General features: G+C 41.2%; 107 protein-coding genes and 1 tRNA gene (1 of these 108 running past the window's edge). 50 read left to right on the forward strand and 58 right to left on the reverse strand.

Annotated elements, in window-relative coordinates:
• From PR795_RS14675 to fbaA, 8 genes are all read left to right on the forward strand, one after another.
• On the forward strand, nucleotides 1–2,461 hold a 2,461-nt coding region (locus PR795_RS14675), incomplete at its 5' end, for an Ig-like domain-containing protein (protein WP_272516921.1).
• 82 nt (nucleotides 2,462–2,543) lie between these two features.
• On the forward strand, nucleotides 2,544–3,803 hold the full coding sequence (locus PR795_RS14680) for a TolC family protein (protein WP_036967425.1): 1,260 nt from the start codon (nucleotides 2,544–2,546) through the stop codon (nucleotides 3,801–3,803).
• Nucleotides 3,804–3,806: 3 nt separating this feature from the next.
• A complete protein-coding gene (locus tag PR795_RS14685) occupies nucleotides 3,807–6,023 on the forward strand; it encodes a type I secretion system permease/ATPase (protein WP_272516922.1) in 2,217 nt (738 codons plus the stop codon).
• 1 nt (nucleotide 6,024) lies between these two features.
• On the forward strand, nucleotides 6,025–7,260 hold the full coding sequence (locus tag PR795_RS14690) for an HlyD family efflux transporter periplasmic adaptor subunit (protein ID WP_036961907.1): 1,236 nt from the start codon (nucleotides 6,025–6,027) through the stop codon (nucleotides 7,258–7,260).
• Nucleotides 7,261–7,732: 472 nt separating this feature from the next.
• Nucleotides 7,733–9,727 carry a transketolase gene (gene tkt, locus PR795_RS14695; protein WP_181480608.1) on the forward strand — a complete coding sequence of 665 codons (1,995 nt, stop codon included), beginning with the start codon at nucleotides 7,733–7,735 and terminating at the stop codon, nucleotides 9,725–9,727.
• A 319-nt stretch (nucleotides 9,728–10,046) separates the two neighbouring features.
• Nucleotides 10,047–11,066, forward strand: a complete 1,020-nt coding sequence (epd, locus tag PR795_RS14700) for an erythrose-4-phosphate dehydrogenase (RefSeq protein ID WP_006657246.1) — start codon at nucleotides 10,047–10,049, stop codon at nucleotides 11,064–11,066.
• Between the two features lie 103 nt (nucleotides 11,067–11,169).
• Nucleotides 11,170–12,333 carry a phosphoglycerate kinase gene (gene pgk, locus PR795_RS14705; RefSeq protein WP_006657247.1) on the forward strand — a complete coding sequence of 388 codons (1,164 nt, stop codon included), beginning with the start codon at nucleotides 11,170–11,172 and terminating at the stop codon, nucleotides 12,331–12,333.
• Between the two features lie 60 nt (nucleotides 12,334–12,393).
• Nucleotides 12,394–13,470, forward strand: a complete 1,077-nt coding sequence (gene fbaA, locus PR795_RS14710; protein WP_006657248.1) for a class II fructose-bisphosphate aldolase — start codon at nucleotides 12,394–12,396, stop codon at nucleotides 13,468–13,470.
• A 109-nt stretch (nucleotides 13,471–13,579) separates the two neighbouring features.
• On the opposite strand, the gene PR795_RS14715 is transcribed toward fbaA, so the two are convergent.
• On the reverse strand, nucleotides 13,580–13,831 hold the full coding sequence (locus tag PR795_RS14715) for a helix-turn-helix domain-containing protein (RefSeq protein WP_006657249.1): 252 nt from the start codon (nucleotides 13,829–13,831) through the stop codon (nucleotides 13,580–13,582).
• Between the two features lie 31 nt (nucleotides 13,832–13,862).
• The gene (locus PR795_RS14720) at nucleotides 13,863–14,525 is read right to left on the reverse strand and encodes a hypothetical protein (protein ID WP_224050834.1); all 663 of its coding nucleotides are present in this window, start codon (nucleotides 14,523–14,525) and stop codon (nucleotides 13,863–13,865) included.
• A gap of 118 nt (nucleotides 14,526–14,643) precedes the next feature.
• On the opposite strand from PR795_RS14720, the gene PR795_RS14725 reads away from it, so the two are divergent.
• On the forward strand, nucleotides 14,644–14,808 hold the full coding sequence (locus PR795_RS14725) for a hypothetical protein (RefSeq protein ID WP_272516923.1): 165 nt from the start codon (nucleotides 14,644–14,646) through the stop codon (nucleotides 14,806–14,808).
• Between the two features lie 464 nt (nucleotides 14,809–15,272).
• On the opposite strand, the gene PR795_RS14730 is transcribed toward PR795_RS14725, so the two are convergent.
• The 23 genes from PR795_RS14730 to PR795_RS14840 form a co-directional block, all read right to left on the reverse strand.
• Complete coding sequence (locus PR795_RS14730) at nucleotides 15,273–16,328, reverse strand: hypothetical protein (protein ID WP_036978002.1); 1,056 nt, start codon at nucleotides 16,326–16,328, stop codon at nucleotides 15,273–15,275.
• Between the two features lie 15 nt (nucleotides 16,329–16,343).
• Complete coding sequence (locus tag PR795_RS14735; RefSeq protein ID WP_112860815.1) at nucleotides 16,344–16,850, reverse strand: fimbrial protein; 507 nt, start codon at nucleotides 16,848–16,850, stop codon at nucleotides 16,344–16,346.
• A 10-nt stretch (nucleotides 16,851–16,860) separates the two neighbouring features.
• Nucleotides 16,861–17,397 (reverse strand): fimbrial protein, encoded by a 537-nt coding sequence (locus PR795_RS14740; protein ID WP_006657253.1) that lies wholly within the window; start codon nucleotides 17,395–17,397, stop codon nucleotides 16,861–16,863.
• The gene (locus PR795_RS14745) at nucleotides 17,390–17,755 is read right to left on the reverse strand and encodes a hypothetical protein (protein WP_036961915.1); all 366 of its coding nucleotides are present in this window, start codon (nucleotides 17,753–17,755) and stop codon (nucleotides 17,390–17,392) included. The genes PR795_RS14740 and PR795_RS14745 overlap by 8 nt, the downstream gene beginning before the upstream one ends.
• 28 nt (nucleotides 17,756–17,783) lie before the next feature.
• Nucleotides 17,784–18,512: a fimbria/pilus periplasmic chaperone gene (locus PR795_RS14750; protein WP_006662727.1), complete on the reverse strand. Its 729-nt coding sequence runs from the start codon at nucleotides 18,510–18,512 to the stop codon at nucleotides 17,784–17,786.
• A 12-nt stretch (nucleotides 18,513–18,524) separates the two neighbouring features.
• Nucleotides 18,525–21,014 (reverse strand): fimbria/pilus outer membrane usher protein, encoded by a 2,490-nt coding sequence (locus PR795_RS14755; protein WP_006662726.1) that lies wholly within the window; start codon nucleotides 21,012–21,014, stop codon nucleotides 18,525–18,527.
• A 36-nt stretch (nucleotides 21,015–21,050) separates the two neighbouring features.
• The gene (locus PR795_RS14760) at nucleotides 21,051–21,608 is read right to left on the reverse strand and encodes a fimbrial protein (RefSeq protein ID WP_006662725.1); all 558 of its coding nucleotides are present in this window, start codon (nucleotides 21,606–21,608) and stop codon (nucleotides 21,051–21,053) included.
• Between the two features lie 41 nt (nucleotides 21,609–21,649).
• The gene (locus PR795_RS14765) at nucleotides 21,650–22,201 is read right to left on the reverse strand and encodes a fimbrial protein (protein ID WP_006657258.1); all 552 of its coding nucleotides are present in this window, start codon (nucleotides 22,199–22,201) and stop codon (nucleotides 21,650–21,652) included.
• A 468-nt stretch (nucleotides 22,202–22,669) separates the two neighbouring features.
• A complete protein-coding gene (locus tag PR795_RS14770; protein WP_181480610.1) occupies nucleotides 22,670–23,152 on the reverse strand; it encodes a FidL-like protein in 483 nt (160 codons plus the stop codon).
• Complete coding sequence (locus tag PR795_RS14775; protein ID WP_006662723.1) at nucleotides 23,142–23,960, reverse strand: winged helix-turn-helix domain-containing protein; 819 nt, start codon at nucleotides 23,958–23,960, stop codon at nucleotides 23,142–23,144. The genes PR795_RS14770 and PR795_RS14775 overlap by 11 nt, the downstream gene beginning before the upstream one ends.
• Before the next feature lie 182 nt (nucleotides 23,961–24,142).
• Complete coding sequence (gene hpaC, locus PR795_RS14780; RefSeq protein ID WP_006657309.1) at nucleotides 24,143–24,661, reverse strand: 4-hydroxyphenylacetate 3-monooxygenase, reductase component; 519 nt, start codon at nucleotides 24,659–24,661, stop codon at nucleotides 24,143–24,145.
• 19 nt (nucleotides 24,662–24,680) lie between these two features.
• The gene (gene hpaB, locus PR795_RS14785; RefSeq protein WP_272516924.1) at nucleotides 24,681–26,243 is read right to left on the reverse strand and encodes a 4-hydroxyphenylacetate 3-monooxygenase, oxygenase component; all 1,563 of its coding nucleotides are present in this window, start codon (nucleotides 26,241–26,243) and stop codon (nucleotides 24,681–24,683) included.
• A 450-nt stretch (nucleotides 26,244–26,693) separates the two neighbouring features.
• The gene (gene hpaA / locus PR795_RS14790; RefSeq protein WP_006657311.1) at nucleotides 26,694–27,572 is read right to left on the reverse strand and encodes a 4-hydroxyphenylacetate catabolism regulatory protein HpaA; all 879 of its coding nucleotides are present in this window, start codon (nucleotides 27,570–27,572) and stop codon (nucleotides 26,694–26,696) included.
• Nucleotides 27,573–27,762: 190 nt separating this feature from the next.
• Complete coding sequence (hpaX, locus tag PR795_RS14795; RefSeq protein ID WP_181480612.1) at nucleotides 27,763–29,133, reverse strand: 4-hydroxyphenylacetate permease; 1,371 nt, start codon at nucleotides 29,131–29,133, stop codon at nucleotides 27,763–27,765.
• Nucleotides 29,134–29,285: 152 nt separating this feature from the next.
• Entirely contained in the window at nucleotides 29,286–30,092 is an 807-nt protein-coding gene (hpaI, locus tag PR795_RS14800) for a 4-hydroxy-2-oxoheptanedioate aldolase (protein WP_181480613.1), read from the reverse strand.
• Between the two features lie 10 nt (nucleotides 30,093–30,102).
• On the reverse strand, nucleotides 30,103–30,906 hold the full coding sequence (hpaH, locus tag PR795_RS14805) for a 2-oxo-hept-4-ene-1,7-dioate hydratase (RefSeq protein ID WP_036974875.1): 804 nt from the start codon (nucleotides 30,904–30,906) through the stop codon (nucleotides 30,103–30,105).
• A 91-nt stretch (nucleotides 30,907–30,997) separates the two neighbouring features.
• The gene (locus PR795_RS14810) at nucleotides 30,998–32,461 is read right to left on the reverse strand and encodes an NAD-dependent succinate-semialdehyde dehydrogenase (protein WP_006657315.1); all 1,464 of its coding nucleotides are present in this window, start codon (nucleotides 32,459–32,461) and stop codon (nucleotides 30,998–31,000) included.
• On the reverse strand, nucleotides 32,458–33,687 hold the full coding sequence (locus PR795_RS14815; protein WP_006662719.1) for a Bcr/CflA family multidrug efflux MFS transporter: 1,230 nt from the start codon (nucleotides 33,685–33,687) through the stop codon (nucleotides 32,458–32,460). The genes PR795_RS14810 and PR795_RS14815 overlap by 4 nt, the downstream gene beginning before the upstream one ends.
• 53 nt (nucleotides 33,688–33,740) lie before the next feature.
• Nucleotides 33,741–34,124 carry a 5-carboxymethyl-2-hydroxymuconate Delta-isomerase gene (locus PR795_RS14820; protein ID WP_006657317.1) on the reverse strand — a complete coding sequence of 128 codons (384 nt, stop codon included), beginning with the start codon at nucleotides 34,122–34,124 and terminating at the stop codon, nucleotides 33,741–33,743.
• 9 nt (nucleotides 34,125–34,133) lie between these two features.
• On the reverse strand, nucleotides 34,134–35,015 hold the full coding sequence (gene hpaD, locus PR795_RS14825) for a 3,4-dihydroxyphenylacetate 2,3-dioxygenase (protein ID WP_006662718.1): 882 nt from the start codon (nucleotides 35,013–35,015) through the stop codon (nucleotides 34,134–34,136).
• Nucleotides 35,016–35,288: 273 nt separating this feature from the next.
• Complete coding sequence (gene hpaE, locus PR795_RS14830) at nucleotides 35,289–36,755, reverse strand: 5-carboxymethyl-2-hydroxymuconate semialdehyde dehydrogenase (protein ID WP_006657319.1); 1,467 nt, start codon at nucleotides 36,753–36,755, stop codon at nucleotides 35,289–35,291.
• Entirely contained in the window at nucleotides 36,755–37,522 is a 768-nt protein-coding gene (locus PR795_RS14835) for a fumarylacetoacetate hydrolase family protein (RefSeq protein ID WP_006657320.1), read from the reverse strand. The genes hpaE and PR795_RS14835 overlap by 1 nt, the downstream gene beginning before the upstream one ends.
• A 2-nt stretch (nucleotides 37,523–37,524) precedes the next feature.
• Nucleotides 37,525–38,154, reverse strand: a complete 630-nt coding sequence (locus tag PR795_RS14840; protein ID WP_036962699.1) for a fumarylacetoacetate hydrolase family protein — start codon at nucleotides 38,152–38,154, stop codon at nucleotides 37,525–37,527.
• 431 nt (nucleotides 38,155–38,585) lie between these two features.
• Here PR795_RS14840 and hpaR point away from each other — a divergent pair, with 431 nt between their 5' ends.
• The 5 genes from hpaR to PR795_RS14865 all read left to right on the forward strand — a co-directional run bounded on the left by hpaR (nucleotide 38,586) and on the right by PR795_RS14865 (nucleotide 46,658).
• Complete coding sequence (gene hpaR, locus PR795_RS14845) at nucleotides 38,586–39,038, forward strand: homoprotocatechuate degradation operon regulator HpaR (protein WP_006657322.1); 453 nt, start codon at nucleotides 38,586–38,588, stop codon at nucleotides 39,036–39,038.
• Between the two features lie 432 nt (nucleotides 39,039–39,470).
• Complete coding sequence (locus PR795_RS14850) at nucleotides 39,471–41,144, forward strand: ShlB/FhaC/HecB family hemolysin secretion/activation protein (RefSeq protein ID WP_181480614.1); 1,674 nt, start codon at nucleotides 39,471–39,473, stop codon at nucleotides 41,142–41,144.
• Nucleotides 41,145–41,168: 24 nt separating this feature from the next.
• Complete coding sequence (locus PR795_RS14855; RefSeq protein WP_272516925.1) at nucleotides 41,169–41,906, forward strand: filamentous hemagglutinin N-terminal domain-containing protein; 738 nt, start codon at nucleotides 41,169–41,171, stop codon at nucleotides 41,904–41,906.
• A complete protein-coding gene (locus PR795_RS14860; protein ID WP_272516926.1) occupies nucleotides 41,833–46,326 on the forward strand; it encodes a DUF637 domain-containing protein in 4,494 nt (1,497 codons plus the stop codon). Before PR795_RS14855 ends, PR795_RS14860 begins: the two co-directional genes overlap by 74 nt.
• Entirely contained in the window at nucleotides 46,326–46,658 is a 333-nt protein-coding gene (locus PR795_RS14865) for a hypothetical protein (RefSeq protein ID WP_154628261.1), read from the forward strand. Before PR795_RS14860 ends, PR795_RS14865 begins: the two co-directional genes overlap by 1 nt.
• 225 nt (nucleotides 46,659–46,883) lie before the next feature.
• Here the strand turns inward: PR795_RS14865 and PR795_RS14870 are convergent, their stop codons facing one another.
• The 3 genes from PR795_RS14870 to cptA all read right to left on the reverse strand — a co-directional run bounded on the left by PR795_RS14870 (nucleotide 46,884) and on the right by cptA (nucleotide 51,774).
• Nucleotides 46,884–48,890 (reverse strand): BCCT family transporter, encoded by a 2,007-nt coding sequence (locus tag PR795_RS14870; RefSeq protein ID WP_006657323.1) that lies wholly within the window; start codon nucleotides 48,888–48,890, stop codon nucleotides 46,884–46,886.
• A gap of 526 nt (nucleotides 48,891–49,416) precedes the next feature.
• On the reverse strand, nucleotides 49,417–49,872 hold the full coding sequence (locus PR795_RS14875) for a hypothetical protein (protein ID WP_006657325.1): 456 nt from the start codon (nucleotides 49,870–49,872) through the stop codon (nucleotides 49,417–49,419).
• A gap of 192 nt (nucleotides 49,873–50,064) precedes the next feature.
• Entirely contained in the window at nucleotides 50,065–51,774 is a 1,710-nt protein-coding gene (gene cptA, locus PR795_RS14880) for a phosphoethanolamine transferase CptA (protein WP_006657326.1), read from the reverse strand.
• Nucleotides 51,775–52,111: 337 nt separating this feature from the next.
• Between cptA and PR795_RS14885 the strand changes: the two genes are divergently transcribed.
• From PR795_RS14885 to PR795_RS14910, 6 genes are all read left to right on the forward strand, one after another.
• On the forward strand, nucleotides 52,112–53,290 hold the full coding sequence (locus PR795_RS14885; protein WP_006657327.1) for an NAD-binding protein: 1,179 nt from the start codon (nucleotides 52,112–52,114) through the stop codon (nucleotides 53,288–53,290).
• 33 nt (nucleotides 53,291–53,323) lie between these two features.
• Nucleotides 53,324–53,941, forward strand: coding sequence for a cytochrome c biogenesis heme-transporting ATPase CcmA (gene ccmA / locus PR795_RS14890; RefSeq protein ID WP_006662716.1), 618 nt, complete (start codon nucleotides 53,324–53,326; stop codon nucleotides 53,939–53,941).
• A complete protein-coding gene (gene ccmB, locus PR795_RS14895; protein ID WP_006657329.1) occupies nucleotides 53,941–54,606 on the forward strand; it encodes a heme exporter protein CcmB in 666 nt (221 codons plus the stop codon). Before ccmA ends, ccmB begins: the two co-directional genes overlap by 1 nt.
• Nucleotides 54,607–54,672: 66 nt before the next feature.
• Nucleotides 54,673–55,044 (forward strand): thioredoxin family protein, encoded by a 372-nt coding sequence (locus PR795_RS14900; RefSeq protein ID WP_006662714.1) that lies wholly within the window; start codon nucleotides 54,673–54,675, stop codon nucleotides 55,042–55,044.
• Nucleotides 55,032–55,847, forward strand: a complete 816-nt coding sequence (locus tag PR795_RS14905; RefSeq protein ID WP_181480616.1) for a sulfite exporter TauE/SafE family protein — start codon at nucleotides 55,032–55,034, stop codon at nucleotides 55,845–55,847. The genes PR795_RS14900 and PR795_RS14905 overlap by 13 nt, the downstream gene beginning before the upstream one ends.
• A 256-nt stretch (nucleotides 55,848–56,103) precedes the next feature.
• On the forward strand, nucleotides 56,104–57,108 hold the full coding sequence (locus tag PR795_RS14910; RefSeq protein WP_181480617.1) for a LacI family DNA-binding transcriptional regulator: 1,005 nt from the start codon (nucleotides 56,104–56,106) through the stop codon (nucleotides 57,106–57,108).
• 55 nt (nucleotides 57,109–57,163) lie between these two features.
• Here PR795_RS14910 and PR795_RS14915 read toward each other — a convergent pair whose 3' ends face one another.
• From PR795_RS14915 to PR795_RS14930, 4 genes are all read right to left on the reverse strand, one after another.
• Nucleotides 57,164–58,135, reverse strand: a complete 972-nt coding sequence (locus PR795_RS14915; protein ID WP_006662711.1) for an ABC transporter permease — start codon at nucleotides 58,133–58,135, stop codon at nucleotides 57,164–57,166.
• 10 nt (nucleotides 58,136–58,145) lie between these two features.
• Nucleotides 58,146–59,630: a sugar ABC transporter ATP-binding protein gene (locus tag PR795_RS14920; RefSeq protein ID WP_006657334.1), complete on the reverse strand. Its 1,485-nt coding sequence runs from the start codon at nucleotides 59,628–59,630 to the stop codon at nucleotides 58,146–58,148.
• A 174-nt stretch (nucleotides 59,631–59,804) separates the two neighbouring features.
• Nucleotides 59,805–60,665, reverse strand: coding sequence for an ABC transporter substrate-binding protein (locus PR795_RS14925; protein WP_392397799.1), 861 nt, complete (start codon nucleotides 60,663–60,665; stop codon nucleotides 59,805–59,807).
• Nucleotides 60,666–60,851: 186 nt separating this feature from the next.
• On the reverse strand, nucleotides 60,852–61,925 hold the full coding sequence (locus PR795_RS14930; protein WP_006657336.1) for an erythritol/L-threitol dehydrogenase: 1,074 nt from the start codon (nucleotides 61,923–61,925) through the stop codon (nucleotides 60,852–60,854).
• 558 nt (nucleotides 61,926–62,483) lie between these two features.
• Here PR795_RS14930 and PR795_RS14935 point away from each other — a divergent pair.
• From PR795_RS14935 to PR795_RS14980, 10 genes are all read left to right on the forward strand, one after another.
• The gene (locus PR795_RS14935) at nucleotides 62,484–63,044 is read left to right on the forward strand and encodes a LemA family protein (protein WP_006657337.1); all 561 of its coding nucleotides are present in this window, start codon (nucleotides 62,484–62,486) and stop codon (nucleotides 63,042–63,044) included.
• A 15-nt stretch (nucleotides 63,045–63,059) separates the two neighbouring features.
• Nucleotides 63,060–64,103 (forward strand): hypothetical protein, encoded by a 1,044-nt coding sequence (locus PR795_RS14940; protein ID WP_181480618.1) that lies wholly within the window; start codon nucleotides 63,060–63,062, stop codon nucleotides 64,101–64,103.
• Nucleotide 64,104: 1 nt separating this feature from the next.
• Nucleotides 64,105–64,653: a LemA family protein gene (locus tag PR795_RS14945; RefSeq protein WP_006662707.1), complete on the forward strand. Its 549-nt coding sequence runs from the start codon at nucleotides 64,105–64,107 to the stop codon at nucleotides 64,651–64,653.
• On the forward strand, nucleotides 64,650–65,042 hold the full coding sequence (locus PR795_RS14950; protein WP_006657340.1) for a hypothetical protein: 393 nt from the start codon (nucleotides 64,650–64,652) through the stop codon (nucleotides 65,040–65,042). Before PR795_RS14945 ends, PR795_RS14950 begins: the two co-directional genes overlap by 4 nt.
• Before the next feature lie 869 nt (nucleotides 65,043–65,911).
• Nucleotides 65,912–66,538, forward strand: coding sequence for a fimbrial protein (locus tag PR795_RS14955; RefSeq protein ID WP_036962688.1), 627 nt, complete (start codon nucleotides 65,912–65,914; stop codon nucleotides 66,536–66,538).
• A gap of 57 nt (nucleotides 66,539–66,595) precedes the next feature.
• Nucleotides 66,596–67,255 carry a hypothetical protein gene (locus PR795_RS14960; RefSeq protein WP_006657343.1) on the forward strand — a complete coding sequence of 220 codons (660 nt, stop codon included), beginning with the start codon at nucleotides 66,596–66,598 and terminating at the stop codon, nucleotides 67,253–67,255.
• 35 nt (nucleotides 67,256–67,290) lie between these two features.
• Nucleotides 67,291–67,944 (forward strand): DUF1120 domain-containing protein, encoded by a 654-nt coding sequence (locus tag PR795_RS14965; RefSeq protein ID WP_006657344.1) that lies wholly within the window; start codon nucleotides 67,291–67,293, stop codon nucleotides 67,942–67,944.
• 214 nt (nucleotides 67,945–68,158) lie between these two features.
• Nucleotides 68,159–70,399 (forward strand): fimbria/pilus outer membrane usher protein, encoded by a 2,241-nt coding sequence (locus PR795_RS14970; RefSeq protein WP_272516927.1) that lies wholly within the window; start codon nucleotides 68,159–68,161, stop codon nucleotides 70,397–70,399.
• A 34-nt stretch (nucleotides 70,400–70,433) separates the two neighbouring features.
• The gene (locus PR795_RS14975; RefSeq protein WP_036962681.1) at nucleotides 70,434–71,120 is read left to right on the forward strand and encodes a fimbria/pilus chaperone family protein; all 687 of its coding nucleotides are present in this window, start codon (nucleotides 70,434–70,436) and stop codon (nucleotides 71,118–71,120) included.
• A 73-nt stretch (nucleotides 71,121–71,193) separates the two neighbouring features.
• Nucleotides 71,194–71,532, forward strand: coding sequence for a helix-turn-helix domain-containing protein (locus tag PR795_RS14980; protein WP_006657347.1), 339 nt, complete (start codon nucleotides 71,194–71,196; stop codon nucleotides 71,530–71,532).
• 167 nt (nucleotides 71,533–71,699) lie between these two features.
• Here PR795_RS14980 and PR795_RS14985 read toward each other — a convergent pair whose 3' ends face one another.
• The 7 genes from PR795_RS14985 to PR795_RS15015 form a co-directional block, all read right to left on the reverse strand.
• Nucleotides 71,700–72,515, reverse strand: coding sequence for a hypothetical protein (locus PR795_RS14985; protein WP_181480620.1), 816 nt, complete (start codon nucleotides 72,513–72,515; stop codon nucleotides 71,700–71,702).
• Nucleotides 72,516–72,544: 29 nt separating this feature from the next.
• The gene (locus tag PR795_RS14990) at nucleotides 72,545–73,066 is read right to left on the reverse strand and encodes a hypothetical protein (RefSeq protein ID WP_036974855.1); all 522 of its coding nucleotides are present in this window, start codon (nucleotides 73,064–73,066) and stop codon (nucleotides 72,545–72,547) included.
• Nucleotides 73,067–73,118: 52 nt separating this feature from the next.
• A complete protein-coding gene (locus tag PR795_RS14995) occupies nucleotides 73,119–75,695 on the reverse strand; it encodes a fimbria/pilus outer membrane usher protein (protein ID WP_036962719.1) in 2,577 nt (858 codons plus the stop codon).
• A gap of 88 nt (nucleotides 75,696–75,783) precedes the next feature.
• A complete protein-coding gene (locus PR795_RS15000) occupies nucleotides 75,784–76,494 on the reverse strand; it encodes a fimbria/pilus periplasmic chaperone (RefSeq protein ID WP_036962674.1) in 711 nt (236 codons plus the stop codon).
• A gap of 59 nt (nucleotides 76,495–76,553) precedes the next feature.
• Nucleotides 76,554–77,135 (reverse strand): fimbrial protein, encoded by a 582-nt coding sequence (locus PR795_RS15005; protein WP_006662698.1) that lies wholly within the window; start codon nucleotides 77,133–77,135, stop codon nucleotides 76,554–76,556.
• Nucleotides 77,136–77,227: 92 nt separating this feature from the next.
• Nucleotides 77,228–77,527, reverse strand: a complete 300-nt coding sequence (locus PR795_RS15010; protein ID WP_006657353.1) for a helix-turn-helix domain-containing protein — start codon at nucleotides 77,525–77,527, stop codon at nucleotides 77,228–77,230.
• Nucleotides 77,528–78,048: 521 nt separating this feature from the next.
• The gene (locus tag PR795_RS15015; protein ID WP_006662697.1) at nucleotides 78,049–78,648 is read right to left on the reverse strand and encodes an FMN-dependent NADH-azoreductase; all 600 of its coding nucleotides are present in this window, start codon (nucleotides 78,646–78,648) and stop codon (nucleotides 78,049–78,051) included.
• A 103-nt stretch (nucleotides 78,649–78,751) separates the two neighbouring features.
• Between PR795_RS15015 and PR795_RS15020 the strand changes: the two genes are divergently transcribed.
• The 7 genes from PR795_RS15020 (at nucleotide 78,752) to PR795_RS15050 (ending at nucleotide 85,718) form a co-directional block, all read left to right on the forward strand.
• Nucleotides 78,752–79,663 (forward strand): LysR family transcriptional regulator, encoded by a 912-nt coding sequence (locus PR795_RS15020; protein ID WP_006662696.1) that lies wholly within the window; start codon nucleotides 78,752–78,754, stop codon nucleotides 79,661–79,663.
• A gap of 191 nt (nucleotides 79,664–79,854) precedes the next feature.
• Entirely contained in the window at nucleotides 79,855–80,547 is a 693-nt protein-coding gene (locus PR795_RS15025) for a carbohydrate-binding family 9-like protein (RefSeq protein WP_228075461.1), read from the forward strand.
• Between the two features lie 187 nt (nucleotides 80,548–80,734).
• Nucleotides 80,735–81,655, forward strand: coding sequence for an N-acetylmuramic acid 6-phosphate etherase (gene murQ / locus PR795_RS15030; RefSeq protein WP_272516928.1), 921 nt, complete (start codon nucleotides 80,735–80,737; stop codon nucleotides 81,653–81,655).
• A gap of 47 nt (nucleotides 81,656–81,702) precedes the next feature.
• Nucleotides 81,703–83,067: a PTS transporter subunit EIIC gene (locus tag PR795_RS15035; RefSeq protein ID WP_006662693.1), complete on the forward strand. Its 1,365-nt coding sequence runs from the start codon at nucleotides 81,703–81,705 to the stop codon at nucleotides 83,065–83,067.
• Nucleotides 83,068–83,082: 15 nt separating this feature from the next.
• Nucleotides 83,083–83,925, forward strand: coding sequence for a MurR/RpiR family transcriptional regulator (locus tag PR795_RS15040; protein WP_006657359.1), 843 nt, complete (start codon nucleotides 83,083–83,085; stop codon nucleotides 83,923–83,925).
• Between the two features lie 6 nt (nucleotides 83,926–83,931).
• The gene (locus PR795_RS15045) at nucleotides 83,932–84,714 is read left to right on the forward strand and encodes a sulfite exporter TauE/SafE family protein (protein WP_006657360.1); all 783 of its coding nucleotides are present in this window, start codon (nucleotides 83,932–83,934) and stop codon (nucleotides 84,712–84,714) included.
• Between the two features lie 455 nt (nucleotides 84,715–85,169).
• Nucleotides 85,170–85,718 carry a hypothetical protein gene (locus PR795_RS15050; protein WP_006662692.1) on the forward strand — a complete coding sequence of 183 codons (549 nt, stop codon included), beginning with the start codon at nucleotides 85,170–85,172 and terminating at the stop codon, nucleotides 85,716–85,718.
• A 183-nt stretch (nucleotides 85,719–85,901) separates the two neighbouring features.
• Here PR795_RS15050 and PR795_RS15055 read toward each other — a convergent pair whose 3' ends face one another.
• The 5 genes from PR795_RS15055 to mutY form a co-directional block, all read right to left on the reverse strand.
• Nucleotides 85,902–86,813, reverse strand: a complete 912-nt coding sequence (locus tag PR795_RS15055; protein WP_006657362.1) for a nucleoside hydrolase — start codon at nucleotides 86,811–86,813, stop codon at nucleotides 85,902–85,904.
• A 788-nt stretch (nucleotides 86,814–87,601) separates the two neighbouring features.
• A tRNA-Phe gene (locus PR795_RS15060) sits at nucleotides 87,602–87,677 on the reverse strand.
• A gap of 192 nt (nucleotides 87,678–87,869) precedes the next feature.
• The gene (gene mltC / locus PR795_RS15065) at nucleotides 87,870–88,943 is read right to left on the reverse strand and encodes a membrane-bound lytic murein transglycosylase MltC (RefSeq protein ID WP_006657364.1); all 1,074 of its coding nucleotides are present in this window, start codon (nucleotides 88,941–88,943) and stop codon (nucleotides 87,870–87,872) included.
• A gap of 122 nt (nucleotides 88,944–89,065) precedes the next feature.
• Nucleotides 89,066–89,335 (reverse strand): oxidative damage protection protein, encoded by a 270-nt coding sequence (locus PR795_RS15070; protein WP_006657365.1) that lies wholly within the window; start codon nucleotides 89,333–89,335, stop codon nucleotides 89,066–89,068.
• 11 nt (nucleotides 89,336–89,346) lie between these two features.
• Nucleotides 89,347–90,399 (reverse strand): A/G-specific adenine glycosylase, encoded by a 1,053-nt coding sequence (gene mutY, locus PR795_RS15075; RefSeq protein ID WP_006662649.1) that lies wholly within the window; start codon nucleotides 90,397–90,399, stop codon nucleotides 89,347–89,349.
• A 237-nt stretch (nucleotides 90,400–90,636) separates the two neighbouring features.
• On the opposite strand from mutY, the gene trmB reads away from it, so the two are divergent.
• The 5 genes from trmB (at nucleotide 90,637) to PR795_RS15100 (ending at nucleotide 94,607) form a co-directional block, all read left to right on the forward strand.
• Nucleotides 90,637–91,353 carry a tRNA (guanosine(46)-N7)-methyltransferase TrmB gene (gene trmB, locus PR795_RS15080; protein ID WP_006657367.1) on the forward strand — a complete coding sequence of 239 codons (717 nt, stop codon included), beginning with the start codon at nucleotides 90,637–90,639 and terminating at the stop codon, nucleotides 91,351–91,353.
• Between the two features lie 2 nt (nucleotides 91,354–91,355).
• Complete coding sequence (locus PR795_RS15085; RefSeq protein WP_006657368.1) at nucleotides 91,356–91,685, forward strand: YggL family protein; 330 nt, start codon at nucleotides 91,356–91,358, stop codon at nucleotides 91,683–91,685.
• Nucleotides 91,686–91,721: 36 nt separating this feature from the next.
• Entirely contained in the window at nucleotides 91,722–92,690 is a 969-nt protein-coding gene (gene glsB, locus PR795_RS15090) for a glutaminase B (RefSeq protein ID WP_006657369.1), read from the forward strand.
• A 42-nt stretch (nucleotides 92,691–92,732) separates the two neighbouring features.
• Complete coding sequence (locus PR795_RS15095; protein ID WP_181480646.1) at nucleotides 92,733–93,464, forward strand: DUF2884 domain-containing protein; 732 nt, start codon at nucleotides 92,733–92,735, stop codon at nucleotides 93,462–93,464.
• 192 nt (nucleotides 93,465–93,656) lie between these two features.
• Nucleotides 93,657–94,607 carry a siderophore ABC transporter substrate-binding protein gene (locus PR795_RS15100; RefSeq protein WP_036967183.1) on the forward strand — a complete coding sequence of 317 codons (951 nt, stop codon included), beginning with the start codon at nucleotides 93,657–93,659 and terminating at the stop codon, nucleotides 94,605–94,607.
• 85 nt (nucleotides 94,608–94,692) lie between these two features.
• On the opposite strand, the gene hemW is transcribed toward PR795_RS15100, so the two are convergent.
• The 9 genes from hemW to rsmE all read right to left on the reverse strand — a co-directional run bounded on the left by hemW (nucleotide 94,693) and on the right by rsmE (nucleotide 101,497).
• Entirely contained in the window at nucleotides 94,693–95,832 is a 1,140-nt protein-coding gene (hemW, locus tag PR795_RS15105; RefSeq protein WP_181480647.1) for a radical SAM family heme chaperone HemW, read from the reverse strand.
• Entirely contained in the window at nucleotides 95,825–96,418 is a 594-nt protein-coding gene (gene rdgB / locus PR795_RS15110; protein ID WP_006657373.1) for an RdgB/HAM1 family non-canonical purine NTP pyrophosphatase, read from the reverse strand. Before rdgB ends, hemW begins: the two co-directional genes overlap by 8 nt.
• Before the next feature lie 15 nt (nucleotides 96,419–96,433).
• Complete coding sequence (locus tag PR795_RS15115) at nucleotides 96,434–97,018, reverse strand: YggT family protein (RefSeq protein WP_006662644.1); 585 nt, start codon at nucleotides 97,016–97,018, stop codon at nucleotides 96,434–96,436.
• Nucleotides 97,019–97,040: 22 nt separating this feature from the next.
• A complete protein-coding gene (proC, locus tag PR795_RS15120; protein ID WP_181480648.1) occupies nucleotides 97,041–97,862 on the reverse strand; it encodes a pyrroline-5-carboxylate reductase in 822 nt (273 codons plus the stop codon).
• A 16-nt stretch (nucleotides 97,863–97,878) separates the two neighbouring features.
• Nucleotides 97,879–98,571 carry a YggS family pyridoxal phosphate-dependent enzyme gene (locus tag PR795_RS15125; protein ID WP_154631045.1) on the reverse strand — a complete coding sequence of 231 codons (693 nt, stop codon included), beginning with the start codon at nucleotides 98,569–98,571 and terminating at the stop codon, nucleotides 97,879–97,881.
• 128 nt (nucleotides 98,572–98,699) lie between these two features.
• The gene (ruvX, locus tag PR795_RS15130; protein ID WP_006657377.1) at nucleotides 98,700–99,119 is read right to left on the reverse strand and encodes a Holliday junction resolvase RuvX; all 420 of its coding nucleotides are present in this window, start codon (nucleotides 99,117–99,119) and stop codon (nucleotides 98,700–98,702) included.
• Nucleotides 99,119–99,682, reverse strand: a complete 564-nt coding sequence (locus PR795_RS15135; protein WP_006662641.1) for a YqgE/AlgH family protein — start codon at nucleotides 99,680–99,682, stop codon at nucleotides 99,119–99,121. The genes ruvX and PR795_RS15135 overlap by 1 nt, the downstream gene beginning before the upstream one ends.
• Before the next feature lie 126 nt (nucleotides 99,683–99,808).
• Complete coding sequence (gshB, locus tag PR795_RS15140; RefSeq protein ID WP_006657379.1) at nucleotides 99,809–100,756, reverse strand: glutathione synthase; 948 nt, start codon at nucleotides 100,754–100,756, stop codon at nucleotides 99,809–99,811.
• Between the two features lie 9 nt (nucleotides 100,757–100,765).
• On the reverse strand, nucleotides 100,766–101,497 hold the full coding sequence (gene rsmE, locus PR795_RS15145; protein ID WP_006657380.1) for a 16S rRNA (uracil(1498)-N(3))-methyltransferase: 732 nt from the start codon (nucleotides 101,495–101,497) through the stop codon (nucleotides 100,766–100,768).
• A gap of 254 nt (nucleotides 101,498–101,751) precedes the next feature.
• Between rsmE and PR795_RS15150 the strand changes: the two genes are divergently transcribed.
• Nucleotides 101,752–102,411: a prepilin peptidase gene (locus tag PR795_RS15150; protein ID WP_154601714.1), complete on the forward strand. Its 660-nt coding sequence runs from the start codon at nucleotides 101,752–101,754 to the stop codon at nucleotides 102,409–102,411.
• Here PR795_RS15150 and PR795_RS15155 read toward each other — a convergent pair.
• On the reverse strand, nucleotides 102,404–103,048 hold the full coding sequence (locus tag PR795_RS15155; RefSeq protein ID WP_181480650.1) for a DsbA family protein: 645 nt from the start codon (nucleotides 103,046–103,048) through the stop codon (nucleotides 102,404–102,406). The genes PR795_RS15150 and PR795_RS15155 overlap by 8 nt on opposite strands.
• 132 nt (nucleotides 103,049–103,180) lie before the next feature.
• Nucleotides 103,181–104,053 carry an MBL fold metallo-hydrolase gene (locus tag PR795_RS15160; protein WP_006662638.1) on the reverse strand — a complete coding sequence of 291 codons (873 nt, stop codon included), beginning with the start codon at nucleotides 104,051–104,053 and terminating at the stop codon, nucleotides 103,181–103,183.
• Between the two features lie 125 nt (nucleotides 104,054–104,178).
• Between PR795_RS15160 and PR795_RS15165 the strand changes: the two genes are divergently transcribed.
• A complete protein-coding gene (locus PR795_RS15165) occupies nucleotides 104,179–105,093 on the forward strand; it encodes a LysR family transcriptional regulator (protein WP_036962645.1) in 915 nt (304 codons plus the stop codon).
• Here PR795_RS15165 and PR795_RS15170 read toward each other — a convergent pair.
• Nucleotides 105,073–106,008, reverse strand: a complete 936-nt coding sequence (locus PR795_RS15170; RefSeq protein ID WP_036962643.1) for a LysR family transcriptional regulator — start codon at nucleotides 106,006–106,008, stop codon at nucleotides 105,073–105,075. The genes PR795_RS15165 and PR795_RS15170 overlap by 21 nt on opposite strands.
• Before the next feature lie 123 nt (nucleotides 106,009–106,131).
• Here PR795_RS15170 and lysA point away from each other — a divergent pair, with 123 nt between their 5' ends.
• On the forward strand, nucleotides 106,132–107,391 hold the full coding sequence (gene lysA / locus PR795_RS15175; protein WP_181480651.1) for a diaminopimelate decarboxylase: 1,260 nt from the start codon (nucleotides 106,132–106,134) through the stop codon (nucleotides 107,389–107,391).
• A 155-nt stretch (nucleotides 107,392–107,546) separates the two neighbouring features.
• Nucleotides 107,547–108,176, forward strand: a complete 630-nt coding sequence (locus tag PR795_RS15180) for a sel1 repeat family protein (RefSeq protein WP_036962639.1) — start codon at nucleotides 107,547–107,549, stop codon at nucleotides 108,174–108,176.
• Nucleotides 108,177–108,294: 118 nt separating this feature from the next.
• On the opposite strand, the gene fadE is transcribed toward PR795_RS15180, so the two are convergent.
• Entirely contained in the window at nucleotides 108,295–110,760 is a 2,466-nt protein-coding gene (gene fadE, locus PR795_RS15185) for an acyl-CoA dehydrogenase FadE (RefSeq protein WP_272516929.1), read from the reverse strand.
• A 338-nt stretch (nucleotides 110,761–111,098) separates the two neighbouring features.
• Between fadE and lpcA the strand changes: the two genes are divergently transcribed.
• A complete protein-coding gene (lpcA, locus tag PR795_RS15190) occupies nucleotides 111,099–111,677 on the forward strand; it encodes a D-sedoheptulose 7-phosphate isomerase (RefSeq protein WP_006662632.1) in 579 nt (192 codons plus the stop codon).
• 26 nt (nucleotides 111,678–111,703) lie between these two features.
• Nucleotides 111,704–112,471 (forward strand): class II glutamine amidotransferase, encoded by a 768-nt coding sequence (locus PR795_RS15195; RefSeq protein WP_006657390.1) that lies wholly within the window; start codon nucleotides 111,704–111,706, stop codon nucleotides 112,469–112,471.
• Here the strand turns inward: PR795_RS15195 and PR795_RS15200 are convergent.
• Entirely contained in the window at nucleotides 112,442–113,179 is a 738-nt protein-coding gene (locus PR795_RS15200; protein WP_006657391.1) for a L,D-transpeptidase family protein, read from the reverse strand. The genes PR795_RS15195 and PR795_RS15200 overlap by 30 nt on opposite strands.
• 415 nt (nucleotides 113,180–113,594) lie before the next feature.
• On the opposite strand from PR795_RS15200, the gene PR795_RS15205 reads away from it, so the two are divergent.
• On the forward strand, nucleotides 113,595–114,938 hold the full coding sequence (locus tag PR795_RS15205; RefSeq protein WP_006657392.1) for a Na(+)-translocating NADH-quinone reductase subunit A: 1,344 nt from the start codon (nucleotides 113,595–113,597) through the stop codon (nucleotides 114,936–114,938).
• Between the two features lie 4 nt (nucleotides 114,939–114,942).
• Nucleotides 114,943–115,343: the 5' portion of an NADH:ubiquinone reductase (Na(+)-transporting) subunit B gene (locus tag PR795_RS15210; protein ID WP_036962636.1), read on the forward strand. 838 nt of this gene lie beyond the right edge of the window; the window shows 401 of its 1,239 coding nt (coding positions 1–401); its start codon is at nucleotides 114,943–114,945; the stop codon falls past the right edge of the window.

Below are 115,343 nucleotides of genomic sequence, written 5' to 3' on the forward strand. Positions count from 1 at the left end.
GAAAGACAAGAACGGCAACGTGTCCAACGAAGCGACGGTGACCATCGAAATCGACGCCGCTCCGGTGGCGAATGATGACACAGCAAGAACAAATCAAGCCACTTCAGTGACTATTGACGTATTATCAAATGATACTGATTTAGATAAAGATCTTGATCCAACTACACTGACTATCGTGGACCAGCCAGCACAAGGCAAAGTAGATATCGTCGATGGTAAACTGGTGTATACACCGAATGCGGGAGCTAAAGGTACAGATACCATTACTTACCAAGTCAAAGACAAGAATGGCAACGTATCCAATGAAGCTACTGTGACCATTGCGATCAATGAGCCGCCTGTTGCAGGTGACGATTATGGTAAAACTAAGCAAGGCGTACCGACAACAATTGATGTTTTGGCTAACGATAAAGATCCTGATGGGGAATTGGATAAATCGACTCTGCATATTGAAAAGAACGGAAGCAAAGGTACTGCTACGTTCGATGTGGATGGTAAATTGATTTATACACCAAAACCAGGTGCAACAGGTCAAGATACCATTACGTATACCGTGAAAGATAAAGATGGCAGTATCTCGAATACCGCTACCATCACAATTGATATTGTGCCAACACAGACTACGCCGACAGAAGTTTATGAAAAAGGGTTAAGAACAGATGGCACGGCTGGTGATAAATCGTCTGTGACTGTAAATGGCGTTATCGAGCTATCTAACCCAACGGATAAACCAACAACACCAAGCGATATTAAGATCATCGAGCCGACAACCAAATTAACTTCTGGTGGCGAACCCATTAAATGGGAGCCTTCGGATAACGGTTTTGTGGGTAAAACGCCAGATGGGAAAGAGGTTATTTCTGTCAAAGTCACTGATACCCCAACAGCAGATGGCAACACAAAAGTTAACTATGAAGTTAACCTAAAAGGTCTTGTTGACCATCCAGAGGGCAAAGATTCTCTGAATATTGAGTTTGGTGTTAACAATGGCACAGATGAAGTGAAAACAGAAATCGTGGTGCATGATGATAAGCCAAGTGCCGCGGATGTTGAATTATCAGTAGAGCCGCCAGCAGACAATACTTTTTACGCCAACTTAATTATCTCACTAGACTTATCCAGCAGTATGGGAAGGGATGATAGCGGGATTCAAGGTGGCAATACTCATTCAGGCATGAAAACGCGATATGACGCAGCATTAGACTCAATTGAAAGTGTACTTAATAGCTATGAAGAAAGGTTAAATAGTGCTGATGCGGGAGAAGTCCGCGTGAGTATGAATGGCTTTGCGAAACAAGCGTCAGCAATTGGTGCCATTAAAGGATATCCAATGGATCAACCTTATTGGTGTTCAATCGCGGATGCGAGAAAAATTGTTGAAGGATTGCGTGGTTATCAAGAGTTACGCCCTGACCATCAAGTTATTGGGGTAGATACGAACTATGATGCTGCTTTGCAACAAATTATTAGTATTTTCCAAAAACCATCCAGCAGTGGAATGGAGCCACTGGATGCTAAGAATATTAGTGGGAAATTGGATAACACATTGTTTGTGATCACTGATGGTATTCCAAACTTTGGTAACCAAGAAGGTAGTCAAGATCCTTTGGTGGGCAATGGCATTGCACCAACATCGCCAAATGGTTTTATTCCCGGTAGCCCTAATTCTGATATTGGTGAAGATAGCTGGAAAGCCTTCTTAACTGAAAAAGGAATTCGTTCAGTTGCGATTGGTATTGGTCAGGATATGCTCAATAGCTCCAATGGTAAAACGGGCGAAGAGTTTATTAAGCCTATCGCTTTTGATGGTCAAAAAGGCAAAGATAATGATGGTAGTGATGTTATCGTCTTGAAAGATATGAGTTCGTTATCAAACATATTAGAAAAATATGTTCCTAGCGAAAATACGATTGAAAGTAGTTTCTCCAAAAATAGTCGGGATGAAAAAACCTTAAGCTTTGGTGCCGATGGCATGAAATCAATCAGCATTGAAGTGGATGGTAATACCTACAAATATGATCCAAAAACTAATTCTATTACCTCTGATGGTAAAGATAAGAGTATTTGGGCAGATTTCGGTGGCGGTGAAGTCGCCATTAAAACTGAAGCAGGCGGCTTACTCTCTATCTCGTTAGGTGAGAAAAACTTTGGTCAATTAACCTACCGTCCGGGGACAACACGTCCAATTGGAATGGAAAAAGAGACCTTCACACTGACACTAACGGATAACGATGGAACCAATGGTAAATCATCAATTTCAGTGGATATCAGTAAGTTAAAAGAATCTGGTCATACAGGTTTAAATGATGCTGATTTAACGGCACTGAAATTGTTCTCACCAGAAAGTGCAATGGAGTTATCTGGGGGGGATCATGATGTCAATGCAACATCCAGCCACTCTACTGGTTTCATGCATTCATCATTAGATGCATTACAAGAAACTCAAAACGCCATTATTTAAGACTATTTATAGAGGGTTGCTCATCAGTAGCCCTCAATATTTTACGTCGCCAACCCCTGTTTTATTACTTTGCGCCAAATTTATGAAATCTATGATTAATGGCATCTTAGCGTTAGTTTTTGTGAAGATGCTTTCTCTTTCTGCTGTGGCAGATGTAGTTGAATTAAAAAACCTATTAAAAGATTCACTCGATAGTGCCCCAGAAGTTCAAGAGGCTTATGCCAATTATCAAGCGGCGCAGAGCAACGTTAGTGCGGCGGAAGCTGGGCATTATCCTGTTGTCAGTTTAATGGGAACCCAGCCTCTTGCGCAGCAACACAAATATGAAAGTAACGCGATGGAATCGGGGTTTCACCTCGGTACCAAAGCGACCATGAATATTTATTCTTGGGGTGGGATTGAAGCGGGTGTCGACCGCGAACAGTCGAAGCAAAGTTACTACGAAAACCAATATATTCTTTCTCAAGAAGATATCAGTGTGCGCATTAGTCAGCTTTATTTACAGGTTTTGCGCCACAAAGAAACTCTTGATGTTATTGATGAAAACCTCGTTCGTCATCACCAAATTGCAAAGCAGCTGACTACCATCGTCCAACATGATTCGGGGCGAATGAGTGAGCTAACACAAGTGAAAGCGCGCACCTTAAAAGTGGAAATGAGCCGCGCCGAAACAGAAAGAAACCTGAATTTAGCCCTGAGCCAATTATCGATTTTGACTCAGCGCCAGCTCACTGTAGACCAATTTGTTGATCCCTTCAGATCGACAACGAGTGGTGTAATTTTGGCGAGATTCCAAGATGATAACTTAGAGAATAATCCAAGCTATAAAGCCCAAGTAGCGGATGCTCAAAGTCTCGATGCAGACGTTAAAGTTGCGAGTGCGATGAGAAAGCCAGCATTGAATTTAGAAGTCAGTGCCACCCCCGATAACAGTGAAGTATTTTTACGGGTCTCTTGGAATATTTTCGACCAAGCCAGCTATTACAGCCAAGCACAAAAAGAATATGCCTTATCGGCAGCGAATGAGCGTATTAAGAAGACATTCCGTGAAATTAAAGAAATGAGTCAATCTGCGGCGATCAATATGGCGCAAAGTGAAAAGCAAGGAAACATAGCAAAAGCCTATATCGCAGAACAAAAAGTGGTGATCAGTAACTATGAAAAGCAATTCACCATCAACCGCCGTACTTTAATTGATTTGCTCGATGCGTATAACGAGCTTGCAAGCATTCAAACCAGCGCCGTTATCTTACAAAACGATTTCCGTGACGCGACACTTAATTACCTCAGCGTGCAGGCGAAAATGTCTGCATGGATGAACCAAGAATTGGCTTCAAGATAAATTATGAATATTATTAATAACCTATCATTAGTCACCCAGCGTTTGGGTTATACCCTTTCACCGGAAATCTTATTAGCACAAACCAAGCGTACTGAGTCGAAGTCTTTCGATTATGCCTCGTTAGTAAATGTGTTGAATTCCCACCAATTTGATAACCAGATCATTGAAATCGATCTGCATAAGATCCCGACGATTGCGGCGCCGTTTCTGGCGCTATTGGCAAATAATGAATCAGTGGTGATCAGCAAAATTGAAGATGGGGAAAATGGGCGTCATTTCGAGATCTTAACGGAAGAAGGCTTACGTCAAACATTAAGCGTGCAAGATCTGGCAGTGAACTACAGCGGCTATAGCTGGTTTATTAAACGTAATATTCGTTCAGAAACCCGTTCGGAAATTGATAAATATGAAACCAGCAGCTTCTGGAAAGTGATTTGGCGCTATAAAAAATATTACTACCAAGTGATCATCGCATCGTTTGTCATCAACTTATTAGCCTTAATTAGTTCCCTGTATGTGATGAATGTGTATGACCGTGTGATCCCAAACCAAGCTTACGAAACCTTATGGGTACTGACCATCGGTGTTGTGCTTGCCATTGGTTTTGAATTTCTCGCCAAAATGCTGCGATCTTACTTATTAGATATCGCAGGAAAAAAAGCGGATATCGTGATCAGCGCCATGCTATTCCATCGCGTGATGGGGATCCGCCTTGATAAGCGCCCTGCGTCATCAGGATCGTATGCCAACAATTTACGTGACTTCGAATCCATTCGTGAATTCATGACCAGCGCGAGCTTATTAGCGCTCGTCGATCTGCCGTTTATTTTGCTGTTTATCGGTGTGATCAGCGTCATTGGTGGATACTTAGCGTTAGTGCCACTGACCATTATTCCGGTTGTGGTGATCGCGGGTCTTTTGATCCAAAAGCCACTAGCAAAAGGGATCAACGCCTCAATGAAAGAAACGTCTCAACGCCAAGGTTTAGCAGTTGAATCCATTGAAGGGATCGAAACCTTAAAGCTGAATAATGCCGTGAATTGGGCACAACAGCGTTGGGAAATGCTTACAGAGAAAACCGCATTTTCATCCATTGCCGTGCGTAACCTGACCAACTTTATGGTCAACTTCAGTGCGGCGATGCAGCAGCTCAATACCGTCGGTTTAGTGTGCTTGGGAACTTACCTGATCCACGCGAATGATGTGAACTCGCGTATTACGATGGGGGCATTGATCGCCAGTGTGATCTTATCCGGTCGAGCATTAGCGCCACTGGGGCAAATTGCAGGGCTGGCAACACGTTTTCAATCAGCGCGTATGGCATTAGCGGGCGTTAAAAATATCTTTAATCGCCCCGTAGAGCGCGAAGATCACAAAAAATACATTTCACCGACTTCTGTTAATGGCGCATTACGACTCACCAATGTGACTTATCAATATAATAAAGATGGGCAGCCAGCATTAAACAACATTAATTTAGAGATTAAAGCGGGCGAGAAAGTCGCGATCCTCGGTAAAATTGGTGGCGGGAAAAGTACATTACTGAAGCTATTGACTGGTCTGTATGAGCAACAGCAAGGAAATATCAGCTTAGATGACCTCGATATTCGCCAAATTGATCCGATTTTCCTCAGAAGCAAAGTTGGCATGCTGGCTCAAAAGCCGCGTTTATTCTTTGGAACCTTACGTGAAAACTTGGATTTGGCTCGCCTTGATGGCTATTCAAGCGATGACGATTTGGTGCGTGCACTTAAGCGTTTCCAGCTTGATAAAATTATTCGTCAGCATCCCGCCGGTTTAGATATGCCTTTGGGGGAGGATGGACTAGGGCTATCGGGTGGACAAAAACAGATGGTAGCACTGGCGCAGTTAACCTTACATAACCCAAATGTGGTGTTACTGGACGAGCCAACCACGGGCATTGATGTGGATACTGAGAAATTGGTTCTGGATGCACTGGAGGCGTGGACTCAGGAAAAAACGCTGATTGTCGTAACGCATAAATTACCTATTTTACGTTTAGTTGACCGAATTATCGTGATAGACGATGGCAAAATCTTAATAGATGGTCCTAAACAGAAAGTATTAAAAATGCTAGGACAGTCAGAGCAGCCAGTAGACACTGTTTCTACCGATAAACCTGCGCCACAGCAGGTACCACAAGTACGCGTTGTTTCTCAAGTTAGACATACCGTTACAAAAGAAGAAGAGGCGATTTAAAATGGATCATTATGGTAAAGCGTCTAAACAGCAGCGTACTATTTCTAACGATTTTTCTCATGACTTAGCATCCGTGATGAAAAAAGAACGTAGCAATTTACTGTTTCTGCCTATTATCTTTTTGGCGCTATTGCTGACGATTTTTATCATCTGGGCGTATAACAGTAATTTAGAAGAGATTATTCGCGGGCAGGGAACCATTATCCCCAGTAGCCGTGAGCAAGTCATTCAGAGTATCGACCCAGGTAATATCCAAGAAATGTATGTTAAAGAAGGGGATATTGTTGAAAAAGGGCAAATTTTACTGAAGTTGGATGATGCTCGTAGTCGGGCGTTATTACGTGAAAGCCAAGCTCGAGTACAAAACTTAGAGGCTATCTCAGCGCGTTTGAAAGGGGAATCTCGTAATGAAGAGCCTGATTTTTCAAAGATAGCGGATCAAGAATTAGTGGCGCGCGAACGTAATGCCTACAACGCGAAAAAGACTCAGCGCGACCAAGCGATAGCAGGTTTACGTCAAAGCAAAGGGCTATTGGATCGAGAAATCGCGATCACTAAGCCGTTGGCGAAAGAAGGATTAGTTTCCAATGTGGAGATCCTGCGAATGGAAAGACAATCTGTTGAGTTGGCAACCCAAATCAACGAACGCATGAATAACTATCTGGCGGAAGCTAATGCGGAATTAATCAAAGTCGAGTCGGAGTTGGATCAAGCGGAAGAGAGCATGAGTATGCGTGAAGATCCGGTGGCACGCTCGGAGATCCGCGCCCCCGTTCACGGCATCGTAAAAAATATTAAGATCAATACGATTGGCGGCGTGGTTAACACGGGGCAAGATATTCTTGAAATCATCCCTCTGGATGACAAACTCATGGTCGAAGCGTACATTCGCCCACAAGATGTTGCATTCTTAAGACCGGGTATGCCTGTGGTTGTTAAAGTGACTGCTTATGATTACGCTATTTATGGTGGTTTAAATGGGGTGGTGAAGTTAATCAGCCCAGACACGCTAAGTAATGATACACGTCGCAGTGAGTTAAAGCTCAATCCAGATGAGACCTTCTACCGAATTCTTGTCGAAACAGAGAGCAATTATTTGTTAGACAAAAATAACCAGAAAATGGAAATAATTCCGGGTATGGTGGCATCAGTAGATATTAAAACAGGCGAAAAAAGTGTGTTTGATTATCTTATTAAGCCAATCACGCGTATGAAACAGGCAATGACAGAACGTTAATCATCCTCTAAATGCCGTGATATAAAAATGAGGGCGCTAATGTTAGCGCCCTTGTTGTTTTGTGTGGGTTTTCCCGTCAAAAATTTGCCAAATATCACTAATATTGAGGCTAATTACTCAAGAAGCATAAATCACCTTGATCCTAAGTGGTGAACTCAGGTTTAATAAGGTCAGGCAATTGCGCAAAACGAAGAACCCAAAGGGATATTTTGCGCAATGGAAAGGATTCAGCTTGACGGTTGCGATAAAGATCCGCAGTCTGCTGTCAGATTGTTTCAAATAATTGCTGTATGGATGAAATTGCGTTAGTTTCGTAGAGTCTCATCGCCAAACTTCAAGTTGTGGGTAGGTTTAATAAGCGCTTATGCACCTGCGGCTCGAATTATTGAGGCTAACTCTATAAACCGCAATGATTCTCTATTGCGTTGTGAATATTGGTTTAAGTACGTTCTATCCTACTTGGAGTATACTAATGACGACTCGTAAAACCCTTGCTAATGCTATCCGCTTTCTGAGTATGGATGCGGTTCAAAAAGCAAAATCAGGGCACCCTGGCGCACCAATGGGCATGGCTGATATCGCTGAAGTTCTTTGGCGCAACCATATGAATCATAACCCAGCAGATCCACATTGGGCTAACCGTGACCGCTTTGTACTGTCTAACGGTCATGGCTCAATGCTGATTTATAGCTTGCTGCATCTGACTGGTTATGACTTATCTATTGATGAGTTAAAGAACTTCCGTCAATTGCATTCTAAAACCCCAGGTCACCCAGAATATGGTTATACGCCAGGTGTTGAAACTACCACGGGTCCTTTAGGTCAAGGTATTGCAAACGCTGTGGGCTTTGCAATTGCTGAACGTACTTTAGCGGCGCAATTTAACCGTCCAGGTCATGATGTCGTCGACCACCACACCTACGTGTTCATGGGTGATGGCTGTATGATGGAAGGTATTTCCCACGAAGTATGTTCATTAGCAGGTACACTGAAGTTAAATAAACTGGTCGCATTCTATGATGACAACGGCATCTCTATCGATGGTGAAGTTGAAGGCTGGTTTACTGATGATACTGCAGCGCGTTTCGAAGCATACGGCTGGCATGTTATTCGTGACATTAACGGTCACGATGCAGACCAAATCAATGCGGCAGTGAACGAAGCACACAAACAGTCAGACAAACCAACCCTGATTATGTGCAAAACCGTTATCGGTTTCGGTTCACCAAACAAAGCCGGCACTGAAGCAGTTCACGGCGCACCTTTAGGTGATGCAGAGATTGCAGCAACACGTGAAGCGCTGGGCTGGAACTACGGTCCATTCGAAATCCCAGCGGATATCTACCAAGCTTGGGATGCACGTGAAGCTGGTAAAGAAAAACAACATTCTTGGAATGAAAAATTCGCAGCATACGCGAAAGCGTATCCTGAATTAGCGAAAGAATTCGAACGCCGTATGGCGGGTGAATTACCGGCTAACTTTGATGCTGAAGCGAAAAAATTCATCGACAATCTGCAACAAAATCCAGCTAATATTGCAAGCCGTAAAGCGTCTCAAAACGCATTAGAAGCGTTTGGTAAGGTATTACCAGAATTTCTGGGCGGTTCTGCGGATTTAGCACCAAGTAACTTAACCATGTGGTCAGGTTCTAAACCACTGAACGAAGACAAAGCGGGTAACTACATCCATTACGGTGTACGTGAATTCGGTATGTCTGCGATCATGAACGGTATCGCTCTACATGGCGGTTTCGTGCCTTATGGCGCAACATTCTTAATGTTCGTTGAATATGCACGTAACGCGGTACGTATGGCAGCGTTGATGAAAATTCGTAGCATCTTCGTTTACACCCATGACTCAATCGGTCTGGGTGAAGATGGTCCAACTCACCAACCAGTAGAACAACTGGCAAGTTTACGTGTGACACCAAACATGAGCACATGGCGTCCATGTGACCAAGTTGAATCTGCGGTAGCTTGGAAATATGCGATTGAGCGTAAAGATGGTCCAAGCGCACTGATTTTCTCTCGTCAAAACTTGGAACAGCAACCTCGTACCGCTGAGCAATTAGCGAATATCGAGAAAGGGGCTTATATCCTGAAAGATTGCGCAGGTACACCTGAGCTAATCTTTATTGCAACGGGCTCTGAAGTTGAGTTAGCAGTGAAAGCAGCGGATCAACTGACTGCAGAAGGACGTAAAGTTCGTGTGGTCTCTATGCCATCAACGGATGCATTCGACAAACAAGACGCGGCTTACCGTGAATCTGTTCTGCCTTCAAGAGTGAGCGCTCGTGTTGCGATTGAAGCGGGCATTGCGGACTACTGGTTCAAATACACGGGTCTGAATGGCGCTATCATTGGTATGCATTCATTCGGTGAATCAGCTCCAGCTGACGTGTTGTTCAAAGAATTCGGTATTACGGTTGAAAATGCAGTGAATGCAGCGAAATCTCTACTGAAATAATTCATAAGATGCACCGCGGTTAAACGCGGCATCCGAAAGTGAATGAATGTAATTTACGCCTCAATATCAAGTTTGGTATTGGGGCGTTGTTTTTTTGTGCACCCTTTCTTGTTTTTCTATTGCGTTCTATAAATATATCCCTTAATCTAAAACTTGATTAGCTGAACCGTTTCAGTTTCGTTTGAAAAAATGTAAATAAATTTTAAAAATGTCGAGTGAAGCACACTTTTGATGTTTGACAGCTAAAATGAGCAGTAGAGTTGGTGGTAGTCAGTTATCCTTAGCAACCGTGTGATTTTGCTCAGATACAAGGTGTAGAATGGCAATCAGGGTAGCAATAAACGGCTTCGGTCGTATTGGTCGAAGTGTCCTTAGAGCACTATATGAATCAGGTCGTCGGGCAGAAATTGTCGTTGTGGCGATCAATGAATTAGCTGAACCGGAAGGTATTGCTCATTTGCTGAAGTATGATTCAAGTCACGGACGCTTTGCATGGGATGTCCGCCTCAATGGCGATCTGCTACAAGTTGGGGATGACAATATGCGTCTTTTCCATCAAGCGGATATCAGCAAGCTACCTTGGAAAGAATTAGGTGTGGATGTGGTATTAGATTGCACAGGCGTTTACGGCTCTCGCGAAGATGGCATTAAGCATCTGGAAGCTGGCGCAAAAAAAGTGCTCTTTGCGCATCCGGGAACCGATGATCTTGATGCAACCATTGTGTATGGTGTGAATCATGACAGCCTACAAGGAAGCGATACCATCGTTTCCAATGCATCTTGTACGACCAACTGTATTATTCCTGTCATCAAAGTTTTAGATGATGCTTTTGGTATAGAGTCGGGCACCGTCACTACCATTCATGCATCCATGAATGATCAGCCTGTGATTGATGCCTACCATAAAGATTTGCGCAGAACCCGTTCCGCTAGCCAATCGATTATTCCCGTTGATACGAAGCTGGCGGCAGGGATCACTCGAATTTTCCCAAAATTTCAAGGGAGTTTCGAAGCGATTTCGGTACGTGTTCCTACGACCAATGTCACTGCCATTGATTTAAGCGTGACTGTCGATGCGGATGTTTGCGTTGATAAAGTTAACAAGCTACTACAGAGCGCCGCGCACGGGCATTTTCGTGGTATAGTAGACTATACTGAATTACCGTTAGTCTCGATGGATTTTAATCATGATCCACATAGCGCTATCATTGATGGCACGCAAACACGCGTTAGCGGTAAAAATTTGATCAAAACTCTCGTTTGGTGTGATAACGAATGGGGGTTTGCTAACCGGATGCTAGATACAACCCTAGCGATGGCAGCAACAGGTTTAAACTAATTGGCGTCTGACAGACAGCAGGGCACAATAACCCAATACGTTATTTATTGCCCAGCCCAGTCGCTAATGAAAACTTTATAGAGAATCAACAAGAGGATTCACCATGTCTGTAATTAAGATGACCGATTTGGACTTAGCGGGTAAACGCGTTTTCATTCGTTCGGACCTAAACGTTCCTGTTAAAGATGGTAAAGTTACTTCAGACGCACGTATTCGTGCTTCATTACCAACAATTGAATTAGCGCTGAAACAAGGTGCTAAAGTCATGGTTACTTCCCACCTAGGTCGCCCGACTGAAGGTGAGTACAACGAAGAGTTTTCACTGCAACCTGTTGTTGACTATCTGGCCGCTAAATTAGATAACCCAGTTCGTTTAGTTAAAGACTACTTGAATGGCGTGGATATCGCTGAAGGCGAATTAGTTGTTCTGGAAAACGTGCGTTTTAACAAAGGCGAAAAGAAAGACGACGAAACACTGTCTAAACAGTATGCTGCACTGTGTGATGTGTATGTGATGGATGCGTTCGGTACTGCTCATCGTGCTCAAGCATCAACTCACGGTGTCGCAAAATTCTCTCCAGTTGCGTGTGCGGGCCCGCTGTTAAGCAATGAATTAGAAGCATTAGGCAAAGCGCTAGGTAATCCAGCACGCCCAATGGTTGCTATCGTAGGCGGTTCTAAAGTTTCGACTAAACTGACTGTATTAGATTCCCTGTCTAAAATTGCTGACCAACTGATTGTTGGTGGTGGCATCGCCAATACGTTCATCGCTGCGGAAGGCAACAATGTAGGACGCTCTTTATATGAAGCAGACCTGATCCCAGAAGCGAAAAAATTACTGGCTAACTGCCAAATCCCAGTGCCAACTGATGTTCGCGTGGCTACCGAGTTCTCAGAAACTGCTGAAGCAACACTGAAAGCAAGTAACGCTATCAAAGATGATGAGCAAATTCTGGACTTAGGTGATGAATCCGCAGAACGTCTGGCTGAAATTCTGAAAAATGCGAAAACCATTCTTTGGAACGGCCCTGTGGGCGTATTCGAATTCCCTAACTTCCGTAAGGGAACAGAAATCGTTGCTCGTGCTATCGCAGACAGCGACGCTTTCTCAATCGCTGGTGGTGGTGACACCCTAGCGGCGATCGATTTATTCGGTATCGCTGATAAGATTTCATACATCTCTACGGGTGGCGGTGCTTTCCTTGAATTCGTTGAAGGTAAAAAGCTCCCAGCCGTTGTAATGCTAGAAGAACGTGCTAAAGCGTAATTAATTTGTTCATACACAACAGGCAGCGTAGGCTGCCTGTTCACCACAGGACCTTTTCACATGTCTAAAATTTTTGATTTTGTTAAACCAGGTGTTATCACTGGTGATGATGTACAGAAAGTTTTCGCGGTTGCCAAAGAAAATAACTTTGCATTGCCAGCTGTGAACTGTGTTGGTACTGATTCAATTAACGCCGTACTTGAAGCGGCAGCTAAAGTACGCGCTCCGGTTATTGTTCAGTTCTCTAACGGTGGTGCTGCATTTATCGCAGGTAAAGGCCTGAAAGCTGAAGGGCAACAAGCCGCTATCTTAGGTGCCATTTCAGGTGCCCACCATGTACACCAAATGGCAGAACACTACGGTGTGCCAGTGATTCTACATACTGACCACTGTGCGAAGAAATTACTGCCATGGATCGATGGTCTGTTAGATGCAGGTGAAAAACACTACGCGAAAACTGGCAAACCACTGTTCTCTTCTCACATGATTGATCTGTCAGAAGAATCTCTGGAAGAAAACATTGCAATCTGTTCTAAATATTTAGAGCGCATGGCGAAAATCGACATGACTCTGGAAATCGAATTAGGTTGTACTGGTGGTGAAGAAGACGGTGTTGATAACACTGGCATGGACAGCTCAGCGCTGTACACCCAACCAGAAGACGTGGCTTACGCTTACGAAAAACTGAACGCTATCAGCCCACGTTTTACTATCGCAGCTTCTTTTGGTAACGTACACGGTGTTTATAAGCCAGGTAACGTACAATTAACGCCAAAAATTCTGCGTAACTCCCAAGACTACGTGTCTGAGAAATTTAACCTGCCACACAACAGCTTAGATTTCGTTTTCCACGGTGGTTCCGGTTCAAGCGCTGCTGAAATCAAAGAAGCAGTAAGCTACGGTGTTATCAAAATGAACATCGATACCGATACTCAGTGGGCAACATGGGATGGTATTTTACAGTATTACAAAGCGAAAGAAGGCTACCTGCAATCTCAGTTAGGTAACCCAGAAGGCGATGATAAGCCAAACAAAAAATACTACGATCCACGTGTGTGGCTGCGTAAAGCACAAGACTCAATGGTTGTTCGTTTAGAGCAAGCATTCAAAGAACTGAACTGTGTAGACGTTCTGTAATTTAAGAGTCGGGCTACAAATAGAAAATCCCTCAGTAAGGCGACTTGCTGGGGGATTTTTTTATGCTTTGAAAAAGATGCTGGGTGTATTTGGTATAAATACAGCGGCATTATAAGTTGATTGTCATGGACTGGTTTCTACGCTCCAAAAAATAATTCAAATCACATTGCAGTACGTTGGCGAAGATACACAATCGAGAAATCGTGAAGTTTTGAGTGCCACGCTCATAGCGAGAGATTTGCTGTTGGCTTAAGCCCGTTTTCTTACCTAAAATGCTCGCGCTCCAGCCTAGCAATAACCGGCGTTTACGAACTTTGGCGCCAATATCAGTGTTTGAGATATGATTATCATAGAGAGCCATATGCTGTCCTCGTTTGTTTTTTATTTCTTCATTATGCAAATGAGAAAATATTGGTGTGAAAGAAAGATTGACCATTAAATAAACTTAATCCGATGATGAAAACACTAAGGCCAATAATAAAAGTGCTAAAACTAAACAATAAAGAAAGATGCTTATTAATATAAAAAATAGACTGCTCTTTGAGTGGGAATGACGCATCTGAAAAAGATAAAAATAATATAATCATTCCCCAATGCAGTACCGACTGTAAAAAAGGGTGCTCTAAGTTACTGTTGATGACTACAGGCGTTAGCGCTAATACCAACGATATTGAGTATCCATTTCCATTTTTTTTATATTTAATGATTGACTGATAAATAACATAAATTCCTCCTGTAATAAGAAATGACATGAAAATAAGATTAATATATCCACCTGTCATCACCCAGCGTAAAATTTCATTAAAAACATGGGGCATAATGTAATTATCAGAGCTCAAAAATGGAATTTGATTTGTTTCAAAACTCGCATTCATTATTAACGGTTTTTCCCACATTTCAGTTGGCGGTGAGATAAACAGTGAAATGGAAAATCTCAACATTTGTTTAATATGGAAACGATTAATAATTTCACTATCAATATATTTTGGACATAACTGAATCAAGTAAACACCGATAAACACAGCAATGGCGATGATGAAATAGCTTACACTCACTCTGAGTTTATTCTTCTGGTAAAACAAGCAGATAAAGATAAATGTACATACGGCGAAACTCAATATTATCGTCACGGACTGTAAGATAACGAGCATCATGGTAAAAAGAAAAATGCCAATGCCTAATAGCATCGTGCGGCATTTTTCTTGGAAAATTGATGCTAATTTAAACTGCGATAAAACCATGGTCATTAACGATAATATGCAACTCATTGCCATATTAACCGACAAAACGGTGATTTGCTGGGGCAAGCCGTATGAGCGCATGCCGGTTGCAAAATAAAAAATATTGGTTTCAAAGATATACTGGTAAATAGTAAAAAAACACTGAATTACATTAATAATTATGAAGCAATAAATACAGAAAGATTGAATTAACCATTTCTCTCTTATTTGCAGCCCGATAATGTAGAGTATTACACCAGCACTAATTCCAGACCAATACCAAAATATGATATTGGTATTTTCTTGTACATAAAAAAGATTAATGCTTAATATCACGAGCCCTAGACAAAAACACATTGCTGGAATCGTAATGAAAATTTTTATTTTTCTATAAAATACAGTAAATGCAATGATAGAAATAATTAATACAATCGCTAACCAGCTAATAATATTCTGTGGCAACGATTGCCGGAGACTCCCTAAATTGTCAATATAAATTATGCTGGCGAGATTCCAAATAATAAAAATACTAATGAATATAGAACGAGAAAGCATAATCATATTATTTTTTACAACATGTTATTATAAATAAGTCGCAATTAACCACGCATTACCGGTATATTTACCTGGTTCAGCATCTAATCCGTAAAGATGACTTTCAATTTGAATATTCTTTACTTTTTCAATGGTGGTTTCGATGGTTTTACCCCGTTGATTGCTCTCTGCATCGTACAGGGATAGCTCGGAATAAATGGTGTTATTGCCTGATTTTAACGGTACCCGCTTTTGAGGATCACTATCTGTTACATAATCTAAGGCGAATTTAACTTTAATCCCCTGACCTCGATCACATTGGTAGGTTGCAGTGCGGGTTTGTTTACTGTCAAATTCAATTGCATTCATCGTGTTATGGTTGATATTTAAGTTATCAATATTGGATTTACAGTTTGATGGGTAGTTAATTATTGATTGAGTTAAATCCAGTTTTACACCTGATTTTTCAGCAGGAACAAACATGTCGGGTGTTCCGGGGTATTGGAACATACGTGTATAACCCGCAATCATGGCTTGAGGGATCACAACTTTTCCATCTAATGGAATTTCTTTTACATAGATACGGACTTCAAATGGAAATTGAACGGTAAAATAGGAAGTACTTTGTGAGGTTTCCGTTCCACTACATCCATTACCGGCAATATTTTTCCAACCTTGGGTAATTCCGTTGTCTGAATACAAAGTAAAAAACGTATTACCATTAATTTTATATGCAGTTAACCCTTTGATAGTAAATCCAGCTTCAGGCATATACGAAAATACACGGTGGAAGGCATAGTTTGAAGCCAGCCCGCTTTGGTAATTACCTTCTAAGTAGTTAACTTTACAGTACACCGTACCAACAGGTTGTGAAGTACTTTCATCAATCACAATGCCTTCTTTATTAGGCGGAGCAACGGAATAGTACTTCTCCCCATTACTGCCAATCGTTGGGGTATCTGCTAATACGGAATTATTGGAAACAAGGTTCATTTTGTAGGTGCCGCCACTACCCGAATAGCGGGTTAACCCATGGGAAACTTGGCTGTATAAAAACAATGACATAACCATTGCCATTAATGAAGTTTTCGATGTTTTTTTCATTGTCATTACCTAGCTTTAAAGATAATCAATCATAACTGACAGTGCCGCACTAAATGGACCCACTTCAAGGGTTTCTGGTAACTGATTCGTTACTAATTGTGACTGTAAGGTCAACGTGGCGGTATCACCACTGATGGATGGGAAAATGGGTTCCCATTTCAGTAGATTGATAGCGGTGTTTCTGTTGGCTTGGGAAAAACGGATCCCTAAGCCTTGAATGGTCGTGCTCAATACTGTTTCGTTATTTATCGTGAGGGTAGAGCCTTCTTTCGGAGATAAATAAACGCGTAAATTTTTTCTGAGATCGCACTGTTTAATTAAGATCCCAAAAGATTGTTTTTCTTCTGTTAAGCGATCTAAAGCGACATTTTGAAAATTGACGTATAGCTCTTTATCACCGTTTTCATTCGTGATGACACAAGATGGGCGTACCAACGTGGTTTCTAACGTAATTAAAATATCGGCATATGAAAAGTGACTCACGAGCAGGCAAATAGCGCCTAAAAAATGGGATATTTTCATCATCATTCTCCTACTGGTAGTCCAGATTAAACGTGACCAAAGATGAGAAACTTCCTGTCTTAAGACGCCCACTAAATGGTTTCTGTGCATAGACCCCGAATAGCAAAGGGTTAATGGATCCTTTGCCTGTTTCCGTCACCGAGCTGACATCAATTTGCGTATTAAACTTCAGTGGCTGACCATTTTTTCCATCAGTTAAGGCTAATAGCACATTGGACTCACCAGTGGTTTTTAAATAGGTGATGCCATTGTGAGTTTCCGTATCTTGAGTATTTAGCGTAATTTTGATGGTCTTATTTAATGCCGCGGTTGAGCAATCGACGATATCCAACTGAAAAGGTTGAATATCAGAACGGCCTTGATTTTCAAGTTCAGAAAATCGTAAGCCAGATAAGTAGACCTTTTTCTTCGTATCGTCATCGGACAGGCGGCAACCAAGAGGCACGAGAGTTCCTTCAAAATAGACGGATAAGCTATTTGCCAAACTGCCATAGCTGGTCAATAGCAAAGTGCTAAAACTGACCATGAGCGCGAATGTTTTAGTCATAAATCATCTCCAAACGGCGAGCCGAATTTTCGGCGGGGAGTAAAAATGTCAGGCTCTTATTCGCTGGTGGTTTTGAAACAACATACTGCTGACCCGAAAATTTCAACGTGAATGGTGACCAAGCTTGGTTATAGGAACTGGTGATACAGTGGGCATAACTCACATTAAATTGATAAGCTGGTTCATTGATATGATTGACCGCTCGAGTCATTGTCACCTTGGGTTGGCATGGCGTTATGACAAAACGTGCATTGACATAAATAGTGCCAGTTGTTTGCAATGAATCGTTTTGCGATGGCGTTGCCGCCAAGGCGGGCATTGCAAACATGAGCGATAACCCAAAGTGATATAGTTTCATGTTGATATTCCTGTTTATCTGGTTTGCGCTATTCCGTTACTGTGCATTGTGATGCTTGGCACTTAAATGCCAGCGAAGGTTTTCCGCCATAATCATTGATATAGGTCAGATATGGCGTTGCAAACTTCGCGGATTTTAAGTTGTGGGTTGATTTTGGTGGCACCATGACGGCATCAAAATCACTTTGCTCTGACAGCTTTTGGCTATTACCAATACCAATAATGGTCAGATAAAATCCCGTAGGGTTATTCAGCTGATAACCATTGGCTGTCGGGGTTAATGTGATTTGTTTTGCCCACTCTTTTTTACTATCAGCCACAATCGCTTCAGGGCGATAGAACAACTTTACACGGCTTTGCAGTGCAATTTGTAAAACACCAGCCTCTGTCGATTTTGGTGGAATTTCACGCAAGTTATAATAAAACAGAGATTCTCTGTCTTGAGGTAACTTATTGATATCTGGTGCAGCACTTAAACGCACTAAGCTGGTGGATTTTGGCTCCATACGCTGAATGGGTGGAGTTGCAATAATCGGACCCGCTTCTAATTTTTTCTCAGCGGCATCTTCTAACCATGATTGGGCTAAGTAAGGCAACTCTGGATTGTCATTGCGGATGGTGATGTTAATAGACTGTTGGTCGCCATCAAAAATAATACGAGTACGGTCAAGCGTAACGGCGGCGTAAGTGGCGCCCATTGCACCCATGGTCGTCAATAAGACACTGGTGCGAATTAAATTAAAGATATTTGATTTCATTTAAATTTTTTCCTAATGACAAATTAATACAGGGTAGCTATCCGCACCATTTTTAAATTCAGTTACTCTGGCGCTGCATTGCAATTTATTTCCCCAGTAGAGATCGAGCAGGTCATTCGGCATGACACCAACAATCCATGTGATCCCTTGTTCACCCACAATACCGAGCTCAACGTTGTTTTTATTACGGACGCTGGCGCCGAAAGGTGGATAAGTGCCGTCCGTAAGTTTTAAACGGGCAAAGGTTTTTTCCCCTTGAATCACGTTAAGACTGCGATAACCAATGGCTCCACGGGTTAATGTGGCTTCAGTGACACTTTCCAATGCTTCAATGTTATTCGGTAATTTACTGGTGTTAATCGATGCCGTTGTTTTTCGATAGCTACTTACGTTAGGGATGACCGTTAACCCAAAGCGGTTAGTTTGATAAACACCGCCATTTAATGGCACGTTGCTGGCGCCTGGTGTTTCAACGACTAAGCGAGTTCCACCATAGGCTGCCTGATGCATTGCAATACCGTCTTTAACCAACGTGATCCCACCGTTAATCGACCCACCAATGGTGTGGTATTGGTTCGGTACATAGCTGGCATTAGCGGATAGTGACGCCGTTGGAAAATTCTGGCTCAAGTAACCGCTGAAACTGGTTTGTGAATCCTGAAATTGTCCCGTTTGATAACCTATGTTGAGGTTATAGCTGCGTTGATCGCTGTAGCCGCTATATCCCACATTATGGGTTGATGAACGGCGTCCACTCTGGTCTTTTGTGTAGCCTTCAGAGAAACTAAAACTACTCCCCATCGTAAACGGAACTGTGACGTACAAATTAATCGCATCATCTTGATATCCAGATCTTTTGGATCGAGTCGCTGATGCAGTTAGGCTGATATTTTTTAACCCTAAAGCGACAATATTGAATGCGGTGTTAATGTAAGCCCCAAATTGCTCTTCGGCTTGGCTATTCCAGTAAGTGTTGTACTGGTAGTTTCCACCCAGCGAGAACGAGTCAAAATATTTATTAATATTGACCTGATAGCTCTCTTTATGGGCTTGGGTTTCTGTCCCTGTGCGACGTTCATCCAATGTTTGTTGCAAAGAACGATAGGTTTCATCCGAGAATCGATATCCGGCGAAGGTGATATCCGTCCTCGCTTCATCAAACGATTTTGAATAACTTAAGCGATAGCTGCGCCCTGTCAGGGTGTTGTCCAGTAATTTCGCGTGGGATTGTGTCACGTCAAATGACAGGCTCCCGAAGGTAAATAAGTCTCGCCCAAAACCCGCAGAAAAAGCTTGGTAGTTTTTCGATAAAATCGAGCCACCATAGATAGACCAAATGTTGTTAAGCCCATATGACAGCTCGCCTGATGCGGTCATATCCCCTTCAAGATGGCGACCATCGTAACGTGGTTTACCCGCTGCAAATTTGTAGCGAATTTGTCCCGGACGCGTTAAGTAGGGGAGCGCTGCCGTGGTGACGCTGAACTTTTGTTCTTCGCCATTTTCTTCACGCACAGTGACATCCAAGGTTCCACGGATTGAGCTATCCAACGTTTGGATCTGGAACGGTCCCGCAGGAACTGTGGTTTCTAACACGATACGATCATGGCTTTTAACGATGACCGTGGCATTAGTTTGTGCTATCCCAATAATTTCAGGCGCATACCCTGTCAGTTTGGGTGGTAGCATATTTTCGTCGGTTTCTAATGACAAACCGGTAAACTGCCAAGAATCAAAAATTGCGGAATAGAAATAGTTTTCCCCTAACGTCAGAACCGAGGCAATATTAGCTAATGAACGATAAGCATATAAACGGCTGAATATGGCATCGCTATATTCATTGTTATAATTACCAGAGGATTTACGGTAGTTCGCTTGGTAGTCACCACGTAAACGCCACGCGCCAAGGTTCAATCCTGTGGTTCCGTTCGCCGATAAATATGACTCTTTGGTTCCGCTATCTCGACGGCTGAATGAGCCCGTTAAGGTATAGTCGAGTAAAAAACCATTAATACCTTCTTCCCAGCGAGAAGGTGGCACCCAGCTCGGGTCGGTATATTCTAAATAACTTTGTGGGATCAGAATTGACAATGTTAACGTCGATAAGTCCACACTCAGCGTACTACCTTCAAGAGCAGATAAATCCATACACTGATCGTTATCACGATATTTAACTAAACGAATCGCTTCAGGTTTTAAGCCGAGTTGATCTGTAATTACTGCTGGAATACATATGACACTAAATAATGAATCTTCAGAAGACGTAGGCGCACCAATAGTAATATCACGCGCGTTACCCAAACGTTCGTTATTGACTTTAATCGTTAAGTGATAATTTCCAGGCATAATAAATCCGGCCTGTGAAAACTGGCTAAAGTCAATATTCTGAGTATCTTTGGTATCGAGCATATCTGTATTAAATTCAACAGAAAAAGCGACAGTAGGAATACTGGATAAACAAGATATAATAATTAACTGGTGAAAAATATTAAATTTAGCCATAGTGTTCTTATCATATAAAATAATTTAGAATATTTATTAGTCGTAACTTACATTGAATTTTATCGTGGCAAAGTAATTCCCTGGTACAATTTCATTGTTAAGGGTGTCAATTTCTGTTTCATATTTCAAAAAGCTGACTTTCGTTTTACTATCAAAGTAAATTGCGCTATTTGAAATAGAATACGATTTATTCGGAGTGACTAAGTTATTGTTGGTGTCATAAATGTAAACAACGACGCCATCCGTGGGACCAGAAAGTTTAACTGCATTGTTATATAGATCGTTATTGGCAAAGAACTTGATTTTTATTCCTTTTCTATTATCTTTGTCGTATTCACTAATACAGTTGTTTAATTTAATGTTAAATGACTTCCTGTTATTATTTTTAGCTTCTTCTGTGTTGATATTTTTTTTAGAAACAAAATCATAATTAATATATTGATATTGGCTGTCTGTTTCTATTGAGCAGGGAGCGGCAACAATATATCCACGCATTACCGTTTCGCCACGAATACCACCATCAACCGTGTATTCAGCATTAGAAATAAAAGGTGTTAATAATAATATTGACCATAAAAAAGATAAATTTCGCATAATGAACCTTTTTATTGGGAGGGTTTCCCCTCCCATAAAAATTACTCGTAAGTGATTTTGAAATCAGCGATAGAGTTAAATTCACCTTCAGTTACTGGCGTTGCAGCATCAACACGTTTTGCTAATGCAGTAAATTCCAGAACGTTTTCACCTTGTCTATTACGAATTTGGTTCAGAATAGATTTAGCTTCGTCGAATTTAAAGTCTTTAATCTGAATACCAACGTTAGTAGCAGTACCAGTTACGCCTAAGAATTCTTTATTTGTACCGACGTAGTTTTTACCACCAAAAGTAATTTTGATGTCTTTAACCGCAACCCATTTACCTTCAGTATCTTTACTGAATTCGTCGAAGTTACATTCTTTTAATTTGATTGCGATATTTTTTTCTGCTGCATTACCTGCTTCTAAAGAAGCACGTGAAAGTTGACCAAAAGGAACTTCTTGTTTGGTGCTTTCAGATTCGATATTACATGGAGAGTTAATAACTTGACCGCTGAAATGTAATTCACCCGTGTTACCGCTAGCTAAAACTGAAGCAGACAGAGTAGAAGCTGCAAATAAAACAGCAACAGATAATTTATTCAATTTCATATTATAGATCCTTAAAGATAAGTAATTGTCAGTCCCTAAAAAGCCTAAGCAAGTGAATGTTTCAACTTAGGATTGAAGACTTCATTTTTAAACGTACTTGGTATTTAAAAGTACTAAACGTTAAATCATTCCCTGAAGTGTTGAATGCAATTTGCCTTATGTATCCATCCGTAGGCTTTTTGTGTAAGTCATTTCGACGAAAACAAGTTTATCCATTAGAGGAGTTTTTTGAAATAAAGTGTTGATATTTTAATAAAGTAAAATATTTAATTCTAATATTAATGTTTTTAACGCTGCTTTTAATGTTTTAATTTCAATATCGTATGGCGATGAATGTTTAATGACTTTTGCTTTAAGGTAAATTAACAAATAAATTTTAAGTTATAAAAAAACAGAGCATCGAATGTCATAATCCGATGCTCTGTTTTTGTAGTTATTGCAATGTTATTGGGAAATTACTGAGATAGGTCAAATAGTACAAATAAAAAGAGGGGAGAAATTTTCTTCAAAAATATAATTTTTATCACTTAAACGTTTTATTTTTACAAAATAAATTTGGTCTTGCTGTGGAATTCCACGTATTTTGATTTTATCTTGGGCCTGGTCATTGGGATCAATGAAAATATTTTCAACGCGTGAAAAAAAATGCCCTCCTTGAAAGACATATTTCATATAAAACTTACGAGAGATTGCATAATTTTTTCCATTACTACTAATTGTTCCATTCATTATAAAAGTATGGTGATCAGGATCATGCTCATTTGGGATAATACTTAATAGGTAGTAACCTTTTAAATCTGAACGGTCGTCTGATATGTTAATTTTCAAAGTTGCTCGGCAATTTGGTACGATGGGAGTATGATTTTTATAATAAAAATAACCGCTCATAATGACTAATATAGTTGAAACAATCAGTAACCAAACGGTTCTGACCGATTTCTTATTTGACATAGAAATTCTCACAACTCACAGTTGCACTGTCTTTTGGGGTGGTAGGACAATAAGATAAAAATAAAAAGTTATCATAGAGATTTTTATCGTTAGTGACGATACCCACGTTGTAATAAAACAAGGTCGCTGGTTTTTTACAATCAATATTTAATCGAGTTAGCTGATTTTGTAAGTCAGTAAAATTGATCGTGGTCATATCGGGTTTATGATAGCTATTTATATAGCGTATGCTGCATTGGTCAATACGCCCAACTTCAGGGTATTCAGTGCGCGTAGCAAAAAAATAGCTTTTAAAAAGATACAACAAGCAAAAAATAATAATGACAACTAAGGTAAGCTCAATATAGCGATTATTGAGAATGTAACTCTTTTCCTTTACCGATAGTGATTGTTCCTTTGGGCTGTTTTCTATAATTGAAGGCTGTTCAGATTCCTTAAGTAATATATTGGGTTGCTCTTCTTGGTGGGGTTTTTGATTTAATTTAGTCGAGAGAGACTGTAATTTTGCATCGAACTTTATACCCACTTTGGGAATAGTTGTAATAATTTCCTCCTCAAAAAAGGAGGAAAGGTGGCGGCGTAAAACAGAAATGCTGCTATTAAGGTTATTATCAGATGCAACTTGGTTATGTTCATCCCATACTCGGCTTAATAATGTTTCCCTATCTAAAACTTCACCATTATTTTGCACTAATACCAATAATAAACGGTTTAATGTGGTGGTAAGTTTAATTGCATCGTCGATATTATCGCGATATAACAACCCCTGATGGCTGTCATAAATAATATTATTTATAAGATATTTCATATTTTGATTATTTTTATTTATTTAGGTGTTATATAAGTATTAATCCAGTTTATACCTCTAATTTGGTCGGTGTCAATTAGACAGAAATAGCCTAATTATTTATTTCATTTAAGATCATTAAGTTAGATTAAGGTAATAAAAAAGCCCCTTAATAGGGGCTTGTTCTACATAATGAAGGTCAATTAGGCCGTAGGTTCTAAGATTTTGTGCATAACGGGATGAAACTTACGTTTAAAGTACACTAAACCATGTCCGTCATCACTGACGACGATCTTTTTCATCTCAACCATATACACAGAGTGAGTGCCAATATCTTGGACTTGGGTAATTTCACCCTCAAGATTGGCAAGCGCATTTCTTAACAGTGGTTGTTCTAAAATGCCTTTATCCCACACATCCCAGCCGAAACGCTCATCCATGGTTGAACCTTTCATGCCGGCGAAATGACAAGCTAATTCTTCTTGATCATGGTTGAGAACGTTAACGCACAGGCGGCCATTCTTTTGAAAAACCGCGTTCATTGCACTGTTGCGGTTAACGCATACCATCAAAGTGGGTGGCGTATCGGTCACAGAACATACCGCAGTGGCAGTAATACCACAACGACCTTCTGGACCATCCGTGGTGACGATGTTAACAGCGGCACCGAGACTTGCCATCGCATCTCTGAAACGTAAGCGATGTTCATTTTCTAAAGACATTTTGACCTCCTGCTACCGATTACTTCAGCAGCGAATCTAACAGATTAATATCATTGTTGTTGTGCAGGTGAGGGCGCTTCCAGCCGTGCTGATCATAGTCAGACAGGCAGCGATCAACCATATCTGTCATGGCTTTCATATTGCCAGAACCGTATGCATGACGCAGACATTGCAGACGAATTTCGTCTTGGCTTCCTGCGTAGTTAATTTCATACAGCTCGTGACGACCGCCAAATTCACTACCGATAGCATCCCACATTAATTTTAAAATTTTAATACGTTCAACGTGATCCATCCCATTTGAACCGCGAACATATTTCGCCAGATATTTGTCAATCTCTGGATTATTCATATCACGAACGCTTGATGGCAGGTAGATCAAACCACTCGTTACGTTACTTTCGATGATATTTTTTATTTTGGTGTAGGCCATTGGTGCCATAACACGATAAGTCTGAATGGCTTGGGTATCAGGTAGGTATGCTCCACCTTCCCACGCTTTCGCTTCTGAACACATGGCATCAGTCAGTGACCAGAATAAGTTACGCCAAGCAACGACTTCACCGAGATCGGCTTGAACACCACGGAAGTCAATGACCCCAGTACACTCAAGGCTCTTTTGCAGAAGACCTGTAATGAAATCCAGTTTTACCGCTAAGCGAACACAAGCTTGTAATGGGAACAGGCGAGCGAAACCACCTTGTACCGCCCAGTTACGAGCACGGTCGAAATCGCGATAAATCAGCACGTTTTCCCATGGAATTAACACATGGTCCATGACTAGAATAGCGTCATTTTCATCAAAACGGCTGGATAACGGATAGTCAAATGGTGCACCTGTTGCGCCAGCAACTAACTCATAAGATGCACGGGAAATTAATTTCACGCCGTCAGCATCCATTGGTGCAACGAACATCAGAGCAAAATCAGGGTTATCACCCATGACCTGTGCAGAACCAAAACCGATAAAGTTGTAGTGTGTTAACGCGGAGTTGGTTGCAACAACTTTTGCACCGCTGACGATAATACCTGCATCAGTTTCTTTTTCTAGCTTTATATAAACATCTTTAACTTCATCAGCAGGCTTATGGCGATCGATTGGTGGGTTAACAATCGCGTGGTTGAAGTACAAACCACTCTCTTGAATACGTTTGTACCAGTTACGTGCGTTATCAGCAAATTGACCATAATATTCAGGGTTAGCACCTAAACAGCTGGCGAATGCCGCCTTATAGTCTGGAGTGCGTCCCATCCATCCGTAGCTTTGACGTGACCAATCTGCGATGGCGTCGCGTTGTTGGCGTAAGTCATCTGCAGTTTTGGCAAAACGGAAGAATTTATGTGTGTAACCGCCGTTGCCTGTATCTGTGCCCCAGCAAAGTTGGTCATGAGTCGATTTATCATGAAGCGCATCATATAACTGTCCTATTGAAGCTGCAGAGTTACGAAAAGCAGGGTGCGTGGTCACATCTTTAACACGCTCACCATAGATATAAATCTCGCGACCATCTTGTAAACTTTTTAGATATTCTTGGCTATTAAATGGGCGCTTAGCATCGGAACGAAAATCTTCTGGTTTCATGTCTACCTCGTTATAGAACAAAGAGGGCTTGCGGGTTATCGGCATACAAAGATTGCAAGCTTGAATAATGTTAATTTTATGTTTGTTTTGTGTGTACTAATTGAATCGTTTTCTGTGGGGTTTTAAAAGAGACTTTCCAAAGGATTGCTGGTACTTTTCGTTGGTAATGTGGTTTTATAAAAGAAATGTGATCTTATCGATATTTTAATATTAATGCTTTTTTATATTTTTATAAAAAGTTATTAATTATCATATTACTACGATTCATTTAAAAATTAATAATTTTTATTTTTTAATTTTAATTTGAGTGTTTTTTGAGCCGCTCATTCACTTTTTGTTAGGCGCTAATAGTACAAGTTGCAACTTTAAAAATAAAAATGCAAGACATCAAAAATGTTTGAATTATGTAAAATAGTTTAAGGGGAATGCTAAAATTTTAGTATGAGTGACTCAGTGGATGTTTTGCTCACGCCATTGACTGGGAGAGGTACCCTCAGAGCGATTGAAAAAGCGGGCAAAATAGGCAGGATCTTTGAATCCAAGTTGGTAGGCAATTTCAGATACGGGGCTATCACAAAATAGCAGCATACGTTTCGCTTCCCGTAAAATTCGGTCGAAAATAAGTTTCTTTGGCGGGCGGTTAGCAAACCGGCGGCACATGTCTTTGAGTCGTGATTCAGTGACACCAAGCTTATTAGCATATTCGGGAACAGAGAGGTGTTCACGATAGTGCATATCTATTAACTGGTTGAAACGTTGGAATAATCGATGTTCACCACGCACGCCGCTAACATGGTGCTCGTCAAGAGGGACAGAGCGCAGTAAAAAGGTGAATAGGGCTTGGGCAAGTGAAGATAACACTTGGTCTCGACCAATATAGTTATTGGTCGATTCCCTTGCCATTAAATCCCAGTAATGATTGAAGGTTTCAATATCTTGCGGCTTATCTGCAACAGATAAGCAAATAGCAGGAATGTCCAATCGATCTAAATTAGCAGAATACAGAGACTCTAATAGGGGCGAAATCAAATCCTGTCGTACGGTTAATACATGGCCATCAGTATCTTCTTGGGTAAAAAACGCGTGAGCGACAGAAGGTGGGGTCAATATAAATAGCGGTGCTTGCACAGAATAACGTGACTCATCCAGCTGCAAGGTAATGTGCCCAGTGACCAAATAGTGTAATTGGAAATAGCCATCGTGACGATGAGCGGGCATGTCGCGACCGAAGAAGGCGGCAAGCTTGCCAAAGGTTTGGTAGTGGACGTCGTCGTTGCCCTGGACGTCATCATAATCCTTCCCAATATCTATATTTGTAATGCCCGTCATAATTGTTCTTCATTCTTCAAGCTGCAGCGTTGTTGGCTACACAAGCTAATCCTAGTCACATACTTGTGTATGCTCCTAGGAATTAGCTTGCTTGCCGCCTAGCTGCAACTCGAATTATTTTGAGCAATGCCCAAGGTTATTGGAGTGCAGCACTCATTTCTTTAATTCGACTGTTTTACAGTTTTGCCGTTTACGGTGTGGCTCTTGGTCTTGAGTTTTTCATTGGGATAGCGATGACCAGAAGGGCACCGACGACCAGCAAACCCGCCACAAAATAAAGACCTGAATTAAAACTACCCGTTTGATCTTTCAGCCAACCGATTAAGAGTGGGCTGACCGCGGAGCCTATATTACCTGTTGCGTTGATCACTGCAATACCAATGGCACGAGCGCGTAAACTGATCGACTGATCTGGTGTTGTCCAGAAAACCGCCATGGCTGTAAATGAACCGGTAGACGCCATAATGATCCCCAATAATTGGATCATCGGTTGATGGGTCATCGCTGCGATGATCCAACCTGCCGCTGCAAACAAATACGGTAACGCGGTGTGCATCTTACGCTCTTGCAAGCGATCCGAACGGCGACTCCAATAAATCATCCCCAAAATCGTACAGAACTGAGGGATCGCAGTTAATAGTCCGATCATGGCATTACTGCTGCCTTGGTTAAAGCTCTGCATAATTTGCGGCGTCCAGATATTAATGGCGCTCAGCGTGTTAGTTAGGCAGAAATACGCCACGGTATACATCAAAATCACAGGGGTGAAAATTTCTTTCCACAGGCTGCTATTTTGCAGCGCAGTCTGACTTTTTGATCCGTGTGGCTGCACTAATTCTAACTGGTCTTTATCCATCATCTCTTGCAGCGTGTCTTTATCTTCCTGAGTCAGCCATTTCGCTTTCTTCGGAGAATCATCCAGATAGAACCACACTAAAATACCCAGCAGTACGGATGGGAAACCTTCCAGTAAGAACAACCACTGCCAGCCTTTTAGATTTAACACACCATCTAGCCCTAAAATATAACCAGAAGCGAGTGAACCAAATGCCATAGTAACAGGCATGGCAATCATAAATAGCGCATTAGCACGCGCGCGGAAATAAGCGGGGAACCAGTAAGTTAAGTAAACTAACATTCCCGGTAAGAAGCCTGCTTCAGCAATACCTACCAGCATTCGTAAAATATATAAGCTGGTTGGTCCAGTCGCGAACATAGTGGCGGTGGAGGCAATACCCCATAGCACCATGATAGTGGCAATCCAGCGACGTGCACCGACAATACCAAGCATGATGTTACTTGGAATACCGAAAATAATGTAGGTGGCGTAAAACAAGGTGGCCGCTAGACCAAACATGGTGGAGGTTAGACCGATGTCTTTCCCCATTGTCAGTCCTGCAAAGCCGATATTAATACGGTCTAAGAACGAGAAAACAAACAGCACGAACAGGAATACGATCAGCCGTTTAAATAGCTTATTGATGACCCGCTGTTGCGGCTCTGTGAGGTTTTTATGTTGCTCCGCAGGATTGTTACTAGCAACATTTTGTGAATGGCTCATTATAATGCCCTCTATTACAATTTATTATAGGTACAAGGGTCTACTAGGCAGTTATTAAGGCTGCCTTGGTTGTGGTTGTGATTTCTTGCTTACTGTCTAGGTAGCTCGTGAGCGTAGGGTAAAATAGAGCGACCTAGAGAAGTTCAGATTGCTTAGTACACACTCGAGCCGCTGTTATCCATATCGGAAATGGTTTTACCAAATTTTGCGGCAAGTGCTTCGGCGGTACGCGCTAATAATGTGGTGTCCACACCGACGGCAACAAATAGCGCCCCGAGCTTAATATAGTGTTCAGCAATATCCGGTGCTGCCATTAAGATCCCCGGCGCTAAGCCAGCAGCGCGAATTTGTTTAATGGCGTCTTCGATAGCGGCTTTAACTTCAGGGTGGTTTGGATTACCAGAAAAGCCCATATCTGCGCTTAAATCGGCCGGACCAATAAATACCCCATCAACCCCTTCAACTTTGAGGATCTCAGGCAGGTTTTTGATAGCTTCGCGGGTTTCTACTTGGACAATGACACACATTTCATCGTTAGCGCGTTTTAAATAATCTGGAATACGGTTCCAGCGAGAGGCGCGTGCTAATGCACTACCTACGCCGCGAATTCCGGCAGGTGGATAGCGTGTTGAGCGAACGGCTTGCTCAGCTTGTTCGGCATTTTGTACCATTGGCAGCAACAGTGTTTGCGCACCAATATCCAGCAACTGTTTGACGATCACCGGATCATTCCACGGCGGTCGAACGACGGGTTGTGAGGGATATGGCGCGATAGCTTGTAATTGCGCTAAGGTGGTTTGCACGTTATTTGGTGCGTGTTCGCCATCAATAAGCAGCCAGTCAAATCCAGCATCGGCAACAAGTTCAGCGCTGTATGGGCTGCACAATCCTAGCCATAAGCCAATTTGTGGTTTGCCTGTTTTCAGGGCTTTTTTAAATTTATTTTCTAACAGATCCACGGTGAACTCCTTAAACAAAGCGGCAGCTAATTGAGCCCATCACGCCGTAGTCAACGTGGAAAACATCCCCTTTACGTGCAGGAACTGGGCGAGTAAATGAACCACCAAGGATAATTTGTCCTGGTTGTAACTCCACATTGTGTGGCGCTAATTTATTGGCTAACCATGCCACGCCATTGGCTGGGTGGTTTAGAACTGCTGCTGCAACGCCAGATTCTTCGATCACGCCATTACGATAAAGCAGGGCGCTGATCCAACGCATGTCTAAATCACGAGGTTTAATCGGACGTCCACCTAAGATCACTGCACCGTTTGCCGCGTTATCTGAAATGGTGTCGAACACTTTACGTGGACGGTTAGTGTCAGGATCGATATTGTGGCAACGCGCGTCGATCAGCTCTAAAGCGGGGATCACATAGTCCGTGGCATTATACACATCAAATAAGGTGCAGTTAGGACCGCGCAGCGGTTTTGCCAATACGAAAGCCAGCTCAACTTCGATGCGCGGGACGATAAAGCGATCCGTTGGAATATCACAACCATCATCAAAGAACATGTCATCAAGCAGTGCGCCATAATCAGGCTCATCAATCTGGGAGCTGGCTTGCATCGCTTTGGATGTCAGACCAATTTTATGCCCTTTTAATACGCGCCCTTCCGCCAGTTTTAAGCCAACCCACTCTTTTTGAATGGCATAGGCATCTTCAATGGTCATTTCAGGATGATCCAGTGAGATTTGACGGATTTGCTGGCGGCTTTTTTCCGCTTGGTTTAGGCGTTGAGCGATTGTTGAAATAATATCTTGTTGCAACATGCTTAAAATGCTCCTGATAACTCTTTGCCCTTCGCATCACTGCGTTATTGCATTAATGCGAAGGGGGAGAGTATGACTAAATCGGCTATAGTTAGTGGGATAACCCACCAAAACAGAGATATTTCACTTCCAGATAATCTTCGATTCCGTAACGTGAGCCTTCACGACCAAGTCCTGACTGCTTAATACCACCAAACGGAGCCACTTCATTTGAAATCAAACCTTCGTTAATACCGACCATGCCGCTTTCTAAGGCTTCAGCGACCCGGTAGATACGCCCGATATCCCGTGAATAGAAATAGGATGCCAGACCAAATTCTGTGTCATTCGCAAGGTCGATAGCCTCTTGCTCATCACGGAATTTAAATAGCGGTGCTAATGGACCAAATGTCTCTTCTTTTGCCACTTTCATGGATTCAGTCACATTGACTAAGACAGTGGGTTCGAAGAACAGACCACCAAGACTTGCTGATTTACCACCTGTCGCGATGCTGGCACCTTTGGCAACGGCATCTGCGATGTGTTCAGACACTTTATCGACTGCAGCTTGGTTGATGAGTGGACCTTGTTCTGAATCCGCTTGCGTTGCTGGACCAATTTTTAACGCGCTAACGGCTTTCGCAAGGCGAGAGGCAAACTCATCGTAAACGCCTTCTTGCACTAAAATACGGTTTGCACACACGCAGGTTTGTCCGCTATTACGGAATTTAGCGGCTAAAGCCCCTTGAACAGCAGCGTCTAAATCCGCATCGTCAAATACGATAAATGGTGCGTTGCCGCCTAATTCCAGTGACATTTTTTTCACGGTATCGGCACACTGTTCCATCAGCAATTTACCGACACGAGTCGACCCCGTGAACGTCAGCTTGCGAACGATTGGACTCGAGGTCATGATGCCGCCAATGGCTTTCGCATCAGTACCCGTGACGATATTGAATACCCCAGCAGGAATACCAGCTTCTTCACCTAACGCGGCTAACGCTAGTGCGGATAATGGTGTTTCAGCTGCGGGTTTTAATACCATGGTACAACCCGCCGCGAGGGCAGGACCGACTTTGCGGGTGATCATGGCATTTGGGAAGTTCCATGGGGTAATGGCGGCAACCACACCAACAGGTTGCTTAATGGTGACTAAGCGACGACCTGGTAGGGGGGATGGAATAGTTTCACCATAAGTACGTTTACCTTCTTCGGCAAACCACTCAATGAAGCTAGCACCATAGGCAATTTCACCCATCGATTCATTGATGGATTTACCTTGCTCAGTGCTGAGAATTTGCGCCAACTCTTTTTGGTTTTCCATCATTAAACGGAACCACTTATTGAGGATTTGGCTACGCTCTTTGGCACTTTTTGCCCGCCATGCTGGTAAGGCTTGTTCTGCGGCTTCAATAGCCTGTTGAGTTTCAGTTGCACCCACATTGCTGACGCGAGCAATCACTTCTCCATTTGCAGGGTTAGTCACATCAAATAGGCTATTGTCTTTGGCGTTAACCCATTGACCATTAATGTAAGCCTGTTGGCGGAATAATGTAGAATTGGTGTTTAAGCTCATTTTTCGTTGTTCTCCGAAGACACTGAATGAACGTGTGCATGGACATTTCTAGCGGACAAGCGTTGGCTTGAGAAACTCAGTCCGGCACAAATCGCCATTACGAGTGCCATAGCAAATGGGGATTCATCTTGTAGTATGGACACTGCAACACTGGCAAAGGCTGCCAAGGCGAACTGAATTGAGATGGCGAGCGCACTGGCGCTGCCGGCGATTTTTCCGCGGTGTTGCAGTAACAGTGACAAACTGTTGGTGCCGATAGCATTCACCATCGATAGGAACAGGACCACTAGGATAACAATAATTGGTAGGCTTTGTTGATAGAAAATTAACAACAGCACACCAAAAATCAATTGGATACCACTTTGCATGCCCAAAATTCGTGGCAGACTATACACCTTGAGCAACCGGACGTTCAGCAGCAACATGGCAATCATGCCTAAAATATTGCAGCCAAACAGCAGCCCATAATACTGTTCAGAAACACCAAAATAGTTGATATACACAAACGGTGAACCACTGATAAAGGCGAACATACCGGCAAAAGAGAATGCCATGGTGCCAATGATACTCAGTGCTTCTCGGTCTGTGAGCACCAACCGATAATTATGAAAGGCGACACCCACTAAATTGCGGGACTCACGCTGATGAGGCAAGGTTTCAGGCAGCAGTAAGAAAATAGCTAAAACGGAACACAATCCGACAGCCGCTAATACATAGAATATGACTTGCCATTCAAAATGAATTAATAAAAACCCGCCCACCAATGGTGCTAATAATGGGGCTATCATGGTGACCAGCGTCATCAGTGACAGCACTTTAGGAAGTTCATTTGAGGGATAAACATCACGGGCAATCGCCCGCGCCATCACGATTGCCGCACCGCTACCAAATGCTTGTAATGCGCGAAATGAAATTAATGCCTCAGCGCTGGTGGCTTGAGCGCATAACAGGCTGGCGAGGGTAAAAATCACCAGCCCACTTAATAGCATTTTACGACGCCCTAACAGGTCACTTAAGGGTCCATAAAACAACATTCCAACACAAAATCCACCAAAGAATGCACCAAGGGTGTACTGCATTTGCCCTTGGGTTGCATTCAATGCTTGCGCCATTTGCGGTAGAGCAGGTAAATACATATCGATCGATAGGGGACCAAACGCCACCAGTGAGCCCAATAATGGGATTAACCAGCGCGGTATGGATCTATTGGTAAATGAAATTGGCATATTACCCCCTCTCGTGATTCATCAATGAATACGTATTAACTGGTGCGCATCAATTATGATTTGAACAGCGCGTGCACGTTGTTCTGTTTGTAGTTCAGAACAGGATCGAGCTCTTCCATGGTGAAAGAGAGCGCCAAGTAACGCTTTGCCATTAAATCGGCAAAATGTACTTTGATCAGATCAAACAGCATTTCCCCAGTTTTTTGGCGATCTTCAAGGGAGCGACCCGCACCAATTTTTAAGGTCATATGCACAAACGCGTAATCGTGTTTACCATCTGCCATTTGCCACGTATCTAACCAAATAGCGCGGCTACGAATACCGCCCAGTGGAAAAATACCTGTGCCTGCCAGTGCGCTATTCACTTTAGCAAACAGCTCTGGGAGAGCCGCTTCTTCACGAATGTTGTCAGTGCATTCAGCATAAAAATGAGGCATATTCGCTCCTTACGCGTTAGCAGCTTGTTTGTCAGTAATAAACTTTGGCAGTGGGAAAATCGCGTTGATTTGTCCAGTTCCGGAGCTGGCGAACAGGTCGGTTAACACTTCCACTTTCTCATCATATTTATCCCAGCCCAGCAGACCCAGTAACATCACGGTGTCATGCATGTGACCTTCGCCGTAACAGTAATCGGCATATTCAGGCAGCATTTTGCAGAATTCAGCGAAACGACCTTCACGCCACAGTTTGACGACGCGTTTGTCCATTTGCTCATCGAATTCGCGGGTATAGCTGTTCATGCCGTCTTCCGCTCGATGGTCATCAATAAAGCGGTGAGATAGGGAGCCGCTCGCTAATACCGCCACGGTACCGTCATATTTTTCAATCGCAGTCAGTACGGCTTCGCCTAATTTGCGGCTAGTTTCAAAGCTGTGTGAGGTACAAAATGCGGAGATGGAGATCACTTTAAAGTGGCGATCGCTGTTCATATAACGCATTGGAACCAGCGTTGCGTACTCTAGAGTTAAGCTTGGAATTTCATGAGCTTGAGCACGAACGCCTAGCTTGCGAGCTTCTTCGCCGATCATCTGACCCAATACAGAGTTGCCGTCATACTCATATTCCATATCGCGAATAAAGTGAGGCAATTCATTACTGGTATAGATGCCTTTGAAGTGATCGGCACAGTTAATGTGATAAGCACTATTGACCAACCAGTGCGTGTCAAAAACGATAATGGTATCAACACCCAGTTCACGGCAGCGACGGCTGATTTCTTTGTGGCCATCGATGGCCGCTTGGCGACAACCGTGGTTTTTGCCCGGTAGTTCAGATAGGTACATTGATGGGACGTGTGTTACCTTCGCCGTTAATGCCAACTTACCCATATTTATATCCTTACCCGTCATTCTTCAAGCTGTAGCGTTGTTGACTGCTCGCGCTAACCCTAGTCACATACTCATGTATGCTCTTAGGGATTAGCTTGTTTGTCGCCTAGCTACAACTCGAATTATTTAGGGTAAGACCGCGAGTTTACCTAAGTTGTAGCTCTTCTAACGACCTGAAGTGACTTGGTTTATCAGTTTTAACGATGCTGAGTATCAATATAATTCAGCGGAAAGTGCTGGAATATAAGGTTTCCAGCGCAGAGCGTTGTAAACTTACACACCCCAGCGTGGGATGTTGTGGTCGCCGTAGGAGATACAAACGTTCTTCATTTCGGCAAAGACCTCGAAGCTATACTCACCGCCTTCACGGCCGACGCCGGAGGCTTTCACGCCGCCGAATGGCTGACGTAAATCACGAACGTTCTGGGTGTTAACAAACACCATACCCGCTTCGATATTGCGCGAAAGTCGTAGGATCTTGCTGACATCTTGAGTCCAAATATAGGAAGCCAGACCATATTCCACATCGTTTGCCATACGCAGACCATCTTCCTCGGTCTTGAATGGGATCAAACAAGCGACTGGTCCGAAGATCTCTTCTTGAGCCACACGCATGCGGTTGTCGACATCGGCCAGAACGGTTGGGCGTAAGAAGTGACCGTTTTTCAGGTGCGCTGGCAGATCCGTTGGTTTGTCTGGACCACCCGCTAACAGGGTTGCACCTTCTTCCATACCAATGCGGATATAACCAGAGACTTTGTTCCAGTGCTGCTGGCTGATCAGTGCACCCACTTGGGTTTTCGGATCCGTTGGGTCGCCGACGATCAGGCGATTTGCACGCTCAGCAAAGCGTTTTACGAATTCTGGGTAAATGCTTTCTTGGATGAAAATACGTGAACCCGCAGTACAACGCTCGCCATTGATAGAGAAAATGGTGAACAGCGCGGCATCCATTGCACGTTCAATGTCGGCATCTTCAAAAATCAGAACCGGAGATTTTCCGCCTAATTCCATTGAGTATTTTTTCAGACCCGCGTTTTGCATAATGGCGCGACCCGTTGCGGTGCCCCCTGTGAAGGAGACAGCGCGAACGTCATGGTGTTTCACCAGTGCATCACCCGCAGTAGCACCGTAACCTTGCACCACGTTCAGTACGCCCGCAGGGATACCCGCTTCAAGGGCTAATTCACCTAAACGGTTTGCAGATAGTGGAGATAATTCAGACATTTTCAGAACCGCGGTGTTACCTAGCGCTAAACATGGTGCAGTTTTCCATGTCGCGGTCATAAATGGCACGTTCCACGGAGAAATTAATCCGCACACACCCACTGGCTGGATCAGGGTGTAGTTCATCATTTTGTCGTCAACCGGATAGGTGCGACCGTTCATTTGCTGGCAAATTTCAGCAAAGAATTCAAAGTTGTGTGACGCGCGAGGGATCAACACGTTTTTAGTTTGATGGATAGGTAAACCGGTATCGTTAGTTTCCATCTCAGCAATCTGAGGAACGTTTTCGTCGATCAGCTCACCTAAGCGGCGCATTAAGCGTGCACGTTCTTTCATTGGCGTGTTTGCCCACTTAGGGAAGGCTTCTTTTGCAGCAGCAACCGCTTGGTTGATCTCGTCTTGGCCGCCGGATGCCACTTCCGCTAATACTTCACCCGTTGCTGGGTTAGTGGTTTCGAAATACTCTTTACTTTCAACGTTTTTACCGTTGATCCAATGGTTAATCTTAGTCATCACACTCGCTCCTCATACTCTTTTTCGCTGATAATGGTATTGATCAGCCTGCCCACACCTTCAACTTCAACGATCACTTCATCACCCGGAACTACATCGGACAGCCCTTTTGGCGTGCCCGTTGCGATCATGTCGCCCGGTTGCAGTGTCATAAAGTCACTTAGGTAGGCAATTAAAAATGGGATATTAAAAATCAGATCCGCGGTGGTGCCTTTTTGACGCAATTCACCATTAACGTAGGTGTACAGTGCGAGGTTGTGTGGATCTTTAATATCTGACTTGTCTACCATCCATGGGCCGATTGGCGTCAACGTATCGCGGCTTTTTACGCGTAGGTTTGGCCGGTAGTAATTCTCTAAATAGTCACGGATCGCGTAGTCGTTACATACGGTGTAGCCCGCAACATAGTTCATCGCATCTTCTTGGGAGACTTTGTGAGCCGCTTTACCGATGATAACCACCAGTTCAGACTCATAGTGCATGTATTCAACATTGTCTGGGCGAACGGAGACTTGTCGGTGACCTGTTAAGCTGTTTTCTGCTTTGATAAAAATCAGTGGCTCTTCAGGTGGCTTAAATTCTAATTCAGTGGCGTGGTCGGCATAGTTCAGACCTAACGCGAATAAAGTACCTTGTGCAGGTGGTAGCCATTCAACATCTGCGCTATCGCCAGCAATTACATTGCCATTTGGCAGCTTGATGGCTTCGTCGTCACCGACAGTGACGGAATATTCAGTGCCTTGATAACGAATTTTTGCGTGTTTCATGATTATTGTCCTCCTGCCGCAACAACGTTGTTCTTGAGGCTTGGGAAGCCAGCTGCTTGGATCTCAACGTGATCACCCGGTTTGATGGTGACGCGTTTATGAGGAGTACCCAGTAAAATCACATCCCCTTGTTTTAGGGTTGCAAAGTCGCTCAGTGCAACCACTAATTCGCTTGCGCTACGAACGAGATCTTTGGTTGACCATCTGTCAGCTTCTTTGCCGTTAATCAGCGTCACGATATCAACAGGTGAAGATAAAGCGGTTTTCACTAACTCACCGATTGGGCAGAACGTATCACGGCATTTAGCTTTAATCGCAGGGCGGTAGAAGGTGTCTTCCGGCAGGCTGACTTCGTTTGCCAGTGCAAAGCCCGCAATAAATTCCAATGCATTTTGTGGCGTGACTTTTCGCGCATCTTTACCGATCACTAAAGCCAGTGTTGCACCACTTTGCACTTCTTCTCCTACGGGATGCAGGATGTTATCTCCGGAATTAATGCGTGTATTACGCGGCTTAATAAACCACACAGGTGTTTTCGGTGGGGTTTTATAAGGGGCTTGCTGGAACGCCTCGAGCCAATGATCAAGTTGGCTTTGATGGTTGAGGGCAACGGCAAAAACAGTGCCTTTCATTGACAACTCCTTATTAAAGAGATCGATTCTGAGTAATTATTAATATATTAATAAAGTATTATTTTGTAATAAGCAATAGCTTTATGGAAATGTTAATTTTAATTGTGATCGTATTAACATAATCAGATGACCTGAATGTAAGTAACTGTAATTATTTGAATTATTTTTTTTAAGTTTTTTAAAAATTTACAACATATTAACTTTATAATTTTGATGAATTTTATTTACTCATTAATATTTTGGTGTTTTTCTTTGAGATTGTTAGTGCTGCATGCTACTCTTGCATTTAAGATAATTGAGTGTGTTGCTGTTACCTCCGTGATTTTTTTGCTCGCTGTCAATAGCGTTAGAAATGGTAACCAGCACGGAGGCTGACTAAACCCTATTGTGGGTGTTTAATAACTTTAAATAGCGTGGTGAGTTTTAAGCTTATGCATGAATCATTGACAATTGCATTATTACAGGCGCGAGAGACTGCAATGGGCTTCTTTCGACCAATATTGAAATCTTATAATTTGACGGAACAGCAATGGCGCATCATTCGTGTATTAGCGGATAATCGTTCGATTGATTTTCATGAATTATCAGTGCAAACCTGTATTTTACGCCCAAGTTTGACGGGGATTTTGACTCGTATGGAGCGTGAAGGGCTTATTTTCCGTTTAAAGCCATTGAATGACCAACGTAAACTGTACGTGTCACTGACGCCAACAGGACAAGACCTGTATGACAAAGCGCGTCAGGAAGTTGAAGAGGGTTATCAAAAGATTGAACAGGCTTTCTCCCAAGAGAAAATGCAGCAATTGACGGCATTGCTGGAAGAGTTGATTGCTCTGGAAAGCCCAGATTATAGCAATATTATGGATAGAAGTAAGAGCGCATAGCCTTCTTCAAATTTCGTATAATAATGCTGTTGGTGGCTATACCTTGATATAAATATGACTTGTCGATGTTTTGGTCGTGGGATTATAAATAATGATCTCGGGCTTATCGAGGAGTCATTTCTTTCCCATTGACCATATCAAATTTATTCCAATCTAAAGTATTATATTTTCCTGTGAAACCATTGTAGTTGAATTTGTATTCACATCGACTCAATAAGCTTGGAATTCCAGCCTCTTGATCGCTAATTTATAATAGCGTTTTTTGTTAAATGAAGATTTATTGAAGCAATTGAATAAAAAGAGTGCGATAAATAAAATCTAATACAAGAAAGATTAAATTTTAGTCATGATGTATGTTTTTTAGCTGAAAAAATTGAATGAGAATGAGTTACATTACGTAAAAGTAACTACTCATACGTAAACTCAAACAACATGACTATTCATCAAATTTTTTGGCGTTTAATATACTTATCGTTATTCATCATCTCTCCTTATGGTTATGCAGGAAACCAATTTCTGAGCTCACCACAGGAGAGCGTTCAATTTGAACAAAAACAACGGTTAGAGTCGGAACTGAACCAACGTAATCAACTGGAAAAACAGAGCGCTATCATTGTGGATAATGCTTTTTTAAAACCGACTCAAGATGAAACCTGTTTTCCTATCAACGAGATCCAATTTGTCGGCGCTACACAGCTTAGTGCCACAACTCAGACGCAATTAACATCAACTTATCTCAATCGTTGTCTTACACTTAGCGAAATATATGGGCTTACCAAGCAGGTCACTAACTATTACATTGAGCAAGGGTTTATTACCTCCCAAGCAATCATCCCAGAACAAGACTTATCTTCACATCAATTAATATTGCAAGTGATTGAAGGGAAAATTGAAGTTATCGAGATAGAAAATTCCCCTAAGCGTTTAGCTCATCAGATCTTTCCTCATCAACAAGGCAAAATATTAAATTTACGGGATATTGAACAAGGGTTGGAGCAACTCAATCGATTATCGTCAGCCAAATACACTATCGATATTCAGCCAGGCACCCAAAATGGCGACTCTCGGATTATTATTCATAAGCAAGGAAAAAAATGGCCCACTACGAGCCAACTGAACCTTGATAACTCAGGCATGAAAGCAACAGGAAAACAGCTGCTTACTGGAAGCTTGACGGTGGACTCCCCTTTAGGGTTTGGTGAACAGTGGTCATTCAGTGCCAGTACCGATACAGATTTCAGTTGTTCTCATCACAGTCGCTACACGGTTGCTGCAATCAACGTTCCTTATGGCTATTGGTCTTACCGCTATCAATTTTACCGTAACAGCACGCTACAACCGTTTAAGACGTTAGGTCAGCAATACCGTTATGAAGGCAAAAATACCAACCAACAATTTGATGTCAGCCGCTTAATTTATCGTGATGGTAAGCAGCGTTTAACCTTACAAGGCAGTTTAAAACATAAAAAAGCCAATACTCAGTTGGCTTCCCAAACGTTGAGTATCAGTAGCCCAACGCTAACCTCCCTCTCATTTACTCCGCAGTACAGCACCACACTCGGGCAAGGCTATGCCACGTTTAACCCTGCCGCTGAATGGGGAATATCTGCCTTTGGCACATCACCGGATACCCTCGCGAAAGACTCGCCACGCAGCCATTACCGCAAATTCAGTTTAAGCAGCAGTTATCAGTATTTTTTCCCCAATGGTTTGATCTATTTAACCTCATTTTACGGTCAATATTCCCCCGATAACTTATACGGCATTGAACGCATCAGCATTGGCGGGCAGTACTCTGTTCGTGGCTACCATGAGCAGGCTTTAAGTGGTAATCGAGGCGGGTATTGGCGTAATGAAATTAACAAAGACATCGCCAATACGGCAATTGGGCAACTGCGTTTTATCGGTGCATTAGATTACGGGTTTATTAGCTCAGATAAATACCACGTTGAACATGACACCCTAGCGGGGGGAGCCGTTGGTCTCTCTTTTACCGGTGATAGCCTGTTTTATTCTCAGTTTTTCCTCAGTAAGCCTTTGCATTATCCCTCACAACTTAAACCAGACAATTGGTCGGCCTACTGGTCAGTCTCATTCTCTCTGTAGCTTTACGTTTTTAAAGGATTATTTATGCTAAATGAACAGTTGCCTTCGCGCCCTAAGCGGCTATTAAGTTACACCATTATTTTCTTAACGGCTGTCTACCCTTTACATCCCGCTTGGGGGGCAGTCATGACGGCGGCAGATAAAAACACCCAAGTCAGCCAACAAAATAATATTCCAGTTATTAATATTGCCACGCCGAATGGGGCGGGGATATCACACAATAAATTCCAACAATTTAATGTGGATAAACAAGGTGCGGTACTCAATAACGCCACCAGCAATGTGAACTCCCAAATTGCCGGGCAACTCAAAGCCAATGCCAATTTAAAAGGGAATGCTGCCAATCTGATTATTAACGAAGTGACGGGCAGTAGCCGCTCAGAATTACAGGGCAAGCTGGAAGTGGCAGGTAAAGGGGCGAATGTCTTAATTGCCAACCCGAATGGGATTACCTGCAATGGCTGTAGCTTTGTGAATACCCCTGCGATTACCTTGACCACAGGGAAACCCATTTTGGATAACAAGGGCGCCTTGTCTGCAGTTGAAGTGAAAAAAGGCAGTGTGGTTATCGGCGCTAATGGCATGAATGCTGAAGCACAAACCTATGCCGATATTATCAGCCGCGCCACCGAATTGAATGGGCAAATCAAAGCTAAGAACTTGACTCTGATGCAAGGCACCAACCGCGTTGACTTTCAAAAAGGCACTGTGGCACCCATTGCGGGGGGAAGGGGCAAAGCCGAGTGTTTCAGTAGATACTAAGGCACTCGGGGGGATGTATGCCAACCAAGTTAAATTGGTCAGTACCGAGGCGGGGGTGGGAATTAACCTCAGCAATGTGCAAACCAACCAAAATGACCTGACATTAACCGTTGATGGCAAAATTACCCTTGCAGGCAATATTCAAGGGAAAAAAGACATTAATATCAGCACCAAAAATCTGCAAATTAATGCCAATGCCAACGTGAATGTCGCCAAAGACATCACATTAGCCACCAACACCCTCACCAATAATGGAAAGGTTATCGCTGGTAAGGATATGCGTGTCTTCGCTGATAACGTCAGTAACACAGGAAATAGCGCACTCATTCAAGCACAAGACAACTTGTGGATGCAAAAAAATGCCAAAGGGGATTTGAGCACCCTGATTGAAAATAAATCGGGAACGATAAAGACCAATGCAGGGGATTTGATTGTTAGAACAAAGAAACTGACCAATACAGCAATAACATCGCCTATAAAAATCTCCAATATTAATGCAACTACCAGCGATAAAAACGGTACTTATGTATCTTCTTTTTTTGGTTCAAGGCAGGGAGTTGTATCGATTATTTCACTCTATCCCCGACTAGAAAGTTTCCCCTATAAAAAATGGTTTGGGGTGATGGATTTTATCAACAATGACAGTATTAATGTTGAACGAAAACAGTATTTAAATCTGGGAAATATTGGGACTATAACATCAGGAAAGAATGCCTATATTAATGCAAATGATTTAGTTAGTTATTTTGGGAAAATTACTGCAAAAAATAATGTGATATTGACAGGACAAAATGTATCAATATCCTCTTTTAACTCAGGTAAGTTAGATCTTTGGTATAAGTACGATAGATCTAATGCAGATTTAGGCAAATTTGCAGATGAAAGTGATGATACGGGGACTTATGATATTTTCTATGTTGGTGAGCCAGTAGATTTTAAGTTAATCGATAAATTCTATTCTTGGTCTCCTGATGCATTAAGTTATCAGTCTATATCTGCGGGAAATAATGTTGTTCTTGATTTTAAAAACACCATTAATCTTGAAAGCAAACTTCCTAGCACCGAAAAACCTATCGCGAAAATAATGCAAGTAGGTGCTCCTTCCTTTGCCATTACCGCAAAAAATATCATCTTAAATTCTAATAATATAAATATTTCCTCCAACTTACAGTCTGGAAATGACCTGTCTATTATCGCGGGTCAAAACATCAATATTAATAATGCACAGCTCGTAGCCAATCAATCACAAAGCCTAATTGCGAATAACGACCTTAATCTTAAACAAGTCAATTTAACTGCGAAAGACGGCACTTTAATTGCGAAAAATGGCAATATCTCGTACAGCTTAAATCCCGTCTCTGCGTTTAAAGACAATGTATTATCGCCTCCGGTTATTAACGCTGCGAATTCGTTACATATCCAAGCGGGTAAAAATATCACTTTTGATAATGCACAATTAGCCAAAACGAATAAACTGACCCTCAGTGCTAATGACAATATTGTTATTCGTCGTGATGAATCCAATTTAATGAAACTCGCGGCTTTAGAGCCAGCCGCAAATATCAATGCATTAATCACGAAAATAGGAAATTGGGCTAGTTCGGGGGAAATAAACCTCACCGCAGGCAAAAATATTGAAGCGCAGGGCATAACCTTTAGCAGTGGAAAATCTCTAACATTCAATGCGGGCCAAGATATTTTGTTAGGCTCTAAAGCCATTAAAGATATCGACAATGTATTTAAAACCAATCGCTATCCAGAGCTTCGCTCCCAACTTATCGCGAATGGCAATATCACGTTAAATGCCAAGCGTGATATTGATTTGCAATCTGCTAATCTCCAATCCAAAGACAAGCTCACTGCGCTCTCGGGGCGTGATATTAAATTAACCGCTACCGCTTATTCCGCTATTCCCAACCCAAATGAAGATAACCAAGATGTGCGTTATGTAACCTCAACCCTTTCAGGGGATAAAGGCGTCACTCTTGCTTCTAATGGTGCATTAACCGCACAAGGTAGCACAATCAAATCCCAAGATGACATCACAATTTCCAGTGGGGGAAATGTTCGCTTAGAGTCAGTTAAAACCCACTATCGCAAACAATCGGGTAAACGATTAGAGGAGCGATATCGCCAAATTGGCACTGAAATTAACAGTGGTAAAACCCTGACCATTTTGTCTGAGGGGAGCATTCTTTTTCGAGCGTCTCGTCTCGTTGCCAAAGGTGCGATGGATATTGCGGCAAAAGGCGGGTATCTCTATGCGCAAGCAATGGAAGAAACTAGCCACTATGAAGAACAAAAGAAAAAATGCAATAAATGGACACTTTGTATAACCCAAAAAGAAGTCAAAAAAACGCGTAGTGAAACAACCAATAAAGTGACTGAATTTACCGCTGGCGGTGATATTAACCTGTATGCCAAGGATGATGTCACGTTAGAAGCCACCAAAATTAATGCGGGCAAGAATGCCAAAATCACCAGCCAAACCGGTAAGGTGAATTTTAAAGCGGTGAAAAATACCACTTTTGAGCAAGTGATTTCTAATTCGAAAGGGTTTTATATTACCCAACGCAATAAAGGGTATACCGAAGATAAATGGATACTGCCAGCGCTACATATTGGTGGCAAGCTGACTATTGATGCTGCGAAAGGTGTCACCGCAGATATTAAAGCCAAAAATACTCAAAGCTTACAAAATGCCTTGAATGCCCTTGGACAAACCGAAGGTACAAAATGGCTCGCGGGTCTAAAAGACCGTAAAGATGTGCAATGGGGATTAGTTAAAGATGCATATGACAGTTGGGATTATAAAAGCCAAAGCTTAGATCCTGTTGCGTCAGCTTTAATCATGATAACTGTTGCAGCCATGACATCAGGTACTGCATCACAGTTTGCCGCTTGGGCAGCATCTGGAACTAGTGGAACCACCGCAGCGGTCATCTCAGGCGCAGCCTATTCAGGCATGACAGCACTCTCTACGCAAGCTGCGGTCGCACTGGCTGAAAACCAAGGAAATCTATCCAAGACACTTAACTCGCTTGGAAAAAGCGATACCGTCAAATCCATTATTGCTCAAATGGTGATTTCAGGAGCGCTCAATGGTCTTGATATCAAAATGGAGTGGACTAAAGGTAATCCTGCAGATGCCAAATTGCCGTTACTGGCTAATGGAGACTGGAATAAAGTCGCTCAACGTGTCGCGGCACAATCTGTGATTAGTTCAACGGTGAATACCTCGATACAAGGTGGCAGCTTTACCGATAACTTCAAGAGTGCCTTACTCAGTAATATTGGTAATCAAGTTAATGCGGAAGGTGCAAAACTGATTGGTGATAAGGGAGAGTTACTCACTGAAGTAGGAAAGACTATTCCTCATGCAGTTGTAGCGGCAATTAGTGCTGAAATCAGTAATAGTAATGTTAGAGGTGCAATAGTTGGTGTTTTAGCTGCCCAAATAGCAGGTATTACGATTAATGATAATCTTGATAAAACCGATAATTGGCAAGAGCAGCAAGCACAAATTAGCCGCATAGCAGGAGCTTTCGCAGGTCTAATCGCAACAGGTGAAGCAAGTGGTATCAATAGTGCTGCGAATTCAGCTGAAATTATAGAACGTTATAATCGCCAACTTCATTTAGAGGAAATTAAAGCTGTTAATGAGCTTGCTAATGGAGATAAAAATAAACTAGAGCGATTATTAGCTTCCTCATGTCGTAAAGTAAACTGTATTGCTCAAGAGTCACTCGAATCCTCAGATCGAGTTTATTATGAATTACTCATGAAGAAGTACCCTAGTACTTATATTGAGGACTCTTTATTAGCGGACTATTGGATAACAAAAGAAAGAAAAGTAGTTGGAAACTATCCTGCTTTTGGTGGAGTGGAATCAATACAGCTATTCACTTACTCTAAAATTGATAGTTCAACTGATATGGAAGCGTTTGTCTTTAATCAATGGATTGAAAATGCCAGTAACTATACAGGGTGGAGTAAAAAAAATTTAGAAGACTTGTATTTTGCTGCTTCTATAGGTGCAATGGGAATTACTAAGCAAAAGCCCACTATAAAAATAAAAAATCCAGTTATTTTCCATGAGGACAAGTTTAAATATCTATTCGGTCATGTTACGAGCGGTGATCATAACAGTAGTAGAACAAATCAAATGGCTAATACCATGAAAAAATTAGGGATATTTGAGGACGTTATCGGAAAAAATATCCTTATCGAACATTTTAAAGTAACACCTCAGCTGAAAGGTAATACAATTAATACATTTGAAAATAAGTGGGGAAAATTTGAAGAGCGCGAGTCATTTCTTATTGGACCATCAGGTAAAGCTACAGTTTTCCATACGACATATAAAATAGAAAGCAATGGCAATATGACTTTTGTAACAACAATTCCTAAAGGTGAATAATGAGCATTTATAAATACCCAGATAGTGTTGAATTGCTTGAATTCTTTGAAAATGAGCCTTTTTACACGAACTTAGATGATGGTTTAACTTTTGGCTATGAATATAGTACTGGCGATATCTCTCTCCTCTTTTATTTTACTATATTAGAAAACAGCGCAACTCTTATATTAAAAGTTAGAAACATCAAGATTGCAACAATAAATATTATTAATGTCAATAAGATAGAAATTATTGGTGATGAAATTATCATTACTTCAGTAGAGGGACACAATGAGAAAATATTTTATGCGCAAATAAAACCATCAATACTAATTAAAAATAGTTATTATTAAAATATTACTAATAGAGTAATGGCAATTCAGCATAAAACTAATTGTGGGCAGCTCGTCGGAACTGCCCACAAAATGAAATTGAGAGCCTGTCTGTTAGGCTCGGCTGAAAACTGTTGTGCCTGTAGATAATTTTGTACAGGTCAACGATGTGTTATTTACAGGTGGTCATTGATCCAACCATCAAAGTGGATCCTAAACCAGTTCATCGATGAACTCCATTTGGGGCTACTTACCCAGTAAATGTAAAAAGTGAATATGTTTTTCATACTGGTCGAGGATGTCATGGATGATTTGTTCTTTCGCCCAGCCCATCACATCGTAGTCTTGCCCACCTTCTTTTAAGTGAATTTCAGCGCGGTAATATTTTTGCTCTTCACTTCGCTCTTCATCGTTGTCATTTCCCATTCCCGCGAGGGCGAATGCGGGTTGAATGTAGTAGCGTAAGCGAACTTCATACAGAAAGTTCATATCGTCGCCTAAATCGACTTCAAATCCGATTCTATCGTCTTTATCTGTATGGATATGGCAAACGGTACCTTGCTTAGCTAACTCCTCGGAAACCATCTCCATGGATGGCTTCACGGACTCTTCCATAAAGCGTTTTACATGAGCGCGTTTCGGGAAGTAGACAATATTACGTAAACGGCGCTGCCATGGAATTGGATTACGACTAGCGGTAGGTGCAATGGTGGCTAATTGCTGGCTATCTCGTTTATAGGCATCCACTCGCAACGCTTTAAATAGCCCATAAATAGAGATAAGCAGGACGATAGCAAATGGCAACGCGCTAGCGATGGTTAAGGTTTGCAGTGCTTGTAGACCACCTGCAAGTAACATCGTGATAGCGACAACGCCCATTAATCCTGCCCAGAAAATACGTTGCCAGACAGGCGTATTTGAGTCCCCGCCAGAGGCGAGAGTATCCACTACCATTGCGCCAGAGTCTGCGGAAGTGACAAAGAACACCACCACCATCAACATGGCGAAGAAAGATAATACGGTTGAGAATGGGAAATAAGTTAAAAACTCAAACAGAGCGAGGGAGACATCGGACTGCACAGTTTCTGCCAGTCGGGTGGCTCCTTGATTTTTAATCAAGTCGATGGCGGTATTACCAAAGAAAGTCATCCACATCAGGGTAAAGCCAGCTGGCACAAACAACACCCCAGTCACGAATTCTCTGATAGTGCGGCCACGGGAAATTCGGGCGATGAACATCCCAACAAACGGTGACCAAGATAACCACCAACCCCAATACAGTAATGTCCAGCCCCCTAGCCAATCACTCGATTTGGGTTCGTAGGCATATAAGTTAAAAGTTTTGCTGACTATCTCAGAAAGGTAACCCCCTGTATTTTCCACAAAGGATTTTAATAGCAGCACGGTTGGACCTAAAATCACAATTAGCAGCAATAGGAGGAAGGCGAGACCGAGGTTCAGCTCAGATAAAATACGGATCCCTTTGTCGAGCCCTGAGACGACGGATAAAGTTGCGAGAGCGGTGAAGGTGATAATCAAACCGACTTGCACAGTCTCATTCACAGGTAAGCCGAACAAGTGGTTCATTCCCGCATTCACTTGCAGTACCCCAAAGCCAAGAGAGGTCGCGACACCAAACACGGTACCCACGACCGCAAAGACATCAACCGCATGACCTAGGGGACCATAAATTCGGTCGCCAATAATCGGGTATAACGCAGAGCGTAGCGTGAGGGGTAAGCCATGGCGATAGCTGAAAAATGCCAGAATCAAGGCGACAATGGCATAGATAGCCCAGGCGTGTAGCCCCCAATGGAAGAAGGTGAGGCGCATTGCTTCTTTCGCCGCTTCTATCGTTTGAGGATCACCCACTGGCGGGTTGAGATAGTGCATGACGGGTTCGGCAACACCGAAGAACATCAAACCGATTCCCATTCCTGCGGAAAATAGCATGGCAAACCAAGAGACATAGCTGAAATTGGGTTGAGCGTGGTCAGGACCTAATTTTATTTGTCCATAACGCGAGAGTCCCAGATAAGTCACACTCAGCAAAATGATAGCTACAGCAAGGATGTAGAACCAACTGGCATTGTTAAATAAGTTCTTTTGAAGATGACTTAGATGAGATTCTGCCATTTCAGGCATTAAGGCGGCAAAACCGACGATAATCAGGATAACGAGTGCCGAACTGTAAAATACAGGAGGGCTGATTTTAGTACGTACTTTTTTAGTCTCAGTAACGTTTTGACTCATAACGACCTTCTTTGATTTTTATTTTATTTTTTGCATACCAATGATAAGGGGGGCATGCGGCGTGCTGTCCTTCTGAATAAAACAATAGGTTATTGCGAAAGGGTTTCCCTGTAGGAAACGAGGTAGAAAGAACAATAAAACGACTAAATTGTGAGCGTTGATAACGGTGTTTATTAGCTAAGTTATCAACAAAAATTGGTGAGTGATGACCCCCTTTGAACCCTAAAACAAACAAAAAACGAAAGGGTATACTGCCATGGTAAAAAACAATGATCAACCTAATCGGGGAAATGAAAATAAATAATAGGGTGAAATTTCATGTTATTTATCAATCTATTGTTTACTTATCTTACTGTATTTAGGTGTTATTTATAGGAATTAAACCAAGTGAGCAAAAGAGATGGTTATGTTTATAAGGAAGGGCGAAAAACGAGTTAAACAATAGCATGCGTTAGGTTTTTAGTGCATAAAAAAGCAGGCAATCATTGCCTGCTTTTCACGTTAAAATAGACAGAAATACGCGCCGTTATTTCTTCGCGTCATTCTCAGATTTTAATTCTCCAGTTTTGTTTTTAGCGTCAGTGGCAAGTTCATCTGCTTTATTGATTGCATCGGTTTTCACCTCTTGTGTTTTTTCTGAAAACTCACTCGATGCTTTATCGTACTGATCTTTGAGTTTATCGGCAGAATCTGAGGCGTCTTGTTTCAACTCATCGGCCTTTTTCTCGCCTTGGTCAACTAACTCTTTGGTTTTATCTGAGAGTTCGGATGCTTTATCTGAAGCTTCATTTTTCACATCTTGCGCAGTCGCTTTTGCGCTATCAGATAACTCAGTGGCTTTTTGCTCAGTCGCGTCTTTTAACTGGGTAGCTTTTTCTTCGACTTGTTGAACTGCGGTGTCTTTTTTGGCGGAGTCATCACAACCCGCAACCAGTGTTAAAACGCCAGCTACAACAAGGGAAGAAATGATTTTATGTTTCATTATTAATTCCTTAACAGGTAATGTTAGAAAAATACTAATTAAACGGTAAATTCATTTGGAGCTAAGATACCGACATACACAGATAAAAATGTAGCACATGAAATGAAGATAGATCCATGAATGGGATGTAAATGATGGTCGTAGAAAGAGGATAGTGCAAGTGAGTGAACACCCACTTGCACTGGTTGATGACTATTTCTTTAAGTCATCATATAGCATCATAGAGGCTTTATTTTCAGGATCGCCAATCCAACGAGGTTGAGGTTGGTAATCTTTATTGATTAAACTTTTTTGTGGTTCAAAACCGGTGTAATTCAAACCCGCTAAGTCAGACCATGTATAGATAAAATCCATAGTGCTGTATGGGCGAGTTGTTTTATCTTTTAGATCAAACTGGTGACTTTGTAGCCATTCTGGAGACTGCCACACTAAGAATGGAACGTTGTACATCACTTTGCTTGGTTTGCCTTCACTACGACCTAACATTTCATGAGGCGGCGTATCATAAACATCTTCCCCGTGATCAGAGAAAAAGACTAAGAAGCCATTTTCCTTCGATGAATCGAAATCTTTGATCAGTGAAGAGACCACATAATCGTTGTAATGCTGGGCATTATCATACGCATTGTAATCTTTGATTTGGTCGCCTTTAAGGTTTGTCGGCACAGGGCTATTGCTATCCGTAAAGAGGGCTTTATCTTCAGGATAACGGAACTCATAGCGCATGTGCGTACCGAGTAGATGAACGACAATAAATTTCTTTTCAGCAGGATCCGCTAACGCTTCTTTGAACGGATCAAGCACCACGTCGTCATAGATTCGTGAGCTCTGTGCCATATCATTATTCAAATAATATTGCTTATCCGTTTGACGAGAGAATGCAGTTAATAAGGTGTTTCGCTCAGTCATGGTCTGCTGGTTAGTGATCCAGAACGTTTTGAAACCAGCCTGTTTCATCATATTCATGATAGAAGGGCGGGAATTAAACAGATCCGGCTCAGTTTCTGAAGCAAACGTTAAAATTTGCTGTAATGCCTCGATGGTATAAGGACGAGGTGTTACCACATCATTAAATACCGTCAAATTATTTGGATACTGTTTTTCAAGCTGGTCGAGCTCTGGCGTTGTCTGGCGAGAGTAGCCATACAAGCTCATTCTATCGCGGCTGGTGGACTCACCAATGACCAAAACAAAGGTTCTCGGGGTATTGCCATTCGCATCGACGAAATTTTCTAATGGTGGAATTTTGCTATTGTCGCGAATTAATTCTTCCATATTAGCGAGCTGATTCTTATACAGGAAGTAACCACTCACAAACTGCCATGGTGCGGCATACGCGAGCTTACTGTTCACATAAGACACGACGTTTTCAAAAGGACGCTGTTGTTTAATGGCTTTATTGTAATAAGGAACGGCAAACAAGATTGCCAGAATCAGGAGCGAAACAATGACACGCCCAGTTACTGGTAGCGTGACAGGTTTTAAGCGAGTCCATAAGAAAATTGCGCCAAGTGTATAGGCAAGAATCACCGCAATCACTTTAAAACTCAAATACTGGCGTAGGAATTCGCCCGCTTCGTTGGTATTGGTTTCGAACATCACAAACATGACGCTTTGCGACAATTGATGCCCATAGACTACGAAATAGGCGAGGGCGACGACCGAAGATAGCCACAATACAATCCCAATTAAGCCGGCTACCAGTTTGATTTTTCGAGGGAAAAATAATGCTGGGACGAGCCAAAGTGAGCTATACAGTAAAGAATCTCTTAATCCAATGGTGTTACTTTGACCCGTGATGACCACATACAGCTGTAATAAAGATGAAAAATACCAGAAATAAATTAATAGCCAGAACAAAGACATCCAGCTAAATTTTCCCGTTTTTATCGAATTAACCATAAATTTTTAGCTCTTAATTATTAGTTTCGTTAAGTAACAATCAAACCATAGTCGAAAAATCATTTTTTAGATAGAAAGTCATCGAGTTAGTTCAAATTATATTAATAATGAACTCATTACAGATAATGAGTAATTTATTACACTGATTATCAATGATTTTTAAATAATGTATAAGTTTTTCTTTTCATCCATCCTTTAATGATTAACTCATTAAGAAATGAGGCTTTTCAGATAGATTTTTCATTTATTGCATAAGTCATGGAATTGATATTATTCTTTGTTAATCTATTCGCTGGAAATACCAACCGGCGATTTAATTGATGGGTGGCACAACACGATGCTAGATAACGCCTTTGTGGCTTTTTTGAGATCCGCTTTAGCCGTAAGAATTTTGCTCTCCATTCTGGTGATTGTTGATGGGGGCTTAATCTTAAAACCGGTACTGAGTGCTTACACAGACTATATCGATTGGCGCCAAAGTGGATTTACTGAATGGCTAAAATCCCTCGGATTTATGAAATTATTGGATATCCCGCGCTTTTTATTAGGGATCGCGTTGATATTTTTATCGCTATTTATGATTAACGGTGCGCGTATAGCTTGGGTTTTTGCACTATTGCTACTGGCGATTATCGCGTTTGTGGATTTGCGGATCGCTGTAGACCACGTAAGACAGGGATATTTCTCGTTTGGTTTGCTGGTTGCATTAACGCTGTTTTGGAAGCTTTACCCTCGACATAGTATCAGTAGCGCGGGTTTTGTTGCGCTTACCTGTATTATTTCATTATTGATCTACTCCATTTTCGGTACGCTGTATATTGGTGATGAATTCTCGCCAGTTGTGAAAGATGGCACCACGGCATTCTATTTTGCGCTTGTTTGCATGACGACGGTGGGGTTTGGCGATATTGTTCCCGTGACAATAGATGCCCGTGTATTTACGGTCACCGTGATTATTTTAGGGATCACTATTTTTACTACTTCCGTGGTGTATGTGGTGGGTGTATTAGCGAAAGGAACGAAAGAGATTGTTCGTAAGAGGTTTTCATATATGAAAAATCATTATGTCGTTATTGGTAGCACACCGATGGCAGTTAATATCTACCAAGCGCTGAAAAAACGGGAGCTTCCTGTCGCAGTCATTTGCCAAGATAGCCACCGTAGCCACTACCCTGAAAAAGACAATATTGTCACGGGGGACCCGACGGATTCTGCATTATTGGCAGAGGCAAATGTGAAGCAGGCTAAATGCGTGCTTATCATGACCGATAGTGACTCTTTGAGTACGTTTGCCTTGCTGGGAGTGAAAGAACAATCAGGCAGCAAAGGTGAGGCGAAAACGGTGGTATTAGTTAACCAAGAGTCAAATATGGATAAAATCCGTTTGTTGCATCCTGATATGCTATTTTCACTCTCTTCTCTTGGCTCAGAAGTTTTGATGCAAGTGCTTTGCGGTGAAACAATTTCTAATGACAGCATTAGTGATATGCTGCTGAGCAAAGTCACCAAAAGCTAGCGATTTCACGGATGTTAAAAGGAACTCAGCCCCATGTTAAGTGCGGATAAAATTACCTGCCACCGACAAAATAGAACGTTATTCCGGCAACTGGATTTCTCCGTTTTACCGAGTCAAATTTTGCAGGTGGAAGGTCCGAATGGGGCAGGGAAAACGACCCTGTTACGCATGATGGCTGGGTTATTAAAGCCAGACGAAGGAACGATTCTATGGCAGCAACAATCGATTGAAAAACTACAGGAAGAGTTTACTCGTCATCTATTGTATCTGGGGCATAAACCCGCCGTAAAATCATTGCTGACACCTTATGAAAATCTGAAATTTTATTATCAAATGTACCACCATGAGCCAGAAGGGGACAAAATCTGGTCTGCATTAGAAGAGGTCTCTTTGATGGGATATGAAGATATTCCGGTGGGGCAGCTTTCGGCAGGACAGCAGCGTCGGGTCAATCTTGCTCGCCTATGGCTAAGTGAAGCGCCGTTGTGGATTTTGGATGAACCATTTACGGCTATTGATGTAGCAGGTGTTAATCGTTTAACTGAGCGTTTTCATCAACATGCCCAGCAAGGCGGTATGATTTTGTTTACGTCGCACCAAGCGATGACAGGGCATTTTGGTACGTTAAAACTGACAGGCGGGTATGAGTGATGTTTTGGTTATTAATAAAAAGAGAGCTCAAAATTGCGTTTCGCAGTTTCTCTGAACTCGTCAACCCACTGTGGTTTTTTTTGATTGTCATTACGTTATTCCCGTTGAGTATCGGACCTGAGCCTCAATTGTTGGCGCGGATTTCCGTCGGGATTTTCTGGGTTGCGGCAATTTTATCATCACTGCTTTCGTTAGAACGCTTATTTAAAGATGACTATTTGGATGGCTCTCTCGAACAATTGCTATTAGCGCCTCACCCACTGTTTATGACTGTGTTGGCTAAGGTGATCTCCCACTGGTTAGTCACGGGATTACCGTTGGTACTGCTTTCTCCTGTGGCGGCGGTCATGTTATCGATTAATAGCGAAACATTGCTAGTGCTAGCGGGCACGTTATTATTGGGTACGCCAGTATTAAGTTTCATTGGGGCGATTGGCGCTGCGTTGACGGTATCACTGAAGAAAGGCGGCGTTCTGGTCAGCTTATTAGTATTACCGTTGTATATTCCGGTTCTGATTTACGCCACAGGGACAATGGAAGCACACAGTTTTAATATGCAGCTTGGAGGCTATTTTGCCATTCTAGGGGCATTGTTTGCGGCAAGTATTACGTTCTCTCCACTGGCGATTGCGGCGGCGCTGAAGATTAACGTGAGTAATAGTTAGGGAAGTACCTTGTTAATTTAGCTGATATAGTCAAAGCGTATTCTATCTGGCAAAAGGAAAATTATCATGTCCGCGGTTCCCCTGATCAGTAGTGAGAACTTTAGCCGATTGTTATCTGACCCAATGCAATCGAGTGGTCAATGGGCATTAATCTATTTTTCTGCGTCTTGGTGCCAGCCTTGTCAAACAATGAAGCCTATCTATTTACAATTAGCAGACTACTTTTCTGATAATGGCGGTTCGCATTTTGGTGGGAGTGTACATTTTGGAATAGTGGATATCGCCCAATCTCCGACAATAGCCCCGCAATACGGAATTAAATCTGTTCCTTCTATTGCGCTTTTTCATGATGCGCGTTTGGTGGATTTGATAGCCGGGGAATATCAACTTTCTTCTCTGATTGCGAAAATAGAAAATAAGCTGTTATGTTCACATTAATCTTTGAAGGATTCGTTATTGGCTGCCTATTAGGATTAACGGGGGCTGGTGGGGGTATTTTGGCGGTCCCCGCTTTAATGACCTCTCAAGGCTGGGATGTAGCGCAGGCAGCTCCCGTAGGCTTATTAGCGATAACGTTAGCTGCATTTGTTGGTGTTATTCAAGGGCTGATTCAGCAGCATATTCGTTATAAAGCTGCCATATGGATTGCATTGATTAGCATACCAGCGGCTAAATATGGCATTTATTTAGCTCAAATTATTTCACCACAATGGCTGGTTTTTGCCTTTAGCATTGTGATGTTTATTGTTGCATATCGTATTGTTTTTAATAAGGTTATCGATATTGATGATGCACCCTGTAAAATCAATCAGCAAACTGGAAAATTTATTTGGAATATACAAACGGCATCTATACTGGGTGGAATAGGTTTGGTTGCAGGATTGCTGACGGGCTTATTAGGTGTCGGGGGCGGGTTTATTATTGTGCCTGCCATGAGAAAATTCACTAATTTAAATCTTAAAAGCATTATTGCTACTTCGTTAATGGTGATATTTTTAATCGGCAGTATTAGTATTTCAATTAATATATTCAATGGGTTTGAGTACCCGTTAGAGGTTAGTATTACCTTTATTTCAGCCTGTGTTTTGGGACTGATTATTGGTAGGGTTTTGATTGGCTATATTCCTGTTAATATTGTGCAATTTATATTTTCGCTATTAGTGGTTTCAGTTTCTATTTATTTATTATTTTCGGTGTTTGTTTTTATTCTCAATGATGGTATTCCCAGTTTGTTAATATAATATTTCTATTTTAATCATCATGTGATTAGTGCGCTAATCGAATATTTTATTTTTTTAATGTTGTGTTGGTAGAATTTAAAATTAAGAATATTAAGCAGAAGATGCGATTGGCTTGATGCATAAGAAAGAAAACTGATTTATCTTCAATGATAAATAGGTATAATGGATTAATCGCAATTCTTATTCAGCCGCGACATCAAAAAACACGCTATACCCTACCAAATACAATAATCATTACAGGTTGATTAGCATAATTATGACTAAACAAGATAGTTCAACAACCATCATTGATATCGCTAAGCGCGCTAATGTGACTGATATTACCGTATCTCGTGCTTTTAACCATCCTGAATTGGTAAAAAAAGAAACACGGGAAAAAATACTCGCGATCGCACAAGAGTTAAATTACGTTCCCAATGTATTTGCGCGTAACTTAAAGAATAAAAATAGCCGAATTATTGGTGTTGTGACAGACAGCACGTTTAACCCCTTCTATGTGGTTTTAATCCAGACGGTGTCGCGCTTAGCGAAAGAAAAAGGCTATCAGGTCATGATTTTTGATACTGATAGTGATGAAAAAGCGGAGCAAACCGCGATTGAAACCTTAGTGAGCTATAAAGCCAGCGGCATTTTGCTTTCGCCTGTTCGTGATGATAAAGCGTACCAACCAAGTTATTTGTCGTTGATCGATCAGCATCAAGTCCCATTAGTCTTTGTTGACCGCTCTATTTATGGAAGAAATTATCCTGGGCTATTTTTGAAGAATTTTGAAATCGGGGCACTAACAGGAAAATATCTAAACGAACAACGCAGTGAAAATACGTTAATTATTTCAGGTCCTGAACATTCTGAAATTAGTCTTTCCCGTCTCGCGGGTATTTATGATCAATTTACGCATCATAAAAATATTCATGTTTTGTACAGTAGCTATATTTTTAGCAAAAAAGATGAAGAGTATTTAAGAGAAAAAGTCAAAGAACTCTATACACCAAATATGTATGTTGTGGGACTAAACGGGATTATTACAGCGGGAATGTATAAGATTATTTCTGAGCTCGGATTATCTTGTCGTTATTTTTCGGTAGATTTACCGCCTTATGCTGATACTTATCATTTATCGATTTCAGGCGTTCACCATGACTCAGTTTATTTAGGTAAACGAACAGCTGAATTATTGTTTACAGAGATAGAAGGTGGCTCCACTAAAGAAACGGGTTCTAAGCAAATCTTTGTCAATGGGAAATTAGTGACTTACGATTAAAAAAATAAGGATTTCATCATGAAATCCTTATTTCTATTTATCGCTAAATATAAACTTAACGTTTCATTGAGCTAATTAAGGTGGCACCCCAGATAATTAAACCTTTCACAATATATTGAACGTATGGAGATATACCCAATAAGTTCAAGCCATTATTAAGTACACCTAAAATCATTGCTCCGATAAGTGTCCCAATAATCATCCCGCGACCACCGGCGATAGATGCCCCGCCTAAAACCACAGCAGCAATCGCATCAAGTTCAAAACCGACACCGGCGTTAGGTTGACCGCTCATTACTCGAGAGGTAAAAATTAATCCTGCGAATGCAGCGGTAAAGCCGCTGATGACATACACCAGCATTTTGTAACGTTCAACACGAATACCACTTAAACGCGCAGCTTCTTCATTACCGCCGATGGCATAAATATAGCGACCAAATGGAATGTGGTTGAGAACGACATAGAAAATCAGATACAAACCCAGCATTAATAGGATAGGCACTTGAATTCCCATTAACTCTTCACGTCCCCAAAATGCAAACTCTTGTGGCAAGCCTGAAATCGGGTAACCACCGGTATAAATGAGCGCCAAGCCTTTTGCGATAATCATCGCACCTAAGGTGACAATGATGGGTGGCATTTTACCGTAAGCGGTTAAAATTCCATTAACAAAGCCAAACGCGATACCTGATAGCAAACCCAGAGTAATGGCAAGGGAAGGATCCATGCCATAGTATTTCATTAATCCCGCCATTAATGTGCCGGATAGTGCCATCACCGCGCCAACAGAAAGGTCGATCCCTCCCGTTAAAATGGCAAATGTCATCCCGATAGCAATAATTGCGTTAATGGAAACTTGGCGAGCAATCGTGGATAAGTTATTTACCGTTAAAAAATGCTCATTAAAAATGGACATACAAGCAAATAAGATAATTAACCCAACGAGAGGTAAAAATGCCGGTATTTTGGTTAATCTGGCAAAATTAAGTTTATTCTTCGCCAGTGGAATTGTACTTTGATTAGACATAGTCATGATCCTATATAATATTGCCGGCCGCATGTAACATAATTTGGGTTGAGTTAATATCATCCCCACTTAATTCAGCAGCAACTTCACCATCTCGAAAAACCAAAACTCGGTCACTCACGCCAATTACTTCAGGCAATTCTGAGGAGATCATAATAATTGAGATACCTTTTTCAGTGAGTGAACGCATTAACTGGTAGATTTCTGATTTTGCCCCAACATCGATACCTCGCGTAGGCTCATCGAAAATAAGAATTTTGGCTTGTTTATTGAGCCAGCGCGCAATAACCACTTTTTGCTGATTTCCCCCACTTAAGGTTGAAACCGCGGTATCCGCTTCGGGTGTTTTAACTTTGACTTGAGAAATCAAATCAAGCGATAACAAATGCTCTTTTTTATTTTGAATTAAGAACAATTTTTGGGCGTGGTTATTTAGCCAGATATTCTCTTTCACCGAAAATGGCAAAACTAATCCTTGGGTTTTACGACTTTCAGGTAACAGCCCAATCCCTAACTGTAGCGCTTGCGCCGCTGATTTCACTTTGACGTCTTGACCGTCCAAAATCACTTTTTTCTTGTAAGCTTTATCGGCTCCCATCATGGCAAGGATATTTTCAGTTCGCCCAGAACCGACTAAGCCCGCAAGACCAAGGATCTCGCCTTTTTTGAGTTGAATTCGGTTGGTTGGGCTAGTGGCAAACCGTTGAATATGGGCATCAAGAATGAGCTCTTGTCCCTCAAAATGACGTTTTGGCGGGTAGATATTCTCAACTTCACGACCCACCATCATCTCGATGATCACATCAAGGTCAGTTTCATCCACTTTACGTGAACCGATGTATTGGCCATCTCGCAGTACGCTAATCGTGTCACAAATTTCATAAATCTCTTCCAAATGGTGAGAGATAAAGAACATGCCGACACCTTTGGCTTTTAAGTCGCGCATGACATCAAAGAGGTGATTTGCCTCTTTTGGCGTTAATGTCGCGGTGGGTTCATCTAACACCAAAATCTTGGCGTCTAAAGATAGCGCTTTAGCAATTTCCACGAATTGCTGCTCAGCGATACTTAAATGGCTAATAGGTTCATCAATATCAATATTAACGCCTAATTCAGATAGGAGGATCTGCGCCTTTTTACGCATCAGCTTTCTATCTAATAAGCCAAATTTATTTTTAATTTCCCGGTTTAAAAAGATATTTTCAAAAGCATTTAAATAAGGGATTAATGAAAACTCTTGGAAAATAATACCGACGCCTGCTTTGATAGCATCACGATAATTATGGAAGATGTGCTCTTCGCCTTCGATAAGTATTTTCCCGCTATCTGGTTTATGAATTCCACACAGCACTTTCATTAGCGTTGATTTACCCGCACCATTTTCACCTAGCAGTGCGTGTACCTCTCCTTTTTCCAAAGAGAGATTAATATTATCTAGCGCCTTAACCCCAGGGAAAGTTTTACTGACATCTTTTAATGCTAACAATTGCATCATGTTGCTTCCCTTATTTTCTTACCGCTTAAAAATGGGTAACAAAGCGAGTTGGAAAGATAAAAACGTTCCAATAAACATAGTGTCATTCATTTTTATTAAGAGGATTGCGCCAGGGATATAATCCACAGACGCAATACCGAGTTCGACTTACTTATTTACTTTATTAATTGCTGATTACCAATGGAAATCTTTGGCATTAGTTTTGTCGATTAATTTCACATCGAGAGGAACTTCTTTCGGTACGTTAGCACCCCAATGTTTTGCTAAGCCCATCGCCAAACCGATACGTACTTGGTCACGCGGGAACTGTGCAGAGGTTGCGATAAATGGTGAATTACCTTTTGCAATTTCAGCAACGGCTTCAGGCGAACCATCAACACTGACTAGCTTCACATCACGACCTGAAGATTCAATAGCGGCTAATGCACCTAAAGAGCCGACATCGTTAACGCTGAAAATACCGTTTAAGCCAGGGTTAGCTTGCAGCATGTTTTCAGTGACGTTCATCGCAGTATCACGCTCTTGTTTACCGTTTAATTTGGTCACAATTTTGATGTTTGGATACTCTTTCATGGCAGCTTCAAAACCACGAACACGCTCAAGGATTGGAACCACAGGAATACCATCAAGGATTGCAACTTGACCTTTACCGCCCAATGACTCACCCAGACGTTTACCTGCCATTAAACCCGCTTCATAGTTTTTAGAGCCGACGAATGAATCGATGGGACCATTAGCTTGCGCATCAATAGCGATAACCACAACACCGGCTTTTTTTGCGGCTAATACGGCTGTTTCTGCACCTACGCTATCCGCAGGGTTGATCAGCAGAATATCGATTTTCTTCTGTAGCATATCTTCGATGTCGCTAGTCTGTTTTGAGACATCGTGAGCCGCATCAGCAATATACAGCTGTGCACCCATTTCACCAGTTGCACTTTCTAAAGCCTCTTTCATTGTCACGAAATATTCGTTATTCAGTTCTTGGAACGACATTCCGACAGAAACAGGTTTTGCTGTCGCGTTAAAAGCCATGCCCAGTGTTAAAACGCTTGCTGCAACAGCTAACTTTTTAAATTTACTCAACATAAGATGTTCTCCTAAAGAGTCTTTAGTGTTATAGGGTACTGTTAATATTTATGATTATTAATGACTTACTTTAATTATGCTGATATTACATTTTCACTTCATGTACGACACAATCATTGAACGACAACAGCATTATGGCTTGATGACGACTTTGATGGAGTCGGCTGATTTCGCCATAACAAACGCCTCTTCCCAATCATCGATTGAGTAGAAGTGGGTAACGATATCGTCAGCACATACCAGCCCTCGGCTGAACAGGTCGATAGCAACCTCATAGCTGTACGGACCTAAGTGTGCGCCTCGGATATCTAACTCTTTGCGGTCACCGATAATGGACCAGTCAACCGTAGTTTCTTTACCGAAAACGCTGAACTCGACGAAGCGACCCAGTTTACGGATCATTTCTAACCCTTGAGTCACACCGATAGGCGCGCCAGTGGCTTCGATGTACACATCGCAACCGTAACCTTCGGTCATCTCCTTAACCAGTTTGATAGCATCTTCTTTCAGTGGGTTGATAACAACATCCGCACCAAATTTTTTCGCTAATTCAAGGCGCTCATCGATAGCATCAATCACGACTAATTTTTTCGGCGTTTTCAGTTTTGCAACTTGGATCATGCACAGACCTAATGGACCCGCACCGGCGATGACAACCACGTCATTTAAATCAATATCACCACGGCGAACAGTATGGATAGCACAAGCCATTGGCTCGATTAATGCCGCGTCTTTATCCGATAATTCATCTGGAATTTTATGAATAATTGCACGCTCAGAGAAACGCATATATTCAGCCATTCCGCCATCTGCGACTTCTTTTTGAAAGCCATAAATGTCATGGGTTTCACACATCCAATATTTGCCTGACTTGCAGAAACGGCATTCCCAGCAAGGGACAATTTGTTCCGCTAAGATACGGTCGCCAATTTTCAATTTATATTTTTCAGCGGACCCTTCGCCCAGTTCCGCAACGCGACCGTAAAATTCGTGACCGGGCACGACAGGTGCTTTGATCCATGGGTTTTCACCCCAGAACATTTGAGCGCCATCATTGGCTTTACAGTCACCTGCACAGATACCGCATCCGTCAACTTTAATGACGACTTCACGAAACCCTGGTGTTGGTCTTTTAATCGCTTCAAAACGATAATCATGGGGACCATGACACACAACCGCTTTCATTTTTTCAGGTAGGGTACTCATATTCTAATAACCTCATTCTGGATGTTGGCTATAATGTTGACGTCAACATTGACCGTCGCTTTTGTATCTAAACCGTTCTCTTTGTAAAGTTTGACGGCTAAAAATAATAATAGTGTGAGAAATGTGATGCTCTATTGTTATAAATAAATTGTTTAATTTTTAATATGACGACGTCGTCATTTTTAAGAGATGCTAAATAAAAAATTGATAATTGTGATTCAAATCTTATTTTTTATTTAATAACTCTTTTGTTTTTGTGGGTTAGCTTGTCAGATGAAATGCAAACTATGGTGGATGCGATGATTGTCGAAAGAGTATAATTAGTTTCATTATTTTCAGAAGAGAAGAATCTTTGAAAAAACATTTCAGCTAACACTTTACATTGAAAATTGAATTAGTTTTCTCAGGTTACTGTGATCATGATCGATTCGAAATGTGTGATAAATTCCTGATTATCCTTTTCTTTGCTATTTTTCCGATTGAATAAAAAGCATGTTATCGATAACTTAAATTAAATATCTCAATATTAATGACTTTGCTTAATTAAAAGGCTCAGAAATGGCAACGACGATGATTGTTCTTCTAATTTTACTTATTATTTTAGCTGGATGGGGAATTTCCATTTACAACCGCTTGGTGAGTACGCGGAATCAAGTGAGCAATCAGTTTGCCAATATTGATGTGATTCTAAAGCAACGAGCTGACCAAATTCCGCAATTAGTGACCGTTGTCGAAAAATCAATGGAGCATGAAACTGCGCTCTTTACCTCATTAAGTAATGCCCGCCAAAATTACTTTAATGCGAGAAATGTGAATGAAAAAATCGCCGCGTCGAATGAAATGGATAAAGCCTTAAAAAGTCTTGTTGCCATTGCGGAAAATTACCCAACGTTAATCTCTGGTGAACAATTTACGCAATTACAAATCGCATTAAGCGAAGTAGAAGATAAAATTGCTCAGCGCCGAGAAGGTTTTAATGATGCGACGACAGAATACAACACGGCGATCCAAATGTTCCCTGACAGTATTTTTGCTAATATTTTCGGTTTTGCTACGCTGCCTTTATTGGAAATTTCCGAGTCTGAAAAGAAATATGACGGTATTCAATTCAAATCATAATTAAAGGTATTATTGGTGAATATCTACTATGTTCTCGGCGCTGTATTAGGTGGCATTCTTTTTTATTTAGATCGCACATATTCAAAAAAGCGCAAACTAAATTGGGGAGCGATTCCCTTTTTCGCTGTTCTATTTGGAGCATGGGTAACCCTTTCACCACAACCCAGTTCATACGAATCCTACTTTTTCTACGGGGCATCTGTCGGCGTCGCTTTTGTCGTGAGCCGTATTGCCGTAGGGGTAACGAAAAGTGCTTATACTCGCTATCAGCGCCTGCAAAACGAAGGATCTTCAAAATTTGCAGCATTATTAAAGACGCTGATAGGTAGCGCATTAGCACTTTGTTTAGGCGTAGGTTTTTTTATGGATATTCGCGTCTTTTTTGTGGCCTTTGTCTTAGCATTTGTGTTCGGCATTATTGAAAATACCCCCGAAAAACGATTTCTCAAGTTTCAAAAGAATCTTGCCACTTCAAAAATCCGCTCAATTGCGATGGGTTTGGTCGAAGTGGAAGGAAAAATCACATCAGGTGCAGAAATCAAAAGCCAGTTGGGTAATCGCAGCTGTTATGGCTCTTTCTATTACGAATATTCCATTTCAAAAGATAAAGACGGTAAAAAAAGCTATACCCTTCAAGACAGTAAAACTCGGCTGCATAATTTCACCATTACGGATGATACGGGATCGGTCAAGGTGATTTGTGATAATGATTATTTTATTCACACGGGATTAACGCCACATATGGATTATGAAAGTGGTAGTCGTCGTTATAAAGAGTATTTACTTGAAAGTGGAATGCGTTATTTATTGATTGGTTCTGCGGACAGCGAAAATGGCAAAGTAGTGATTACCCGTAAAGCACCGCATATGCTATTAGGCGTTTCACCATCAGATTATGTCACGCGTTGGAATAAGTCTGCGCCAATGCGTAGAAACTTAGGCGTTACAGTAATGATTGCAGCTATTCTGATTGCCTTAATATTAATGACGCCTGTGCGTTATCAAGATGGATATTTAACACTTTATTTTAACCACATTTCGTTATCTGACAGTGAATGATATGAATAACATTATTTTTTGGATCTTTGCTGTTGTCATGGGGACCATTTTGGTTCGCTATATAGTGGGGATCTACAACAACATTATTTTCTTAAAAAATAATTGTGAGAAAGCCTTCGCTAATATAGATGTGCTTTTGAAAAAACAAGCAGACCTAATGCCGCAATTAACCGTGATAGCCGAAGGCGCGATGACTCACGAAAAACAATTGATAAGCGAATTGCTGCAAAGTCGTGAACATTATCTATCGACGAAGCAGCTCGACATGAAAGTGGATTCAGCGAATCAATTTCACTCACACTTAAAACCAGTTTTTTTACTAGCAGAAAAGTACCCTAAATTAATAAGTCAACAGGCTTTGTTGGCATTGCAAGCTTCAGCAAAAGGTATTGAAGATCAAATTGCGGATCGTCGTGAATTCTTTAATCAGACCGTGACCTTATACAACACGAATATCCGACTGTTTCCAAATCTGATTTTTACTATTTTGTTTCGCTTCAATGATATTCCATTGCTGTATGGTCAACGGGGGCGAGAGACATTGTCATGATGACGATTCCTTTTTCATGGTTTGGTTTTACCGATTGGCTGCTGGATAAAGGTGAGGCAGGGCTAATCGTGATGTTTGCCACGTTTGGTATGATCCCCGCTTGTATTGTGGTTACGTTGGGAATGAAAGCCATTGGATTGAAAAAATTTATCGCGCCTATCGTATTGGGAATGATGAGCTCTATGTTTGTGAGCATGATTGTGTTGATCCCATTGTTGTTAATATTCCGTTTGGGAGATATTCCAAAAGCGATACTCATTTGGATGGTCGTGCTGGGAAGCTGCGTGACATTTTTCCTCATGAATATGGATTACGTGGATATATGGACATCAAATCGAGTGGAAAAAAAGAAACAAACAGTGGCTGCGAGAAAGAAACGGAAGAAATAGTAGGACGTTGTATTAGATTTTTTAGAGGAGTAAATGGAAAAAACGTATTTTTTTACTATTTAAGACATTATATATGACTATTTTTTAGGATAGATCAAGAAATAAATTTTCCGCTTATATAAGAATAGGGCTATAATTCACCGCTTAAAAAACAGTTATTGGAATAAGCGAGTATATATAATTAGGGAGTATTCAAATTAAGATTATCCAAATAGGGGTTTTTAAGGGATAATATAGTTTGATTAGCGAATATTACTCTTCATTGGTGTAACAACTTGGGTATAGTTTTGTATGAATTTAATTGGTTTGTAAAGTTTCTTCAGTTTACTGTTAATAGGTGTGAATCGTTTTTTGAGGAATTAATTTTTAACTAATTGATTTTTATGGGTATAAATTTTTTTTTGCTTTTTCTTATCTGTTTACTATCTTCTTTTTTACTCTGTATGTGTGTTAAATTGTGTTTTTTTATAGATCAAAACAAATTAAAAGAATATTTAGCATATAAAACTGTATTTTTATTCTTTTTATGACTATTCTAGGTTTATATATACTTGATCGACAGTCTAAAAATGATCTGTAAGGCTTACTTGTTTGTTTTCTATAATGAAACATAATGAAATACTTTGTAATAAAGTGAATTTAAATATTTTACCTTATTTTGACCAATTCAAATCCTGAAAATATATGCTTATAATGAGTCCATCGAATTAATTGAGCTGATGGAATTTATTAGCATTAAATCGATTTTAAAAATAAATAAAGCCAACTAAATATCTAACATTTTCCTGTTGGAATTTTAATTTTTTAAAATTCTAAGAGGAGGGGTTTTATTTGTTTAAATATTATTTTTATTTTATAGGATTTATTTCATGTTTAAGAAAACCATAATTGCATTATCTTTAATTACTTTTTCTGGTGCTACATTAGCTGCAGCTCCCGTTGCAAATTTAAAAGTAACAGGATCAATTACGCCACCAACGTGTACTATTAAAGGTCAAAATGAAGTTGACTTAGAATATGTATTTGATGTGTCCCCAGGTATGTTCCCTGTATCAGGTAACTTATTATTAGATGCAAAAACAAATAATATCGAAGTTGTTTGTGACGCCTCGACCTATTTAACATTCTCTTCAACGGATAACCGTGCGAGTTCTGTATTAACCGCTGGCGTATATAACTTCGGTTTAGGTCTGTTTGATACGGATAAAAAAGTTGGTTTTTATACAATTACAATGAAAAATGCGACAGTGAAACAAGATGCTTCAAGCGCGGCTCAAACTGTTGGTGTATCGAATGGAACATCATATGCAACATCATTATCTGTTGATAAAACTAAAAAAATGGCGTGGGCAACAGCAGCAAGTACATTGAGAGCAGGGCAAATTTTTTCTGCTGACCTTGATGTAAGACCAACGCTGAGTTCTGAGCTGAAAACCAGTTCAGGTGATGCTAATTTAGATGGCTATGCAACATTAGCTTTCGCTTTCTCACTGTAAATTCGTTATTAGGATGAATGGATATAGTACTATATCTATTCATTATGGGATCGCTTTATGATGAAAAAAGTAACGACATTAATATTATCGACAATATTAATGTCTCCAGCTGTATTTGCAGGTACATCTGCAAATATAAAAGTATCTGGTGTTGTTAAAATGCCAACTTGTTTAATTAATGGTCATGAGCAATCAGATATTATTTTTGAATTAGTAAAAACATCACCAAGGTATTTAAGTCAAACGTCATATACTGTATTGCAGTCTCCAGTGAAAAAGAATGTCACTATTACGTGTGATGCAGAGACGTATTTAACATATCGAGCAACGGATACGTATCAAAGTACACCATGGCCTACTGCAAGCGGCGATAATTATTTTTTTATGGTGAATTCGGATCATACGGATAAATCAATTGGTGCTGTAGTATTTTCTGTTTCTGATGTCACTATTGATGCTAAAACTGCGTTTGTTGCAAAAGATGGTGTAACAGAAAATAATGGCATTATGACTAAAAAAATACTGAATGGCTTTGGTACGAAGAGCTCAACAATATTTGCTAATAAATTGACAGCTGGAAAAGTATTTTCCGCGGATTTTTTAACTAGTAGTGTTTATATTAGCTCAATCAACCAATTAACAGCGTCTGGTATTGATTTGACGTCCAATGTTGATTATCAAGCAGAGGCCGTGCTGGCTTTTAACTTTGGTATTTAATTAAGCTTTAATCTGAAGTGTTTTTTGGGGAATGTATGCGTTTATTTATTATGCCAGCAGCTAAAGCTACATTGTTATTTACATACTGTAGCCTGTTTTTTAGTGAAGCAGCTAATTCGCATAATTTTCAAAGTAGGAATATTCTTGAACAGATTGAATCTCCTCCTACGTGTGAAATTGTCATCCCTGATGGCGGGCAATATCAGTTTAATCAACTGCATGCCCGCCAGTTTGACCCAATTAAGATGACTGAAATTCCTGAGATTTCGAAAACATGGCAAGTTTCCTGCAATACGCCGACTCAGTTACTTATTCAGTTTTCTGATAATCGAAGTGATACGTCACAAATGGGAAATGAAAGTTACTTTGGGTTAGGGAAAGTGAATAACCAAGGGCGATTAGGTAACTATCAGCTCATCCTTAATCAGCCTAAAGTTGATGGGCAATCTGTTGGAATTGGAGTCGTTGAAGGTGTTGGAATGATTCAGCGAACTCAGGGGGAAGCCGTATTAAAAAGCAAACAATACGCATGGTTTACAAATGAAAACGTATTATCCAGTGGGAAAAACTTCTCCGTAAATATAGCGGTAAAACCCATTCTTAATAGCCTTAAAGAGACAAATGGTCCAATTATTGAGGCAATGGAATTAGATGGTAGTGCAGATATTATATTTTCATTTGGAATATAACTTTAATTTTTAATAATTTATATTGGAAATAAAAATAATAATGTATAAGAAAAGCTATTTTTCTTATTGCCAACTATTTTTAATTTTTATCGTACTGCATGTAAATAATTCCGTTGCATCTGAAACTATAAAGAGTGAAGTACCATCGTCAATTAATTTTGATCTCGACTCTTTAAAATCACTAGGGTATGGAGCAGAAGTTGCAGAATTTTTTATGAAGGGTAATCAGTTTTTACCTGGGCAACATGATGTCACCATAAAATTAAATGGCAGTAATGAATATGCCGCAAATGTTGAAATCAATGAAAGTGGCGAACTATGCCTTACTGATGGATTGATGAGTAAACTGAGATTAAAAGAAATTAACCTAAAGGAAGGATGCAATACCTTTGGACAGGTATACCCAGATGCAAAGATTGCATTACATCCTAATACATATCGTATCGATATGGTGGTTTCTGAAGATAATATTGATCAGAAACTACAAGGTAGTGAATTAACTTACGGTGGATTTGGTGTGGTGAGTAATTATCAATTATATGGGATGCATATTAATGGTAATTATAACCAGCGTTTTTACCAAGGCGAATTTGAAACAGGAATCAATTGGCAAAATTGGGTTTTGAGAAATAATAGCAGCATTTCTGTTGGCGATTCAGACTCACAATATCAGTTTAATGAAACTGTGTTATCAAAGAGCATCGAGTCTTTAAAATCGTTGTTAGATATTGGTCAGCTCAATACGCAAGGTGCATTTTTTGGTGGAACGTCGATTGATGGTGTTCAGATTTATTCGGATAGCTCTTTGCAAGCGACGAATGTTTTAGTTGTTCCTGTGACCGGGTTTGCCAGCACACCCTCAACAGTTGAAGTACAGCAAAATGGTCGATTGCTCTATCGCACGATGATACCAGCAGGACCTTTTGAGCTAAACAGGATTAATAATGTGGTGATTGGCTCACCGTTAGATGTCACTGTGATACAAGACAATGGTGAGAAACAGCAGTTTCAAGTGGTGACAGCAAACCAACAAAATGCAGTTTCACCAATGAGTTATCAATTTTCACTTGGGCGATACCGTAGCCGAAATGATCAGCAAACGGATAAGCCAATTATTAGTAGTGCAGAGATAAGCCAACAATATGGTGTATCAAATTATGCCGCAGGAATTCTCTATTCAGAGCCATTCCAGGCAGTCAGTGGGCGAGTGAATTCCTATTTCGATATCGTGACCCCTGTTTCTATAGGGATTGGGGTACAAAGTGCTCGAAATAATGAAAAACGTGGAGAGCAAATCGATTTCAATAGCAATATCGCATTTGAAAAAATGACATTAGGTGCATCCGTTTTATATCGAACGAATCAGTTTCCTATGTTAGATAGCTCATTATTAAAAAAGTCGCCAGCTCAGGATGAGCAACAAAAAACGAATAAATGGTTTAGCGGTGAAGTACAAACATCGTCCTCGTTATTTACAAGTTGGGGAGATGTTACTTGGGGACGTTTTAGCGCTAACGTTAGTCATAACCATTTTTATGGCAATAAATCCGATACGGTATTTTATTCCATTGGTTATGGCAGAAAAATTGCGGATGTATCTTTGAATGTGAATTATCAAACTGGTGATGACCAAGATAGTCGCATTTTTATTAATGCATCAATGCCGTTAGGTAAGAAAAAAAATATCAGTATGCAAAGCCAGCACTACCAAGATAAAAACATGGTCATGGCGAATTACAACCAGCAAGTTAGTGATAATTTGAGGTATTCAGTTGGGGCTGGTCGTAATGATAAAGTTAATGTCATTAATGGAAGTATTAATAATACCAATGCGTATAGCAATATTTCGTTGAGTGGTTCCATGTCTCAGAATAATACGCGCTCCATTACTGTCTCTGCATCGGGTGGCTTGGCGTATTCCGATGGGTTATTTGCAACGTCCTCCGTCCCATTAGGAGACACTTTTGGTATCGTTTATGTGCCTGATGAACCGGGGGTTAGAGTGAACACCATGGGTAGTGGGACAACGATAACGAATCATTTCGGGACAGCGGCTATTTCATCGCTGCCGAAAAACCAAAAATCGACAGTGCAATTAAATACAGAGAAATTGCCATTGAATGTGCGTTTAGATACCACTTCATTTGATGTGGCAGCTGCGAGAGGCTCCGTCATCACGAAGCGTATTAGTGCAACGACGATGAGGCAATTATTACTGAGTATTAAAATGGCAAATGGGGATGCCGTTCCTTTTGGTGCCAGTGTGCTAAATAAAAAAGGTGATTATATGGGCGTCATTATGGGAGAAGGGAATCTATTATTAAGTAATGAGCAAATTGGTGAGGATATTATTTTACGCTCACCCAACTCAGATGATTGCATTATTAAATATACCGTGCCGGAAATATTTTCCGCTGAATCACTTTATGAAGAGGCAGATGCTATCTGCCATTAATCTTACTATTATTGAATACAAGTTCGAGGTTTAAATGAAAAAGTTAATTTATACAACAATTTTAGGTTTAATTGGTTTAATTAGCGTATCTGCTAAAGCTAGTTTTCAATTAGAAACTATGACCGTTATTTTAGATGCCGGTGAAGAGCGCAAAGTATTTAGTGTAAAAAATACATCGAAAGAGCCTATTTTATTATCGACGAAAGTTTCTGATCTGGATGGTTCGAAGCCTATGGCAAAAGACGTCATGGTATCACCGCCAATTGTTCGTATTGAGCCAAATGAAAGCCAGCAAATCAACTTTGTTTTAAAGAAAGGGCTAGAGTTAAAACAAGAGGAAATTTTACGTGTTTCTTTCCAAGGCGTGGGGGCGGTTAAACAAAACTCAGCAAAAATGCCGATTCGTCAAGATGTGGCAATGTTAATTACACCGACTAATGGTCTGCTAAGCCAAACACCATGGAAAAACATTACGGTTAACCAAAAAAATAATCAGCTGACGTTAACGAATACGGGTAACCAAGTTGTTCGTTTATCCCCATCTGTGACTGTATTACCGAGCCATGAGGCTTACTCAATTGACCAGTTTTATTTAAGACCGAATGAAAGTAAAACCATTGATGTAAAAAGTCAGGCACAAGAATTAGTGATTTCACCGTTAAGCCGTTACGGATTTAAAAATTCAAATGACGATACAATCAAAGTCACTCATAACGAATAATGTTTTATCTATCAGATGGATCGAGAGTCAATAGGTTGGCTCTCTCGTTCCAATATAGGGAGATATCTAAAATATGAAAAATGCAGATGAAGACAGTAAACCGGAAAGTAATATTTACTCATTTATAATAGGCAAGGAACTTCGGTGTATTCGTAAAAGAAAAGGATTTTCGGGTGCAAAGATTGCCAAGCAATTAGGTATTTCTCAACAGCATTATTCACGGTATGAGTGTGGAAAATGCCGGATCTCGGTAGATACATTATTAAGTATTCTTTTTGTTTTAGATTTTGACTTCGGTGATTTTTTTAGTGAGTTAAGATTTCAATTGAAAAATCATCAAGATGAACTTCCAGATGTGAAATTAAATGATACCCATAAGGATATCAAAAATTATTTCGAAAAAATAAGTTAAGTTTGTGACAGCCTATTGTTATATGCCACGTAGGAATTCCTATTGTTTAATTGCTTAGAAAAATTCTCTTTTTCTCTATTAATTTGATTTATTAATCCGCCAATTAGGCGGATTTTTTTTAATGATTAGCAAGGGATAATAAAAATGTTGAAGATATTTAAATAAGATTACTGAATGGTCGTAATATACTCTGCGTTCCAAACATATTCTCCAGCGTTATCTGGGCACAGCCCTTTCAAACGGGTCTCAATTTGTTTCTCTTTTAGCCCTGCTGGCATTTGAATAACTTGGGGTTGTTTATTGAGAATACTTTGATTATCGAGAGTAATATCAAAACTATCAGGTAAATCATTAGATTTTACGGTTAACTCCATTCTTTTATCTTGCCCTATATACCCCACAAAACCTACCGTCAAAGGAATAACGGTTTCTAGTTCTTGATTGGGGAAACAAGACTTTAAATCAACAATTGCAGGTGCGCTGATATGGGGATACGCCATACTTGATGCATGTAAATTAACAATGGTATAGGTAAGAGTTGTCGGCCTAAACAGTATCTCGCCTCCGCTATAATCATTTGTCACTATGGTGCAGTAGAAAACCCAAGTTTCATCATCAAATCCTGATAGGCTGGTGACATATGTAAATCCATTAATTGTATTATCACCCCCATAATAATTTAGTACGCTAGCGCTCCCATTAAGTTTAAGTTTTCCATCATTAAAGGTTTCTGCATAGAATCCCAATCCATGACTATAGAAAACGGTTTTCATTTCCTCGAAGCTTGACCAGCATGCAGATCGCAATGGACCTGATGTGCCATCGGGATTACTGTAATTCACCTCAAACCTAAACGAGGTACTTCTATCTTTAGCTGTAATTTCTTCAATGTATACATCTTTAGTTTCTTTTAGAATAAATATTGTTTCTGCATAAATAGATAGCGGAAATAATGAAACGATAAAAATAAATAACTGGCGCAATGTCTTGACCTTACTGGTTAATCCGTAATTTACATCGGCTCGATAGTGATGGTAATCTGCCCATTGACTTCACCAACCGGAGTGCTTGTGGTAGAAGCCACCTGTGGGATGACGGTTATCGGTGTTATATTTCCATCTTTGGTAATATCCCAATTCAAGGTCGCTGTAGTCGACGATAAATTAATATCTTTATCATTAGATTTTAAGCAGTAGCGCATAAAATCGGCATTAGTTTTAATGCAGGATGCATCGGATTCTGTAACTTGGAATGTGTATTTATATTTATCGGTTCCAGAACATGTAGCAGTCAAATTAAAGGTTTTCGTGTAGTCTGTTAGGTTATCCCCAACGCGTTTTCCATTAAATGCAGAGCTCGGAATATTATCTAAAGAAACAGTTTCAGGCGCATCCAGTGTACAACCTGCCAAAACAGTGGTTTTTATTTGAACGATTGCATTGGCACTTTCTGCAATGGCTAAGTTGATATTGGTACCTCCGACAACGCTAGCGACCAAAATTAAGTTAAAGAATTTGTGGGTTATGAAGTTCATATTAAGCCTTTTATTTAAGTTAATGTTTAAAATAGTTTTGTTATTGCCAAGATTACTGGCAATTAACTTCGAATCGAATTAATGATTGCTGATCTGTATTTTGAGGTAGTGAATAGGTGGCTCGGCACTGATTTTCATCATCATGTCCCCACTTAGCGATGAGTTCGCCTGAAGGTTCTAGCCCAGACAAATAAACCTGACCATCATCATTCACAATGGATGTTTGATGCCCAATTGAAATTAAGGTACCGAAAGGCAGATTTTTGCCATTTTTTACAATGCGAACCAGTGCTCGAGCACCTTGACGAGTGACAAAATTTGCTTTGACGATAGCGCCGCGAGTGGGCACCGTTGTCAGAACGCTGTTTTCAATTTCCGTTTGTTCATCTAACTCGCTACTGTCTAATGCAACGCGGTTTAAACGATATGGGGTTGCGTAAGGTTTGATGGTGTAACCGAACCAATCCGTCTTAACGCCACTCGTGTGCTCAACGGGGATATCACTGGCTCCCGGTGCCGAAATCAGAATATTGGTCTCACCAAGAGGCTGGCTAAAAATGACACCGTCAGAATGTAAAGTCACTGCACCCGAAAGACCCGTTGAGATCTTGCGGTAATCCTTGCCGTAGCTATAACCCACTTGTGTATTTCCATAGCCACCTTGATACGCTAAGTTGAGGTTTCCGTCATTTCCATTACTTGAGGAATAACCTTGAGCTACGTTCCAATTCAGGTTTTGTTGTGGCAGGAAACTTCCGCTTAGGCTAGTTTGCTGGATTAACTCTCCTTGGTTATCATGGTTAGCACTATAAGAGGCATACATCGGCGGCGCTCCTTGAGGCAACCATTTTTGCAACGGAATGGAGACCGTTAAGAAAATATTCCTATCTGTCGTTTTGACATCGTACTGATCAATGTTTTTATTTAGCCCATATGAGAGCGTGTAATTGATATCGCCAATTTGGCTACTTAGTCCTGATTGTATGGAAACAGAGCTGCCATTTTGTTCCCAAAAACTTTGGCGGACTCCTGTTAAATAAATAGAACCAATGCCTGTTATTTTTTGTGAGATATTGGTTTGTATTCTTTCTCGCTTGTTATTGTAAAGATTAAAGTAATCAGTATTGTTGGTTTTAAGTTCCCCATCGGAATCAACACTTTCATTCTGGGACAACCAACCGGACATTCGATTCAGTGACGTTTCTTGTAAAGTGTAATAACCCCGAGTTGAATATCGATATCCGGTTAATTGAATATTCGTACCCGTTTCAGGGAATGCGCGTGCGTAGAGAAATCGCAATGATTGCCCTTGATAGCGGCTCCCATCGGTTAATTGGCTATTTGCATGGGTAATATCAGCTGAAAATGCCCCCCATGCCCCTAAGTTAAAGCCCGTGCCGATCGCACCGGACAAGTAGTTTTGGGCATACTGAATGCCGCCATAAAGTGTGGTTAAGGAAGATGCTCCCCAGATAAGCGTAGTTTCGCCAAATTGGGTTGTATCATAATGGCTGTTATCAGAGCGAAATTCACCGGCGGTTAGGCTATAGCTCATTCGACCTTCTCGTAATAGCACCGGAACAGAGGCATAGGGCACGATAAAGGATTGAATATCACCGTTAGCTTCAAGAATACTGACTTGCAAATCACCGCTTGAGTTCAAGGAATTTAAGTCAGTAATGGCAAATTCACCCGGCGCGACATTAGCTTGGTAAATTAAATAATTATTTTGACGAATCTCAAGGGTGGCATTACTGTTTGCAACACCTCGAATAATAGGCGAAAACCCTTGTTGGCTTGCTGGATACATGCTTTCGTCAGTTCTTAATTGCACACCGCGAAACGTCAGTGAATCGAAGACTGTGTTATTGGTCGTGCTATCCCCTAAAACTAATCTGCTACGCCAAGGAATGATCCCGCGTTCGACATAGCTGTTTAGATATTGCCAGTGGCTTTCTTGGTTATGCTTGCTTGTATAGCGAGTCCATGTACGGTTGTCTCGATACCGCCAACTACCTATATTGATGCCATTTCGTAGATTTAAGTAAATGTTTTTACTGAAATCATGCTTATATTGGTTATCTGTAATACCTAATGTATAGCTGGTAAATAATGCATTAATTCCGTCATCCCATTGGTTTGTTGAAATTTCATCTTTGGCTACATTACTTAACGCTATCTGTGGAATACTGATATTTAATTTCATTTTAGGGAAATCAAATTCGGTATGCGCATTAGGGATCAGTTGGACGATATTAATGCACTGATCACTCTCTGATTGAGTGAATGCAGATGTTTCCGTGTTCACTCCCAGTTCAGTAAGGTCTTGTTTGGTTAACAGCGGCATCAACCCAGTAGGGTCTGTTGTTGTAGATACATGTGTATGTTGCTCTTGGCAGTGCTGTTCTTTAACAAAAGCCATGTTTCTTCTGTATTTAAGATTACCATTTAAATAAACATCAACGTCATAGGTTCCTGGCAATTGTGAACCTTGGTTTTCAAATGTGCTTAAGTCTGCAATATGCTCTGCATCAATAGAAATTAAAGAGGAGGGAAAATAGTAATCTTTCCCGTCTTGGGCATAGGTATTTGGTACGACAAAAAGGCAAATAAATAAGTATGAGGACATCAAATGGTTATTTATGATTTTTTTGTATTTTTTGAGTGAGACGAACATAGAAAACCTTATTTCCATTTGAAATAAAACACATTGATTTTTAATTGAAAATGGCAGGCTTTGGCGGTGTAACGCCACCAAAATCATTGATTGAACTAAATGTCAGTTTATTGATATTAAATCCATCTGGAGAGTTAACTTGAATATCACTAAATGGCGCTATCATGACGGTTGGCAACTCTTTTTTGTCTGACTTAAGATCCGTTAATGTCATGTAATAAGGTGATGGATTGGATATTTTAATCTTTTGATTATCTATCTTGCTAAATCGAATAAGACTTATTGCTTCTTTAGGTGTGATCTTTAATCCTTTTGGTCGAACAAAAAGTTTAATGCGAGTCACTGCCGCAAGAATTAATGCATTTTTATCAGACAGTTCATTTCTATCAATAGATGGAATAGCTTTGACATTGAAATAAAATAGAGATTCTTTATCTATAGGTAATTTTTCACCTGCATAAACTAAGCGTATGGTATTTTCATTTTTGGGTGCGCTAGTGAATAGTGGTGGCGTAGAAATAAAATCATTTATTTTATTTCCTTTTGCATCTTCTATCCATGTTTGAACTAAAAATGCTGATTTATCTGAGGTGTTCCGAATACCTGTAGTAATTTGTTTACTTTCTTGCGGATAAATAATTCGGGTGCTATCAAGTGTTATTCCACCGGCAAAACACAGCGAAGAAAAACCAAAATAGCATAGCGAAACTAGCCATTTATAAAAATGGCTAGTTTTAGGTAATGAAAACATAAAGACTCCGAAAATAAATAATGCGCACCCGCTATGACACGGGTGCTAAGACAGAAGTATTACTGGTAAGTAATAGTGAAATCGGCAGATGCGTTAGCAGAACCCGCAGTGACTTCATCCGCTAATGCGATGTACTGTGCTTGGAAACGTAATGTACTATCACCTTCATTCAGCTTAACTACATCCGTTGCTTTTAAACCATCAACATTCACTAATTTACTGTTTTGTAAAATTTGAATACCTACGCCAGTCGCTGTTATTTGCCCACCTTGAGAAGCGACAGGAGCAAGAATTTTTTCTTCGTCAGGAACAGTAATACCTGCGAAAGTCAGAGAGGCATTTTTGAATGTTTCGGTTGCACAACCCGTTAATTTAATATCAAAACCAACAGGAGAAGAAACTGAAGATTTACCGGTGAAGGCATCTTGACGGTATTGACCTAAATTAACAGTTTGTGAGGCATCGTCATTATCAATAACACAAGGAGTATTCACAATGGCACCTGCAAAATTCACAATACCACCACCTACAGTAACTGGAGTTAAAGTAGGCTCTTGCTCTTCTGGAAGGGTTTCTGCAAATGCAGTGTGAGATAAAGCTAAAGAAATAGGTAATGCGATAGCGATTAACTTGAGTTTCATTATATAACTTTCCATTATAAAAATTTCAAAAGGATTTAATTACTTGCTTGGTACTTGCATTTAAAATGACGCATGCACTCCGAAAAATACATTTATATATTTTTGAGATTGCCTACATTAATTACACCGTCAGTTTCTAACTCTTCGATAAGTAAATCGAAAAGTCTATTTTGTTCTGGCTTTATTATTTTGTGACTGAATTCATCAAAAGGAATATTCAGAGCATTCAGCAGTATTAAAATGTTTTGAATGCTTAAAGTGGATACTCCTCTTTCATATCTTGATACTTGTTGCTGACTTACCGATATTAAAGATGCTAATTCCTTTTCAGATAATCCTTTGCTTACCCTTGCATTTCTAATAAAATTTCCTATTTTTTTATTTAGTTTCATTATATTGATGGTTAGTAATTACCTAGATTGGTTAGATAAGATTTATATAATTGGATGATTTCAAAGCGAGGTGAATTGTAAATAGGTTAAATAATGATGTAAATACTCAAAATATGATGAAATATAATGTTACATTCTGTTTAAATAAAACATCGATAATGTCGACTCTAAAATTACTCTTTTTTTGAGTATATTTAGTAATGAAATAAAATAATGATTGAGTAATGACATAGATTAATAAATGAAATCTATTTAATGATCGTTAGATGAAATAAAATGATACAATATAAAATATTTTCTTTCACTTTATGCTTTTTGTTACTCATTAAAGGTGTTTTTTTGGATGAAAAAATTAAAAGGAATGACGTTATTATAAAAAAATGAATTTGTTAAATACTAATAGATACAATTCATTAGCTATGAATTTTCAATTGTAAGTGAATATTTATAGATATCTTAATGAAAATAAAATCCTCACTAATTACATAATACAGAGTGAGGATTTTTCTGGTAAATAATACTTAACAATGAACATGATGCATTAATTGTTGTTGAGCTTTAGCTATTCCCGCTTCATACCCTTCGGGTTTCATATCCAAACCCTCAGCATAGATAAACTGAACATCTGTAATGCCCATTAAACCTAAAACGGATTTCAAATAAGGTGTAATTGCATCGGTTTCTTGCCCATAGTGAATGCCTCCCCGAGCACTAAATACCAGTGCTTTAACATTTTCCACTAAGCCCAGCGGATAGGTTGCTGTATAGCGGAATGTTTCTCTTGCTCTGACGACTAAATCAAACCAATTTTTTAATTCAGTCGGTACGTTGAGGTTATACATTGGTGCACCGAGGATCAGTAAATCACTCTCTTTTAATTCCGCAATTAACTGGTCTGAAAGTTCGGCCGTATTTTTTAAATCATGATTGTTAATCTCTGCACCTCTTAGCGCAGCAAAACGCGCTTGATTCAGTACTGGTAAGGGTTTTTCTGCCACATCATGTTCGATAATACAATCTTGATATCCTTGGGCTTTACGTTCATCCAGATACTGTTGAATTAAGGTATTTGTTTGAGATGCTGCACCATTAATACTGGATTTTATAACTAAGATTTTCATGGGGTTCTTCCTTATCAATTTAAGATGTAGCAAGTATATCTGGCTTGATAAGTGGACAATGAGTGATATTCTTTCCTTATATTGTTTCCATTTGAGCACCAATATGAACAAATTAGATTTGAACTGTTTACCTATCTTCATTGCTGTGGTTGAAGCCGGAAATTTTTCAGCGGCAGCAGAGCGCCTACATTTAACGCGATCAGCCGTTAGTAAAAGTATTTCACGATTAGAAGGCAGTTTAGGTATTGCACTGTTTCAGCGAACGACTCGTCAACAAACCTTAACCAATGATGGCATGGTGTTGTATGAGTATGCGAGCAAGGCTTTGAATGCACTTCAAGAAGCCTCAAACTATTTAGAAAGCGGTAAGCGTAATGTTGAGGGGAAAGTGTGTATTACTGCACCTCGATTATTGGGTAATTTATATGTTGTTCCGTTGCTGGTTGAACTGATGAAGTTATATCCAAAACTCGAAATTGAAACGGTATTGAATGACCGTAACGTGGATTTACAGCAAGAGGGTGTTCATGTTGCAGTTCGAGTGGGTAAACTCGCCGATTCAAACCAGTTGATTGCCCATGAAATTGGTTACCATAAAATGATTTTTTGTGCGTCGCCGAGCTATTTAGCGGAACATGGTATTCCCCAGCAACTTTCTGAATTAGATAAGCACCAGCTGATCGCGTATACACAGGCCGGAAAAATTTTGCCATGGCATGTTTTTGATCAGAACCAGCAAGCGCATCGTTATTTACCTATAAGCAAATTAGTGATGGATGATATGCAAACCATTATGTTTGCAGCATTAAATGGTGCTGGGATTGCGTATTTACCTCAATGGTTAGTCAAAGAAAATATCAAGACAGGTCATCTAATTGAGATTTTATCCATATATCAAAGTGCTCGTTATCCTATCTCAGTCGTATGGGTAGCAACCTCTTTTTTACCGTTAAAAACGAGGGTGGTTATTGATGCGATTCGTGAAAAATTACCCCTGAATTTGACATCAGAATAGACGATTATAAACAGTGAGTCTTCTCACAGAGTGAGGGTTTTTATTGAACATGTCTTGCATATGGTGAAATTTTAATTCTATATTCGTTATAAGTTATGAAATTTAATTTCTTAAAAAATCATAACGATTTCGTTATAAAAACACCATTGATGTTATTCGCACATTATAAAACCGATAAAGTGAGGCAAGGCATGAAATTAACGACCCTATTTGCAGCAACAACTCTGTTAGTGACCGCCAGTGTGGCAGCGAAAGAGTATCCCATCCATCATACTGCACAGATTAAATCCCTAGATGATGCCCAAAAAGCCGCAGTCTGGGAGCAAGCTGAAGTGCTCACTGATTTTGTCTACCCGTGGGAAAATGAGACACCACCTAAAACCGATTTTCGTGCGTTGTGGAGCGACAATGCGCTGTATTTCCGTTTTATCGCGGACGATAAAGATATTCAGCTAGGTCAAAATGCTGATAAAGATCAGGCTGTATTAGATTCCGATCGTGTGGAATTATTCTTTGCGACGAGCCCTGAATTAAAACCTTACTACACCGCAGAAATGGACCCATCAGGGCGTACCTTTGATGCGAAAGCGAATTTTTATCGTGAAGTCGATCCTAGCTGGAATTGGCAAACTTTAAAAACGGTTGGGCAAATCACGCCAGAGGGGTATGTGCTAACGGGAAAAATTGACCTTGATGAATTGACGCAACTGAATCTTTGGCAAGACAGCGATAAGAAAACCTTGATGTGTGCCATTTTACGCGGAGAATTTAGTGCCGGTGAGCCGAAACAAGTACGTAAGTGGATCAGCTGGATCAAACCAGACTCTGTGAAACCTGATTTCCATATTCCTTCAGCCTTCGGGAGCTGTAAACTCGTCAAATAGCCTTCATCCGGTGGTAGCCTTAAGCGGTTTATAAAGTTGCCACCGGTTTTTCAATTTCTTTTATACCATTGTTGTGAGTTCAATCACGTAAATCATCCTAAGTGAATAACTTGTTATGATTAGAATTGAAATTAATATTCATAAATAGTATTTTTCTATGAAATATAGTTTCAGTTGAGGTGATGTGATGTCAGTAACCGAAAATACGCTTAGCGATTGTTTGAACAATGAACTTAATCAGGACACATTGCAGTTTTCTCGTTTAGATACCTTATCCATGCTCACCGTGATCAATCAGGCGGATAGCACCGTCGCGACAGCATTACATTCCGTGTTACCTGAATTGGCGAATGTGGTTGATGTGATTGCTGAACGTTTAAAACAAGGTGGGCGGATCTTTTATGTCGGAGCTGGCACCAGCGGGCGATTAGCGGTATTGGATAGCGCGGAGTGCCCTCCAACATTTGGTACCTCGCCTGAGATGGTGCAATCAATCATTGCGGGTGGGCATTCCGCGATGTTAAAAGCAGTTGAAAATATTGAAGATTCAACGGAAGCATCTGTACAGGAATTGCAAGAACGCGGTGCTACGGAAAAAGATGTGATTATCGGTATTGCAGCAAGTGGGCGGACTCCATTTACCTTAGCCGCGATTGAATATGGTAATCAAATTGGCGCATTGACGGTGGGGATCACGACACGTGGACACGGCTTATTGAGTGATTTAGCGCAATATGCCATTGCACCGGATGTCGGTGCTGAGGTGCTTTCTGGCTCTACGCGAATGAAAAGTGGTACGGCACAAAAAATGATTTTAGGCATGTTAAGCACTTGCGTTATGGGGCGCTTAGGGCGAATTCATACCAACTTAATGGTCGATGTAATGGCGAGTAATATCAAACTATTGCGTCGGGCTGAACGAATTGTTGGGGAAGTTTGCGGGATTGATGTAGATACGGCGGCAAGGTTATTAAAGCAGGTGGATTATCACCCACGCCGCGCCATTTTAATGTATGAATTGAATATTACTGCACAGCAAGCGACAGAGATTGTTCAGCGCAACCCGAACACCAGTTTGGATTTGATGCTAAACAGTCATAGCGAATAGCATAAACATAAACAGAGTCATGACTCAGTCAACACCGGGGAAATACTATGGCTAATAAGATAGAACATCTGGAAGTGCTCGCCAGAGAAATAGAAAAATACGCGGGCGGGTTTGAAAACGTGGGTACGTTAACACATTGTATGACGCGTATCCGTTTGGTTTTAAAAGATAACAGTAAATTTGATGCCGATGCCCTCAAGCAAGTGGAAGGGGTGAAAGGCGTTGTGTTTAATGGTGAGCAACAACAAGTGATTGTTGGTATGGGAACCGCTGCAAAAGTTTTCTCCGTCATGAATAAACGCATGCAAAATAGTGGCGTAGCGAGCGAGGAAAGCAGCGCTTTGACACCAGAGAAAAAATCTTTCTCCATTCGTCGTATGCTTAATACGCTAGCTGCCATTTTCGTACCCACTATTCCTGCATTGATTGGTTGCGGTTTGATTATGGGGTTGATTAACATTGTACGCTTAGTTGCTCCCGGTGTTGTGGAGCAGTTCCCCGAACTATTTAAGTTATTAAAGTTGATTGGTAGCGCAGTATTTACGTATTTATCCATCATGATTGGGGTAAATACAGCAAAAGAGCTAGGTGCATCGACATCGATTGGTGCTGTTATGGCGGGGCTTTTAGCCATGCCAGGCTTAGCGGATATCACTTTATTTGGTGAAAAGCTGCAACCTAACAGTGGTGGGATTTTTGCGGTACTGATGGTGGTGGTCTTCTCATCTAAATTTGAAGTGTGGTTTAGAAGTATCATCAAAGAGAGCCTTGATTTGATTGTGACGCCATTCGTGACTATTTTAGTCTCTGCGATGGTGGCATTGATTGTTTTTCAACCGGCGGGACATTACCTTAACCAAGTCTTAGCTCAAGGGGTTTCTGTTGCATTGCTCAATAGCGGTGGCGGGGCAGTGGCAACTGGCGGTATCTTAGGCGGAAGCTTCCTGTTCTTATTATTAACCGGTCTACACCAAGGCTTGATCCCAATCCATGCGGAAATTTTGCAAACATTTGGCTTGAATTACTTATTCCCAATCTTAGCGATGGGCGGTATGGGGCAAGTTGGCTCGTGTTTCTGGGTATTATTAAAAACCAAAAATCAGCGCTTAAAGAAAACCTTAGTGGGGGCTTTACCTGTCGGGATCTTTGGTGTCGGTGAACCATTATTATTTGGTGTTTCATTACCATTGGGCAAACCGTTTATTGCTGGGTGCATCGGGGGGGCTGCGGGCGGTGCACTGATGGCATTCTTCCATGTCGGAATTATCATCCCATTTGGGACTGCTGGATTGTCGTTAATTCCGCTGGTGGGTGATGGGCAAATTCTCGATTTTCTGATTGCTGTTGCAGGCGCATGGATTGTCGGTTTCATTGCCAGTATGATAATAGGCTTCAACGATCCAGAAAAATAATAAGAAGGTATAGCCATGTCAGCATTGACTGTAAAATTGGAAAGCTTATTGACGAGAGGCAAAGGCACGGAACAGCGCATTGCGCAGTTTTTGCTGGAGTATCGCGACAGCCTTGTTGCGATGAATGCCGCAGAATTGGCTCAAGCAGCTGGTGTCAGTAGTGCATCCGTCATTCGTTTTGCAAGGCAAATGGGCTACCGTGGCTATCCTGAATTTAAAGTCGATTATTTATCGGATGAGAAGCAACACAAAGCAGAAAGTTTATATGGCAATCTGAGTCGTAATGACGATACGGCTCAGATCATTGCCAAATCAGGGCAGCTGTTTATTAGTGCCATTGAAAAATCGTTAGAACTGTTAGAACCCGCTGCGGTTGATGCTGTTGCTCAAAAACTGGTTGAAGCGAAACGCATCGTGCTGTTTGGTATTGGTTCATCAGCGATTGTGGCGAATGATATTTTCCATAAATTTATCCGCGTCAATAAATCGGCTTTATTTAGCCCAGATTTGCATGTGCAACTGAGCTATTCGGCGAATTTAGGTGATGGAGATTTAGCTATTGCGGTGACCGCTAGGGGTAATACACCTGAAGTGAACCGTATGCTGAAATCCGCTCACGATAATGGCTGTACCACTATCGCCTTAACCCGTTTTGGGCAAGATGATGCGGCGCGCCTCGCGGATTTAATACTCCCTTATTACTATGATGAACAACATTCTCAGTTGGGGGTAATCACCCCTCAAGTGTTGCAGATGGTGATATTCGACACACTATTCTTCAAATACTTAACCCTTGCTAATGAAGATGCGGACATCGCATTGCAAAAAGGTCGACAAGCCGTTACATCGGCAGGATAAACCACCATGATTGTCACAGAGTTAGCTATCGGCGCACTGATCGGCTTGATTATAAGTACGACGGGTGTGGGCGGTGGTGTCATTGTTTTACCCATATTGACATATTTTTTTGGATTGAATGCCCTAGCGGCAGTAGCAACGGCGAATTTTCTCTCCATGTTGATGAAAGTGTCTTCGTCATACATGCATTTTCGATTAGGGAATATTCCCCTAAAAGGCGCGTTGATAGTCTTAGCGATTATGTTGCCAAGTACATTTTTATCCAGCCTGCTGGTGACGTGGTTAGGCAGCATTCCCGCGTATGAAAAACAGGTGGAATGGGGGATTAATGCGCTGGTGGCTGCGGCAATTATTTTTTCATTGTACTTATTTATTCAGCGGATGTTTTTTGCCAATCCACTCAAGAAAGTTGTCATGAAAGAAAACCAGCTGAAAGCGATGGCGATTCCGGCGGTGTTAGCTGGGGTTGTATTGGGTGCGACAGGGGTAGGCGGTGGGGTGGTCGTTTTACCCATGTTATTGCGCTATATGGATTTAAATATCAAACAAGCCATTGGTACATCGATTGTTGTCACGACAGTATTATCGGGATCTTCAGCTTTGGCTTATGCGCAAGATGGTTACACGGATTTAAAACTGGCATTAATTCTCTGTGCGGGCGCGTTATTGGTCATGCCATTGGCAAAATATTTGCTGGTGAAATTATCTGAACGGACATTCCAATACCTCACTTTATTGCTGATCTTATGCAGCGCCGTAATGATGACTTGGAAAGTGATTATGCCGTAAAAATGAAATAATGCTTTTCCTTACTCGCCTACTTTCTTTCATTAGTCTGAAATTGATAGTTTAAATATAATTACATTTAAACTATCAATGTTATTACTTATTTAATTTTCATCTAAAAATGAAATTCAAGTTTTGAAAATAATAAATATAATTGAATTTTTACTTTTTAATTTGAAAAAATATTATCATTAATAAAATGTTGGGCTATAATAAATTTCGTTCATTGGAAATTAATCTGTTTTTGATTTTCATTGTTGAGTTTTAAAATATGACGCTATCTTTTTTGTATATGTAATAATTGATATTGTTATTTTGTTTTAAACAATTGATATTGAAGTGGATGCTCTTATAAAGATACGATTTTTAATTAAATTTAAATTGCGATTTATATTTTGGAAAACACGTTGTTTGTTTTTCAAGAGTATTGAAAAGCATCAATCCAAAATGATTATATTATGAAATATCAGTTAACTCATGCGTATAGCCGATCAGCTCAGTTTTATGGTGTTGAAACAAACTTAAGCCTAGAGCAATTTCAACAAGCTTGTGCTTATATTCAGTTAATTAGAGATAAACTACCGAGTTTTTCATCTTCTGATGATTATCTAGTTGAGTGTGAAACTCTTTTTCTTCTTCAGATGTTTTATGGCTTTATGCCATTATATGAAAATAGTGAAGTGGATGCGATTGTTGATGTTCATCATAACTGGGAATGTTATGTAATTGGTGGGAGCTTGGCGTCTATAAACCAATATGCGATATGTAATGCAAGCATTATTATGCTGGAGTTTCTTCGCTATAAATTACAGGCAAAACTCAATAATTATTCTAATGAGAAAATAAAAATTGATTTAGCTCGGCTAGATTCCTTATTAAGTGGCCATTTTTTAAAAAAAGAATGGGAGCTGAGAGATGTTTATGGAAATGATCTTACGGGTATTCAATTTTTAAGAAGTGATAAAGTTGAATTAATATCTAAAGCACCTATAGAAGCTGAAATGTAGCGAGATGAATTTTTTAGTTGATAGAAAGCACTAAGCCGTCACTAGATGAAGTGCCCCCTTTAGTTGGATAACCATTTGCTGGGGGGCTTTTTATGCCAAAATACAATCGCGATGTAAAAATTATCATTGCAATAGAGGTGTATCAGAGATTCTGTGTATTTACCCGTTGAGGTAAGTTTTATCTCAAAGAGTTAAAATGCGCTCTGTAATTAAGGTCATCAATTTCGATGTATCAACATCAGTCATGATTTTACAATTCATCGTTTCCGAACTGTGATGAGTCAAAGTAGATGGGGTCGCAAAACTATGACCAAATAATCTCTTGGATTCATATTCAATAGAGATTGAACCATCAACACCTGAAAAAATTTCAGGTTGAATGAGGTAGGCAATAACACAAGGGTCATGAAGGAAAGGATCAAATTCAGCATATCTTCGACACATTTCTGCTACGCTCTGGGCAATAGCCCCTCCTTTTTCCAAAGCAGTGCACAAACCCGCTCTTATATCCGCTTTACTTGTCACATCTAAACCAAGCATTGTAATGTGCTGCGCACTATCAAAAACTATATGAGCAGCATGAGGGTCTACATAAAAATTAAACTCAGCGGCTGGCGTTATATTTCCCTGTGTAAATGCGGCTCCTCCCATGACGACAATATCTTTTACATTATCAATTAATTTTGGCTCTTTAATGATAGCTATTGCAATATTAGTGAGAGAGGCTATTGCGCATAATGTTATTTCACCAGGATTTGCCATAACAGAATCAATAATAAAGTCTACCGCGTGACCAGAATCATTGTGGTGTTTAGATTCCGGTAGGAGCACCCCAGCAAGCCCATCTGTACCATGAACATTCGTTTTATTCCCAGTTTTGCTCATTAATGGACGATTACAGCCTTTAGCGAGAGGAATATCTAGCCTATTAGCTAATGTCAGTAATTTTTTTGCATTACTGTGAACCTTTTCTAACTCTACATTCCCTGCGACTGTTGTTATCCCGATTAATTCTATTTCTGGTGACGCTATAGCGAGAAAAATAGCCACTGCATCATCAACTCCAGGATCACAATCTATTATTATTTTATGCATGTTAACTCCTTGATTTATAATTTATTAATTAGATAGTCGAAAGTATTAATAATTAAACCTAAAGTTTATTTATAGAATCTATTTTTAGAGTGTGTGAAAGCTAAAGATAGAAGAGCTAAAAAATTAAAATAGAGGGAATCTATATATTAATATTGCCAAAAATATCTTTCTAATGAAGTTTTTTTGGTAAGAATGATGATTTTAATAAGTTATGATGGTTTTCAAACACTAAAATTTAAAATTAACTTGTTATGGCATGATTAATTACATGGAAAGTTCAAAAAATAGAACGATTGAAATATAATAATCTAAAAAATGCGAACTCATGATTGTTTTTTAAAATATAATCCTGAAAATGTGAATCGCATCGCATTTGGCAACTATTTATCAGGTGGGTATTTTTATGAAAAATAGTGAATATATTTTCTATGTTTCAATTTCTTAAAAAGAATGCTTTTTTACATTCACATTCGTTCGTAGAAGAATAAATGGCATATTTTTTCTGCTTGGATAATCGTAATAATCAACAAAATAATTTTTTAATCTATCACTGCATAAATTATGCATTAGCCTAATGAGCATAATTTTATAATGACTGTGTTTACCATTTATTGAAAGCGGCTAGTTTTTAGTGAATGTATGAGCTCATTTTTCTGAGGAGGGAAGTTCGATAGGTACTACCGTGAAGCGATTGCGGTGATGGATGAAAGATAAATCATCACTGATGAACCAATAAATTAATGATACAGAAAGCAAAAAACCGCCACTAGGGCGGGTTCTTTAAATAGTGGTGCCCGGACTCGGAATCGAACCAAGGACACGGGGATTTTCAATCCCCTGCTCTACCGACTGAGCTATCCGGGCAACGGAGCGTATTAAACCTGATTTAAGAGGGGGAGTCAAGGCGGTTTCTAAAAACTTTTGATTGAATGCGTTTTTTTTCAGCGTTTGAATTAAATTTTAATCAAATCAATGTAAAAACTCACAAAAAGTGAAAAAAAAATGCCAGAAACGTTGAGGGTTATCTGGCATTTATGTTGCTATTTTAATGGTTTATTAGCGTAAATACTTTTTCTGCGCCTTATTAACTTTAATCAGGTAATTACGAGATTCTGCCGCAGGGTGTTTGGTCGAAAGTGTCTCGTAAACCTCACCTGGCTCTAAATTATTAATTCGTTGAGCAGCTTGCTTTTTATCATTATGGAATACACGCAACACACTACCTGCACCCCCGTTATAGGCTGTGATCACCGCATAGCGACGTGAGGTTGGGTTACTAATCTCTCCTAAATAGCTATTTTGTAAGATAGCTAAGTAAGCGGTGCCTGTATCAATGTTTTGCTCAGGGTCAAACAGGTAGCTGCGGCTTGGTACACCGGATTTACCTTGAGAACGGAATACGTCTTTACCTGCGGTGTTCGGCATAATTTGCATCAAGCCTAACGCATCAGAGCGGCTAACGGCATAAGGGTTGAAGCTTGATTCAATTTGCATGATCGCCAGAATCAGTGATTCATCTACACCGTATTTTGCAGAGGATTTTTTAATATAAGGCAGATATTTATGGGCGCGTTTATCGAGGTGGTTTGGCACCAATTGCATGGTAACCGACCAAACGATATTCATGCCGGACTGCCTGCGCTGCATTTTATTGCTGATCAGATAATCTGCAAATTTATTCGCGCGCCACTCCCAACGAATAGGTTCGCCCATATTGTCCATAACCTGACCAAACAGGAATGGCTCTTTACTGTAAGGAATGTCGTTAATATCGGAATAGAGGTCGATGGAGTTCGGGTCATCGCCCATCAATAATGTAGTGACAATCGCTTTCTTCAGGTGTGCTGACGGTTCAACAGCAGAAATTGTCTCGACCGTGATGGTTCCTGCATCAAAGTTAATGTGGCTACGAGTACGATACTCATCGGTATATTTCACATAGTCTTTGGGACCTGCAATGAGAACTTCTTTAATCCCCCAAATATTTTCGATGTTATGAGCAAATTGCCCCATCAAAATATCAAAGCCATTAGTATCTTTGACATAGTCAGGATTAAAGTCAGATTTCTGATTACTAGAACAAGAAACAATCAGGGGAATCAACAATGTGAGTGTGAGTAATTTTTTCATACGATCCACAATATTAATGCAAGCTATTTACTATTTCGTTCATTGAATCAAAAGCGTTCAAGTTGCAGGGGGTAGCAAACCAAGCCATGCAACTTGAGGAACGATAGGTATAGACCTAAAAACTATTTTTCTGGGGTATAGCCATCAATTTGAATATCGTGACCTTCAAATAAGAACTTCACCATTTCTTGTTCCAACATTTTACGGTCATCTGGATTCATGGTGTTGAGCTTCTTTTCATTGATCAGCATCGTTTGTTTGGTCATCCATTGACTCCATGCTTCTTTCGAAATCTCATTAAAAATACGCTTTCCTAATTCGCCAGGGTAAAGCTGAAAATCTTGCCCATCAGCGTCACGTTGTAAGAAAGTGCAAAAAATGGTTCTACTCATTTAATTTTTCCTCAAATATCAGATAATAAGGCAAGTTGTTTTAGTAAACTTTCAACCGGTGCAGCGAGCCCAACGGTTGCGCCTAGGTGTAAGTTATACCAGAGTCCATTACCTTCATCCATGGCAGAGTTAAATGCCTGAATATTAACTTTTACAGGGATAATATCTAAATGGAAATGGCTAAACGTGTGGCGAAAAGCAATTAATTGTTCTGGTATGTCATGTTGCAGACCAGAATCAGCCAGCCATTGAGCCAGTTGCTCATGGCTTTCAAACTGTGGAAAGGCGAATAATCCCCCCCAAATACCGGATGGTGGTCGTTGCTCTAACCAGACATTATCTTGGTGTTGAAGGATCAAGAACCAGGCACTTTTTTCAGGAATTTTTTGTTTCGGTTTTTTACCCGGATATTCCTGCCAAGCATGGTTAGCGTATGCAATACAGCCTGTATTGAGCGGGCATAATTCACATTTTGGCTTGCTACGGGTGCATACCATCGCGCCAAGATCCATCATGGCTTGGTTAAAGTATTCCACTTCAACGTTAGGCGTGACCTTGGTGCTAATGTCCCACAGGCGGTTTTCCACCTCTTTTTTCCCTGGCCAGCCTTCGACGGCATAACAGCGAGCTAAAACACGTTTTACATTCCCATCTAAAATGGGATAGTGCTGTTTTTGAGAAAGGGAGAGAATGGCACCTGCGGTGGAACGTCCAACACCAGGAAGCGCATTAACTTCCTCAAATGTCGTCGGAAATTGACCTTGATATTGAGTCGCAATGACTTGAGCTGCTTTATGTAGATTGCGTGCTCGGGCGTAATAACCGAGTCCCGTCCATAAATGCAGAACTTCATCAAGGGGCGCATTTGCCAATGCAGTGACGTCGGCAAAGCGTTGAGTAAATTTTTCAAAATAGGGAATGACAGTGCTGACTTGGGTCTGTTGCAACATGACTTCAGAGAGCCAAACATGGTAGGAGGATTTTTCCTGCTGCCATGGCAAGGTTTTACGACCGTATTTGTGATACCACTTGAGCACGGCGCTTGAAAATTGTTGAGCTTCCATTATTTATAATATTTTTATCGCTATTTCAGTCATGATGAGGATTGCAACATAGACCGTGGTGGCTGTAAACCGCTTCTTGTGTAAAGTTATCCAATTATCAACTGCAAGATCCGAGAAGTTTTGCTAAACTCCCTTTCCCACCATACTTAGATATTAATTAATTAGGTATGTTTGGTTTTTTTTATACTCTTGTTGGCACATTATCTAATTGGACAACGAATTTTTTAGAACTTTATTATGATCAATAACGTTATCTCCCCCGAATATAATGAAGAAGGGCGGGTTATGCGCCGTGTCCGTAGTTTTGTCCGCCGTCAAGGGCGTCTGACAAAACGTCAGGAAGAGGCATTAGAAAGCGAATGGGCAGAAATGGGTATCGATTTTGTTAACGAACCCTTTGATTTCGCAAAACTATTTAATAATTCAAATCCGGTTACTCTGGAAATTGGATTTGGAATGGGCGCCTCATTAGTCACGATGGCAGCACAAAACCCAGATAAAAACTTTCTGGGAATTGAAGTGCATGCACCGGGTGTTGGAGCTTGTTTGGCATCGGCAAAAGAAGAAAATGTCACCAACTTACGTGTGATGTGCCACGATGCTATCGAAGTTTTAGACTTCATGATCCCGAACGGTAGCTTGGAAATGGTTCAGTTATTCTTCCCTGATCCATGGCATAAAGCGAAACACAATAAACGCCGTATTGTGCAGGTGCCTTTCGCAGAAAAAATTCGCAGTAAATTAATTGATGGTGGTGTTTTCCACATGGCGACAGATTGGGAACCTTATGCAGAACATATGCTTGAGGTAATGACCAGTGTTGCTGGGTATGAAAACGTATCAACCACAGGGGACTACGTTCCTCGTCCAGAATCAAGACCAGAAACAAAGTTTGAAAAGCGCGGCCAGCGGTTAGGGCATGGTGTATGGGATTTAATGTTTAAGAGGATTTAATCATGGCTAAACAACAACGTAGTCGCCGTTTACGTAAAAAAATGCGTTTGGATGAATTCCAAGAATTAGGCTTCATTGTTAAATGGAATTTTAAAGAAGGCACGCCGATCGAAGAAGTGGATAGCACCGTTGATCAACTGATTGCTGAAGCTATCGAACCAAACGGACTGGCATTTGAAGCTAGCGGCTACATGAACTGGGAAGGGATTGTTTGCCTACAAAAAATTGGTAAATGTACCGAAGAACACCGTCAAATCGTTGAAAATTGGCTAAAATCAAAAGGGATGAACGACGTTGTTGTTTCTGAACTGTTTGATGTTTGGTGGGAATAATAACTAGTTTGATTATTAATAAAGGCATCCAATTGGATGCCTTTATTTTCTAGAGTAATCCATTCTGGAGCAAAACACTTGAGCACCCAGTTTTCTGACCAATTACTGCATGATATTTTGGAACAAGTTCGCCCCCTGATAGGTCAAGGAACGGTGGCAGACTATATACCTGCTTTGGGCGGTATTCCTTCACATCATTTGGGGATTGCGGTACATACCGCTGAGGGAGATGTGTTTACCGCTGGAGATGCCAAAACACGTTTCTCAATTCAATCTATTTCTAAGGTTCTTAGCTTGACCTTGGCAATGACGCGTTACGAAGAGCAAGAAATTTGGAGCCGTGTTGGTAAAGAGCCATCAGGGCTGCCATTTAATTCATTGATTCAAATCGAAATGGAAAAAGGAATTCCCCGGAATCCATTTATCAATGCTGGGGCGATTGTGATTGCTGACATGCTGCAATCTCGTTTGAGCGCACCAAAACAACGGATGTTAGAGTTTGTCCGGAAACTCGCTTGTGAGCCAGATATTAGTTATGACACGAATGTCGCACGCTCAGAAATGGAACATGCGAGCCGTAATGCGGCCATCGCGTATTTAATGAAATCTTTTGGCAATTTTGATAATGATGTTTTAACTGTTTTAGAAACTTATTTTCATTATTGTTCTCTAAGTATGAATTGTGTCGAGTTAGCTCGGTGTTTTACCTACTTAATGAATCAAGGTGAATCCTCTTGCTCGATAGACCCGATTATCACGCCATTGCAGTCTCGACAGATCAATGCCTTAATGATGACTTGTGGAATGTATGATGGTTCCGGTGAATTTGCATTTCGTATTGGAATGCCCGGTAAGTCAGGTGTCGGTGGTGGTATTGTGTGTGTGGTTCCTAACCAATTCACGGTGGCAGTATGGTCGCCGGAATTAGATTCGGCGGGAAACTCTTTGGTGGGATGCGCCGCCTTAGAACTGTTATCGAAACGCATTGGACGTTCTGTTTTTTAATTACCTCTCAACAGAGATAGAGGTAATCGACGAGGAGATTTTATGTTACGCCGTACTTTAATTGCATTTTCATTACTGGCCTGCGCCACGAGCCAAGCGGCGGATTATAACTGTGCCGTGACACCCAAAGACGATATTTTTATGACGCCTGAACATGTTCAAGTCATTGGTCGTAGCGGGGATTTAAAAATCACGCCTAATGGTGATGTCACCTTAAATGGTCAAAAAGTTGCACTGACCTCAGAGCAGCAGCAACAAGCATTACGTTATCAATCGGCCATCCGTCAGGATTTACCGTGGATCAAAAAAGAGTCCGAAGAGAAGTTAGCCGCTTCAAGAAAATCCCTCGATAAAGTGGTTGTCAAAGTGATTGGAAGTGACAGTAATATTCGTAATCGCTTAACGAAACTCGAAAAAGATCTCAATGCTCAGATTAATCAAATCATTGAAACCCGTTCAAATGGCTACGTTTTCCACCATGAAGGAATTAAAAAGGTGGAAACAACAGGGCGTGAATTAGTCAATGAAAGCTTAGGTGGTATTCTGCAAGACAGCATTAATGAAATGGGTCGTAAGCAGTTGCTGGCAGGTGGTGACACCAATAAGATGCTGCAAGGTATGTTGGGCAGTCTTGGTGGATTACAGCAAGAAATTGAAGGCGAATGGAAAAACCAAGAAAACAGTTTCCAACAGTTTGGTCAGCAGGTTTGTACGAAAGTGACATCGCTAGAGCAACAACGTATGAGTTTATTAGACGGGATTAAATCTAAATAATTGAGTTCTGTCCGCGTTGATAGGCAGCAACAGGGAAACGTGTTGCTGCTTTTTTGCATTAAAAATTCGTGAAAACTATGATGTTCATGCCATAAATAAAAACAATACTAAGAATCATTATCATTTAATTGACTTATTGGTCACTCTCCTTAGAATGCTGGTTTGGCTTAACGACTAAATTGGTGTTACTACATGAAAAAATTTATTCCAGCTCTACTTGTTTCTCTTTTATCATTCTCCGCACCTTACGCACTGAGTGCTGAATCAGCTGCATTCACACCAAACGCAATCACTGCACAAGGTACTGAAAAAGTTACGGTTAAACATCTTTCTGGCGAAACAGAAGTGGTAAAAAAACCACAGAAAGTGGTTCTGTTTGATTTCGGTATCTACGATTCAATGCAAAAACTGGGATTAGGGGATAAGGTTGTCGCGTTGCCGATGGGAAATGCGCCTGCTTACGTGAAAGCGGGCATCCCTGCGACAGTGAAAAATGCAGGTGGCATGAAAGAGCCTAATTTAGCTGAAATCGCTGCATTGAAGCCGGATTTGATTGTGATCACCGGTCGCCAAGGTAAATCTTACGAAGCGTTATCAAAAATTGCACCGACGCTGAATTTAGGCTCTGATAGCAAAAACTATATTGAATCAGTAAAAGCGAATATCCGTTTAATTGGTGATTTATACGGTGACCAGAAAGCGGTAGACGAGCAACTGGCTCAGTTGGATAAAACCATTGCAGAAGCTCAGAAAAAAGCGGCTGCATCCAATAAAAAAGTGCTGGTTTTATTGCACAATGACGGCAAGTTAATCCCAAATAACCAAGCAGTTGTTTATGATGTGGTGAAAGCACAGCGCGCTGAATTACCTGTTCAAGCGGATGCAGACAAATCTAAACGCCGTGTGGTGGATACCAAAACTATCGCACAAGCGAACCCTGATGTGATTTTAATTGTCGATCGTAGCGAAGCGATTGGTGCAGGTAAGTTAGATAAAACGGTATTTGAAGACCAAAATATTCAAGAAACGAAAGCGTATAAAGATGGCAAAATTACCTATTTGCAATCTGACTTGTGGTATCTCTCTGGTGGTGGTTTAGTCAGCCTCACTGAACAAATCGATGCAGTCACCAAAGCACTGTAATCGATAAATTATTATTTTCATTTATTACCCTTAGTAAAAAGAAAAAGCCAGCATTAAGCTGGCTTTTTTTATGGAAGAAGAAAAATCACTCTTCCCCTAAAAATAGCTCCAGTAGGGAATTTAAGAATAATTTTCCATGTTCGGTAATTTGCCATTCATCGGCGGTTTCTGAGATATAGCCTTTGGCTAACGCCTCATCAATCGCCGGACGTACAACTGACTCGGCTAGCCCAGTATATTCCGTAAATTCTCGGCGAGGCATCGCTTCTAGTAACCGAAAACGGTTCATAAAATACTCGAATGGGCGGTCTTCGTTCTCTACATTGCAGCGATTATCGAGATAACGACCTTCCATATAGCCGCGAGGATGCTTCGTTTTGACTGTACGTAAAATCTGACCATCGGTAGAGGTAATTTTACCGTGTGCACCACAGCCGATACCGAGGTAATCCCCGAATCGCCAATAGTTAAGATTATGTTCGCACTGGTAACCCGCTTTGGCATAGGCGGAGGTTTCATATTGTTGATAACCCGCGGCTGTCAGTAACTTATGTCCTTCTGTGTAGATATCCCATAGGGTATCGTCGTCCGGTAAACGCGGAGGACGAGAGCCAAATTGCGTATTTGGTTCAATGGTGAGCTGATACCAAGAAAGATGCGGTGGCGCGAGCTCAATGGCTTGGCGTAAATCAGATAACCCTTCATCGCGAGTTTGTGATGGCAAACCGTGCATTAAGTCCAAATTAAAACTGCGCAGATGTAAGTTGGTGGCTAACTGTGCAGCGCGCTTGGCTTCATTGGGACCATGAATACGCCCCAGCATAATCAGCTTGTCGTCCCCGAAACTTTGTACACCAATGGAGATACGGTTGATCCCCGCAGTTTGGTAACCAGAGAAACGGTCTGCTTCGACGGTGCCTGGGTTGGCTTCCATCGTGACTTCTGCATTAGGATCCAAGTTAACGCGTTGACGAACACCATCCATCAACATTTGCATGGATTCGGCACTCAGTAAACTCGGTGTTCCGCCACCAATAAAGATAGTTTTGACTGGGCGGGAGCCAATGAGCTCCGCGTCCTTATCAAGATCGTTAAGCAAATGTTCAACATACTCAGTTTGAGGAATTTCCCCTTTGAGAGTATGCGAATTGAAATCACAATATGGGCACTTTTGTACACACCAAGGAATATGGATATACAGGCTTAATGGGGGAAGCTTAAGCATTTTTCAGTGCATCCAACATCATTGCTAACGCTTTACCACGATGTGATACCGCTTGTTTTTCTGCTTTAGTCAGCTCCGCAGAGGTACAACCTAATTCAGGTACGTAAAAAATCGGGTCGTAGCCAAAGCCACCTTGCCCTTTTGCCTCTCGGGTTAATACCCCGTGCCAGCGTCCGTGAAACACCAGTGGCGTTGGGTCTTCGGCATGACGTAAATAAACCAGCACACAGTTAAACTGAGCTTGGCGTTGGTCATCGGGGACGTCTTTCATGGCATCGAGAAGCTTATCGAGGTTTTGTTGGTCAGTGGCATCTTCTCCTGCATAGCGAGCGGAGTAGATCCCCGGTGCACCGCCTAAAGCATCAACAGAAATACCAGAGTCATCGGCAATCGCGGGTAGACCTGTATGCGCTGAAGCATGGCGGGCTTTTAAAATCGCGTTCTCAATGAAGGTTAATCCTGTCTCTTCGGCGGACTCAACGCCAAGGCTGGTTTGGGCAACGATGTCCATACCAAAATCACGGAGTAAGTCCGCTAATTCGTTTACTTTACCTGGATTACCAGTTGCTAAAACAACTTTTTGCATTGCTTTTATCTTCCCTTACATGATGCCGACAGAGAACAACATTGCGGTTAGCGCAGGGTCGATCATTAAGGAAACATCAACACGTAAGTAGTTCAGTGCGATCAGAATAAACATGACAATCATCGCAGAAAAATCTAACCCACCCATCGCTGGAATAATGCGACGAATTGGCGCCATTAACGGTTCAGTTAATTGGAACAATAAGTAATCTACAGGGTTACGACCTTGGCTGACCCAGCTTAAAATTGCGCGGATTAAAATCATCCAGAAAATCAATTTACCGATGTAAGTCAGTAAGAGAATTAATCCCATTGGTAGAAGGGTAAGCCCAATGGCAGGCAGCATATTGGTTGCCCACATACCAAAGATAATATCGGCAATCGCCAGCACAAACGCGACGAGCAGAGTCGCAGTATCTAAAGACCCTACAGATGGGATCATGCGGCGTAGTGGTCCAACAATAGGTTGGGTTGCTTTAACCACAAATTGTGAGAATGGATTATAAAAGTCTGCGCGAACGCATTGCATCCATACTCGAAGCAGAAGCACAAAGATATACAGTTGGATCAGGGTGGTAACAACAAAAACGATAGTCTGCATGGCGTGTCCCAAAAAAAATAAATTAAAAAAGTTTTTCCATCTCTTCCGCTCGGTCAATCGCGCTTTGCATGGCATTGGCGACAGTCTGCGGTAGATGACCATTATAAAATTGCTCTAAAGCCATTGCGGTAGTGCCGCCTTTAGAGGTGACTTGCTCACGCAATGTCGAAAATGGGGTATCACTCTGTGATTTAGCTAAAGCCACTGAGCCTTCAATGGCATTGAGTACTAACTCACGAGCTTGTTTTTCATCATAGCCAAGTTGTTCGGCTTTTTGCTGCATAGATTCCATGAACAGGAAAAAGTAAGCGGGGGAGCTTCCTGTTAACGCAATGATATTATTCATGTCACTCTCTTTAGCGCACCAAGTGGTGGAGCCAACGCTTTCCATTAATTGCTGCGTAAACTGTTTGTCACCTTCCGTCACATTGGGTTGTGCAAACAAACCGCTCACCCCTTTACCAACCAGCGATGGGGTATTTGGCATAATACGAACTAAGTGCAGAGAATGTGCAAAGTAGTCATTGTAACGCGCTGCGGGAATACCTGCGGCAATGGTTAATACCAGCTTGTTTTCTAAATTGGTGAGCTGTTGCAGCGGTTCACAAACGTCTTTCATCATTTGAGGTTTGACGGCCAGAACAATGACGTCCGCTTGCTGAGCTGCCGTTAGGTTGTCATGGGTGCTGATGATGCCATAATCCTGCGCCATTTTATCGCGACGTACAGGGGTTGGTGAACAAACGGTGATCATCGATGCCGGATAGCCATGAGCCACAAGACCCGCAATAATGGCGTTTGCCATATTCCCCGCGCCAATAAAGGCGATTTTGCGATGTTGCATGTTGTTCTCCTAAAGATTAATTATGGTATTGACGGGCACCGAAGATCGCAGTACCGATACGTACGAGAGTAGAACCGCAGTGAATTGCAGCACGCATATCGTCGGTCATTCCCATCGATAATGTATCTACAGTAGAGTAGCTGGCTTTCAATTGCTCGAATGCGTACTCCATTTGGCGAAATGCAGCACATTGGCGCTCATAATCAGTTTCTGGGGCGGGGATGGTCATTAACCCGCGTAACACTAAATTTGGCAATCGGGCGACTTGAGCCGCAAGCTCATTTACTTCCTCGAGGGTTATTCCCGATTTGCTGTTTTCATCGCTAATATTAATTTGGATCAGCACATTCAGCGGTGCTTTATCTTGAGGGCGCTGCTCATTTAAACGCTGAGCGATTTTGGCGCGATCTAAAGTATGGAACCAATCAAAATGTTCTGCCACTAAACGACTTTTATTGGACTGGAGTGGACCGATAAAGTGCCAGACTAGATCATTTCTTTCTGAAAAATACTGGATTTTCTCAACGCCTTCTTGCACATAGTTTTCACCAAACTGGCGTTGACCGGCTTCGATGGCTTCCATAATGGCTTCACAAGGTTTGGTTTTACTCACAGCTAACAGGGTAATATCTTGAGGGGAGCGGTGACACTCAGTGGCAGCAAGACGAATACGCTCTGTGACATCAGATAGGTTTTTTTGAATGGTCATGTTATTCAATACCGTTTTTCAGTTGCTTTCGGTGAATAGTGAGAATTAACCCTAGTGTAAAGCATATTAAGGGCGAACGGCACCTTTGCAGCAACTGAATGGGGAAAATAAACGTAAAGATGTGCTTTTTAGTAATTCTGTTCGAACCAACTCTCTAAAATCACGACCGCAGAGGCAGAATCAACTTTTCCTTTGCTGAGCGCACGATAGCCACCTTGCTCAAATAAACCCGCTTTTGCTTCCACGGTAGACAATCTTTCATCATGTAATTGGACTTGTACACCAAAGCGCCCATGAATGCGGTTGGCAAAATTACGTGCTTGGCTGGTGACGAGCTGCTCTGTGCCATCCATATTCAAAGGAAGACCGACAATCACCAATTGTGGCTGCCACTCTTTGAGCAATTTTTCGATTTGTGACCAGTCAGGTCTGCCATCGCTGGCTTTTAATGAGGTCAATGCGCGAGCGGTGCCAGTAATTTCTTGACCCACGGCAACACCAATACTTTTAGTCCCAAAATCAAAGGCGAGTAAGGTTCTGGCTGACATTAGGCATGCCCCGCTTGCAGTGATATGTTATGGATGTCGATCCCTAAAAGGTCGCCAGCGGCTTTCCAACGATCTCTTAATGGAGTATCAAAAATCAGTTTAGGATCAGCTTTGACAGTTAACCAGCTGTTTTCCATGATTTCGTTCTCTAATTGTCCGGGTTCCCAGCTTGAGTAGCCCAATGTAACCAGAGAGTTCATTGGGTGCTGATCGCTACCTAATGTTTCTAAAATATCTTTCGAGGTAGTGACCATAACATGGTCATTTAAGCGTAAACTGGCAGCATAACCGGCAACAGGGGTATGGATAATAAACCCATGTTCTTCAGAAACAGGACCACCTGCAATTACCAGTTTTTCCAGATTTCGCGTGTTGGTATTCTCCGAAATGGTAATTTCGAGTTTTTTCAGCATTTCAGAGACAGAAAAATCCTCAATGGGTTTATTGATCACTAAGCCCATTGCGCCATTTTCATTGTGTTCGCAGATATACACAACGGAATGATCGAAATAAGGATCCGTCAGTGAAGGCATGGCAATTAAAAAATGATTCTGTAAATTCATAAATGGCAAACTCAGGGGTTATGTTCCTATTGGTTATGATAAAGATAGCGCGTTACGGTGATGACAAAATAACGGCAAAGGCAACCTCGAAAGGCTGCCTTTTGGAAACGAGCCAGTTAACAAATACTATTTTTTCAGGCGGCGCTCAATCGCATCCATCAGCATACCGGTGATGGAGATATCAAATGCAGCTTCAATTTCGCGGGCACAAGTTGGGCTGGTGACGTTAATTTCAGTCAATCGGTCACCGATAATATCTAAGCCAACAAAAATGAGTCCTTTTTCTTTCAAGGTTGGTGCCACAGCGCGCGCAATAGCCCAATCACTTTCGGTTAATGGACGCGCTTCACCACGACCACCAGCGGCGAGATTTCCTCGGGTTTCCCCTTGTGCTGGAATACGAGCAAGGCAGTATGGTACTGGCTCACCATCAACGACGAGTACACGTTTGTCACCTTCTTTAATGGCAGGTAAAAAGTTTTGTGCCATGCAGTAACGAGAATTGTGCTCCGTTAAGGTTTCGATGATAACGCCAACGTTTGGATCATCTTTCTTCAAACGGAAAATAGAGGCGCCGCCCATACCATCCAGTGGTTTAAAGATAACATCACCATGTTTTTGGTGGAACTCACGCAGCTTTTCAGAGCTACGAGTCACTAACGTATCTGGCGTTAACTCTGGGAACCAAGCGGTAAACAGTTTTTCGTTACAGTCACGTAAGCTTTGTGGCTTGTTCACGATCAGGCTGCCGGCTTGTTCTGCACGCTCAAGAATGTAAGTCGCGTAGATATATTCGGTATCAAATGGCGGATCTTTACGCATCAAAATGGCGTCAAGGTCACTTAAGGCTATGTCTTGCTCTGAGTGGAATTCATACCATTTAGTTGGGTTCTCTTCGACGGTCACGATTTTGGTCGTTGCACGCGCTTCGCCTTGGTGTAGGTAAAGATCGTTCATTTCCATATAGTGAATTTCATAACCGCGACGCGCAGCTTCTAGCATCATTGCAAAACTGGTGTCTTTCTTGATTTTAATGGATGAAATCGGATCCATTACTATGCCGAGCTTGATCATTTTATCTCCTTAACCCAAGTCACCTAAACGCACTTGTAATGCTGTTATTGCGGTTAGTGCGGTCGTTTCAGTTCGTAATACTCGTGGCCCTAACAGGATATCAGTGAATTGATAATTCGCTGTCATGGCAATTTCGTCTGCGGATAGTCCACCTTCGGGACCTATCAGTAATCTAACGTGTTTTAAATCAGCGGGGAGCGTATTGATGCTCTCACTTGCCCGTGGGTGTAAGTTAATTTTAAACGCACCATCATTTTCAGCACACCACGCTTCAAGAGATTGAACGGGGCGAATGACAGGGATGCGGTTACGACCACTTTGCTCGCAGGCTGCAATGGCAATTTTTTGCCACTGTTGTAATTTTTTCTCTAATCGTTCGCCATCAAGACGTACACCACAGCGCTCAGAAAGCAGAGGAGTGATGGTATTGACGCCAAGCTCAACGGACTTTTGAATGGTGAACTCCATTTTTTCCCCGCGGGACATAACTTGTCCTAGGTGAATATCTAATGGGGATTCACGATCATCAAGGGTGCTATTTAGAACGCGGACAAACACATTTTTTTTCGTCGCTTCAGTAATTTCAGCGTTGAATATGTGATTGCTTCCATCAAATAATTCTAGCTGCTGTCCGGCTGTCATGCGAAGAACTCGACCTACATGGTTGGCTGCATCATCACAAAGCGAAATCGTGGTGTTAATTTGGAGAGGCTCTGGGTGATAAATGCGTGGAACGCGCATGATTTTTCCTTAGTCAATAATCAAGAGAACTGATGCAGGATATGGGGACAGAATCCTGAAAAACAAGAGGACGGATTGAGTTTATAACTAAAAAGAGGGATTTTTTAGTTCGTCTGTGCCTTGTCTTTCAGACTCTAAATTTGTCGATAAAACCGACCTTAAACCACGAAATTATGGTGTTGGTTTATTCATCACACATCGTATAGTAAGTCGCAGTATTGATAAACGTCTGGGTTCATGGAAAAGGAGAAACCATGATTGATACAGCAAATGGAATGCTGGTACTTATATTGCCAGTCATTGTATTGTCGCTTTTGTCTGCGTGGCTGACAACTCAGTTACTGCGATACATTCCCGTCCGTTATTTTGATTTACCGAGTATTGTTATCAGTTTCAATCGGATATGGGCTGGGTATTTTGTGCTTGGGGGAATAGTGGTACTGCAAGGGTATCCGTTTTTCACCCTTGTTTTTTTATTTCTATTTTTTAATTTTGGGCTTCCATTGTGGGTCATTGACATTAAAACAGGCTATTTGCCCAATATTCTTACGTATCCTTTACTGTTATTAGGTGTTTTATTTCAATGGATTATGCCAACTGGAAACATACTTTCGGCGATGTACGCACTGATATTCAGTTATATTGGGTTAGAGGTGATCACAACATTGGTGGAAAAACTCAGGCGACGTCCACAAATGGGACGAGGGGATTTTAAGCTGATTGCGGCGTGTTCAGCGTGGTTGGGAATATTTTATCTGCCTTATTTTCTAGGGCTTGCCGCAAGTTTAGGTTTATTACATTTTCTTTGGTTGATATGGCGAGGCAAACAGAAAGTCGTGCAGAGTATTCCGTTTGGTCCCGCCATTATGTGTAGCGCCAGCTTTTGGTTGTTGCTTAGCGTGCATCCTAATTAGCCGCGGCGACGAGTGAATCTAAAAACTGTTGCCATTTTTCGGGTTCACCGAGGTAGTTTTGCAGTGGCACTCGTAACCATTTACCTTGTTGTTGAATAAGCAAGGTCGGAAAACCCGATGCACCTGATTGGCTAAGTAGTTGTTTACTTTGCTGGATATGTGCATTCGTTTCTGTTTGTGCACATTGTGCATAATCTTTTTGGAACTGCTCAACATTCAAACCAATTTCTTGCGCCACTTCCGCTAAGACTTCGGGCTGTTTAATCTGGCGACCAGAAATGTAATGTGCTTTTTGCAAAGCTTTAAGCATTTCAACGCCTTTTCCTTGCTTTGTTGCCGCTAAAATAGCTGTTTGTGGTGGCGCTGAGTCCATCACTACATTTGGCTGATGCAACATGGCAATATAGTCATCACCAAAAACTTGCCCTGTCATGGCAGCAATGCGTTTATCTGATTGCAGGATGTATTGGCGAAATTGGTCATCAAGATGGAGTCGAGCATCGCCAGCTAGCATTCCGCCACCGTGTAATTCTAATTGAATGTGTGGATGATTGGCGGCAATCGTCATTAACGGGGCTGCGGCATAGCACCAACCACAGTAAGGGTCATAGATATAATGTAGGGTAATTACATTCATGGTATTTATTCTCTTTGGTTATTATTTCATCATTCTATTCGAGTCGGTGCAAAATATCGAACGGACGGAAAATAGCAGTTCAATACACGCTATCTCCGTCACGGTTTATTTGCGTTTCGATATATCAGTCGCTTATTGTGGCCACTGCATTTCGCCTTTCACAACTTTTGCGCTTAACTCTAAGCTCGATTTGTCATCCAAACTTGGGTAGCGAGCTTCCATTTTCTGAATAAGTTCTGCGGAATCTTTACTCTGGTTGTTCGCTTTCTCAAAGTCAGTTAAATATTTTTGGGTAAAAGTCACACTCGCCAGATCCATTTTAGATTTACCCGTAAAATGCCCCGGAACAACGACACTTGGTTTGAGTGCTTTGATGCTCTCTAAAGTTTGTTGCCAATGTTGACGTGATTGCGGAGTCTGAGTATCTGCAATCCAAACGTGGATATTGTCAGAAACAACAACGCCACCCACAACCGCTTTAAGCGAAGGAACCCACACATAGCTTCTATCCGGTGATGCGCCATCTAACCCTTTAATTTCTAACGTTTCGCCATCTACAGTGAAGTGATTAGTTTTGATAACTTCAGGTACGACAACTTTACTTGGCGCTTCATTTTTTAATACACCGCCCCAATAAGCCAGTTTGCCATCTTTAGTCGCATTAATTGCATCAACCGTTTGTTGTGTGGCAACAACTTTCGCTTCAGGGAATGCTTTTGTCAGTGTTTCTAACCCGAAATAGTAATCAGGATCAGAATGGCTGATATAAATAGTTGTCAGTTTTTTATCCAGTTTTTTGATTTTATCCACTAACTGCTGGGCGTCATTATTTTGAAACTGAGCGTCAATCAATACCACTTCTTTATCGCCACTGATAATTTCAGAGGAAACGGGAAACACACTGTTATTGCCTGGGTTATAAACATCTAAGGTTAAGTTCGCCGCTTGAGCAAAGTGAGTGGCAGTGGCAAACGCGGTTGCAGTTAATACAGTCGATAATTTCATTTGTCTATCCTAATGTTGAGTGATGTTGTGTGCCTGATTCGGCTTGGTGTGTATATTAAATTGCAATTAAGGTGAGAAAAACGCCATAATAAGGTCATATTTGTTGCATAAATCGGTCAAATGATATGGATAGACTCAAAGCGGTTCAGGTGTTTATTACCATCGTAGAGCAGGGGAGCCTCAGCGGTGCGGCAGATAAACTGGATATGTCACGTGCGATGGTGACGCGCTATCTGGCAGAAATGGAACAGTGGGCGGGAGTTCGCTTACTTAACCGTACCACTCGGCGGCTAAGTTTGACCTCAGCAGGTGAAGGGGTTTATCAACAATCACTACAATTGAATGCTCTCTCGCTCAGTGTACCCGTCGAGCAAAAGCATGATGCTAAAGCGCTAGCAGGGCTTGTGCGTATTAGTTGTTCTCAGTCGATTGCTCAAAGTGCGCTATCTCTTGCGATTTCTGAGTTTTTACATATTTACCCTAATATGATGATTGATATGCAGATTTCGAATAAATCGGTGAATTTAATCGAGGAGCGTATCGATCTGGCTATCCGCATTACCAATCAGTTAGAACCGAATTTAATTGCCAAGCCGCTATCAACCTGCCATTCCGTAATTTGTGCTTCACCTAAATTTTTGCAAGGCAAACATTTGCCAATAAAACCTGAAGATTTGGTGTTGATGGAATGCTTAACTTACAGCTTTTTTGGGCGCAGCATGTGGCGTTTTGAAAAAGAGGGGGAGGAATCGACCGTATTAGTGGATGGACGTTTAAGTGCCAATGAGTCGGTTTTTTTGATGGAAGCCACGTTGAATGGCGCAGGTATTTCAATGCAACCGTATTATTCTGTAGCCAACTATTTGCAATCGGGGGAGTTGATCCAGCTACTACCTGACTACACACCAATGCCTTTAGGAATTTATGGTGTGTATACCAGCCGCCAGCATATGCCAACGCCATTACGCGCGGTTATCGATTTTCTCGGCAACTGGTTTAAAACATCCCCGCATTGGCTGTCACTGATGTCGCAACGCTGAAGCGAGGTCATGCTCAATTTGAGCAAAGGTACGTTGTAGGTGCTCGGTGAAAATATGAGTGAGCTGCGAAGAAGGGCGATGATTTGGGGTAATTAAGCTCACTGTAAATGGAATTGAAAAACTGAGTGGGCGGATCACCAGCTTGCCTGAGGATTGCTGATAAAAATCTAACGCGGTGAGAGGGTTAACGATGGAGACGCCAATCCCTTTCAGTGTCATGGCACAAATCGAGGAGGCAGAATGGGTTTCCATCACCATTTTTCGCTCTACTTGGTGTTCAGCAAAGGTGGTATCAATTAATTGCCGATAGCTATCGGTTAACGAGAGGCTAATAAAGCGCTCTTGGTGAAAATCTTGAGGAGTCAGCACTTTTTTTTGCTCAAAAGGATGTCCCGCAGGGAGTACGCACACTTCATTCAATGAACCTAAAGTCAGTTGTTCTGTGCCCGGCGGGGTTTGTAAGTGCTCAGTTAGCCCAACATCATAGCGCTGGGCAGATAGCCACTCTTCTAATACGGGGGACTCCTGAGGGATCACCGTTAAGTTCACATCAGGGTAATTTCCCATAAATGTTTGGCACACTTGTGGCAGTAACGATTGGGCGAATGCCGGTAAGCAGGCAATAGAAATTTGGGCGTGTTCAAAGCGACGAATAGTCTCTGCCGAATTGCGAATGCGTTCTAGACCATAATAAGAGTGTTCGACTTCTTCATGAAAACGCAAGCCTTGCGCCGTGGGGTGTAGGCGACCTTTGACCCTATCGAATAATTTAAATTGTAATAAATGCTCGAGTCTCGCCAGTTCTCGGCTGATGGTTGGCTGAGAGGTATTTAGCAATGAAGCCGCTTCCGTGAGGTTGGGCGTGGTCATTACCGCACGAAAAATTTCAATATGTCGCCAAGAAATAGCCTGCATGATTGCTCCTCTCGTATTTATATATCAGATATGAATAGACTCTAGCAAAAAGGATATTTTTTTTCCCGTCTTATTCGTCTAATAATCGAATTCATTATAATAAAACTTGCCAACGAGGTTCCGATGACCACATTCGCCAGCACCACCAGCCAGTATTTAACCCCAGAATATTTACGTGCGCTGCCTGCACAGTTTGGTACGCCAGTCTGGGTGTATGATAGTGAAGTGATTATTGACCGTATTGGGCAATTAAAAGTGTTCGATACCGTCCGTTTTGCTCAAAAAGCTTGTTCCAACATTCATATTTTGCGTTTGATGCGTGAGCAGGGCGTGAAAGTGGATTCGGTGTCATTGGGTGAAATTGAGCGTGCATTAGTGGCGGGCTTTCAGCCGGGTCGTGAAAAATCGGAAATCGTCTTTACTGCAGATGTCTTAGATCCTGGAACGTTACTGAAAGTGACTGAGTTGGATATTCCTGTAAATGCAGGTTCCATCGATATGCTACAGCAAATTGGCGAACATAAAGCGGGGCACCCCGTTTGGCTGCGTATCAACCCCGGTTTTGGGCATGGTCATAGCCAAAAAACTAATACGGGTGGAGAGAACAGCAAGCACGGTATTTGGCACCAAGATTTACCCGAAGCCTTAGCTAAAATTCAGCAGTACAATCTGAAGTTAGTGGGTATTCACATGCACATTGGCTCCGGTGTTGACTACCAGCATCTTGCGAATGTGTGTGATTCGATGGTGGAATTGGTGGTGTCGGCGGGGGTGGATATTGAGGCTATTTCGGCGGGTGGTGGTTTATCAACGCCTTATCGTGAGCATGATGAAATCATTGATGTTCAGCACTATTACAGCCTGTGGGATAACGCGCGTCAGCGTATCGCGCAGTACTTAGGTCACTCTATTGAATTAGAAATTGAGCCGGGGCGCTATTTAGTTGCAGAGTCGGGTGTTTTACTGGCACAAGTGCGCGCGGTTAAGGATATGGGTAGCCGCCACTATGTGTTAGTTGATAGCGGTTTTAATGATTTAATGCGCCCTGCGATGTATGGCAGTTATCACCATATTTCGGTATTGCCAGCAGACGGCAGCAGCGTTGGCCATCAGCCATTAAAAGAAACAATTATTGCAGGACCACTTTGCGAGTCGGGTGATGTATTTACTCAGCTAGAAGGTGGAATGGTGGAAACGCGCTTATTGCCAGATGTAAAAGTTGGCGATTATTTAGTATTTCATGATACTGGAGCTTATGGTGCATCGATGTCTTCTAACTATAATAGCCGCCCATTGCTGCCAGAAGTGTTGTTCGTTGACGGTAAGCCTACATTAATTCGTCGTCGTCAAACTATTCAAGAGTTACTAGCCTTAGAACTGTAAATTAAATTTAATGATTTACTGTTGGCTATTTAATATCGATAAAAGACTCTGCTAGCAGGGTCTTTTTTATGAATGAAATAACTCGTTTAGGGGATTTTATATTCTATAAATAAAGGTAAAGTTTAGTTTCTATTATTCACTCAGTCGGCGAAGATATGAAATTAATTCTATTTTTAACGTTATTAATTATTCAAGGCTGTCATTCTAATGATAAGGAACATACTGATTTAGCGACAAAAAGCATGCTTTCTTTTAGTTACTCTAATGAGTATAGACAATATGACCCCAAATTATTATCCAACACTCCTCCTCCCAGAACACAAATTGATTATAACTATTTGAGATTACAGTCAAGTAAAGGTGACTCAAATAGTAGCTTGTTACTTTTTCATCTTTTCTATATTAGTTCAAACTGTAATTTTGTTGATTTAAATAATGTTGAACCGACTAAGAGATGCCTTAGAGCTATCGACTATTTAAATAAATCCATAGATCAAAATCCAGATAATAGCCTCGCATTATATGAAATGGCTGTTTTACATCATCGTGGTATTGGCTTTTCAGTAAGTAGAAAAAACGCTATTAAATATTTAGAGAAAGTTATTAATAAAGGAGGTAAAGACAGTGATTTAGTCTGCGAATATATTGGTTATATTTATTATTTTAATGATGATGGTGAAGGGAAGGATATTGAGAAAATGAAATATTATTTTGATTTGGGGGCTAAAAAAGGTGGGAAGATTTGCCTAAAAAACCTTAAAGATACAATGGAGTTATCACGTTAGTCTTACAATTAAAGGAAAATATATCATGCATGACGAACTACTAACCAAAATTAACAAGGGAGCCATTGGCTCCCTTGTTGTTTTTAGTACGGTGACAATTTTTAGCGCGTTAGATTAATTATGCCGCTTTTTTCTTTTTCGACTGAGGTTCATCCTCTGACTCAGTGTGTGGCTTTTTTGATGGAATCACACCTAAATCGTCGAAATCAAATTCGTCGACATTAATCGTACGTAAGCGGCTGGCTTCGGCTTTACGTAAAATGTCGGCTTCTTCTTGGGTGATAATGTTTTCTGGCAACATTTGGTCAGCTAATTTATCTAAACGGGTGAAGCTGAATTTACGCTCTTTTAAGCGGCAGATACGCTCGAAGATTGGCTCTGCGGCAATAATGTCATAGAGCGCTTGGTTTACTAAACCGTGAGGGTTATTGGCAACCGGTGTTAAGAACTGTCCACGTCCAATTCTATCGCGCGTTTCAGATGGTTCCATAATCAATTGTGCCAGCTTGTGATCCAGTCTATCGGATGGCATTGACATGGCACGACCTGTCGGGAACAACACTATGCGTAATGCACCTGCGATAAAGCGATTCGGGAAGTTCTTCAGTAAATCATCCATCGCTTTTTCAGATTGATACAGACAATCTTCAACCGCCCATCTCACCAGAGGTAAATCGGCTTTTTGACGGCCTTCATCTTCATAACGTTTTAACGTAGCTGATGCGAGGTACAGATGGCTCAGAATGTCACCAAGACGTGCAGATATGCGCTCACGACGTTTTAAACTGCCACCTAAAACACCCATGGAAACATCAGAGAGTAGGGCTAAGTTAGCACTATGACGGTTAAGCATTTGATAGTAACGGCGGGTTTCATCTTTGGTTGGTGTGCTGCTGCCACGACCATTGGTTAAACCTAGCCAGAAACTACGGCATTTGTTACTGATCACATGACCAATATGACCGAATACCGCTTTATCAAATTTGTGCAGGTTGTTATCTTGAGCCGCAGCCATCTCTTCGAGAACATATGGATGGCAACGAATTGCACCTTGTCCAAAGATGATCATACTGCGAGTGAGAATATTCGCCCCTTCTACCGTAATCGCGATTGGGGCACCTTGGTATGATCTGGCGACGAAGTTAGAGTCACCTAAACAGATACCTTTACCACCAGTGATGTCCATCGCATCAATAATGGAGCGTTGACCTCGGTGGGTACAGTGATATTTAACAATGGCTGAAAGTACTGCGGGTTTCTCGCCTAACATGATACCGGAAGTAATTAATGTTGCTGCCGCATCCATCAGGTAAGCGTTACCAGCAATGCGTGCTAACGGTTCTTCGATACCTTCCATTTTCCCGATAGGAAGTTTGAATTGGCGGCGAATGTAGGCATAAGCACCTGTTGCCATTGCCACGCTCTTCAGGCTGCCTGTAGAGTTAGATGGCAGGGTGATACCGCGTCCAACAGACAGACACTCCACTAGCATTCTCCAACCTTGCCCCGCCATTTGTGGACCACCGATAATGTAATCGATAGGAACGAAAATATCTTTACCGCGGGTTGGACCATTCATGAAGGGTACGTTCAGAGGGAAATGGCGATGACCAATTTCGACGCCTGGCGTGTTTGTTGGGATCAAGGCACAGGTGATACCGAGATTTTTCTCTCCACCCAGTAACTTATCGGGATCCGTTAATTTAAAGGCGAGCCCTAATACTGTCGCAATAGGTGCTAGGGTGATGTAACGCTTGTTCCATGTTAAGCGCATCCCTAAAACTTGCTCACCTTGCCATTCGCCCATGCAGACAACACCTGCATCAGGGATAGCACCTGCATCTGAACCTGCTTCTGGGCTTGTTAGTGCAAAGCATGGGATCTCTTCACCAGTAGCTAAGCCTGGTAAATAACGTTTTTTCTGCTCATCAGTCCCATAATGTTGCAGTAATTCACCAGGACCTAAAGAGTTCGGTACGCCGACAGTGATAGCGAGAATACCGGATACCCCTGCCAACTTTTGTAAAACTTGAGATTGTGCGTAAGCAGAGAACTCTAATCCGCCATACTCTTTTTTGATGATCATGGCGAAGAAACGGTGGTCACGCAGATATTGCCAAACTTCTGGCGGTAAATCAGCGAGTTCATGAGTGACTTCAAAGTCATTCACCATGCCGCAAACTGTTTCTACTGGACCATCAATAAACGCTTGTTCTTCAGCGGTTAATTGCGGTTTTGGGTAGTTGTGAAGCTTGTTCCAATTTGGTGCGCCGCGAAATAGGTCACCTTCCCACCAAGTAGTTCCTGCATCAATCGCTTCTTTTTCAGTGCGAGACATGGGTGGCATTACTTTTTGGAACATTGCCATCGCTTTTGATGAAAAGAGAGATTGACGAATTGGTGTGATGACAAATGGGAGTAAAACAAGAGCGACTGGGAGTAGCATCCAATAGCTCCAAATATTGGCTGCACCCATTGCTGCAGTGTAAGCAAGTAATACAATTGTGCTCAGAACGAGAGAGCTTTTGTGGTAGCTCAACACGCCGATTAACGCAATAAATAAAACAATACTGAGAAGGATCATAGTGAAACTCCTGTCTACTTGTAAGAGGTCTGACCTGTTTGTTTTATTAATCTATATCCGGTAATAAACAATTAGCAAGGTGTTTACATCTTAATTACAACTTGGCTCACAAAATCATCAGTTAGTTTTGGGAAGAAACAACATTGGGAAATTTAACGAGGTTGATAAGTCGATAGAGAAAAGCGCACTGATGGAGATTTCGCCAACGATACCCCATACGATACAATCAGCAGTAGAAACAAAATGTACCCTGTGCAACAATCGGTAAATCAAAGATAAATTACCTATAAAAGGGTAATTATCTCCATCAAGAATTCGTGAAAATTAAGGGGAAACTCATGTACCAAGACTTGATCCGTGGTGAGCTGAATGAAGCAGCAGATACATTATCAAAATTTTTAAGTGATGATGCTAATCTGCAAGCGATTGAGAAAGCTGCGGTATTGCTGGCAGATTCTTTCAAAGCTGGTGGTAAAGTTATTTCTTGCGGCAACGGTGGCTCCCACTGTGATGCGATGCATTTTGCTGAAGAGTTGACGGGGCGTTACCGTGAAAACCGCCCAGGTTATCCTGCAATTGCCATTTCTGATGTTAGCCATTTATCTTGTGTAAGTAACGATTTTGGTTATGAGTTTGTATTCTCTCGCTTTGTTGAAGCAGTCGGGCAAAAAGGCGATGTTCTGCTGGGTATTTCAACATCAGGTAATTCTGGCAACATTATCAAAGCCATTGAAGCTGCTCGTGCGAAAGGCATGAAAGTGATCACCCTGACTGGGAAAGATGGTGGAAAAATGGCGGGAAGCGCAGATGTTGAGATTCGCGTTCCACACTTTGGTTATGCAGATCGCATTCAAGAGATTCACATCAAAGTGATCCATATTTTGATTCAGTTAATTGAAAAAGAGATGGTGAAATAACCATTTTTAGTTCTAGGAGACTTTAAATGTGCGAGTTGCTTGGCATGAGTGCCAATGTACCAACAGATATTACGTTTAGCCTAAGTGGGCTGATTTCCCGAGGTGGACAAACAGGTCCACACAAAGATGGGTGGGGGATCACTTTTTACGAAGGTTTAGGCTGTCGCACATTTAAAGATCCTCAACCCAGTTTTGTCTCTCCTGTCGCACGCTTTGTGCAAGAATACCCGATAAAGTCAGAAAGTATTGTTGCGCATATTCGTCAAGCGAACCGAGGGGATGTGTCTCTGGTTAATACTCATCCGTTTACGCGGGAATTATGGGGGCGAAATTGGACTTATGCGCATAACGGTCAATTGAAAGGTTTTCGATCATTAAAAACAGGTCACTATCGCCCAATTGGGGAGACGGACAGTGAATGGGCATTTTGTTGGATTTTGCATCAATTGAATCAGAAATACCCAAGAAAACCAAGAAATTGGCAAGCTGTTTTTCGTTTTATTGGTACTTTAGCGCAGCAACTGCGTGAAAAAGGTGTTTTCAATATGCTGCTGTCTGATGGGCAGTATTTGATGGCATTTAGTTCGACTAAATTGCATTGGATTACCCGAAGAGCGCCATTTGGTAAAGCAAAATTACTGGATCAAGACATCGAGATTGATTTCCAACAATGCACAACGCCAAGTGATATTGTTTCGGTGATTGCCACGGCACCACTAACAGGTAATGAGACGTGGCAAAAAATCGAACCCGGTGAATTTGTGCTATTCCACCGTGGTCAACGCATACTGTGACTTAGATCCCAATAACTTAGAGGGTGTTTCTGGCATGCTGTTAACATGATATTTACCTAATGTTACTGATATTTCAGCAGGGTTGCCAGTTCGCTCAAAATAGTCATAAGCGGGTTGAAGTTGTTTCCAAAAGGCGTAATGCGCCGAGTTGCGGTAGCGCAGCATGTTCATTTTTGTCATTCGGAATGGATAAATGCTGACATCAATGGCGGGTTGACCATTTTGAAGTGCTTGTTCCACGATTTGATAAATCTCACCCATGGACTTATCTGTCATTGCATAGCACCCGACAGAGACACAGCTACCATGTATCATCAGATAGTTGCCTGAGTATCCCTGCGTTTTATCAAATTCATTAGGAAAGCCAAGATTAATAGATCGGTAATATCGACTATTCGGATTGAGCTGTGAGTGTGTAATTTGATAAAAGCCCTCTGGACTTTTTAAGTCACCTTCCATCTTTTTGGGACCCAGTCCGCCAGAAAACTTACAAATAGGGTAGGTTTTGACTAATTTATACTTTCCTACAGCCGTTTTTTGGTAGAGCTCAAGCACGCCTTCTTGCTTAAATATTTGAATAAATATCGATGAATCAGGCTGAGTTGCTGGCTTATTATTAAGGGAGAATAATGCATCTTCTTTTTGTGCATAAGAAGAACATGCAAATGTGATGAGTAAATATACACCGATAGTTTTACTTATATGCATAATTAAGCCGAATAATGAAAAATAACCTGATTAAAAATGGACCAAATTCAACATATTTTAGACGAATGGAACAAAATTTAATATATCAAGTTAATAATTTTCTAATGAATCATTATTGATTAGAAATTAGTCGACACTCGATAAATGTGAGCCAATATGTAGGTTTTTACGAGTTGTTACAACAATATTTTAAATTTTATTGCGATTTGCTTGAACTAGGTCACTTCTATAACCGGACAGAGGGCGAGGGAACTGATAAAATTGACGTCGGCAGAAGAAGATAAAGTGTAGCAATATTGTTAGATTTACTGACTCAAGCAGCGAAAGCAACTTGAGTTATTTTTATTATTGAGTCGCTATCATTCATTGCTGAATCGTTAGCTTAGGGTTTAACTGATAAACTTGTGCAGATCTTATGATTAAAATTAAAAAAGGCCTTAACCTTCCCATCGCAGGTGAGCCAGCCCAAGTGATAGAAGACGGCCCGAAAATTCAACACGTAGCAGTGCTAGGTGAAGAATATGTCGGAATGCGTCCTTCGATGCTGGTTAAAGAAGGTGAGCGTGTAAAAAAAGGGCAGATTCTTTTTGAAGATAAAAAGAATCCTGGCGTGGTATTTACTAGCCCAGCTGGTGGCAAGATTATTGCCATACACCGCGGTGAGCGTCGTGTACTTCAGTCCGTTGTTATCGAAGTTGATGGTGACGAACAAGAGACTTTCGAGTCTTATTCCACAGAGCAACTTCCATCACTGACGAAAGAGCAGGTTGAACAAAATCTTTTAAGATCCGGTTTATGGACTGCTTTAAGAACGCGCCCATTTAGTCGTTCTCCAGAGCCAGGTTCATCCCCAGTAGCGATTTTTGTGACTGCAATTGATACAAATCCTCTTGCTGCTGATCCTTCTATTATCATTGGTGAAAATGCGCAAGCCTTTAATGACGGTCTCATCGTTTTGAGCCGACTCACGGAAGGCAAGGTGCATGTTTGTCATGGTGCAGGCGAATTGCCAAAGCAAGCTGCTAATACGCAAATCACATATACCCAATTTTCAGGACCGCACCCAGCGGGTCTGGCAGGGACTCACATTCATTTCCTTGAGCCTGTTAGCATTCGTAGAAAAGTGTGGAGCCTTAATTACCAAGATGTGATTGCTATCGGTAAATTATTTACCACGGGTCACCTTTATACTGACCGCGTTGTTTCTGTTGCAGGTCCACAAGTTGAGAAACCTCGCTTGTTGCGTACCCGTCTTGGCGCAGATATCTACGAACTGACTAAAGGTCAACTTAAAGCAGGTGAAAACCGTTTAATTTCCGGCTCTGTATTGTGGGGGGTGACCTGTGATGATGCTCATCACTACCTCGGTCGTTTCCATAATCAAATCTCTGTTTTAGCGGAAGGTCGCGATAAAGAGTTATTTGGATGGATTATGCCCGGTGTGAATAAATTCACGATTACGCGTACCACCATCGGACATTTTCTGAAGAACAAACGCTTTAATTTCACGACGACGATGAACGGCGGTGAGCGTTCAATGGTGCCAATTGGTAACTATGAACGCGTGATGCCACTCGACATTATGATCACTCACTTACTGCGTGATTTACTTGCGGGTGATACCGATACGTCTCAGGAACTGGGTTGTCTGGAACTCGATGAAGAAGACTTGGGTTTGTGCACCTATGTGTGTCCAGCTAAGTATGAATATGGTCCAGTACTGCGTGATGTTCTGACCAAGATTGAGCTAGAAGGGTAATTCCATGGGTCTGAAAAATTTATTTGAAAAATATGAGCACCAATTTGAACCCGGTGGAAAATTAGCAAAATTCTATCCATTGTATGAAGCGGTTGTAACAGTCTTCTATACGCCGGGCACAGTAACAAAAGGTCGCTCACACGTACGCGATACTATCGACCTCAAGCGCATGATGATTTTAGTCTGGCTTGCGGTTTTCCCAGCGATGTTCTGGGGTATGTATAACGTCGGTAACCAAGCGATTCCCGCGCTGCATCATTTGTACAGTGGCGCTGAACTACAGCAGGTTTTAGCGAGTGATTGGCATTATTCTCTTGCGCAGTTATTAGGTGCATCGTTAACACCTGATGCTGGCTGGGGCAGCAAAATGCTGCTAGGGGCTGTTTACTTCCTACCAATTTACTT

The organism is Providencia sp. PROV209, from assembly GCF_028479485.1.
In the GTDB taxonomy this organism is placed as follows: domain Bacteria; phylum Pseudomonadota; class Gammaproteobacteria; order Enterobacterales; family Enterobacteriaceae; genus Providencia; species Providencia alcalifaciens.

Bases quoted from the DNA above. Each gene is read 5' to 3' on its own strand.
- PR795_RS14680 (WP_036967425.1), top strand. From the start codon at position 2,544: ATGAAATCTATGATTAATGGCATCTTAGCGTTAGTTTTTGTGAAGATG.
- PR795_RS14685 (WP_272516922.1), top strand. From the start codon at position 3,807: ATGAATATTATTAATAACCTATCATTAGTCACCCAGCGTTTGGGTTAT.
- PR795_RS14690 (WP_036961907.1), top strand. From the start codon at position 6,025: ATGGATCATTATGGTAAAGCGTCTAAACAGCAGCGTACTATTTCTAAC.
- tkt (WP_181480608.1), top strand. From the start codon at position 7,733: ATGACGACTCGTAAAACCCTTGCTAATGCTATCCGCTTTCTGAGTATG.
- epd (WP_006657246.1), top strand. From the start codon at position 10,047: ATGGCAATCAGGGTAGCAATAAACGGCTTCGGTCGTATTGGTCGAAGT.
- pgk (WP_006657247.1), top strand. From the start codon at position 11,170: ATGTCTGTAATTAAGATGACCGATTTGGACTTAGCGGGTAAACGCGTT.
- fbaA (WP_006657248.1), top strand. From the start codon at position 12,394: ATGTCTAAAATTTTTGATTTTGTTAAACCAGGTGTTATCACTGGTGAT.
- PR795_RS14715 (WP_006657249.1), bottom strand. From the start codon at position 13,831: ATGGCTCTCTATGATAATCATATCTCAAACACTGATATTGGCGCCAAA.
- PR795_RS14725 (WP_272516923.1), top strand. From the start codon at position 14,644: ATGCCTAATAGCATCGTGCGGCATTTTTCTTGGAAAATTGATGCTAAT.
- PR795_RS14730 (WP_036978002.1), bottom strand. From the start codon at position 16,328: ATGAAAAAAACATCGAAAACTTCATTAATGGCAATGGTTATGTCATTG.
- PR795_RS14735 (WP_112860815.1), bottom strand. From the start codon at position 16,850: ATGAAAATATCCCATTTTTTAGGCGCTATTTGCCTGCTCGTGAGTCAC.
- PR795_RS14740 (WP_006657253.1), bottom strand. From the start codon at position 17,397: ATGACTAAAACATTCGCGCTCATGGTCAGTTTTAGCACTTTGCTATTG.
- PR795_RS14745 (WP_036961915.1), bottom strand. From the start codon at position 17,755: ATGAAACTATATCACTTTGGGTTATCGCTCATGTTTGCAATGCCCGCC.
- PR795_RS14750 (WP_006662727.1), bottom strand. From the start codon at position 18,512: ATGAAATCAAATATCTTTAATTTAATTCGCACCAGTGTCTTATTGACG.
- PR795_RS14755 (WP_006662726.1), bottom strand. From the start codon at position 21,014: ATGGCTAAATTTAATATTTTTCACCAGTTAATTATTATATCTTGTTTA.
- PR795_RS14760 (WP_006662725.1), bottom strand. From the start codon at position 21,608: ATGCGAAATTTATCTTTTTTATGGTCAATATTATTATTAACACCTTTT.
- PR795_RS14765 (WP_006657258.1), bottom strand. From the start codon at position 22,201: ATGAAATTGAATAAATTATCTGTTGCTGTTTTATTTGCAGCTTCTACT.
- PR795_RS14770 (WP_181480610.1), bottom strand. From the start codon at position 23,152: ATGTCAAATAAGAAATCGGTCAGAACCGTTTGGTTACTGATTGTTTCA.
- PR795_RS14775 (WP_006662723.1), bottom strand. From the start codon at position 23,960: ATGAAATATCTTATAAATAATATTATTTATGACAGCCATCAGGGGTTG.
- hpaC (WP_006657309.1), bottom strand. From the start codon at position 24,661: ATGTCTTTAGAAAATGAACATCGCTTACGTTTCAGAGATGCGATGGCA.
- hpaB (WP_272516924.1), bottom strand. From the start codon at position 26,243: ATGAAACCAGAAGATTTTCGTTCCGATGCTAAGCGCCCATTTAATAGC.
- hpaA (WP_006657311.1), bottom strand. From the start codon at position 27,572: ATGACGGGCATTACAAATATAGATATTGGGAAGGATTATGATGACGTC.
- hpaX (WP_181480612.1), bottom strand. From the start codon at position 29,133: ATGAGCCATTCACAAAATGTTGCTAGTAACAATCCTGCGGAGCAACAT.
- hpaH (WP_036974875.1), bottom strand. From the start codon at position 30,906: ATGTTGCAACAAGATATTATTTCAACAATCGCTCAACGCCTAAACCAA.
- PR795_RS14810 (WP_006657315.1), bottom strand. From the start codon at position 32,461: ATGAGCTTAAACACCAATTCTACATTATTCCGCCAACAGGCTTACATT.
- PR795_RS14815 (WP_006662719.1), bottom strand. From the start codon at position 33,687: ATGCCAATTTCATTTACCAATAGATCCATACCGCGCTGGTTAATCCCA.
- PR795_RS14820 (WP_006657317.1), bottom strand. From the start codon at position 34,124: ATGCCTCATTTTTATGCTGAATGCACTGACAACATTCGTGAAGAAGCG.
- hpaD (WP_006662718.1), bottom strand. From the start codon at position 35,015: ATGGGTAAGTTGGCATTAACGGCGAAGGTAACACACGTCCCATCAATG.
- hpaE (WP_006657319.1), bottom strand. From the start codon at position 36,755: ATGACTAAGATTAACCATTGGATCAACGGTAAAAACGTTGAAAGTAAA.
- PR795_RS14835 (WP_006657320.1), bottom strand. From the start codon at position 37,522: ATGAAACACGCAAAAATTCGTTATCAAGGCACTGAATATTCCGTCACT.
- PR795_RS14840 (WP_036962699.1), bottom strand. From the start codon at position 38,154: ATGAAAGGCACTGTTTTTGCCGTTGCCCTCAACCATCAAAGCCAACTT.
- hpaR (WP_006657322.1), top strand. From the start codon at position 38,586: ATGCATGAATCATTGACAATTGCATTATTACAGGCGCGAGAGACTGCA.
- PR795_RS14850 (WP_181480614.1), top strand. From the start codon at position 39,471: ATGACTATTCATCAAATTTTTTGGCGTTTAATATACTTATCGTTATTC.
- PR795_RS14855 (WP_272516925.1), top strand. From the start codon at position 41,169: ATGCTAAATGAACAGTTGCCTTCGCGCCCTAAGCGGCTATTAAGTTAC.
- PR795_RS14865 (WP_154628261.1), top strand. From the start codon at position 46,326: ATGAGCATTTATAAATACCCAGATAGTGTTGAATTGCTTGAATTCTTT.
- PR795_RS14870 (WP_006657323.1), bottom strand. From the start codon at position 48,890: ATGAGTCAAAACGTTACTGAGACTAAAAAAGTACGTACTAAAATCAGC.
- PR795_RS14875 (WP_006657325.1), bottom strand. From the start codon at position 49,872: ATGAAACATAAAATCATTTCTTCCCTTGTTGTAGCTGGCGTTTTAACA.
- cptA (WP_006657326.1), bottom strand. From the start codon at position 51,774: ATGGTTAATTCGATAAAAACGGGAAAATTTAGCTGGATGTCTTTGTTC.
- PR795_RS14885 (WP_006657327.1), top strand. From the start codon at position 52,112: ATGCTAGATAACGCCTTTGTGGCTTTTTTGAGATCCGCTTTAGCCGTA.
- ccmA (WP_006662716.1), top strand. From the start codon at position 53,324: ATGTTAAGTGCGGATAAAATTACCTGCCACCGACAAAATAGAACGTTA.
- ccmB (WP_006657329.1), top strand. From the start codon at position 53,941: ATGTTTTGGTTATTAATAAAAAGAGAGCTCAAAATTGCGTTTCGCAGT.
- PR795_RS14900 (WP_006662714.1), top strand. From the start codon at position 54,673: ATGTCCGCGGTTCCCCTGATCAGTAGTGAGAACTTTAGCCGATTGTTA.
- PR795_RS14905 (WP_181480616.1), top strand. From the start codon at position 55,032: ATGTTCACATTAATCTTTGAAGGATTCGTTATTGGCTGCCTATTAGGA.
- PR795_RS14910 (WP_181480617.1), top strand. From the start codon at position 56,104: ATGACTAAACAAGATAGTTCAACAACCATCATTGATATCGCTAAGCGC.
- PR795_RS14915 (WP_006662711.1), bottom strand. From the start codon at position 58,135: ATGTCTAATCAAAGTACAATTCCACTGGCGAAGAATAAACTTAATTTT.
- PR795_RS14920 (WP_006657334.1), bottom strand. From the start codon at position 59,630: ATGATGCAATTGTTAGCATTAAAAGATGTCAGTAAAACTTTCCCTGGG.
- PR795_RS14925 (WP_392397799.1), bottom strand. From the start codon at position 60,665: ATGGCTTTTAACGCGACAGCAAAACCTGTTTCTGTCGGAATGTCGTTC.
- PR795_RS14930 (WP_006657336.1), bottom strand. From the start codon at position 61,925: ATGAGTACCCTACCTGAAAAAATGAAAGCGGTTGTGTGTCATGGTCCC.
- PR795_RS14935 (WP_006657337.1), top strand. From the start codon at position 62,484: ATGGCAACGACGATGATTGTTCTTCTAATTTTACTTATTATTTTAGCT.
- PR795_RS14945 (WP_006662707.1), top strand. From the start codon at position 64,105: ATGAATAACATTATTTTTTGGATCTTTGCTGTTGTCATGGGGACCATT.
- PR795_RS14950 (WP_006657340.1), top strand. From the start codon at position 64,650: ATGATGACGATTCCTTTTTCATGGTTTGGTTTTACCGATTGGCTGCTG.
- PR795_RS14955 (WP_036962688.1), top strand. From the start codon at position 65,912: ATGTTTAAGAAAACCATAATTGCATTATCTTTAATTACTTTTTCTGGT.
- PR795_RS14960 (WP_006657343.1), top strand. From the start codon at position 66,596: ATGATGAAAAAAGTAACGACATTAATATTATCGACAATATTAATGTCT.
- PR795_RS14965 (WP_006657344.1), top strand. From the start codon at position 67,291: ATGCGTTTATTTATTATGCCAGCAGCTAAAGCTACATTGTTATTTACA.
- PR795_RS14970 (WP_272516927.1), top strand. From the start codon at position 68,159: ATGAAGGGTAATCAGTTTTTACCTGGGCAACATGATGTCACCATAAAA.
- PR795_RS14975 (WP_036962681.1), top strand. From the start codon at position 70,434: ATGAAAAAGTTAATTTATACAACAATTTTAGGTTTAATTGGTTTAATT.
- PR795_RS14980 (WP_006657347.1), top strand. From the start codon at position 71,194: ATGAAAAATGCAGATGAAGACAGTAAACCGGAAAGTAATATTTACTCA.
- PR795_RS14990 (WP_036974855.1), bottom strand. From the start codon at position 73,066: ATGAACTTCATAACCCACAAATTCTTTAACTTAATTTTGGTCGCTAGC.
- PR795_RS14995 (WP_036962719.1), bottom strand. From the start codon at position 75,695: ATGTCCTCATACTTATTTATTTGCCTTTTTGTCGTACCAAATACCTAT.
- PR795_RS15000 (WP_036962674.1), bottom strand. From the start codon at position 76,494: ATGTTTTCATTACCTAAAACTAGCCATTTTTATAAATGGCTAGTTTCG.
- PR795_RS15005 (WP_006662698.1), bottom strand. From the start codon at position 77,135: ATGAAACTCAAGTTAATCGCTATCGCATTACCTATTTCTTTAGCTTTA.
- PR795_RS15010 (WP_006657353.1), bottom strand. From the start codon at position 77,527: ATGAAACTAAATAAAAAAATAGGAAATTTTATTAGAAATGCAAGGGTA.
- PR795_RS15015 (WP_006662697.1), bottom strand. From the start codon at position 78,648: ATGAAAATCTTAGTTATAAAATCCAGTATTAATGGTGCAGCATCTCAA.
- PR795_RS15020 (WP_006662696.1), top strand. From the start codon at position 78,752: ATGAACAAATTAGATTTGAACTGTTTACCTATCTTCATTGCTGTGGTT.
- PR795_RS15025 (WP_228075461.1), top strand. From the start codon at position 79,855: ATGAAATTAACGACCCTATTTGCAGCAACAACTCTGTTAGTGACCGCC.
- murQ (WP_272516928.1), top strand. From the start codon at position 80,735: ATGTCAGTAACCGAAAATACGCTTAGCGATTGTTTGAACAATGAACTT.
- PR795_RS15035 (WP_006662693.1), top strand. From the start codon at position 81,703: ATGGCTAATAAGATAGAACATCTGGAAGTGCTCGCCAGAGAAATAGAA.
- PR795_RS15040 (WP_006657359.1), top strand. From the start codon at position 83,083: ATGTCAGCATTGACTGTAAAATTGGAAAGCTTATTGACGAGAGGCAAA.
- PR795_RS15045 (WP_006657360.1), top strand. From the start codon at position 83,932: ATGATTGTCACAGAGTTAGCTATCGGCGCACTGATCGGCTTGATTATA.
- PR795_RS15050 (WP_006662692.1), top strand. From the start codon at position 85,170: ATGAAATATCAGTTAACTCATGCGTATAGCCGATCAGCTCAGTTTTAT.
- PR795_RS15055 (WP_006657362.1), bottom strand. From the start codon at position 86,813: ATGCATAAAATAATAATAGATTGTGATCCTGGAGTTGATGATGCAGTG.
- mltC (WP_006657364.1), bottom strand. From the start codon at position 88,943: ATGAAAAAATTACTCACACTCACATTGTTGATTCCCCTGATTGTTTCT.
- PR795_RS15070 (WP_006657365.1), bottom strand. From the start codon at position 89,335: ATGAGTAGAACCATTTTTTGCACTTTCTTACAACGTGACGCTGATGGG.
- mutY (WP_006662649.1), bottom strand. From the start codon at position 90,399: ATGGAAGCTCAACAATTTTCAAGCGCCGTGCTCAAGTGGTATCACAAA.
- trmB (WP_006657367.1), top strand. From the start codon at position 90,637: ATGATCAATAACGTTATCTCCCCCGAATATAATGAAGAAGGGCGGGTT.
- PR795_RS15085 (WP_006657368.1), top strand. From the start codon at position 91,356: ATGGCTAAACAACAACGTAGTCGCCGTTTACGTAAAAAAATGCGTTTG.
- glsB (WP_006657369.1), top strand. From the start codon at position 91,722: ATGCCTTTATTTTCTAGAGTAATCCATTCTGGAGCAAAACACTTGAGC.
- PR795_RS15095 (WP_181480646.1), top strand. From the start codon at position 92,733: ATGTTACGCCGTACTTTAATTGCATTTTCATTACTGGCCTGCGCCACG.
- PR795_RS15100 (WP_036967183.1), top strand. From the start codon at position 93,657: ATGAAAAAATTTATTCCAGCTCTACTTGTTTCTCTTTTATCATTCTCC.
- hemW (WP_181480647.1), bottom strand. From the start codon at position 95,832: ATGCTTAAGCTTCCCCCATTAAGCCTGTATATCCATATTCCTTGGTGT.
- rdgB (WP_006657373.1), bottom strand. From the start codon at position 96,418: ATGCAAAAAGTTGTTTTAGCAACTGGTAATCCAGGTAAAGTAAACGAA.
- PR795_RS15115 (WP_006662644.1), bottom strand. From the start codon at position 97,018: ATGCAGACTATCGTTTTTGTTGTTACCACCCTGATCCAACTGTATATC.
- proC (WP_181480648.1), bottom strand. From the start codon at position 97,862: ATGCAACATCGCAAAATCGCCTTTATTGGCGCGGGGAATATGGCAAAC.
- PR795_RS15125 (WP_154631045.1), bottom strand. From the start codon at position 98,571: ATGACCATTCAAAAAAACCTATCTGATGTCACAGAGCGTATTCGTCTT.
- ruvX (WP_006657377.1), bottom strand. From the start codon at position 99,119: ATGTCAGCCAGAACCTTACTCGCCTTTGATTTTGGGACTAAAAGTATT.
- PR795_RS15135 (WP_006662641.1), bottom strand. From the start codon at position 99,682: ATGAATTTACAGAATCATTTTTTAATTGCCATGCCTTCACTGACGGAT.
- gshB (WP_006657379.1), bottom strand. From the start codon at position 100,756: ATGATCAAGCTCGGCATAGTAATGGATCCGATTTCATCCATTAAAATC.
- rsmE (WP_006657380.1), bottom strand. From the start codon at position 101,497: ATGCGCGTTCCACGCATTTATCACCCAGAGCCTCTCCAAATTAACACC.
- PR795_RS15150 (WP_154601714.1), top strand. From the start codon at position 101,752: ATGATTGATACAGCAAATGGAATGCTGGTACTTATATTGCCAGTCATT.
- PR795_RS15155 (WP_181480650.1), bottom strand. From the start codon at position 103,048: ATGAATGTAATTACCCTACATTATATCTATGACCCTTACTGTGGTTGG.
- PR795_RS15160 (WP_006662638.1), bottom strand. From the start codon at position 104,053: ATGAAATTATCGACTGTATTAACTGCAACCGCGTTTGCCACTGCCACT.
- PR795_RS15165 (WP_036962645.1), top strand. From the start codon at position 104,179: ATGGATAGACTCAAAGCGGTTCAGGTGTTTATTACCATCGTAGAGCAG.
- PR795_RS15170 (WP_036962643.1), bottom strand. From the start codon at position 106,008: ATGCAGGCTATTTCTTGGCGACATATTGAAATTTTTCGTGCGGTAATG.
- lysA (WP_181480651.1), top strand. From the start codon at position 106,132: ATGACCACATTCGCCAGCACCACCAGCCAGTATTTAACCCCAGAATAT.
- PR795_RS15180 (WP_036962639.1), top strand. From the start codon at position 107,547: ATGAAATTAATTCTATTTTTAACGTTATTAATTATTCAAGGCTGTCAT.
- fadE (WP_272516929.1), bottom strand. From the start codon at position 110,760: ATGATCCTTCTCAGTATTGTTTTATTTATTGCGTTAATCGGCGTGTTG.
- lpcA (WP_006662632.1), top strand. From the start codon at position 111,099: ATGTACCAAGACTTGATCCGTGGTGAGCTGAATGAAGCAGCAGATACA.
- PR795_RS15195 (WP_006657390.1), top strand. From the start codon at position 111,704: ATGTGCGAGTTGCTTGGCATGAGTGCCAATGTACCAACAGATATTACG.
- PR795_RS15200 (WP_006657391.1), bottom strand. From the start codon at position 113,179: ATGCATATAAGTAAAACTATCGGTGTATATTTACTCATCACATTTGCA.
- PR795_RS15205 (WP_006657392.1), top strand. From the start codon at position 113,595: ATGATTAAAATTAAAAAAGGCCTTAACCTTCCCATCGCAGGTGAGCCA.